Here is a 102,913-nt window from a genome sequence, read left to right as displayed (position 1 = left end):
GCCAAGACCGTCGACCACCACATCTCCGCCGTGCTGGCCAAGCTCGGCGTCGCCAGTCGGGGCCAGGCGGCCGCGCTCGCCCACCGGATGAACGGGCGCGGCGAGGCGGCAATTTAGGGAGATCTCCCGAATCGCGGACGGGTGCCGTCGATCTACCGTTCTCGGCGGAGACGCACCGCTTCCCGCCCCAGCCCCAGGGCGGCGACGGGCGTCCAGGACGGCCGGAGGATGTCGTGAGCAGCGCGTACCGCCCGGAGGACACGCCTGACAGGCGACCCGCGCCCACCCGCCGCGAGCGCCTGTTCTGGTTGCAGGCCGAGATCGACGACCTGGAGTCGGCCGGGCTCACCTGGCGGGCCGCGGCCTGCCGCGCCGAGCGCGACCGGCTCGCCGCGCGGTACGCCGCCGCCATCCGCCAGGGCGCCGACCCGGCGGGATGACTCTCCTTCGCGAATGCCAGGGTCATTTCTCAGGGCATGTCGCTGATGCGATGGCTTGACGGGTTTCAGGCTGGCATGTGCGGGCGGTAGAGTGGACGCTTGTGACGACGTTCCGGATCAGTGAGGCCGCGGCGCTGCTCGGGGTCAGCTCCGACACCGTGCGCCGGTGGGTCGACGCGGGCCGGCTGAGCGCCGAGCGCGACGAGCACGGCCACCGGCGCATCCGCGGCGCCGACCTGGCCGCCTTCGCCCGCGCGCAGGTCGGGGAGAGCGGCGACGGCGGCCGGTCCTCGGCACGCAACCGCTTCAGGGGCATCGTCACCGAGGTGCTCCGCGACGCGGTGATGGCCCAGGTGGAGATCGCCGCCGGGCCGTTCCGGGTGGTGTCGCTGATGAGCCGGCAGGCCGCCGACGAGCTGGGCCTGGAGGCGGGGGTCGTGGCGGTGGCCGTGATCAAGTCCACCAACGTCGTCGTGGAGATCCCCGGCCACGAGCGCGTGGCCGGACAGGTGTGAGGAGCTCCCTTGGTGATCAGGCGTCTTTCCCGATGGGCGATCGCCCTGCCCGTCGCGCTCGCGCTGGCGGGCCTGTCCGGCTGCGGGTCCGGCGGGGCCGGCGCGCCGCCGGCGGCCGGCTCGTTCTCCGGCGCGGGGGCGAAGGAGGTGACGGTGTTCGCGGCGGCCTCGCTGACCGGCACGTTCACCGAGCTCGGCAAGGTCTTCGAGACCGCGCATCCGGGCACGACGGTGAAGTTCAACTTCGGCTCCAGCGCCACGCTGGCCCAGCAGATCACCCAGGGGGCGCCGGCGGACGTGTTCGCCGCGGCCAGCCCGGCCACGATGAAGACGGTGACGGACGCGTCGCTGGCCGCCGCCCCGGCCACGTTCGTGCGCAACAAGCTGCAGATCGCCGTCCCGAAGGACAACCCGGCCAGGGTGGACGCTCTGAAGGACCTCACCGACCCCAAGGTGAAGGTGGCGCTGTGCGCCGAGCAGGTGCCGTGCGGCGCGGCGGCGGTCAAGGCGCTCGGCGCGGCCGGGCTGAAGGTCACCCCGGTCACCTTGGAGCAGGACGTCAAGGCCACGCTCACCAAGGTCGAGCTCGGCGAGGTGGACGCCGCGCTCGTCTACAGGACCGACGTGATCGCCGCCGGCGGGAAGGTGCGGGGGATCGCGTTCCCCGAGGCCGACCAGGCGATCAACGACTACCCGATCGCCGCCCTGACCAGGGCTCCGGCCGGTGACCTCGCCCGGCAGTTCGTGGACCTGGTGCTGTCGCAGCAGGGCGAGGACGTCCTCACCAAGGCCGGCTTCGAGGCGGCCTGACCCGGCATGAGCGCACCCGCCCCCGAACACCTCGACTCGGCCGAGCCCCGGCGCCGTGGCCTCACCGGGCGCCCGGCCGCGCGCCGCGCGGTCGCGGGACGGCTGCCGTGGATGCTGGTCGTGCCCGCGCTGGCGGGGCTGGTGTTCCTGACGCTGCCGCTCGCGGGGCTGCTCGTCCGCGCGCCGTGGTCCACGCTGCCGCAACGGCTCGCCGAGCCGCACGTCCTGGAGGCGCTGCGGCTGTCGCTGATCACCGCCACCGTCGCCACCGCCGTGTGCCTGCTGCTCGGCGTGCCGCTGGCCTGGCTGCTGGCCCGCACCGAGTTCCCCGGGCGGCGGCTGGTGCGGGCCCTGGTCACGGTGCCGCTCGTGCTGCCGCCCGTGGTCGGCGGCGTCGCCCTGCTGCTCGTGCTCGGGCGGCGGGGGCTCGTCGGGCAGTGGCTGGAGGGCGCGTTCGGGATCACGCTGCCGTTCACCACGGCCGGAGTCGTCGTCGCCGAGGCGTTCGTGGCGATGCCGTTCCTCGTCATCAGCGTCGAAGGCGCGCTGCGCGGCGCCGACCGGCGCTTCGAGGAGGCCGCCGCCACCCTCGGGGCCTCGCGGTGGACGGTGTTCCGGCGGGTGACGCTGCCCATGGTGATGCCCGGCGTGGTGGCGGGGGCGGTGCTGTGCTGGGCGCGGGCGCTCGGCGAGTTCGGGGCGACGATCACGTTCGCGGGCAACTTCCCCGGCACCACCCGCACGATGCCGCTGGCCGTCTACCTGGCGCTGGAGACGGAGCCGGAGGCGGCCATCGTGCTCAGCCTGGTGCTGCTGGCCGTGTCGGTGGTCATCCTGGCCAGCCTGCGCGACCGGTGGGTGAGCGCGCCATGACGGCCGGCGTTCCGCCGGAGGGGCCGCGCGATGGCGACCGCCGTCCGGCGGAGGGGCCGCGCGATGGCGACCGCCGTCCGGCGGAGGAGCCGCGCCAGGAGGATCAGGGCATGAGCCTGGACGCGCGGCTGGTGGTCACCAGGCCCGCCTTCACCCTCGACCTCACCCTCGGCGTGCGGGCGGGCGAGGTGGTGGCGCTGCTCGGCCCGAACGGCGCGGGCAAGACCACCGCCCTGCGCGCCCTCGCCGGTCTCACCCCCCTGTCGGGAGGGCACATCACGCTGCGCGGCAGGCCGCTGCACCCGCTGCCCGCCGAGAGCCGCCCCATCGGCATGGTGTTCCAGGACTACCTGCTCTTCCCGCACCTGACCGTGCTGGAGAACGTCGCCTTCGGCCCGCGCTGCCAGGGCGTCCCCAAGGCCGAGGCCCGCCGCACCGCCGCCGCGCTGCTGGACCGCGTCGGCCTGGCCGAGCGCGCCACCGCCAGGCCCCGGCAGCTGTCCGGCGGGCAGGCGCAGCGGGTCGCGCTCGCCCGCGCGCTCGCCGTACGGCCCGAGCTGCTGCTGCTGGACGAGCCGCTGGCCGCCCTCGACGCCCACACCCGGCTGCGGATCCGCTCCCAGCTGCGCCGCCACCTCGCCGACTTCGACGGCGCCACCGTCCTGGTCACCCACGACCCGCTCGACGCCATGGTGCTGGCCGACCGGCTGGTGGTCATCGAGCACGGCGCCGTCGTCCAGCAGGGCCCGCCGGCCGAGGTCGCCCGCCGCCCCCGCACCGACTACGTCGCCCGCCTCGTCGGCCTCAACCTGCACCGCGGCACGGCCGACGGGGCCGGGGTCAAGGTCGGCGAGCTGCTGCTGCACACCTCCGAGCACCTCACGGGGCCCGCGTTCGTCGCCTTCCCGCCCGCCGCCGTCGCCCTCTACCGCACCCGCCCCGACGGCAGCCCCCGCAACCTGTGGCAGGCCCGCATCGAGGGCATCGAACGGCACGGCGACAACGTCCGCGTCCACCTCGACGGCCCCGTCGCCGTCTTCGCCGACATCACCCCGGCCGCCCTGGCCGACCTCGACCTGACCGCCGGCCAGCACATCTGGGCGTCGGTCAAGGCCACCGAGACGCACGCGTACCCCGCATGACCCCCCCAGGCGACGGCACCGGCCACGCCGAGCCGTACGTGGCCCCGCACTGGGCCGGCCGGCCCGTCTCCCCCTGAGCCTGGTCGCTCTCACTAGGGTCTTGAGCCATGCTCGATCATCTCGTGTACGCCACGCCCGCCCTCCTCGACACCGTCGCCGCGCTGGAGCAAGCGCTCGGTGTGCGGCCCGTCGAGGGTGGCCGGCATCTGGGGCTCGGCACCCGTAACTACCTGCTCGGCCTCGGCGGCCGGCGCTATCTGGAGATCGTCGGGCCGGATCCGGAGCAGCCGGAGCCGGATGGGCCGCGCTGGTTCTCGGTCGACGAGCTGGACGGGCCGCGGCTGGTCAACTGGTGCGTGCGGCCCGCCGACCTGGACGGCACCCTGGCCGAGGCGCGGCGGCACGGCCTCGACCTGGGGGAGCCGCGGCCGATGTCGCGCCGGACGGTGGACGGTGAGCTGCTGGAGTGGCGGCTGACCATGCCGGGGCGCGATCCGCTGACGCCGTTCCTCATCGACTGGGGCGCCACCGTGCATCCCGCCGAGCGCGGCCTGCCCGAGGTGCCGCTGCTCTCCCTGACCGGGCGGCATCCGGACCCGGAGCGGGCGCGCGCCCGCCTGCGCGCGCTCGGGATGAAGCCGGACGCCGAGCGAGGGGCGGAGCTGGGCGTCGAGCGCGGCGTGGAGCTGGAGGTCGAGCGGAGGGACGTGCCCGCTCTCGTGGCCCGCCTCGCCGGAGGCGTCGTCCTCACCTGACGACAGCCCACCTCTGAGCAGCCCTTCCGGCTCCTCCCAGGCCCCTTACGCACCGGCCGTCGATCGGCTCGCTGCCCGCAACGCAAGGCAGATTCGAGTCGGGTCCCGTACGCAAGAGGTGTTGCTTGGTCGAGCCGAAAGAAGGGCCTGCATGAACGACGTGAGAGTACCGGCGCTCGCCGGCGCACCCCCGGACGGCGGGGCGCGATGAGCACCGCTGACAGAGCCATCACCCTGCGCGCGATGCCTCGCTGGTACCTGACCTTGTTCACCAGCGACGCGCTCGAGCGTTTCGGGTTCTACGGCCTGCAGGCCATCCTCGTGCTGTACGCCGCCGCCCCCGCCTCCCGCGGTGGTCTCGGCCTGCCGGTCACCGACGCCGCGACGCTGTTCGGCGCCTGGATCGGTTTCATGTTCATGTTGTCGATCGCGGGCGGCTGGCTCGGCGACCGCGTGCTCGGCAACCGGCGGGCGCTGCTGGCCGGCTGCGTGGCCGGCATGGCCGGGTACCTGTGCCTGGCGGTGCCGGCCGGCTGGGGCGCGGCGGTGGGCCTGCCGCTGGTGGCGGTCGGTGGCGCGGTGTACAAGCCGAACCACCAGGCCATGATCAACCTGATGTTCGGCGGCAGCCGGGGCCGTGAGGCCGGCATCTCGCTCATGTACGTCGCCACCCAGGTCTCCGCGCTGGCCGCCCCGCTGCTGGTGGGCTACCTGGGCGAGCGGGTGAGCTGGAGCCTGGCGTTCGGGGTGGCCGCGCTGGTCATGCTGACGACGGCGGTGCAGATCAAGGTGAGCGCCGCGCAGTTCGGCGACGTGGGGCAGCGGCCGGTGCGCCCGCTGACGGCCGGCGAGCGCACGTCGGCGGTGCGGCGGACAGGGCTGGCGGCCGGCCTGCTGGCCGCGGTGGTGCTGGGGCTGGGGCTGGCCGGGATGCTGAGCGTGAGCCTGGCGATCGGGCTGGTCGGCGTGTTCAGCGTGATCGTGCCGATCGTCTGCTACGTCGTGGTCTACCGCAACCCGGGCCTGGAGGCCCACCACCGGCGCAGGCTGCGCGCGTTCCTGTTCGTCTTCCTGGGCTCCACGCTCTTCTGGATGATCATCGCGCACGCGGCGTCGCTGCTGAACCTGTTCGCCAGGGACCACGTGGACCGGCACGTGTTCGGCATGGAGATCCCGGCGAGCTGGCTGCAGGCCGCGACGCCGCTGTTCATCCTGCTGCTCGCGCCGCTGATCGCCGTGGGGCTGCCGGCGCTGGCCGGGCGGTACCACGTCCCGGTGAAGCTGGCGATCGGCCTCGTCCTGGTCGGCGGCGGCTTCCTGATCATGTCGCTGACCACGGTGTTCGCCGCGTCGGGCGAGAAGGTGTCGCCGCTGTGGCTGGTCGTCGTCTACCTCACCCACGCGTGCGGCGAGGTCATCGTCGCCGCGGTGATCATCTCGGCCGCGGCCGAGGTGCTGCCGCCGGGCTTCATGGGGCGCACGCTCGGCCTGATGTGGCTGTTCGCCGGGCTCGGCGGCGGGCTGGGCAGCGGCGTGGTCCGGCTCGCCGAGGTGGTTCCCGAGCCTCTGTACTACCTCGGGCTCGGCGGCGTGGCGACGGCCTGCGGGCTGGCGTTCGCGCTCGGCCGCCGCGCCCTGGTCAACGGGCTGACGGCCGGCCCCCGAACCGAACAGGCCGAAGTGGACACGCAGGCGGTCAGGGAGGGCAGCCGATGAGCGGATCCGGCATGCCGGTGGTGACGGGCCTCGGGGTCGTCGCGCCGACCGGGATGGGGACCGAGACGCACTGGGAGGCGACGCTGGCCGGGAAGTCGGGCATCGGCCCGATCACCCGGTTCGACGCGAGCGGCTACCCGGTGCGGGTGGCCGGGCAGGTGCCCGGTTTCGTGGCGGGGGAGCAGCTGCCCAGCCGCCTGATCCGGGAGACCGACCACTGGACGCACATGGGGCTGGCGGCGGCCGAGGCCGCGCTGGCGGACGCCGGGGTGGTGCCCGCCGAGCTGCCCGAGTACGAGATGGCCGTGGTCACCTCGAGCTCGTCGGGCGGCACCGAGTTCGGCCAGCACGAGATGGAGCGGCTCTACCTCAACGGCCCGTCGTGGGTGGGCGCCTACCAGTCGATCGCCTGGTTCTACGCGGCGACGACCGGCCAGGTGTCGATCCGGCACGGCATGCGCGGCCCGTGCGGGGTCATCTGCTGCGAGCAGGCCGGCGGCCTGGACGCGGTCGGGCAGGCGCGACGGCTGGTCAGGCGCGGCTCCCGGGTCGTGGTGACCGGCGGCACCGACGCCTCGCTGTGCCCGTACGGGCTGGTCGCGCAGCTGTCCAGCGGCAAGCTGTCCGGCGTGGACGACCCCGAGCGGGCGTACCTGCCGTTCGACGCGGCGGCCACCGGCTACGTGCCGGGGGAGGGCGGCGCCATGCTGATCGTGGAGGACGCCGCCAGCGCCCGGGAGCGCGGCGCCACCGTCTACGGCAGGGTCGCCGGGTACGCGGCGGGCTTCGACCCGGCGCCGGGCTCGGACCGGCCGCCCGCGCTGCGCCGCACGATCGAGCGCGCCCTGGCCGACGCGGAGATCATCCCGTCGGAGGTGGACGCCGTCTTCGCGGACGCCTCCGGCAACCCGGGCGACGACCTGGCCGAGGCGCGCGCCATCACGCAGGTGTTCGGCCCCCGCGGCGTCCCGGTCACCGCGCCGAAGACGCTGACCGGGCGCCTGTACGGCGGCGGCGCCGCCCTCGACGTCGCGACGGCGCTGCTGGCGCTGCGTGACGACGTCATCCCGGCCACGGCGGGCCCGGCCAGGCTCGCCCCCGGCTGCGACATCGACCTGGTCCTCGGCCAGCCCAGGGACGGCGAGCTGCGGACCGTGCTGGTCCTGGCCCGCGGGTACGGCGGGTTCAACGCCGCACTCGTCCTCAAGAAGTGACCCTCAACCAGTGCATCTCCAGGAAGGAAGGACCGCGATGGATCTCGGCTTGAGCGGCAGGCGGGCGCTCGTCACGGGCGGCACCCGCGGCGTGGGCCGCGGCCTCGTCCTCGCGCTCGCGAAGGCGGGCGTCGACGTGATCACCAATTACCGGCAGGAGGGCGAGCACGTCGTCTCGCTGGAGCACGAGCTCAAGCAGCTCGGCGGCCGGCACGCCGTCCTGCGCGCCGACCTCACCGACCCGCAGCAGATCGCCGGCCTGCTGGAGCAGTGCCGCGACCGCTTCGACGGCCGGCTGGACCTGGTGGTGAACAACGCCGCCGCGATCAGCCACATCCCGTACGCCAAGCTGGACCTGGCGGAGTGGCAGCGCATCGTCGACACCAACCTGACGGCCGTGCACCTGGTGACGCAGTACGCGCTGCCGCTGCTGGGGGAGGGCTCCTCGGTCATCGGCATCAGCTCGAAGTCGATCGAGGTCGGCATCCCGACGCGCGCCCACTACACCGCCACCAAGGCCGCGCTGCACGGGCTGTTCCGCACGCTGGCCAGGGAGTTCGGGCCGCAGGGCATCCGGTTCAACGTGCTGGCCCTCGGCATGATCTACACCGAGGCGTTCGACGCGATGCCGCAGGAGCAGCGCGAGCAGATGGTGGAGCGCTACTCCGGCAAGACGTGCCTGGGCCGGCTCGGCACCCCCGACGAGGTCGCGGGCGCCGTGCTGTGGCTGGGCAGCGACCTGTCGCGGTACGTGACCGGCTCCGTCGTGGCCGTGGACGGGGGGATCTCATGAGCGTGTTCCGCGTGATGTTGCGCCTGCAGATCAAGCCGGGCATGGAGAGCGAGTTCGAGCGCGTGTGGCTGGAGGTGGGCGACTCGGTCACCACGCACCCGGCCAACCTCGGCCAGTGGCTCGCCCGCGACGGCGAGGAAGAGGGCATCTACTTCATCATGAGCGACTGGGTCGACGAGCCGCGCTTCCGCGAGTTCGAGACCAGCGAGCGGCACCTGGAGCACCGCCAGAAGCTGCACCCCTACCGCTCCGGCGGCTCGATGAGCACGATGCACATCGTCGCCCACCTGCCCGGGGCCGGCGCCGCGCCGGGGGAGGCCGCCACGCACCAGGCGTGGGAGGCGGCTCGATGACCGACGCCGGCGTGCGGGTGCTGCTCTACCACACCGCCACCGACGTCACTGCCATCGAGAAGGCCTACCACGAGGCGAGCAACCGGCTGGCCGGCGTGCCCGGCCTGCTGTCGAACGAGCTGCTGCGCTCGGTCATGGACGGCGAGGACTTCGTGGTGGTGAGCATGTGGCGCAGCCTGGCGGACTTCCAGGAGTGGGAGCAGGGGCCGGAGCACAAGTGGCAGACGGCGCCGCTGCGCCCGTTCCGCGACAGCCGGATGAGTCGGCCGTTCGCGGTCTATCAGGTAACAGCGTCCTACTAGCCAGGAGATCGGCCGTGAAATCCGTTCCGAAGGGGACCATGAAGACGACGATGGATCTGACGGACTGGCTGTCCTGCTCGGGGTGCGGGATGCTGGTCTACCGCAAGCGGTTCGACCGCCTGTCGATGGTGTGCCCCGACTGTGGCAAGCACGGGCAGCTCACCGCGGAGCAGCGGCTGGAGCGGCTGCTCGACGCGGGCTCGGGCACGCCGGTCGAGCCGGGCCCGTCGGTGCACGACCCGCTCGCGTTCGAGGACCTCGTCCCGTACACCGACCGGCTGGACGCGGCGCGGTCCCGCACCGGGATGGACTGCGCGGTGCGGGTGGTGCGCGGCACCGTGCGCGGCCGCGGCGTGGTGCTGGCGGTCATGGACTTCCGCTACCTCGGCGGCAGCATGGGCGCCGCCGAGGGCGAGGCGATCGTGACCGCGGCGGAGGAGGCGCTCAAGCACCGGCTGCCGCTGGTGGTCGTCACCGCGTCGGGCGGCGCCCGCATGCAGGAGGGCGCCTTCTCCCTGCTGCAGATGGCCAGGACGAGCAACGCGATGGCGGCCCTCGACGAGGCGGGCCTGCTGACGATCACCCTGGTGACCGACCCGACCTACGGCGGGGTGGCCGCGTCGTTCTCGACGCTCTCGGACGTGATTCTCGCCGAGCCCGCCGCCAGGATGGGGTTCGCGGGGCCGCGGGTGATCGAGCAGACGATCCGGCAGAAGCTGCCGGAGGGTTTCCAGACCGCGGAGTTCCTGCTCGACCACGGCCTGCTCGACGGGGTCGTGCCGCGCGGCGAGCTGCCGCAGGTGCTGGAGTCGCTGCTGGCGCTGGGCTCGCCGCCGGACCCGGAGTGGGGCCCGGAGGTGACGGACCCGGTGATCCGCGAGCCGGAGCTGCTGTCGCGGCGGCCGGTGGAGCAGGTGGTGGGCCTCGCCCGCGACCTGGGCCGGCCGACCGCCCTCGACCACGTCGCCGCCTGGGGCTCGGAGTTCGTCGAGCTGCGCGGCGACCGGGCCGGCGCGGACTGCCCGGCCGTGGTGGGCGGGCTGGCCGAGCTGGAGGGCCTGCCGGTGATGCTCATCGGCCACCAGAAGGGCCACACCACCCAGGAGCTGGTCCGCCGCGACTTCGGCATGCCGTCGCCGGCCGGTTACCGCAAGGCGGTCCGCCTCATGCGGCTGGCCGCGAAGCTGCGGGTGCCGGTGGTCACGCTCGTGGACACGCCGGGCGCGCATCCGGGGCTGGAGGCGGAGCGGCACGGCCAGGCGCACGCGATCGCCGAGTGCCTGCGCGTGATGGGCTCGCTCGACGTGCCCGTGGTCAGCGTGATCACGGGCGAGGGCGGCAGCGGCGGCGCGCTGGCGCTGGCGGTGGCCGACCGGCTGCTGCTGTGCGAGAACGCGATCTTCTCCGTGATCAGCCCCGAGGGCTGCGCGGCGATCCTGTGGCGCAGCGGCGAGGCCGCGCCCGCCGCGGCCGCCGCGCTCGGCGTCGACGCCGGCACGCTGCTGTCGAACGGCATCGTGGACGGCGTCGTGCCGGAGCCGGCGGGCGGCGCGCACCGCGACCCGGCGGTGGCCAGCGAGCTGGTGCGCGACGCGGTGGTGTGCGCGCTGCGGGAGCTGCGCGAGCAGGACGGTGCCGCGCTGCGGGAGGCCCGGCGGCGGCGGCTTCGCTGGTTCGGCACGTACAGGGAAAGGGTGGCGGTATGACGGACGCGCGGCAACCGAGCGCGTGGGACGGTGCCCGCCAGCCGGGCGCCACGTTGGACGGTGCCCGGCAAGCGGGCGCCACGTTGGACGGTGCCCGGCAAGCGGGCACGTGGGACGACGCCCGGCGACCGGCCGCCTGGGACGGCGCGCCGCAGCCGGGCCCGTGGGACGGAGCGCTGGCCGAGCTGGGCGTGCGGGACGCGGTGGCGATCCTCTGCCAGGGGCTGGCCGAGGCGGTGCACGCCTCGCCGCGCTCGCCGAGCAGGGCGTGCGTGCGGCTGGGCGGCGCGAGCATCGAGGTCGAGTGGTCGCCCGTGGTGGCAGGGGAGCCGGCTCCCGAGCCGCCCGCCGAGCAGCCCGACGAGGAGCCGCCCGGTCACGTGGTGCGCGCCGAGCTGGTCGGCACCTTCTACCGGCAGCCGGAGCCGGGCGCGAAACCGTTCGTGGAGGTCGGCGACCTCGTCGAGGCGAACCAGCAGGTGGCCATCGTCGAGGCGATGAAGCTGATGAACCCGGTGCTCGCCGACGTCGGCGGCCGGGTGGCGCGGATCCTGGTCGGCGACGCGGAGGGCGTCGAGTACGACCAGCCGCTGATCGTGATCGAGCCGGGCACAGAGCCGGGCATCGAGCCGGACGCAGGCGCATGAGCGGCAACCCGGACCGGCCGTTCGACACCGTGCTGGTCGCCAACCGGGGCGAGATCGCGCTGCGGATCGTGCGCACCTGCCGGGAGATGGGCATCAGGACCGTCGTCGTCCACTCCGCGGTGGACGGCGACTCCGCCGCCGTGCGCGCCGCGGACGTCGCGACGCGCATCGGCCCCGGCCCGGCCAAGCGCTCCTACCTCTACCCGCCGGCGATCATCGAGGCGGCGCTGCGCACCGGGGCGCAGGCCGTGCACCCGGGGTACGGGTTCCTGTCGGAGGACCCCGACTTCGCGGAGATCTGCGCGGCCAACGGCCTGGTCTTCGTCGGCGCCCGGCCGGAGGTCATGGCCAGGCTCGGCGACAAGGCGCTGGCCAGGAGCATCATGGCCGACGCCGGCCTGCCGGTGCTGGAGGGCACGCCCGAGCCGGTGGGCAACGCCGCCGACGTGCTGGCCGCCGGGCACCGGATCGGCTTCCCGCTGATCATCAAGGCGGCGGCGGGCGGCGGCGGGCGCGGCATGTCGGTGGTGCGCCGCATGGAGGACCTGGCGGCCACCTTCCGCGCCACGAGCGCCGCCGCGCGGGCGGTGTTCGGCGACGGCCGGGTGTACCTGGAGCGGTTCATGGAGCGGGCCAAGCACGTCGAGGTGCAGGTGCTCGCCGACGAGCACGGCACGGTGGTGGCCCTGGGCAACCGGGACTGCTCCGTGCAGCGGCGCCACCAGAAGCTGATCGAGGAGACGCCCGCGCCCGGCGTGTCGCCGGGGCTGGCCGACCGGCTCGCCGAGGCGGCGGTCGCCGGCGCCAAGGCGGCCGGCTTCACCGGCGCCGGCACGTTCGAGTTCCTGGTGAGCGGCGAGGAGTTCGCCTTCATCGAGGTGAACTCGCGCATCCAGGTGGAGCACCCGGTCACGGAGGCCGTGACCGGGATCGACCTCGTGCGCGAGCAGCTGTGCGTCGCCGCGGGCCGGCCGCTGTCCTTCCGCCAGGAGGACGTGCGCCCGCGCGGCGTGGCCGTGGAGTGCCGGATCAACGCCGAGGACCCGCAGCGCGACTTCGCGCCGTGCGCGGGCGAGCTGACCGAGTTCGTGCCGCCCGGCGGCCCGTTCCTGCGCGTGGACACCCACGCCTACGCGGGCTACCGGGTGCCGCCCGACTACGACTCGCTGCTGGCCAAGGTGATCGCCTGGGCGCCGGACCGCGAGCAGGCCATCGCCAGGATGGAGCGGGCGCTGGCGGAGTTCCGCATCGACGGGCGCGGCATCCGTACGACGAAGGAACTGCTGCGCTCGGTGCTGGCCGAGCCGGCCTTCCGCGAGGGCACGCACACCACGTCCCTGCTGGCGAAGTGACGGCACAGTGAAGGGGTGCCGCCGGTGGCGGCACCCCTTCTTACTGCTTCCTTCAGGAGGAGACCGGCGCCCGCTCGGGCTGCGCGCCCAGCTCGCTGACGCAAGCGTCGCCGATCGCGGCGCACGTCGCCGGTACGGTCGCGGGCACGGTCTGGTAGACCGGGCTCAGCAGCGCGTCGCGCTCGTCGGCGGGCAGCCGCCGCCCGGCCGCCCGCACGCTGGGCAGGAAGCGGTACTGCAGCAGGTCGTCCCCGTCGCCCGGCTCGGCCGTCATGAGCTGGAACTCCACGAGCTCGTCGAGCAGCGCCTCGGTCTGCACCTCGGAGATGCGCAGCAGCCGCGCGGCCCGTCGCGGGGTGAACGCGTCGACCTCGAAGCGGGTGAGCACGCGGAAGGCGGACTGCACGGCCGGCGACGTGAGCCGGTAACTGCGCTCCACCCTGGAGTAGAGCACGAGGTCCTGGTTGCCGCCGTTGCCGGGGCCCGCCGTCTCCCCGCGCAGCCCCTTGACCAGCTTGCTGATCGGCCAGTGCGGCCGCAGCTGCAGCCGCGCCGCGGCGGCCTGGAGGGCGGCCGGCAGGCCGTCGCACAGGCGGACCAGCTCGCGGGCGGCCGCCTCGTCCTGGGAGATGCGGTGCTTGCCCAGCACGTTGGTGAGCAGCCGCAGCCCCTCTTCGGCGGTCAGCGGGCCCACCTCGACGGTGGCCGTGATCTCGGGTGCGTAGAGCTGCCTGCGGGCGGTGACCAGGACCGCGCAGTCGGGGCTGGCCGGCACCAGCGGCAGGAGCTGGTCGGTGCGCACGACGTCGTCGAGCGTGACCAGCACCCGCCGGTCGGCGGTCCAGGTGCGGAAGAGGCGGCAGCGCTCGCTGCGCGTCGCCGGGATGCGGTCCTCGGGAACGTCGAGGGCGCGCAGGAACTCGGCGAGCACGTCGCGCGGGTCGGCCGGGCGGCCCTGGGCGTCCACCAGGCGCGCGTAGAGCTGGGCGTCGGTGTACGGGCCGTTGGCGCGGTGCCCGACCTGCTTGCACAGGGCGGACTTGCCCGACCCGGGCGGGCCGGTGATGACGACGACCGGCGGCGCGTGGTGCTGGCGCGCCGACAGGGCCGAGAGCAGCGCGGCGACCTGCGGTTGCCGGCCCACGAGCGCGGTGCCCTCCGGGGGGAGCTGGCGCGGCGGGCGGGTGCGGCTGATCCGCACGGGGGTGCGCTGGCGCGGCAGGGCGAGGCTCTCGTCGGCGGCCAGCACGGCGCGGTGCAGTTGTTCCAGATCGTTGGACGGGTCGAGACCGAGCTCCCTGGCCAGGGCGCTGCGGGTGCGCTGGTAGACCTTGAGCGCCTCCGAGCGGCGGCCGGCGCGGTGCAGCGCCAGCATCAGCTTGGCCTGGAACCCTTCGTGAGTGGGCTGCTCGGCGGCCAGACGGGTGAGCTCGCCGAGCAGCTCATGATGTCGGCCCAGGTGCAGGTCCGCCTCGATGCGGCGTTCGAGGGCGTTCTTGTACATCTCCTCCAGCCGCAGGCCCTCGGCGCGCAGCACGGGGCCGTGGCCGACGTCGACCAGCGCGGGCCCCCGCCACAGGCGCAGGGCGTGGGAGAGGGTCTCGGCGGCGGCGTTCATGTCGCCGGCCTCCAGCTCCCGCCTGCCCTGGTCTGACAGCCGCTCGAACCGCATGGTGTCGAGCATGTCGGAGTCGAGGATGAGCGCGTACCCGTAAGGAGAGGTGCGCAGGGCGGCGTCCGCGGGGGTGTCGCCGGCGCCCGCCATGTGGGGCGGGGTGCCCAGGCGCAGCAGTTTCCTTAATTGGTAGATGTAGGTCTGCAGAGTGGTGGTGACGCTCGCCGGGGGGTTGTCCTCCCAAAGCTCCTCGATGATTTTGTCGGTTCGGACGACAATGCTCGACTGGACGGCCAGCAAACTGAGCACGGTGCGCAGTTTGGGAGCCGACGGCGTCAGTACGACGCCGTGCCGGAGCACTTCCATCGGACCGAGCAGATTGATTTCCACCACACGCACCGTCCCCTGCATCCATTGGCTCTGCGTCACTGATGACGCACGCCACGCGTCTGCCTGCCCGAGAACGTGGGAACCCGCGAGGACGAGAGTTGCCCCCGTCGTCCTGCGGCCACGTTGGACGATCTCTTTCCTAGATGAACTTAGCAGACGCGGGTGGTTGGATCTTGAAAATGACTCGAAGATCACTGAGCCCACGGATTATGACGGATGCTTGACTAACAGTATGACTCACCCCGAGTAATGCGCCTCGGGGAAAACCCTGAATCAATCCCTTAATTGACTGGGGCTTGACTAGGGGTCAAATCTTCCATCAGAAAGTAAGCCTTACTGATCAATGCCCCGGCTGGCCTGGGGAAATGAAGATCCCGGAGCCGGAAGGGGTCCTGAGACGGGTCAGGGGGAGACCCTGGTTTCAGGGATCTCCCCCTCGGTGATCTTGACATTCTCCGATAACTTTATTAGAGCGGAATGGCCAATCCTGAGTGCCGACTCAGGGAATGGGCCACTAAGCGGGGCGAGCGAGCACCATTGCGCTTTGAAAGCCGCCGAAACCGCTGCCGACGCTCAGCACCGCGTCCATCTCGTGCTCCCTGGCCGTGAGCGGCACATAGTCCAGATCGCACTCAGGGTCACGATGATGCAGATTCGCCGTCGGCGGCACGACCTGCCTTTCCAGCGCCAGCGCGCACGCCGCCACCTCCAGCGAGCCGATCGCGCCCAGCGAGTGGCCCACCATCGACTTGATGGAGCTGGCCGGGATCTCGTAGGCGCGCTGCCCCAGGCTGCGCTTGAACGCCGCCGTCTCGTGCCGGTCGTTCTGCCGCGTGCCCGACCCGTGGGCGTTGATGTAGTCGATGTCCGACGGGTCCAGCCTCGCCTGGTCCAGCGCCACCCGGATGGCCTCGGCCATCTCCCGCCCGTCCGGCTTGAGACCGGTCATGTGGAAGGCGTTGCTGCGGCTGGCGAAGCCGGCGACGCGGGCGTACACCCGCGCCCCCCGCCGCCGCGCCGCCTCGGCCTCCTCCAGCACCATCACGGCCGAGCCCTCGCCGAGCACGAACCCGTCCCGCTTGGCGTCGAAGGGCCGCGAGGCGTGCTCCGGGTCGTCGTTGTTCGGCGACGTCGCCCGGATCGCGTCGAAGCACGCCGACGTGATGGGCGACAGCGGCGCGTCCGTCGCGCCCGCGATCACCACGTCGGCCGAGCCCTCCTCGATCAGCACCGCGCCGTGCCCCACCGCGTCCAGGCCCGACGTGCAGCCCGTCGAGATCAGCGCCGACGGGCCCTCCGCGCCCGCCTCCCAGGCCACCTCGACGGCCAGCGTGCTGGGCACCATGTAGCCGTACAGGTGCGGCACCCCGTAGGTGTGGTCCACCAGCCAGCGGCGGCCCTCGTCGGCCAGGACCGTGTACTCCTCCTCCAGGCCCATCGTGCAGCCCACCGCGCTGCCGATCGAGACGCCGACCCGGTCGGGCTCGACGCCCGACAGGTCGAGGCCGCTGTCGGCGACCGCCTCCCTGGTGCACACCGTGGCGAACTGCGCCGCCCGGTCCATGCGCCTGATCTGCTGCGCCGACAGCCCCGCCGCCTTCGGGTCGAAGTCCACCTCGGCCGCGATCTGCGAGCGGAACGCGCTCGGGTCGAACAGCGTGATCCGCCGGGTGGCGGTGCGTCCGGCGGTCAGCAGGCTCCAGAACGCCTCGCGCCCGATGCCGCCGGGCGCGACGACGCCGATCCCGGTGATCACCGCCTGTCTGCTCAACGCGGCCCTCCGACCTGCGGGCCGGGCTCGTGGGGTGCCGGCAGCTCCTCGGTGTCCACGTGCCCGAGGTCGGGGCGGGGCGCCAGCGGCGACAGGTGGAAGACCACGTGCGCCTCGACGTCCCCGACGTTCACCAGGCGGTGGCGCACGTTGATCGGCACCAGCAGCGAGTCGCCCGGCCCGATCCGGACCGGCTCGCCGTCCAGCTTCATCTCCAGCTCGCCGGCGATCACGTGCAGGAACTCCTCCGAGTACGGGTGGTAGTGCTCGGCCACGTGCTCGCCGGCCCCGAGGTACAGCACGCCCCCGAACCCGGAGGTGCACGCGGTCGTCTTCGGGCTGAGCGTGACCCGGATGTCGCCGCCGCGGCGGCGGTTCGGCGCCACCTCCGCGGCCTTCACCACGGCGGGCTTCACGGTCTTGGCGGGGCTCGTCTCTGCTGCGGTCACTGGATCCTGCCCTCCTCCGAGGTCCATACGTAGAACGGGGTCGCCATCGCGTCCTTCGGCTCCTTCCAGTTCGGGTCGTACGGCGCGACCAGCTTCGCCAGCCGCGCGTTGATGTCCTCATAGAGCGGGTGGCTGCGCGCCTTGTAGAGGTTGGGGGAGATGTCCTGGTCCGCCTCCACGAGGTGGAAGTACAGGTCGTGGAAGTGGAACAGGGTCCGCCGGCTCACCCCCACCATGTGGGGCAGCTCGGTCGCGTCGGACTCGCCGAACGTGTCGGCGATCGGCCCGGTGTTGTCGGCGCTCCTCAGCTTGGCGACGATCAGTGTCCGGTGCACGTTCTGGCCTCCTGCGAAGGTGATCGGAAAACTGCTGCGATGGTCGTTGCGGGCAGTGGAAGGGTGCTCGAAGCCAGCTCCAGCGCCGGAGCCGGTTCCAGCGCGGTCACCAGCCGATCTGCCGGTCGCCGCGCAGGAACACGCCCGTCGGCCCGTCGTCGGGCAGGGTGGCCGCGTCCGCGATGTCCGTGGCCGCCTCCTCGGGCGTGCGCTCGGCCGTGGGCACCATCCTGGTCCTCGTCTGCCCGGGGTTGACCGCGTTGACCAGCACGCCCGTGCCCTTGGTGCAGGTGGCGAGCATGGTGGTCAGCCCGTTGACGGCGGTCTTGGACACCGAGTACGCCGGCGCCCCCGTCCACAGCCCCACGCTGAACGACCCGGTGCCGCTGGAGACGAAGACCACCCGCCCCCAGCCCCTGGCCACCATCCCCGGCACGAACGCCTGGGCCACCCGCCAGCCGCCCAGCAGGTTGACCTCCAGCGTCCGCGCCACCCGCTCCAGCGGCACCGACAGCGGGTCGTCGCCCGTGTCGAGCAGCACGCCCGCGTTGCAGACGAGCACGTCCACGGGCCCGAGCTCCTTCGCCGCCCGCTCGACGCCGGCCTGGTCGGTGACGTCGAGCGGATGGGAGAGCACGTCCGGGCCGATGCGCGCGGCCGCCTCGGCGGCCTCGCCGGCGTCCCGTGCGGTCACGACGACCCGCAGCCCCCGCCGGTGCAGCTCGGCGGCGGTCGCGTGCCCCAGCCCTCGGTTGGCCCCGGTGATCAGGGCGGTACGTGGTTCGCTCACCCCGCCACGATGACCGGGCCCGCTCGACGTTCGGCGGTGCCGCGCTCCAGCGAGGCTCCAGGGTGCGGTGCCATGGTCGGCGCAGGAGGGCGCGCCGGCGGCGGACGGTCCCGGGCGCCCCGCTGACTGCCGAGGAGGAGATGCCCCATGCGGGTGGTGTTCACGACCTGGGCCTGGCCCTCGCATCTGTACGCGCTGGTCCCGCTGGCACGGGCCTGCCGGGCCGCCGGCCACGAGGTGATCTTCGCCAGTGAGCCCGGCCTGACCCGCGACGTCCTGCGCGCCGACCTGCCGGCGGCGGTGGTGGGCACGGACGTCGACACGGCCGGGATGGTCCACGAGTACCTGCTGCCGCTGCCCGGCGCCGACGGGCCCGCGCCCCGGCGGGAGGGGAAGGGGCCGCGGGTGCTGCGGATGCTGATGGCGCACGCCGAGTCGATGGCCGCCGACCTCGTCCGGCTGATCGGGGAGTGGCGGGCCGACCTCGTGGTGTACGACCAGGTGACGCTGGCCGGCCCGATAGCCGCCGCGGTCACGGGGGTGCCGGCGGTGCGCCAGCTCTACGGTGTCGACCTGCTGCAGCGGGCGCGCGCCGTGCTGCCGGACGCGATGGCGCCGCTGGCGGACCGGCTCGGCGCCGGGCCGGTGGACCCGTACGGGACGGTGACCGTGGACCCGGTGCCGGCGACGATGCAGCTGCCTGGGGAGCACCGGGTGCTGCCGGTGCGTTACCTGCCCTACAACGGCCCGGAGAACCAGCCGTGGCGGCCGCCCGAGCGGCGCCGGCGCCCGCGCGTGTGCGTGAGCTGGGGGCACACCATCGCCAAGGTGGACCCGGAGCGTTTCATCGCCGACCGGCTCGCCGCCGCCCTGGCCGGCACGGGCGTGGAGGTGGTGCTGGCGGTCTCGGCCGCCCAGCGGGACCTGCTGGCCGCGCGCAAGGACCTGCCGGACGACGTGCGCGTCGTGGTGGACGTCCCGATCAAGGACGTGCTGCGCGACTGCGACGCCTTCGTCGGGCACGGCGGCGCGGGCGGCATCCTCACCGCGCTGGCGGCCGGGGTGCCCATGCTGCTGGTGCCGCAGCTGCCCGACCACGCCGGCCACACCGGGCGGGCCGCGGCCACCGGGGCCGCGACGGTGCTCAGCCTGGCCGACCTGGCGCCGGCGACGGTGCGGGAGGAGGTGTCCAGGCTGCTGGACGACCCCGAGCCGCGCCGCGCCGCCGGCGAGCTGGCGGAGGGGATGCGCGGCCAGGCGACGCCGGCCGAGGTGGCCGGCGCGCTGGCCGGGCTACAACCGTCCCTGGCCCGTCACTGATTCCTGCCCGTTACTGATTCCTGTCAGGGGCGGTGATCTGGCGGACCGCGCCCAGCTCCAGGTTGAGCAGCGCGTCCGGCCCGAACGTGGTGAAGCGGTGCTCCGCCCGGCGCATGCTGCGCTCGGCGGCCTGCCGCAGCGACGGGTCGGCGCGCAGCCGGCTGTCCACCGCCTCGTACGCCTCCGCCGCCCCCTCCTCCGTGCGCAGGTCGAACTTCCCGCTCAGCGCCAGGTCCAGGAACAGCACGTGCAGGTACAGCTCCGGCAGCCCGTACGGGTTCAGCTCGGCGTGCACGGCCCTGGCCCGGCTCTCCGGGATCTCGACGAACAGCTCCCGCGTGCGCGGGTAAGGCCCCTGGGCGGAGTAGGCGTCGAAGTTGTGGAAGGCCACCCGCCGCCCGTTGAAGTAGCCGACGCTGATCCTCCTGCGCAGGCAGAAGTTCATGGCCTCCCGGATGGTGTCGATGATCGGCTCGCCCTTGTCGTTCAGCGAGGTGTTGCACAGCATCGGCACGCCGGTGTGCCGGTGGAAGGCGGTCAGCAGCCGGTGCAGCGCCGGGTTCTGCCCGGCGTTGAGCGACTGCACGCGCGCGGAGTAGTCGAGGTGCGCGACCGCCTGGATCTGGTCGCGGCGCTCCTCGCGGATGGTGAAGGTCTCCAGCATGTACGGCGACGGCCGGCTGTCCTCGAACCAGTCGCCCAGGTGCTCCTCCAGCACCACGGGCGCGACCGGCCGCCACCACTCGCGCAGCTTGAACTGGTTGAGCGCGTCCTTGGCGGCCCGTGACGTCGGGTCGCCGATGAGGCTGCGGTTGCCCAGCGCCCGCGGCCCGATCTCGGAGCGGCCGTGGAACCAGGCGATGGGCTCGGCCAGGATGTCCCGCACCGCCTGGTCCTCGTCCAGGTCGGAGACGTCGGCCACGTAGTCGCCGAACTCGGCCAGCGCCCCGTCGAGGTCGTCGTCCTGGCGGCCGAGGTAGGCGCCGGGGAAGCGGAAAGTGAACCGCTCGCCGCCGGTCTTCTTGTGGAAGGCGGCCAGGCCGATGCCGACGGACTGGCCGCCGTCGTCCACGCACGGCGGGGCGAGGAAGCCGCGGAAGCCGTACTTGGCCATGAGGTGGCTGTTGGTGGGGCAGTTGAGGGCGTAGCCGCCGGCCAGCGCCAGGTGCGTGGTCGCCGGGTCGAGGTCGAAGCGCTCCAGCGCGGTCTCGATGTTGCGCTCCATGGCCATCACGGAGATCGCCTGGATCTCCTTCATGGCGGCGCTGACGAAGCTCTCCTCCTCGGTGAACGCGGGATCGACGTCCGCGCTCTCCTTGACCTGCGCCACGATCTCCTCGAACGCCTTCGGCGCGCCCTCCAGCGCGGCCAGGCCGGTGAAGTCGTACGTGTCGAGGATGGCCTGGCGGTCGCAGCGCCCGGCGGCCGTGGTCGCCGTCGCGAGTGCCATCAGCGTGCCCTCGCGCATCTTGAACCGGTCCTTGGCGGTGCTGTAGAGCAGGCCGGGCGAGGCGACGGGGAAGGTCTCCACGACGCCGCGGCGGCTGACCGCGCCGGTGAACCAGAACCGCTTGTACTGCTGGTCGAGCAGCCGGTCGGGGCCGCCGTCCACGGCGAGCGCGAGGATGTCGCCGTCGAAGAAGATCTCGCTGTCCAGCAGCATCGCGCTGTAGAGGTGCGCGATGCTGTGGAAGGACAGCTCGGGGTACTCCTCGACGAAGTGGTAGTCGTTCGTCGTGGCCAGCCCGGGGGTGCCCCACACCTCCGTCATGTCGTCGAGCGACACGCCGAAGGCGCCGATCAGGCCGTTCACGAAGTCACGCAGGTCCTCCATGCTCAGGAACGGCGTGCGGTGGTGCTTCAGGCCGGTCATCCGCTCGAACTCCCAGTGCCCGAGGAGCTGGACCTGCGATCCGTCCTTGCGCCACAGGGAGATGTTGTTGTCGTGCCGGTAGGACACCATCGCCAGCCGGTGCAGCCCCGGGATGGTCAGGTAGCTCGAAAGGTAGTAGCCGTCTCGCATCATTCCTCCAGTGCTCACCAGGTGACGGGAACCTCGACGAAGCCGAGTTCGAGCGGGTTGTCGTGGTGCCTGAGCTCGCCGGCGTCGACCGCGAGCCGCAGGCCGGGGAAGCGGCCGATCAGCGCGGCGAACGCGATCCGCAGCTCGAGCCTGGCCAGCGCCGCGCCCAGGCAGTAGTGCGGTCCGGCGCTGAACGCGATCTGGTCCCTGGCGTCCCTGGTGACGTCGAAGCGCAGCGGGTCAGGGAAGACCGACTCGTCGAAGTTGGCCGACTCCAGCACCGGCACCACGCCGGAGCCGGCCGGGATGGTGACGCCGCCGACGTCGATGTCCTCGGTGACATAGCGCAGCATCGACAGCGAGTGGCCGGCCACCTGGAAGCGCAGCAGCTCCTCCACCGCGTCCGGGATCCGCTCCGGCCGCTCGCGCAGCAGGGCGAGCTGGTCGGGATGCCGCATGAGGAGCACCGCGCCGCTGCCGATCTGGGCGGCGGTCGTCTCGTGCCCGGCCATCAGCAGCACCGTGCTCCACACGTGCAGCTCGTGCGTGCTCAGCCGGCCGTCCTGGTCGTCGTGCACCTCGATCAGCTCGCTGATCAGGTCGTCGCCCGGGTTCGCCCGCTTGGCCTCGATCAGCTCGCCGATGTACTGCCACGCCTCGCCCAGGCCGGTGCGGAAGCGCTCCTGGTCGGCCACCGGCACGCCGAGCAGGCGGCAGATGACCCGCAGCGTCAGCGGCAGGGCGAATTCGGAGACCAGGTCCACCGGCGGCCTGCGCCAGCGGTCGAGCAGCTCCGCCACCACCTCCTCGACGTACGGGCCCAGCCGCTCGATCCGCGACGGGGTGAACGCCTTGGTCATGAGCCGGCGCATGCGGGTGTGCTCGGGCGGGTCCCGGTCGATCTTCGGGTTCTGGAACATCTTGGTCCTGGGCGCCGCGGTCATGCGCGGCGCGCCGGGGCGCTCCCGGTTGCGGCTCACGCGCCGGTCCGACAGGACCGCCCGGACGTCCGCGTAGCGCGTCACCAGATAGACCGGGTCGCCGCTCGGCATGACCGCCCGCACCACCGGCTCGTCCCGGAGCTTGGCGAGTTCCTCCGGCGGCTGGGCCCCGGGCGGCCAGTCGAACGGGAACTTGAGCGTCATCGATGATCTCCTGCTCTCCGAGATGCCGTCACGCACGGCGGGATGTCGTCACCGACGACGATGGGCGGCACGGCTCAAGGCGCCCGCAAGCGGCGCTGGACTCTCGTCCTGCTCTCGCTCGCTGTTCGAGCGGCCGAGCACAGCATGAGGCGGCACATCGTCCACCGCGTGGTGAGAGGAAGCGGAAATGAGCAGCAAAACGGAACCTTCTCCCGCGGCCAGGGTTCGCCGCCTGTCGAATTCGGTGCACGACGCCGCGATCGTGCGGGCGGCGGCGGAGCTGGGCCTGGCCGACGCGGTCGGCGACGGGCCCACCCCGGTCCGCGAGATCGCCGCGAAGGTCGACGCGGAACCGAAGGCCCTGGCCCGCCTGCTGCGCGCGCTCGCCGCGTACGGCATCTTCGAGCAGGTCACCCCGGACGCCTACCAGCACACGGAGATGTCACGGAGCATGCGCAGGGACGCTCCGGGCGGCCTGATCCACACCCTGCTCACCCCGGCCGACTGGGGCTGGGTGATGTGGGGCAAGCTCGCCGACGCCGTCCGCGCCGGCAAGTGCCTGTTCCCCGACGTCTTCGGCACCGACTTCTTCACCTACCTCAAGGACCACCCCGACGCGCAGGCGCGGATGTTCCGCGGGATGACGTCCTGGTCCGACCAGATGAACCCGCAGCTCGTGCGGGCGCTGCCGCTGGAGGGTGCCCGCACGGTCGCCGACATGGGCGGCGGCGAGGGCACGCTGCTGCGGGCCATCCTTGAGCACAACCCGCACCTGTCGGGCGTCTGGTTCGACATCGAGCCCACCCTGGCCGTGGTCGACGACGAGCTGCTGTCCGGCCCGCTGTCCGAGCGCTGCGCCCTGGTGACCGGCGACTACTTCCGCGAGGTGCCGTTCGACGCCGACGTGTACGTCTTCAAGCTGACCCTGCACATGTACGAGGACGACGACTCCGAGCAGATCCTGCGCAACGTCGCCGCCTCGGCCAAGCCGGGGGCCCGGATCGTCATCGCCGACCCGCTGCTGCAGGATCCGCCGGAGAGCAAGTTCGTGCCGTCCATGGACCTGCACATGCTGCTGGTCATGGGCGGCAAGGAGCGCACGGAGCAGGACTACGCGGCGCTCTTCGAGCGGGCCGGGCTGGACTTCGAGGGCATCACGCCGACGGGGACCGACTTGCATCTGGCCGTGGCACGGGTTCGGGGCTGACCGCCCGCGCCCGGCGGCCGTTGAGGTAACCGCCCAGCGCCGCGAGCAGCACGCTCGCGGCGCACCCGATCAGCGTCAGCCGGACCGCGTCGCTGAACGTCGCCCCGAACCCGGCCCCGGCCGCCGTCGCGGCGTCGAGCCGGGCCTGCAGCACCGTGCCCAGCACGGAGACCCCGATGAGCGTGCCGGTCTGGCGGATCGTGTTGAACACCCCGGACGCCGCCCCCGCCAGGTCGGGGCCGACGTCCCGCATCGCCAGCGCGGTGATCGGGCCGAAGGCCGCCGACTGCGACAGCCCGGCCACCGCGAGCGGCACCACGAGCAGGACGCCGCTCACGCCCGGCCGGCACAGCAGCCCGACGGTGGCCAGGGCGGTGGCGTACACGATCATGCCGCCGAGCAGCACCCGCTCGGCGCCGAACCGGTCGACCATGCGGCCCGTGACCGGGAACCCGACCGTCATGCCCAGCGCCCACGGCGCCAGCGTGAGCCCCGCGTGCGCGGCCGACATGCTGAGCACCGACTGCAGGTACAGCGTCATGGCCAGCGAGAGCGTGATCACGCACATCGACACGATGGCCATCGAGACGGTCATCACCGTGAACGTGCGGTCGGCGAACAGTCGCGTCGGCACCAGCGGCTCGCGCGCCCGGTGCTGGTGCAGCACGAACGCGCCCAGCAGCACGACCCCCGCCCCGATGATCATCGGCACGGTCACGAACGACACGACCGTGCCCCACCCGTACTCCTTGCCCTCCAGCAGGCCGAACGTGATCCCGCCGAGCCCGGCGCCGGCCAGGGCCGCGCCCGCCGCGTTCAGCCGCCGGGCCGCCCGCTGCGACTGCGCGGGCGGCACCAGCAGCAGGGTGAGGACGATGATCAGCACGCCGACCGGCAGGTTGACCGCGAACACCGAGCGCCATCCGGCCGTCGAGACCAGCAGGCCGCCGAGCGTCGGGCCGGCCACCCCGGCCAGCCCGGCGGTCACCCCCCACACCGCGCTGGCCCGCCCCCGCCGCTCCTGCGGGATGACGAGCGTCATCATCGTCAGCGTCTGCGGGATGATCAGCGCGGCGCCGACGCCCTGGAGCAGCCGGGCGCCGATGAGCTGCCACGGCGACTGGGCGAACCCGCACAGCGCCGAGGCGACGGTGAACACCGCCATCCCGGCCAGGAACACGTTGCGCGGCCCCGCCACGTCGCCCAGCCGGCCGGCGGTGACGGTCAGCGCCGCCAGCGCCAGCACGTAGCCGCCGACCACCCACAGCACCTCGCTGAGGCTCGCGCCCAGCCCGGCCTGGATCTGGGGCACGGCGATGCTGACCGACGTGGAGTTCAGGATCGTGATGAAGTAGCCGAGGCAGGTGGTCGTCATGACCGCCCACGGGTTGCCGCGCAGGCCGCGCAGGCCGCGGAGCCCGCCCCGCCGCCGGCCCGTTCCGCTGTCGCTCATGGCGATCAGGCCGCCAGGCCGGCGCGGCGGAGCGCCGTCGCCGCGAGCCGCACGATCTCGATCCGCTCCGCCGTCGTCGCGCCGAACGGCGAGATCACCAGCGTCGTCAGGCCGTGCTCGGCGTACGCCCGCATCCTGGCCGCGATCCGGTCGGCGGAGCCGAGCAGCGAGATGCGGTCCACCAGGCCGGCCGGCACCGCCGCCGCGGCGCCGTGCGGGTCGCCCGAGGACATCCGCTCGTGCACGATGCCGGTCTCCCGCCCGTAGCCCATCCGCTCGAACAGCGACAGGTAGATGTTGCGGCTGCGCCCGCCCATGCCGAGGAAGTGCGACAGGTACCCGCGGATCGGCACGGCCGCCACGTCCACCTCGGTGCCCAGCGCCATCGGGACCCCGCACAGCACCTCGAACCCGGCCATCGGCAGCCCGGCGCGCAGCCGGCCCGCGCGCAGCGACTCGGTGACCTTGGGCAGCTCGTCCGGCGGGGAGAACGCGCCCAGCCAGCCGTCGGTGATCTCCCCGGCCAGCTCCAGGCCGCCGGGCGCGACCGCGGCGAGGTAGATCGGCAGCCGCTCGGTCACCGGCTCGCTGTAGAGCCGCAGCGGCGCCGCCGCGCAGCCCTCGGGCGGCAGCCGGAAGTGCGCGCCGTCGTGGGTGACCGACTCGCGGGCCAGGGTGCGGCGCACGATGTCCACGTACTCCCTGGTCCTGGCCAGCGGGCGGCGGAACGGCACGCCGTGCCAGCCTTCGGAGATGTCCGGGTTCGACACCCCGAGCCCGAGCCGGAACCGGCCGCCGGACAGGGTGTCGAGCGTCGAGGCGGTCAGGGCGGTCATGGCCGGCGTGCGGCCGGGGATCTGGAAGACGCCGGAGGCCAGGCCGATCCGCGTGGTCGCGGCGGCCACGGCGCCGAGGACGGTCGCGCCGTCCGCGCGGAACCCCTCCGGGACCACCGCGACGTCGTAACCGAGCCGTTCGGCCTCCCGCGCGACCTCCACCGCGTCGAGGTAGGAGAGGTTGACACCGAGCTTCATGCCGGGGCTGTCCCTTCTATGAGGTGGAGCTGGGCCTGCTCGTTCAGGCTCACAGGTACGCCTCGAAGACGGAGCAGGCAGCGGCCGAGCGGCGGACGACCCAGGTTGGACCGCCGCTCGAGCAGGACGCCCGATAAAGGAGAGCCCCCTGGAGCTCGGAAGGAGTTCGGATGAGAACGGAACTGAACCGACGCAGCCTGCTCAGCCGCGGCGGGACCCTCGCCCCCCTGGTCGGCCTCGGCCTGCTGGGCGGCGCCACCGCCGCCACCGCCGATACCGGTGACACGGCCGAGAACCGGCTCGGCAGCCCGCTGCTCGGCACCTGGGCCGTCAAGGTGACCTTCGACATCCCGAACCGGCCCGGCGAGGACGGCCTGTTCGCCTTCACCGCCGACCGCATCTGCCTCGGCACCACCACCGGCGCCGGCCACCTGAGCCTCGGCTCCTGGCGCCCCACCACGCAGGGCTTCGAGTTCACCTTCCGCCACTTCATGTACGCCGACGACGACGGAACCTACACCGGAGAGGTCCGCGTGCAGCAGTCCGGCCGGTTCACCTCGGCCACCACCTGGACGGCCTCGGGCACGGGCACCGCCTTCGACACCCAGGGCAACCAGGTCGCGGTGGTCCAGAGCGCCACCGCCGGGACCCGCTACTGAAGCAGTGCCCGCAATCAGTGTCCGCTTCAGGGCCCGCGTCAGGGCCCGCTTCAGTCGGATTCGAGCCGACGTCGACGCGGCACCGCGACGCTAGACATCGAAGGGAGCCAGCATGGAACTGGGACTCGCCGGCAAGGTCGTACTGGTCACGGGAGGCAGCGGTTCCATCGGAGCCGCCATGGCCGAGGCGTTCGCGGCCGAGGGCGCCCGCGTCGCGGTGACCTTCCGGCACAACGCCGCACGCGCCGAGGAGCTGGCGCGCACCATCGGCGAGCGCGGCGGGCAGGCCATGGTCGTCAAGTACGACCTCGCCGACCCGGCGGCCATCCGCTCGGCCGTGGAGGGCGTCCTGGCCGAGTGGGGGCGGCTCGACGTCCTCGTGCTCAGCGCCTCCGCGCAGGACGGCACCCGCACCACCCCCGTGCCGTTCGAGGAGATCCCGGCCGAGGAGTGGTCGCCGCTGCTGCGCGCCGACGTCGAGGGCTCCTTCCACACCGTCCAGGCCGCCCTGCCCGCGATGCGCCGGCAGGGCTGGGGCCGCATCATCCTCATCTCGGCGAACATCGTCACCCGCGGGGCCGTCGGCGACGAGGCCTTCGTGTCGAGCAAGATGGCGCTGCACGGCCTCGGCCGCACGCTCGCCACCGAGCTGGCCCCCGACGGCATCCTCGTCAACGTGGTCGCCCCCGGCGCCACCGTCAGCAGGGGCTTCCTGCGGCGCTTCCCCGAGGACAAGCAGGCGAGGTTCGCCGAGCTCGACGACGTACAGATCAAGCGCATGCTCAACCAGGACCGCCCCGTCGGCAAGGTGTCGACGCCCGCGGACGTCGCCAACACCGTGCTCTTCCTGAGCTCGGAGGCCAACGGGAACGTCAGCGGCCAAGTGATCTACGTGGCCGGCGGACACTGATGCGCTCGCCGGCCGGTTGTTCAGGACACGAGCAGGAGAAGCGATGACCACAGCACCGCCCGCCTTCCCGCAGGCCCGCGTCTGCCCGCACCTTCCACCCCCGGCGTACGCGGAGCTGCGGCAGGGCCCGGCGCTGCGCCGGGTGACCACCTACGCCGGCCAGCTCGCGTGGCTGGTCACCCGGTACGACCAGGCCAGGACGCTGCTGAAGGACCCCAGACTCTCGTCCGACCGCAGGCGCCCCGGCTTCCCCGTCATCTCCGTGCAGGTCGAGCTGCTGACCGAGCGCAAGCGCCAGGCGCTGATCGGCATGGACCCGCCGGAGCACGACATCCAGCGGCGGATGTTCCTGCCGGACTTCACGCTGAAGAAGGTCCGCGAGCGGCGGGCCGACATCGAGCGCATCGTGCACGAGTCCCTTGACGACATGCTGGCGCAGGGCCCGCCCGCCGACCTGTACCGGGACTTCGCCCTGCCCGTGCCCTTCCGGGTGATCTGCCGCCTGCTCGGCGCCCCCTGGGAGGACCGCGACTTCTTCCAGGACGCCATCAGGCGGCTCGTGCGGACCTTCTCCACGGAGGAGGGCCGCCAGGCGGGCGCCGAGCTGCTCGCCTACTTCGAGCACCTGGTGACCGAGTACAAGAAGACCCCGGACGGTGCCGGCCTCATCGGGCGACTGGCCGGCACCGGCCGGATCTCCGACGACGACCTCGCGCTGGCGGCCATGTCGCTGCTCATCGCGGGACACGAGACCACCGCGGCGATGATCTCCCTCGGCGCGGTCACGCTCATGGAGAACCCGGACCAGCTCGCCGCGATCCGGGCCGACCCCGAGGCGATCGTGCCCGCCGTGGAGGAGCTGCTGCGCTACCAGTCGATCGCCGACAGCGCCAACATCCGGGTCGCCACCGCCGACATCGAGATCGACGGGGTCGTGATCAAGGCGGGGGAGGGCGTCCTCGTCCCCGCCTCGCTGGCCAACCGGGACGCCGAGGTCTTCGAGAACCCGGACGTCTTCGACGCCGGCCGCGACGCCGGCGGGCACATCGCCTTCGGCTACGGCCGCCACCAGTGCCTGGGCCAGAACCTGGCCCGGCTGGAGCTGCAGATCGCGCTGACGGCGCTGTGGCAGCGCATCCCGACGCTGCGCATGACCGTGCCCGCGGAGGAGCTGGCGCCCCGCCCGCCGGGCGCGATCCAGGGCATCGACGCGCTGCCGGTCACCTGGTGAGAGGAGGCGAAGCGATGGAGATCCAGGGAGACCAGGACGTGTGCATCGGCGCCGGCATGTGCGCGCTGACCGCGCCCGGCGTCTTCGACCAGGACGAGAACGGCCTGGTCGTCGTGCTGACCGCCGACCCCTCCGGGGACGCGCGGAAGAAGGCGCTCCGAGCGGAGCGGCTCTGCCCGTCCGGGGCGCTGCGCGTGAGCAGCGGCTCCGGGCGGACCGATTCCATTGCCGGAAGATGATGAGGAACCGGATGCGCATCTTGATGCTGGGTGGTACCGAGTTCGTCGGCCGCGCCGTGACAGAGGCGGCGCTGGCCAGGGAATGGGAGGTGACGGTCTTCCACCGGGGGCGGCACGAGCCGCCGCCCGGCGTCCGGGCGCTGCACGGCGACCGGACCCTGCCCGACGGCATGGCGGCCCTCGCGCAGGGCGAGTGGGACCTGGCGGTGGACACGTGGTCCGGCCCGCCGCGGGTCGTGCGCGACACGCTGCGGCTGCTGGACGGCCGCATCGGCCACTACACCTACGTCTCCAGCCGCGGCATCTACGACTTCCCCGTGCCCGCGCCGCTCACCGAGGAGCGGCCCGTGGTGGCCGGCTCGCCCGACGACGGCGAGGTCGCCTACCGGGAGGCCAAGGCGGGCGGCGAGGTGGCCGCGGAGCAGGCGATGGGCGAGCGGTCCCTGCGCGTGCGCCCCGGGCTGATCTTCGGCCCCCGGGAGAACTCCGGGCGGGTGCCGTGGTGGCTGCGCCGCGCCGCCCGCGGCGGCCCCCAGCTCGCGCCGGGCCCCCGCACCGCGTCCCTGCAGTACATCGACGTCCGCGACCTGGCCACCTGGACCCTGGACGCCGCCGGGAGCGGCCTGCACGGCGTCTACAACCTGGTGTGCCCGCCCGAGCACGCCACGATGGAGGACTTCCTCACCGCCTGCGCCGAGGTCACCGGCGCCGGCGCCGAGCTGCGCTGGATCGACCCCGAGCAGATCCTCGCGGCGGGCATCCGGCCGTGGACCGGCCTGCCGGGCTGGCTGCCGCCGGGCGAGATGCACGAGCTGCTGCACCGCACCGACGTGTCCAAGGCGGTGGCCGCCGGGCTGCGCTGCCGGCCCGTCAAGGAGACCGTGGCCGACACCTGGGAGTGGCTGCGCGAGGTGGGCGGGGACACGCCCGAGGAGTCGTCCCAGGGCGGCTACCGCACGGCCCACGAGCTGGCCCCGCTGGACCCCGACGTGGAGGCGCGCCTGCTGAAGGGCTGAGCGGCCACCAGACGAAAGAAGCTGCCGGCGGATCACCGCCGGCAGCTTCTTCGCGCGTGTGGCTCACTCGTCGTCGAGCAGCCGGATCGTCCCCGTCGGGCAGCGCCGGGCCGCCTCGCGGACCAGGTCCGCGAGGGCGGCCGGCGGCCGCGGCTCGTTCACCACGACGACGGTCTCGTCGTCGTGGCCGAACACCTGCGGCACCGCGGCCACGCACAGGCCGCTGCCGCAGCAGGTGTCGCGGTCCACCGTCACCCGCATGCTCACCACTCCACCGGGATCTCGAGCAGCCCCCCGATCAGCGTGCCCTCGCTGCGGCCCAGCTCGGCCGGGGGAACGGCCAGCCGCAGGTCCGGGAACCTGCGCAGCAGGGTGTCCAGGACGATCTGCAGCTCCAGGCGGGCCAGCGACGCGCCGATGCAGAAGTGCGGCCCCACGCTGAACGTCAGGTGATAGTTGTAGGCCCGGTCGACGTCGAACTCGTGCGGGCAGGAGAACACGCTCTCGTCCCAGTTCGCCGACTCGACCGCCGGGATGATGCTCGTCCCCTTCGGCACCGTCACCCCGCCGACCTCGATGTCCTCGGTGACGTAACGCAGCATCGACAGCGAGCCGTTGAGCAGCTTCCAGCGCAGCACCTCCTCGACGGCGGCCGGCACCAGCGACAGGTCCGCCCGCAGCTTGGCGAGCTGGTCCGGATGGGCCAGCACCTTCGCCACCAGGTAACCGATCTGGCTGGCCGTCGTCTCGTAGCCGACCAGCAGCAGCAGCCGGCACCACCAGTGCAGCTCGTACTCGCTCAGCCGGGTGTCGTCGTCCTCGTGGACCTGCGTCAGCGCGCTGATCAGGTCGTCACGGGGATCGGCCCGCCGGGTCTCGATCAACCGGCCCATGTAGGCGCCGATCTCCTTCATGGCCGCGCCGATCTCCGGCCCCGAGTACTTGCCGGTCGACAGGAACCGGTCCGTCCAGCCGCGGAAGCGGTCCTGGTCCTCCGCCGGCACGCCCAGCAGGTCGCAGATGACCCGGATGGACAGCGGGAACGCCAGCGACTCCGAGATGTCGGCCGGGCACGGCCCGTGCTCCATCTTCGTCACCAGCTCGTCCACGATCTCCTGCACCTTGGGGCGCAGGTTCTCGACCATCGTGGCCGTGAACGCCTTCATCACCAGCCGGCGCACCCGGGTGTGCTCCGGCGGGTCCGGGTCCATCCGCTCGTCCTGGAACATCTTGTTGTTGGAGGTCATGCGGGCCGCGTCCGGGCGGTTCAGGTTGCGGCTGACGCGCGGGTCCGTCAGCACGGACCGCACGTCCTCGTACCGCGTCACCAGCACCGCCCGGTCGCCGCTCGGCAGCACCACGGGCACCACCGGGCGCTCGCGCAGGTCCCGCAGCTCCGCCGGCACGTCGAGGGCCGACGGGCGCGGGAACGGGTACGGGATGGGCTGTTCGCTGCTCATCTTCCTCGCCTTCTGGCTAGACGGGCCCACTAGACCGGCCGGGCCTCGACGATGCTGTGCGGCGGCAGGGTCGGGTGGATCGCCACGACCTCGAAACCGGCCTCCTGCACGAGATTCGTCCAGTCGGCGACGGTCCGCTCGCGGCCGCCGTTGGTCACCGCCATCGAGATGTCCATCAGCTTGATGTAGTGCGGGTCGTTGCCCTCGGGCACCACCCCGTCCACGATCAGGACGCGCGCGTCGGCGTCGTCGCCGATCGCCTGCCTGATCCGGCCGAGCACCTTGCGGCACTCCGCGTCCGCCCAGTCGTGCATGACGGCCTTCAGCGTGTACGCGTTCGCGCCGGACGGCACCTCGTCGAAGAAGCTGCCGCTGACCAGCCGCACCCGGTCGGCCACCCCCTGCGCGGCCAGGACCGGCGGCGCCGAGGCGATGGCCGTCTCGATGTCGAACAGGATGCCGCGCGATTCGGGGTAGCGCCGCAGGATCGCCGACAGGAAGCGGCCCTGCCCGCCGCCGATGTCGGCGATCGTGCCGAACCGGCCGAAGTCGAAGGAGTCGGCGATCTTCGGTGCGCGGCTCTCGTTCAGCTCCGACATCGCCTTGTGGAAGGCCGCCGCGAACTCCGGCGCCTCCTGCTCCAGGTACTCGAAGAAGTTCTTGCCGTCCCGCAGCTTCTTGCCGTTCGGCTCGCCCGTGCGCAGCGTGTCGATGGCGTAGCCCCAGCAGTTCCACACGGTGGTCTCACCGTAGAAGTAGGCCAGGTACCGCAGCGAGCCGGGCACGTCGCTGCGCAGGTACTGCGCCTTCGGCGTCAGCTCGAACGTCTTGTCCTCGCGCTCGGCGAAGACGCCGACGGACGCGGCGGCGCGCATGAACCGGTGCAGGGTCGGCGCGTGCGTGTTCGTCGCCGCGGCCAGCTGGTCGATGCTGCGCGGCCCGTCGGCGAGCAGGTCGGCGACGCCGACGCGGGCCAGCACGTTCAACGTGCCCGCCACCCACTTGCCGGCCAGCATCAGCAGCATCTCCTGCTGGACACCGCCGTCGTCGAGCGGACCCTGGTCCGGGACACGGTCGGTCGAGGTCGTGGTCATCCCGAATCCTCCTTGAGGGACAGGTGTGCTTCGGCCGCCCTGAGCTGGGCCGGGTCCTGCCGTGTCTGGCAAGCTCCCACTGGCGGCTCAAGGGCGGAGCAAGTCGTCATGGAGCGGGTCTGTCCGCTCCGCGGGTCGGCGCCGGACGGCGCGCGCTGAGTGGTTCGCGAGGGCGCTTCGAGGCCCGCTGCGCATGCTGGGGCGACGTTGCCGATCACGAGGAGTTGCCATGCCGTACACGGCGATCACTTATGACATCAAGGGCGGATGCGAGGACGAGGTCGCGCAGGTCTTCAGCAACTTCCGGCGGCCGTCGGGGAACGTCGTCCCCGGCGCCGACGGCGAGCAGGCGGGCCGCATCCTGGCCACGGCGGTGTTCATCCGCGACAGCACGCTCGTGCGCTTCATCGAGTACGAGGGCGACCTCGACGCGGTGATCCGCTTCATGGCCGCCCAGCCCGGCGTGGCCGAGGTGGAGCGCAAGCTCGCCCCCTACCTGAACAACCCGCGCGACACGGGCACCGTCGAGGGGTTCATGCGCACCTTCCGCGCCAGCGAGCTGCGCTGCATCACGCAGTTCGCGGTGCCCCGGCATCCGCAGCCCTCAGCCTCTGCGGCAGATCAGTAGCGTGTCGAAGTCCCCGAGCCGCTTCTCCTCCAGGGACGTGAAGCCGGCCAGCGCGGCGTGCTGCCGCAGCTCCTCGACCGGGTACTCCGAGCCGCCCTCGCTGACCAGCAGCATGTCCAGGCTGATCACCAGGTTCTCCACCTGGGCCGGGCCCTCGTCCAGCATCCGGTCGTAGACGAGCAGCGCGCCGCCGGGGCGCACCGCCGCGGCGGCCTTCTCCACCAGGAACCTGCGCTTGTCGAAGTCGTAGTCGTGCAGCACGTGCCCCATGACCACGACGTCCGCCTGCGGCAGCGGGTCGTTCCAGAAGTCGCCCGGGTTGAAGGTCATCTTCGAGCTCAGGCCGAGGCTCGCCATGTGCTCGGTGAAGAACGGCTCCATCTGCGGCAGGTCGAACACCGTGCCGGTCAGGTCCGGGTGCGCCTTGACGATCTGGCCGGCCAGGTTGCCCCGGCAGCCGCCGACGTCGAGCAGCGTCCCGTGCGCGGAGAAGTCGTACGCCTCGATGAGCTGCGGGCCCAGCACCTGGGTCAGCGCGTCCATCATGTGGATGAAGCGGCCGAGCACCTTCGGGTCGCGCAGCACGTCGTCGAAGTCGCCCTGCGCCTGCGGCAGGCCGGTGCGCAGCGCCTCCGACAGCTTGCCGTAGGCCGGATAGAGGTTGTCGTTGGCCCTGCGCATGAATCCGCCGATGTAGGTCGGCTGCTCCCGCACCAGGTACTGGTCGGCGCCCGCGGCGTTGCGGTAGCGCTTGCCCTGCCGCTCCAGCAGGCCGAGCGCGGTCAGCAGGAGCAGGAAATCGCGCAGCCCGCGGCCGTGCAGCCCGAGCCGCACCCGGATCTCCTCCTCGGTGGCCGGGTTGTCGTGCAGCTCGGTGAACAGGTCGAGTTCCACCGCGGTGAGCAGCGCCTTCGACTCGCAGAAGGCGTTGCACAGCCGGATGAGTCCGGCGGGGGTGGTGACGTCCAAGCCCGTCATACGTGACTTCCTTTCTCGCACCCGTGCGATGCCGACGGTGGTGCCGGGTCGCTGGCGACGCTCCCACCGCGGGGTGGAGACCTGCTCGAAGCCGGTTGGAGCCAGCCGGAGCCGGCCGGCGCTCTCGACCGCGATTCGAGGGACGGACCAGCCGCCGCCCCCACGATGGGCCCTGGCCGGCTCAGCAGAGCCGCACGTCGTACGGAGAGGAACGGTCTGGTGGATCAAGGGCTACGCGGCAAGCGCGTGCTGGTGACCGGTGGGACCAGAGGCATCGGCCGGGCCACGGTCCTCGCCTTCGCGCAGGCCGGCGCACACGTCCTGGCCTGTCATCACACGGAGGGCGAGGACTCCGACAGCCTGGCCAGGGAGCTGAAGGAGCTCGGCGACCGCAACCGGGTGGTACGGGCCGACGTGACCGACTCCGCGGACAACCGCCGCCTGGCCGGCACCGTGGAGGAGGAGCTCGGCGGGCTCGACGTCCTGGTCAACAACGTCGGCGTGGACGGCTCCGCGCCCTTCGCCGCGATCTCGGGCGAGGAGTGGCAGCGGCTGCTCGACTACAACGTGACCTCCGCCTACCTGGTCACGCAGGCGATGCTGGGCGTCCTGGCCGACGGCGCCTCGGTCGTCAACATCGGCGCGTCGGCGGCGCTGCGCGGGCGGCCCAACGCCGTGCACTACTCCGCCTCCAAGGCGGCGCTCGTCGGGTTCACCCGGGGGCTGTGCAAGGAGCTGGGGCCGCGCGGCATCAGGGTCAACCTCGTCGCGCCCGGCCTCACCGAGACCGAGCCGGGCGGGGGGCTGCCGCCGCAGGCGGTCGAGCGCATCGTCGCGATCACCGCGCTCGGGCGGCTCTGCCGGCCCAACGACGTGGCCGGCGCCGTGCTGTTCCTGGCCGGCGACACCTCCCAGTACATCAGCGGCGTGACGCTGAACGTCGACGGCGGGATCTGAGCCTATGGACATCGGAGTCGGACTGCCGAGCACCGTGCCCGGCGCGGACGGGCGGGAGCTCGCCGAGTTCGCCCGCCGGGCCGACCGGCTCGGCTTCAGCACGCTGGCCGTGCTCGACCGGCTGGTCTACGACAGCTACGACACCGTGGTGGCGCTCGCGGCGGCGGCCGCCGTGACCGAGCGCATCACGCTGGCCCCCACGATCCTGCTGGCCGGCTACCACCCGAGCGCCGCGCTGCTGGCCAAGCAGCTGGCCAGCGTGGACCGCCTGTCCGGCGGGCGCCTCGTCGTGGGCGTCGCCGCCGGCGGGCGCGAGGACGACTTCACCGCCACCGGCGTGCCGTACCGCGGGCGCGGGCGGCGGCTCGACGCTCTGCTCGACGAGATGCGGCGCGTCTGGGCCGGCGAGGGCGCCGTCCCCGGCATCGGCCCCCGCCCCGCCCGCGGCGACATCCCGCTGTGGGTCGGCGGCAACTCCGACGCCGCGCTGGCCAGAGCGGCCGCGTACGGCATCGGCTGGATCTCCGGCAGCACCCCGCTGCACCGGTACGCCGACGTGGCCGCGTCCGTGCGCCAGGCGTGGACGGACGCCGGCCGCACCGGCACCCCCCGGCTGGGCGCGCTCGCCTACGTCGCCCCCGGCGCGGACCGCAAGCGCGACGGCGCCCGGTACCTGCTCGACTACTACGCCTACACCGGCCAGAAGGCCCGCTTCCTGGCCGACAGCGTGATCGCCGACGACACCCGGCTGCGCGAGATCATCGACGGCTACGCCGCCGCCGGATGCGACGAGCTCATGCTGATCCCCTGCACGCCTGACGCCGACCAGCTCGACCTGATCGCCAAAGTGGCCTTCGGGTAGCCAAGAGGGAGGACTGCCATGCCGTACGCGGCCATCACCTACCGGGTCAAGCCCGGCCACGAGGACGAGATCGCCGACATCTTCGCCGGCTTCCAGCGCGTGGACACCCCCGACTTCGCCGGCGACGACGGCGCGGCGGCCGGCCGGCTGCTCGGCACGGCCGTCTTCATCAAGGACGACATCATGGTGCGCGTCATCCACTACGAGGGCGAGTTCGCCGCCATCGCCCGGCACATGGCCAGGCAGCGCGGCGTGCACCTCATCGAGGACCAGCTCGCCCCCTACCTCCAGGAGCAGCGCGACACCAGCGACGAGGCCGGGTTCGGCCGCTACTTCCGCGACGCCACCATGCGCTGCATCTCCCAGCTGTCCGTGCAGACCCACCCCGCGGGAAGGTGACCGTGGAGCCGAAGTCGATCGCCGTGCTCGGGCTGGGCGGCATGGGCACCGGGATGGCGTGCGCCCTGCTCGACGCCGGCGCCGCCGTCACCGTGCACAACCGCACGCCGGAGAAGGCCGTGCCGGTGGGCAAGGCCGGCGCCACGGTCGCCGACTCGGCCGCGCAGGCGGTGGCCGGCGCCGAGGTGGTGGTGCTCAGCCTGGCCGACGAGGCCGCCGTGGAGCAGGTGCTGTTCGGCGAGCTCGACGGGCGGCTGCGGCCGGGCACGATCGTCGTCGACACCTCGACCGTCACGCCGACGTTCGCCGTGCACGCCGCCAAGCGGCTGGCCGAGGCGGGGGTGCGGCGCGTGGAGGCGTGCGTGCTGGGCAACCCGGCCATGGCCGCCACCGGCGCCCTGCGCGTCTTCGCCGCCGGCGAGGAGGCGGCGGTGGAGGAGGTGCGCGAGGTGCTCGACGCCATCGGCCAGGAGGTCCGCCACCTCGGGCCGACGGGGAACGCCAGCGCGCTGAAGCTCGCGTTCAACCTGATGCTGGGCGTGCAGATCCTCGGGCTGGCCGAGGCGGTGCGGTTCGTCGAGGCCATGGGCATCGACCGCGAGGTGCTGCTGGACGTCTTCGACGGCAGCGGGTGGCGCTCGCCGGTGCTGTCCTTCCGCGCGCAGTTCATGCGCGGGCGCACCTACCGGCCGGCCGCCTTCCGCGCCGCGCTCATGCACAAGGACCTCGCCCTGGCCAGTCAGGAGGGGCTGGCGCACGGGGCCGACCTGCCGGTGACGCTGCGCGCGCTCGACGCGTACGCCGCCGTGCTGGCGGCCGGGCGCGGCGACGACGACGCGGCGGTCGTCGCGGAGCCGCGCACGGGCGGCAGCGCTACCGGGACGGGTCCGGCGGGCGGGCCGTGATGGTCACGGAGCTGCTGTCCGTGGCGGCGCTGGTGGGCAGCGGCGTGGTGGCCGGGGTGCTGTTCGCGGTGGCGTTGAGCGTGCTGCCCGCGCTGATCGCCATGCCGGCCGACCGCTACGTCTACACCCACCAGCTCGTCGGCCGGCGGTGGGACCCCACGATGCCGATCATCGTGCTCACCTCGACGGTCATCGACATCGTGCTCGCCCTGCTGACCAGCGCCGCCACCGCCCTGCTCTTCGCCACGGCCGCCGTGCTGCTGCTCGGCGTCTCGGTGGTCTCGCACTTCTGCAACGTCCCGATCAACCGGGTGGTCAAGTCCCTCGACCCGGCCGAGGTGCCGCCCGACTGGCGCGACCCCCGGCCGCTGTGGCGGCGCTGGCACCTGCTGCGCACCACGCTCGCCCTGCTCGGGGTGACGGCGAACGCTCTGGCCGTGGTGCTCGCCTGACGTGTCGAGCGCGCCTCGAGAGTGCTTTCAGACGGATGGACGAACCTGGGACGGTCCCAGCCGCCGGACTCCGGCGCGGATGAATGGAGATACGGAGAATATGAGCGCCTTCGACCTGAACGAGCTGCGGGCGATCCTGCGCCAGATGGGGGACACCGACCAGGCGGACCTCGACGGCGACATCGAGCACATGGGGTTCGGCGACCTCGGCTACGACTCACTGGCCCTGCTGGAGCTGTGCAGCCAGGTGGAACGCCGCTACGGCGTGCAGATCAGCGACGACGCCGTGCTCGACATGCCGACGCCCGCCAGGGCGGTCACGTACATCAACTCGCTGCTGACGGCGAAGGCGGGGGCGTGACATGGCCGGGCACACCGACAACGAGATCGTCATCAACGCGCCGATGCAGCTCGTCTGGGACATGACGAACGACATCGAGTCCTGGACCGAGCTGTTCAGCGAGTACTCCGAAGCCAAGATCATTTCGGATCGGGACGGCACGATCCTCTTCCGCCTCGCCCTGCACCCCGACGAGAACGGCAAGGTGTGGAGCTGGGTGTCGGCGCGCCGCCCCGACGAGGCCACCAGGACGGTGCGCTCGCAGCGGGTGGAGACCGGGCCGTTCAAGTACATGTGGATCTACTGGGAGTACCTGCAAGAGGACGGCGGCGTCCGCATGCGCTGGGTGCAGGACTTCGAGATGAAGGCGGAGGCGCCGGTCAGCGACGCGGCCATGCAGGAGCGCCTCAACCGCAACACCCCCGTCCAGATGCAGTTGATCAAGGAAAAGGTGGAAGCCGCCGCCAAGCGCGGCTAGGCGGAACCCACAGGCGGCCGGCTGACTGGAGGAGCCCGTGCTGGAGATCGTCGTCTCGCTCGTCCTACTGGCCAACGGCCTGGCGGCGGGGGTGCTGCTGGGCACCCAGCTCGGCGGCTGGCCGCTGCTGGCCAGCCTGCCGCCTGACCGCTACGTGCACGCGCACGCGTTCTTCTCCACCCGCTACGACCCGTTCATGCCGGCCTGCCTGCTGATCACCACGCTGGGCGACCTGGCGCTCGGCCTGCTCGCCGCGAGCCCGGTCGCCCGCGTGTCCTACCTGGTGGCCGCCGCGCTCTGCCTGGGCACGATCGCGATCTCGCTGACCCAGAACGTGCCGGTGAACCGGTGGGTACGGAACCTCGACCCGGACAACCTGCCCGACGACTTCGCCGAGCAGGACCCGCGGCGGCGGTGGGGCACCTGGAACCGCATCCGCACCGCCCTGTCCACACTGGCGCTGCTCATCAACTGCGCCGTCGTCGGCCTGGCCCTCTGAACGGCCGCCCCGCACGAGCCGCCGGGCCGCGGCGCTGATAGAAGAGTCGTCCATGACGACCTTCGCCATCGCGGGCCGGCTCACCGTCAACCGCCTCGGGTACGGCACCGGCCAGCTCACCGGCTTCGGCTACTGGGGCGAGCGGCTGCCGCCCGAGGACGCCGTCGCCGTGCTGCGCCGCGCCGTGGAACGCGGCGCCACCCTCATCGACACGGCCGACAACTACGGCCCCGGCCTCGCCGAGGAGCTGGTCGCGCGGGCGCTGCACCCGTACGGGGACGGGCTGGTGCTCGCCACCAAGGGCGGCGTGCTCAGGACCGGCCCCAACGTGTGGCACATCGACGGGCGGCCCGCGTCGCTGCGCGCCAGGTGCGAGGCCAGCCTGCGCCGCCTGCGGGTCGAGACCGTGGACCTGTACCAGCTCCACCGCATCGACCCCGAGGTGCCGCTGGTTGACCAGCTCGGCACCCTCGCCGAGCTGCGCACGGAGGGCAAGATCCGGCACATCGGCCTCGACACCGTCACGCCGGAGGAGCTGGCCGAGGCCATGACGATCACCGAGATCGCCTCCGTGCAGAACCGCTACAACCTGCTCGACCGGGACTCCGAGCCGGTGCTGGAGCTGTGCGAGGCGCGCGGCCTGGCCTTCCTGCCCTGGTTCCCGCTGGGCAACGGCAAGCTCGCCGCCGCCGCCGAGGGCTCCCCGCTCGCGGAGGTGGCCGCCCGGCACGGCGCGACGCCGAACCAGGTCGCGCTCGCCTGGCTGCTGCACCGCTCACCCGTCCTGCTGCCCACGCCCGGCACCGGCTCCCTCGCCCACCTGGAGGAGAACATGGACGCCGCCGCCCTCCGCCTCACCGGCCAGGACATGGAGGCGCTGGCGGGAGCCGCCGCCTGAGACCCGCGGGCGGGTCCCTCGGCCGGTGTTCGGCTCAATGCTCCCGGATGGGGACCGACCAGCTGCGGCGGGCGTTCAGCGTCGCCGGCTCGAAGCCGGCCAGCTTCTTGTAGTGCAGCGCGATCTCCTCGCGCTCGGCCAGCGGCAGGACGTCCTCGATGTCGGCGAAGCCATCGGGGGCGCGCTGGTGCGCCAGCCTCAGGATGACCTCGGGCCCGTCGCCGCGGTTGGCCAGCACGATGGTGCTCGTCACCGGCCGGCGCTGCTCCTCGTAGAACTTCAGGCCCTGGCCGGTGCCCAGCGCGTACGCCAGCACCCGCGCGTCGATCACCGCCTGGGTGCCGCCGTTGGAACCGGTCGGATACATCGGGTGCGCCGCGTCGCCCATCAGCGTCACCCTCTCCGTCGACCAGTACGGTAACGGGTCGCGATCGACGAGCGGATACTCGAACACCTGGTGCGCGCCCGCGATGAGCGCGCGCACGTCCAGCTCGTCGCAGTGCCAGCCCTCCACGTGGGGCAGCACCCGCTCCACGCCGATCGGCCGGTTCCAGTCGCCCCGGGGCACCCCTTCGACGTGCGCGGCGCGCTGGATGGCCCAGTTGATCAGCTGGGTGCCGTCGTCCCCGGGCGGCGCGATGGGGTAGATGACGAGCTTCTGGGTGCTGTCGCCGACCATGAGCATGGACCTGCCGGTCATGAACGGCCGCGCGTACGTGGTGCCGCGCCACAGCACGTCACCGCCCGGCAGCGGCTCGCCCTCGTCCGGGAACAGCGCCTGCCTGACGCTGGAGCGGATGCCGTCGGCGCCGACCAGCAGGTCCGCGTCGTGGTCGAGACTCGTGACGGGGGAGCCCAGCACCACCGCGCCGGGGCCGAGGCGCTCGCGTACCGCCTCCAGCAGCATCATCTGCAGCCGGCCCCGGTGGATCGAGTACTGCGGCCACCGGTAGCCGGCCGCGAGCCCGCGCGGCTCGGACCAGATGCGCTGCCCGCGCGCGGTGAGGAAGGTCAGGTCCGCGGTCGCCACCCCGATCCGGGCCAGCCGGTCGCCGAGGCCGAGCTCGATGAGCTCGCGGATGGCGTGCGGGAGGATGTTGATGCCGACGCCCAGCGGGTGCAGCTCCTCCACCGCCTCGTGGACGGTGACGTCGGTGATGCCGGCGGCGTGCAGGCTCAGGGCGGCGGTCAACCCGGCGATGCCGGCGCCGGCGATGACCACGCGCATGAACGGTCTCCTCGAAGCCGTCTGGCAGGACACGGTCGATCCGTTCGTAAAGATACTTGAGCCGGTCTTGGCCGGCCAGGGCTCGCACGGTACGCGGCTTCGCCGTGGCCGCCCGTCCGGCGTCGTGACCAGGACCGGTATCGTCCCGGGAAAGCCCGTTACCACCCTGCGGAAAGGCGGCGACTATGCCCGAGCCGACCGGCGCGGCCCGCACGAGCACGAGCCCGGCCGCCAGGACGCCGCGATGACCCTTTCCGGCGCGGACGTCGAACCCTTCCGGGGCGAGCTGGTGGCCTACTGCTACCGGATGGTGGGCTCGTTCCACGAGGCCGAGGACCTGGCGCAGGAGACGGTGCTGCGCGCGTGGAAGGCGCGGGAGCGGTACGACCCCGCCCGCGCGTCCGTGCGGACCTGGCTGTACCGGATCGCGACCAACGTCTGCCTGACCGCGCTGGAGGGCCGCGCGCGCCGGCCGCTGCCGTCCGGGCTGGGCGCGCCCAGCGACGACCCCGGGGCGCCGCTCGCGCCGGCGTTCGACATCCCCTGGCTGCAGCCGTTCCCCGACGCCCGCTTCGACGTGGACGCGCGGGCCGGCCTGCGGCTCGCGCTGGTGGCGGCCATGCAGACGCTGCCCCCGCGGCAGCGGGCCGTGCTCGTGCTGCGCGAGGTCCTCGACTTCACCGCCGCCGAGGTGGCCGGCCAGCTCGGCACCACGGTCCCCGCCGTCAACAGCGCCCTGCAGCGCGCCCGCGCCGCCCTCGCGGACGCCGGCGAGAGCGCCGACCTCGCCGAGGTCGGCGAGCCGGACGACCCCAAGGTGCGCGAGGTGATCGAGCGGTACATGCGGGCGTTCGAACGGGCCGACGTCCCCGCGCTCGTGCGGCTCCTCACCGACGACGCCGTCCTGGAGATGCCGCCCGTGCCGCTGTGGTACCGGGGCAGCGCGATGTCGTCATCACCGGCAGCCTGAGCGTCGTCCGCGCGCTGATGGCCGAGGACCTGATCGACGAGTACCGGCTGCTGACCTTCCCCACCGTCCTCGGCACCGGCGACCGCCTCTTCCCCGAGGGCGGGCCGGCCGCGTACCTGCGGTGCCTGTCGGCCGAACCGGCCGGCGCCGCCGTCCTGACCCGCTACGGGCTCGAAAGGGACGGCGGCCCGGCCCGCCGGTAAATATCGGCGCCCGGCGGCGGGCAGCCGCTACCGTGCCTCCATGGCGCACGAGCGATATGTCCCCTCCGGGCCGTTGCGGATCTGGACGGAGCGGATCGGGGATCCGGAGCGGCCCGCCGTCCTGATGATCATGGGGTCGGCCGCCCAGAGCGTCAGCTGCCCTGACGCGCTGGTCGGCCGGCTGGTCGAGCGCGGGGTCCAGGTGATCCGGTTCGACCATCGGGACACCGGCCGCTCCAGCACCGTCGACTTCGACGCGCACCCGTACACGATCGGGGACCTGGCCCGCGACTGCCTGGCCGTCCTGGACGGCTACGACCTCGACTCCGCGCACGTCGCCGGCACCTCCCTCGGCGGCATCCTCGCGCAGTGGCTGGCCGTGCACGCCCCCCGCCGGGTCCGCTCCCTGACCGTGATCTCCAGCTCACCGATGGGCCACGACCCGGGCCCGGTGTGGGCGCGGGCCCAGGCCGGGGAGCCGGCCGACCCCGACGACCTGCCGCCGCCCACCCCGGCCTACCTCGCCCACCTGGCCGCCGGGCTGCCGCCGGGCCTGGAGTCCGACGTGGCCCTGTTCCGGGTCTTCAACGGGCCGGTCCGGCCGTTCGACGAGCCGGCCGCGCGGGCGATGCTGGAGCTGGCACTGTCGCGCGCCGCCGACCCGGCGGCCGCCGCCCACCACCACCGGGCCGTGTGGCTGGACGAGCCCGGCCTGCTCGCCCCGCTGTCGTCCATCACCGCGCCGACCTCGATCGTGCACGGCGACCACGACCCGCTCTACCCGCTCGCCCACGGCGAGGCGCTGGCGGCCGCGATCCCGGGCGCGGCCCTGCACGTCGTGCCCGGGATGGGCCACGTCATGACCTCACCCGGCCTGCCCGAGGAGGTCGCCGACCTGATCCGGCTCTGATCCCGCCGCGCGGCGCGATCGCTCCCAGGCCGGCGGGTACGCGGCGGCGAGCAGGACCTCCCGGTCCACGTCCTGCTGGGCCGTGCTCGCGGCGGAGGCGTTCGCGGCGGCGGGGACGGTGCTCACGAGCAACGCGCAGGCGGCGGCGGCACCGCCGAGGACGGCCTCCGACGATCCTGGTCGGGAGGCCGTCCAGCCCGTACGGCGATGTCCGCCCACGTCGGCCCGGCCCTGGACGATCTCCGTGGCCGTCCTCCGGCCAGTCGGCGGCCCGTCGCGGGCGACCACTGGACGATCTCGGACAAAACCCCCTGGCTGGTCAATGTGCGGCGCCCTACCAAGGCCTTCAGAGAAAGGTCCGACGGACCAAGTCCCTCACGGAGGCACTCAATGCATATTCGCTCAAGGCGACGCATCGCGTACGCCGCCCTGGCCGGCGTGCTGGCGCTCGGCGGAACGGGGCTCACCATAGGGGTCGCGACGGCACAACGCGAGACCGACGACCCGGATCTGGCCATGGTGAAGGAGGCGGCGAAGAAGGGCGACTCCCTCACGACCAGCACCTCGAAGGAGGACGCGGAGCCGGAGCCGGAGTCGGAGGAGATCAGCGTCGCGGACGAGCCCGACGACCCCGCCGAGTCCGACACCTCGTCCGCGGCCGACTCCGCTTCGGACGACACCACCACCGAGTCCGACACGGACTCGGAGGCGGACACGGACACGGACACGGACACCGAGACCGACGCTGACGCCGACGCCGACGCCGAGCAGGCCGACGGCGTCGAGACAACGGACAAGACCGACACCGAAGACAGCACTGACGATGGGGAGATGGCCGCCGGGGAGGAACAGGCTGCCACCGACCTCACCGAGGAGCAGGCCCGCTGCCCGTTCACCACGATCTACAAGGGCAGCGTCAAGCAGATGCTGATCAAGCGTGAGGGTGTGCGGACGAAGGCGTACAACGCCGGCGAGAAGACCAAAAAAGGCAAGAACCGCAACATCATCACCATCGGGATCGGCTTCAACCTCAGCCGCGGCGACGCCCGGACCATCGTCAACCGCGTCCTGAGCGAGACCACCCCGCCGTCCGAGCAGGACGACATCAAGTCCGGCAAGGCGTTCGACGACCTCAAGGCCGGCGTGACCGAACTGACCGAGGAGCAGGTCAACGCGCTGTTCGAGGTCTCGTACGAGGAGGCCAAGGACCTCGTCACCCGCCGCGGCATCGAAAGCTTCGACAAGCTGCCCCGCTCGGTGCAGGCGGCGTTGATCGACGTGGCGTTCATGCGCCCCGGCAACATCAACGACATCGCCGACGAGGTCAACCTGGGCACCCAGGCGGCCCTGGCCAAGAAGCAGCCGTTGACCAGCGCCAACTACGGCCCGGCCGCCAAGCGCCTGGAGACCTTCGGCCGCATCGCCGCCAAGCGCGGCCAGGCGGGCAACAAGACCCGCTTCGACCAGGACGCCGCGATGCTCCGCAACAAGTGCTGACCTCGCACCCCTGAAGCACCATGGGGTCGTGCCCGCCGTCCCTCCCCGGACCGGCGAGCACGACCCTTCCTCATGCCCGCCTCCGCCCGCCGCCAGCCCACCCGGGCCGCCCTTCGCTCGGCGGGACGGTGCGCGCCGGTCTCCGGCACACGACGCTCGGCACTTGGCCCCGGTCGCGCGTCGTCTGGCTGGACGCCGTTGTGCGCGCCGGAGTCCAGCGCGCCACACCCCGCCGACGCGGCGCCCGGAGGGCGGGCGTTGCCGTGCCGCGCCAGGTTCGCGGCGCGCCAGCCGTGCCGCGGCGCTCGTTCACGGCGCCCGTTCCGTGACGCCCGTTCCGTGACGCCCGTTCCGTGACGCCCGTGCCGCGCTCCGCCGGTTGGGCGCTCGGCAGGCGTGTGCTGCCGTGCCAGCCGCCGCACCCAAGACGTCCCTGCGTGTGACGCTGTCCTACGGGGATGCGCTGCCACACCTGTGCGCCACCATGTGCGTGCCCGTCGTCTTGGGGCGCCGCGTCGGCGGGACGGTGTGCGGCGGAATCCGGCGCTGGACGGTCGGCGCCAGGCCCGGTCGCGTGTCGTCCAGTTGGGCGCCGTTAGGTGCGCCGGGCTCCATCGTGTCGCACCCCGCCGGGCGGTGCTTGGAAGGCGGCGAGGTGTGGACGGCCAGGAAGGCCGGGAGCGCCGCACGGTGGGCAGGGGCGCGACCGGCGGTGACGGCGAGCCCGTCCCCTGGACATCGGTATGGGGCGATGGACAACGTCCTCACCTGGCTGGTCATCGCGCAGCCCCGTACTCAGGAAGTCGCTGGAAACATTCCGACGCGTTTCGGTTCCCGGGCAGGGGTCTCCGGATCGAAGACAGGGGGCCGGTGCCTGCCGAGCGCGTCACCATGAGAGGGGAAACACAGGTGAGAGCACCTTCGAAGCTTCGTCTTGCGGTGGCCGGCCTGGCGGTCGGCGGTGTGCTGGCCGGTGGCGGGCTCGCCGCGGGGCCGGCGCAGGCGCAGGCGGACGATCCGTTCGGGTTCGGCGGTTCGTCCGGCGGCAGTTCGTTCGACTTCGGGCTGACGCAGCCTCAACCAGGCACGGGCACGGGCACGGGCAGCGGCGGCTCGGGCTCGGGCGGGTTCGGCGACTTCCTCAAGGATCTCGGCAAGGACCTGGGCAAGCAGCTGAGCAGGGAGGCGCTGGACAAGCTGCTCAACCGCAACAAGAACAACAACACCACGACCACGCAGCCCGGTGCGACGGTGCCGCAGGTGCCGGCGGAGGACGGTACGGTCTCGTCGGGTGAGGTGGATCTGACGCAGCAGCTGCCCAGCACGACGGCGGCGGGCAGGCGGGTTCCGGAGTCGGTCGAGAAGGTGCTGCGCGAGGCCGGCATCAGCATCGTGGACTGGATCATCAAGCGGCAGCCGGGCAGCAGGCGCGCCGGTTTCGGCTCGTACCGGGAGCCGGAGCGGTACTTCCGTCCGGAGCTGCAGCGGCAGTTCTGCCGGGTGCCCGGCAGCGTGCGCCTGTTCGGCACGACGGTCCGCAACGGCCGGTTCGCGCCGACGAACTTCATCGGCGGCGACAACCTGGGCCGCACGCTGGTCCTCGGCCGGAACTCGTTCCTGGCCCCGTCGGGGAACAAGCTGAAGAGGTTCAGCACGGTCAACTACGTGTTCGTGTCGCGCAAGGGCGCCGAGGTGCTGCGCCCGCAGCCGCGCGTGGCGAGGAACACGGTCCTGGAGGACCGCGTCAGGTACTCGACGGACTTCCTGAAGAGGGGCGTCAAGTACACGGTGGTCGTCCGGTACGTCAACACCTGTAACGAGCCGGTCGTGGACGTGATCGGCAAGGTCAGGCGGCGATAGCCGGAGGTTCTGGTTCGTCGTGCGGGGTGGCCCCCGAAGCGTGGGGGCCGCCCCGCTGTCGTGTACGAGGCGGTCCGGCTCTGCCGATCGGGAGATCCGCCGGGCGCGCGCCCACGAATAGGGGCCGACAGCTTCATCTCGTCAGGGGGCACGATGATCCATCAGGACACCACCACCAGGGGCCGGCGGGAACGCCCGGTCCCGCCCGGCCCGCTCCAGGAGTTCGCCCAGGGGTTGCGCGACCTGCGGATGGCGGCGGGCAATCCGAGCTACCGGGCCATGGAGCGCAAGGCGGGTTACTCGTCGTCGGCACTGTCCGCGGCCGCGTCGGGGGACCGGCTGCCGAGTCTGGCGGTCACGAAGGCGTACGTGGGGGCGTGCGGCGGCGACCAGGACGCGTGGGCCAGGACGTGGAACGCGCTGCGGGAGGATCTGGACAACAAGCCGCACGACGGAGACTCGACCGGACGCCCGCCGTCCCGGCGCCGGTTCCGGCGGCTGCGGCTGGACGGGGGCGTCGTCAAGCTGTCGGCGCTCCTCGTCGCGGTCGGCGTGGCGGGGCTGGCCACGGCCGGCGCGTTACGGGACGACCTGCTCTTCCGCGCCATCTCGACGACAGAGGACGGCAAGGCGCAGCCGCGGGAGAGCCGCCCGTCGTTCACGGCGGTGGCCGGGCCGGGCTGCCCGCGCGACACGACGCGCAGCGTGCGCATCGACGGCATGCCGGGCCGGGACGGCTGGAAGGACGCCGCCGCGTCCGGCTGGACCGGAGCCGGGTGCGGGGACAGCTTCCTGTTCTCGGAGCTGAAGCCGCGCGGGGATGCGAACCCGCGCAACTCCTTCCAGTGGCGTTTCACCACGGGCCTGCGCGGCCCGCACCAGTGCACGCTGACGGTCTACGTCCCGAAGTCGGAGCTGGCGGGGCAGCGTGTCTGGTACACGGTGAGCGACGGGTTCGACGAGGAGGCGCGTACGGTGGGGGAGTTCACCCTCGACCAGAGCGTGCGGCAGGGCCAGTGGGTCCCGGCGCCGGCGCCCCTCATGGTCACGACCGGCCTGGTGATCGTGCAGATCACCGACACGGGCCGCGGCAACGCCACGGGCGACCAGGCCATGGCGGCCGGCCCGGTCAGGCTGTCCTGCCTCTGATCCGCCGCCCCGATGGCGTTCCCGCAGGCTGCTGGGGGGTATCACAGGCGAGAGGTGTGACCATCGGGGGGAGGTCACAGATGGGCAGGGCCAGGAACGGCGGGCGCTGCGGCCTGGCGTTCGAGGTGCTCGATCCCGCACCGGTGGGAGTGGCCGTCACCAGCGGCTCCGACCACCGGCTGCTCTACACGAACGCGATGTATCGGGCACAGTTCGGCGAGAGACCGATGGGGCTCCCGCTGGAGAAGGCGTTTGCCGAATTCGTCCAGAAACGTTACGGAAAGCTGTTCGACCAGGTGTACGCGACGGGCGAGCCCATGGTCCTCGACGCGGACCCGGTGCGTCTCGGCGGCGAGGAGCGGTTCTTCACCTCCAGCCTGTCGCGGGTCTCACTGGGGCCGGGCGAGCACGGCGTGCTGGTGGTGACGACGGAGGTCACCGAGCAGATCAACGCCACGCGCGAGTTCCGCGCGATCGCCGACGAGCGCAGCCGCATCCTGCGGCGCTACGAGAGCCTGATGCGGGTCAGCGCGGAGATCATCTGGGTGGCCGGCCCGGAGGGCGAGGTGATCGAGCCGAGCCCGAGCTGGCGGCGGGTGACGGGCCAGCCGTGGGAGGAGTTCCGCGGGCACGGCTGGCAGCGGATGCTGCACCCCGACGACCGCGCTCCGACGATGGAGGCGTGGTGGCGGGCCGTGCGCGGCGGCGCGGACGTCTGGGAGCAGGTCTACCGGCTGCGCACCGCCGACGGCTGTTACCGGCACTTCCGCGCGCAGGCCGTGCCGATCAGGGAGAACGGCCGGATCGTCGAGTGGGTGGGCACCTGCACCGACATCGAGCAGCAGTGGCGCGACCGGCGGCGCCAGCAGATCCTCGACCGGGCGAACGCGGCCACGGCCGACCTCACGAGCCTGCCGGAGATGCTGGGTGCGCTCGCCGACGTGATCGTCCCGGAGCTGGCCGACGGCTGCGGCGTGCACCTCATCACCGACCTGACCAGCATCAGGCAGGCGGGGGTGCCGTTCGTGGTGGAGCGGCTGGCCACCGCCGCCCGTAGCGGCCTGCGGCGGCTGCCGCCGTACAGTGAGGAGCATCTGCCCGCCGACAACGCGCTGGTCAGGGCCGTGCGGCAGCGGCGCCCGCTGCTGAAGATCTTCCCGAAGGGCGTGCCGCCGGACAATCTCGCGCCCGCCGAGTTCCAGGCGTGGCTGGAGGCGAACGAGGCCAACAGCCTGCTGACGCTGCCCGTCGTCGTGGACGGCGCGGTCCCCGCCGTCGTCAGCGCCGTGACCTGCGGGGACCGGGCGCCGATCGGCTGGGACGACATCGAGGTGCTGGGCGAGATCTTCGACCACGCGCACGACGCGCTGAGCAACGCCATCCGCTTCCAGCGTGCTCAGCAGGTCGCGCTGGCCCTGCAGCACAGCCTGCTCGCCGAGCCGCCGCGCCTGCCGGACCTGGAGATCACGGCCCGCTACCAGGCGAGCCCGTCGGCGGCGGAGGTGGGCGGCGACTGGTACGACTCGTTCGTGCTGCCCGACGGGGTGACCGTCGTGGCCATCGGTGACGTGGCCGGCCACGACCTGGGCGCCGCCGTCGTCATGAGCCAGCTCCGCAACATGCTGCGCGCTCTCGCGATGGACCGCTGCGAACCTCCCGGCGAGATCCTGACCCGCCTCAACCTGGCGATGGAGTCACTGGCGGAGGAGGTGACGGCCACGTGCGTGCTGGCCCGCGTCGAGAAGGCCGATGGGGGCGGCCACCGGCTGCACTACGCCGTCGCGGGCCATCCGCCGCCCCTGCTCGTCAGCGCCGACGGGGAGAGCTCCTTCCTGGACGGCGCGACCAGCCCGCTGCTGGGCTTCCGGCACGAGGGCATGTGCGCATCGGAGGTCCGGCCGCTGCCGCCGGGCAGCACGTTCCTGCTGTACACGGACGGTCTCGTGGAGCGCGCGGGCGAGCACCTGGACCGGGGGCTGGAGCGGCTGCGCCGGCTGGCGGGCACGCTGGCGGCCGAGCCGATCGACGCCTTCTGCGACAACCTGCTCAGCGGCCTGCCCACCACGGGCCTGGACGACATCGCGGTGATCGCGCTGCGGCTGCCTCCCGCGCCGTAGTGTGGAGTCGTGCCGGACGACGTGACGGAGTGGCTGGCGGCCCGGGCCGTGCCGCTCGCGAGTCTCGACCCGGGCGCCGGCCCGGCCGGGCTCCGGCCGCTGAAGGCCGCGTTCGGGGGCGTGCGGCTGGTGGGGCTGGGCGAGGCCACGCACGGCAGCGCGGAGTTCTTCCTGCTCAGGTGGCGGCTGACGGAGTTCCTCGTCAAGGAGCTGGGCTTCACCACGCTCGCCATCGAGGCGAGCGCCGCCGCCGCGCGGGCCGTGGACGCCTACACCGCCGGCGGCCCCGGCGATCCCCGCGAGGCGCTGGCCGGGCTGGGCTTCTGGACGCTGAACACCGCCGAGATGCTGACGGTGCTCCAGCGGCTGCGCGAGCACAACCGCACCGCCGACCGCCCCGTCCGCTTCGTCGGGATAGACCCGCAACATCCGATGATGGCGCTGGCGGAGCTGCGCGGCTGCCTGGGGCAGGCCGCCGCCCCGCTGCTCGGCCCGCTCGGCGACCTCGGCGCCTCGGGGTTCCTGCGGCAGCTGGACCGGCAGGTCGAGGCGGACGCGCGGCGCCTGGAGGAGCACGTCCACGAGCACGGCCCGCCCGAGGCCCGCGAGCCCGCCCGGATCGTGCGCCAGTTCGCCGACGTGGCGAGCCGGCCGTACACCCACGCCGATCCGGCACGCACCCTCGGCGTCGCCCGCGACCGCTACATGGCGGAGAACGTCGCCCTGCTCATGGCCGACCCCGCCGCCAAGGTCGCCGTGTGGGCGCACAACACCCACATCACGAAGCGGGCCCGCGCCGCCCCCATGATGGGCACGCACCTGGCGCGCACGTTCGGGGCCGCGTACTACGCGCTCGGCCTGCTGTTCGGGCACGGCGAGTTCCGCGCCCACCGGCGCCGGTTCGGCCGGCTCGTCCGCGGCGGCCCGGTCCGCTTCCGCGTCCCGCCGGCGGACACGGGCCGCAACGTGGAGGCCCGCCTGTCCGCGGCCTGCCCCGGCGACCACGTGGTGGACCTGCGCGGCGGCGACCGCCCCGAGCCGGTGTCCGCCTGGCTCGCCGCCCCCGGCGAGCTGCGCTCCTTCGGCGCCGTCGCCCGGCGCCTGACCGTCCGGCGCACCTTCACGCCGACCGTGCTGGCCGAGGCGTTCGACGGCCTCGCCTTCCTCAACCGGGTCGGCGGCTCCACCCCGTCATGACCGCCCCTGGATAGGATGCGCGCATGAGCACCGAGCAGGCAGGTGGTGACAACCTGGGCTGGACGCTCGGGGTGCTGCTGCGGGCCTACCAGAGCACGGTCGTGGCCGTGATCGGCGATCTGCCGCACGGGCCGCGCGGCTACCAGACGCTGGCCGCCGTCGTCGGCGGGGAGCATCCCACGCAGCTCGCGCTGGCCGCCCACCTGGGCATCGACCGCACCGTGCTGACCTACCTCCTCGACGACCTGGTGGAGGCAGGGCTGGTGGAGCGCCGGCTCAACCCGGCCGATCGCCGGCGGCGGCGGATCGTGGTGACCGACAAGGGGGAGCGCACGTTCCAGGAGCTGGAGCGGCGGGTGCGGGAGGCCGAGGATCGGCTGCTCGGGGCGCTCGGCGCGGACGAGCGCGAGACGTTCCGGCGGCTGCTGGCCCGGGTGGCCCGCGACGTGCAGGACATCGATCCCGTCACCGATCCCTGTGACGTGGCCGAGGAGATGCTGACGGACGGGCGCTGACCCCGCCGGAATGCCCGCAGGCAATGTGCTGTTGTGCAACTCGTCTGGAGCGGAGATAGTCTGCTCCACAACACATCTGCCTGGCTCGGGCGGAGGAGGGACAGCACACCATGCCTGACTACGGGCACGACCTGATGTTCGGGTCCTTCATCACGCCGGCGAACGCCTCGCCGCAGGACGTCGTCGCGCTGGCACAGGAGTCGGAGGCCGCCGGGCTCGACCTGGCGACCTTCCAGGACCACCCCTACCAGGCGGCGTTCCTCGACACCTGGACGCTGCTGTCGTACGTCGCCGCCCGCACGGAGCGCATCCACCTGTCGGGCAACGTGATCAACCTGCCGCTCCGCCCGCCGGCCGTGCTGGCCAGGGCCGCGGCGAGCCTTGACCTGCTGAGCGGCGGCCGGTTCGAGCTCGGGCTGGGCGCGGGCGGCTTCTGGGACGCCATCGAGGCCATGGGCGGCCGGCGTCTGAGCCCCGGCCAGGCCGTGGACGCCCTCAGCGAGGCCATCGACGTCATCCGCGGCGTCTGGGACGCGGGCAACCGGGCCAGGCTCCGCGTGGACGGCGCCTACTACCAGGTCGACGGCGCCAAGCGCGGGCCCGCCCCGGCGCACGACATCGGGATCTGGCTGGGCGCGTACAAGCCGAAGATGCTCCGCCTCACCGGCGCCAAGGCCGACGGCTGGCTGCCGTCCCTGCCGTACCTGCAGAGCCTCGACCAGCTCGCCGACGCCAACGCGACCATCGACGCCGCCGCGACGGAGGCCGGGCGCGCGCCCGCCGCGATCCGCCGCCTGCTCAACATCACCGGCCGCTTCGGCGCCGCGCCGAGCGACCGGCTGCTGTCGGGGCCGCCCGAGCAGTGGGCCGAGCAGCTCGCGGTGCTCACGCTGGAGTACGGGATGTCCGGCTACGTCCTCATGGCCGACGACGCGGGCACCATCCGCACGTTCGGCGAGCAGGTCGCGCCCCGGGTGCGCGAGCTCGTCGCCAAGGAGCGCGGCACCGTGGAAGGGGGGCGATGAGCGGTGGACTACGGTCACCCGCTGCGGCTTGGCGTGCTGCTGACGCCCGGTGCCGGCGCGGCGGTGCAGCGGGCGCGGCTCGCTGAGGAGCTGGGCTACGATCTTGTCGCCGTCCGGGACGAGCCCGCGGGCGTCGACCCGTGGACGTTCCTGAGCTGGGTCGCCGCCCGCACCGAACGCGTCCGCCTGCTCGCGGGCGCTCCCGGAACGGCGGGCCCGGTGGGCAACGCCGCCGTGCTGGCGCGGGCCGCCGCCAGCCTCGACCTGCTCTCGGGCGGGCGCGTCGAGCTGGCCCTGGGCGTGTCCGGCGGGCTGGACGAGGCCATCGACGTCATCCGCGGCATCTGGGCGGCGAACGTGCGCTCGCCCCTGCACGTCGAGGGCCGGCACCATCGCGTGACGGGCGCGGAACGCGGCCCCGCGCCGGCGCACGAGATCCCGCTCTGGATCGCCGCTCCCGCCGAGGACCAGGACGCGCTGCGCCTGGTCGCCGCCAAGGCCGACGGCTGGCTGCGCACCACCTCTGACCCTCCCACCGGCGAGGCGGCGAACGCGCTGATCGACGAGACGGCCAGGGCGGAAGGGCGGGACCCGCGCGAGCTGCGCCGCCTCACCGTCGTCACCGACCCCTCCGGGCAGTTCGTCCCCCTGATCACGACCGGCGGCTTCAGCACCCTGCTCCTCGCCACCGACGACGAGGAGACCCTGCGCCGCTTCGCCGCTGAGGTGGCCCCGGCCCTGCGCGCGGCCAGGGGAGAGGTCGCCGGCCGGACTCCGCGCAGCGTGTTCGTCCGCCGCCACCGCCGCGAGGGCATCGACTACGACGCCGTCCCCGAAGCCCTCGCCGCCTCGGCCGTCGAGCCGGGGGACGCCGCCTACGCCCGCGTCCGCTCCACGTACCTGCGTGGCGGTTCGCCCGGCCTCGTCCTGCGGCCCGGCACGCCGGAGGAGGTGGGCCAGGCCGTGCGCTACGCCCGTACGCAGCCGGTCAAGCTGTCGATCCGCAGCGGCGGGCACGGCATCAGCGGCCGCTCGACCAGCAACGGCGGCATCGTCATCGACGTGTCCCGCCTCGACTCCGTCGAGCTGGTCGACAAGGCCACCCGCCGCATCCGCGTCGGCCCGGGCGCCCGGTGGGGCGACGTCGCCGCCGCGCTCGCCCCGCACGGCTGGGCGCTCACCTCCGGCGACTACGGCGGGGTGGGCGTCGGCGGCCTGGCCACGGCGGGCGGCATCGGCTGGTTCGTCCGCGAGTACGGGCTGACGATCGACCGCCTGCGCGCCGTGGACATCGTGCTGGCCGACGGCGGCCTCGTGCACGCCGACGACGAGGAGAACGCCGAGCTGTTCTGGGCGGTACGCGGCGCGGGGGCGAACTTCGGGATCGTCACCGCGTTCGAGTTCGAGGCGCACGAGGGCGGCGAGGTCGGGTTCGGCCAGTTCGTGCTGGACGCCACCGACACGGCGGGCTTCCTGCAGCGGTGGGGCGCCGTCATGGAGGCGGCCCCGCGCGACCTGACGAGCTCGCTCATCATCGGCCAGGCCCGCCCGGGGCAGCCGCTCATCGCCCAGATCATGGCGGTCGTGCACTCCGGCGACGCCGAGACGATCATCGACCGGCTGCAGCCGATCGCCGCCACGGCTCCGCTGCTGGACCACGCGATCCAGGTGCTGCCGTACGAGGCGATCATGCAGGTGCCGCACGGCCCGCACGACGCCCAGGGCGAGCCCGTGACCAGGGCGGGCCTCGCCGACCACCTCACGCCGGAGCTGGCCGCCGCGGCGGCGCGGCTCGTGGCGAGCGGCCGCACGTACTTCTTCCAGATCCGCGCCGCCGGCGGCGCCGCCTCCGACGTGCCCCCGGACGCGACCGCGTACGCGGGCCGCTCGGCGAACTTCTCGCTCGTGGCGTTCGGCCCCGGCCGGCGGGCCCTCGACGAGATGTGGGACGGCATGCTGCACCACTTCTCCGGCCAGTACATCAACTTCGAGACCGACCAGCGGCCCGAGCGCGTCGAGGAGGCGTACCCGGAGCCGACGCTGAGCCGCCTGCGCGCGCTCAAGCGCCGCTACGACCCGGCGAACGTGTTCCGCGACAACTTCAACATCACCCCGTCCGCCCCCTGATCGCAGCGACCCCGCGCACCGCGATCACCGGCGCCCTACGCTGGATCACAGACGCCAACCCTTGGAGCGGCGATGCGTGCGGGCGTGCGAGCGAAGGCGGCGGCGGGGCTGCTCATCGTCCTGACACTTCCGGCCGGGCTCGCGGCGGGGCTCGGCGCGCTGTGGGCCGGCGCCGCCGTGACCGGCAACCGGTACGTCGCCCTGACCGCGGGCGCGGCGGCGATGGGCGGGGTCGCGTGGTGGATGTGCCGGTCGGCGATGCGCCACGTGACAGGCTCGCCCTTGGCGCGGGGCGCGGTGCCGGTCGCGGTCGCCGCCGTCGAGCTGGCCGTGGCCGCGATTCCCGTCGGCGGCCTGCTGTTCGGCGGCCCGCCGTCCACCCCGATGGCGGCCGGGCCGGGCACCGGTCACTGGGACCTGCCCACTGGCTCGCGCATCGCCTACACGCGCACCCCCGCGCGGGGCGAGCGGCGCAGGGACACGCCGGTGATCCTCGTACACGGCGGCCCGGGCGCGCCCGACACCGAGCCGTCGCCGCTCGCGCCCGCCCTCGCCGCCGAAGGCTTCGACGTGTACGCCTACCACCAGGTCGGCGCCGGCCGCTCCAGCCGCCTGCCCGACGTCACCGGCTACACCCTCGCCCGCCACGTCGCCGACCTCGACGCCGTCAGGGCCGCGACCGGCGCCGAGCGCGTCGTGCTGGCCGGCGTCTCCTGGGGCGCCCAGCTCACCGCCGCGTACCTGGCCGCGCACCCGGACCGGGTGGCCCGCGCGGTCGTCGCCTCGCCCGGCACCATGTGGTCCCCCGCCTACCCCGGCAACCGGCAGCTCACCGACAGCGGGCTGCGCGACCAGGACACGGCGGTGCGCGATCGGCACCCGCGCCTGCTGCTCGCGCACCTGCTCATCCAGCTCGCGGGCCCGCGTGTCACCCACGCCCTGCTGCCGGACGAGGCGATGGACGGCGAGTTCGAGTCGCTCGTCGGCGACCTCGACCTGAGCTCCGGATGCCCGGGACGCCCGCTGCGGCAGCGCCCGGCGGGGGCGGGCTTCTGGGCCAACGCGATGAGCGCGAACGACGCCCGCCGCGCCCCCGACCCCCGCCCCGCGCTGCGCGAGGTGGCGGTGCCCGTGCTGGTGCTGCGCGGCACGTGCGACTACCTGCGCCCCGAGGTGGCCCGCGAGTACGCCGACGTGCTCCCGAACGCCGTCTTCCACGCGATCGACGGCGCCGGCCACGACCTCGCCCACGACCGCCCGGACACCTACCGCGACCTGGTCACGACGTTCCTGCGCGAGTGAGAGGGCGTCAGGCCCGGCGCAGCAGGAGCGTGACGAACCCCAGCACGCCCCGATACCCCTTCAGCCACATGTCACGATGCTCGCGGGCGGCCGACAGCGCCGCCTCGCCGTCCGGGCCGGGATGGTCGAGGGCCCAGCGGGTGAGGCTGCCGGTCCAGGACCACTCGTACTCGTCCCACTCGCCGAGCGTGCTGGTGTGCGCGTGAACGGTGGCGTACCCGGCGCCCTCCGCCCGCTGCACCGTCCCGGCCAGGCCGGCGTACTCGCCGGGCTCGGCGTCGAGCAGGGCGAGCAGCTCGGGCGTGGGCGGCCGCTCCCAGAAGCCCTCGCCGACCAGCGCGAGCCCAGCGGGCCGCAGGTGGCCGCGCACGGCGTCCAGGGCCGGCGCGAAGCCGCCGAAGGCGTGCGTGGCGCCCACGCACAGCACCAGGTCGTACGGCTCGTCGGCGGCGAAGTCGGCGGCGGGGCCGTGGTGCAGCCGCAGCCGGTCGGCCACCCCGCGCCGCCCGGCCTCCTTGACGGCCTCGGCGAACCCGGTGTCGGAGATGTCCACCCCGTCGGCCGTCGCATCGGGGTAGAGCGACAGGGCCCTGACCAGCCACGCCGCCGAGCCGCAGCCCAGGTCGAGGATGCGGGCCCGCGCGGGCGGCCGCGCCCGCACGAGCAGCCGCTCCAGGCTCTCCTCACTGACGGGCGCGGCAATGGGGTGGTCGGCGTGGGCGAGATGGCTGATCAGCTGGCGTTCCATCCGCCGCAATATGCCGTACGGGAGACACGGCGGCAAAAGAGTATTTGCGCGCGGCGGGTCACACTTCCCGCGCGGGATCCGTCATATCCGTGCCCCGGGACCGACCGGGGCCAGTGATGAGAGGGAGAGACATGACGAACACGGATCTGCGCGCCGCGGTACGAGGCCGGGTGCTGCTCCCGGGCGACGACGGTTTCGAGGAGGCGGCGAAGCCGTGGAACCGGTCGGTGCGCCAGCCGGTGGCCGCCGTCGTGGAGCCCGCCGACGTTGACGGCGTGGCGGACACGGTCCGGTACGCGGCCAGGACCGGCCTGACCGTGGCCGCGCAGCCCAGCGGCCACGGCGCCTCGGGCGACACCGACGGCGTCATCCTGCTGCGCACCGGCCGGCTCGGCGGCGTGGACGTGCGACCGGAGGAGCGGGTGGCCAGGGTGGGCGCCGGCGTCAGATGGGGCGAGGCGCTGGCCGCGACCGGCCCGCTCGGCCTGACCGGCCTCGCCGGCAGCAGCCCGGTCGTGAGCGTGACCGGCTACACGCTCGGCGGCGGCCTGAGCTGGTTCGGCCGCCGGTACGGGTTCGCGGCCGACAGCGTGCGCGCGTTCGAGGTGGTGCGCCCGGACGGCGAGCCCGCCACGGTGACCGCCGACTCCGACCCGGACCTGTTCTGGGCGCTGCGCGGCGGCGGCGGCGACTTCGCCGTGGTGACGGCGATCGAGTTCGGCCTGCACCCGGCGCCCGCCCTGTACGGAGGCCGGATGATGTGGCCGGGCCACCGCACCCGCGAGGTGTTCGAGGCGTTCCGCGAGATCACCGCCGAGGCACCCGACGAGCTGTCGGTGTGGTTCAACCGCTTCCAGTTCCCGCAGGGCCCGCCCATGGTGGCCGTGGACGTCGCCTTCCTCGGCGAGGAGGGCGAGGGCCGCGCGCTGCTCGCCCGCCTGGACAAGATCGACGACGTGCTCGCCGACAAGCGGGGCCCGCTGCCCGTCGCGAGCCTGGGCGCCATCACCGACGAGCCCACCGACCCGTCGCTCAGCCGCTCCCGCGCCGAGCTGCTCACCGGCCTCGACGACGCGGCGGCGAAGGTGCTGCTGGACACGCCGCTGGAGCCGGTGCTCGCCGTGCAGGTCAGGCACCTGGGCGGCGCCCTCGCCGGCGCCCGCCCGGGCGCGGGGCCGAGCGGGCCCGTCACGGAGCCGTACCTGCTCTACCTGCTCGGCCTCGCGCTCAATCCGGAGCTGTCGGCCGCCGTGGGCGCCCGGCAGGAACGCTTCGCCGGCGAGCTGGGGGCGCTGGTCAGCGGGCGCAAGCCGTACACGATGCTGGGGCCGGGCGACCGCGCGGTGGCGGCCTTCACGGAGGGGGACCTGGCGCGGCTGCGGGACATCAAGCGGGCCCGCGACCCGCACGGCGTCCTGCGCGCCAACTTCCCCGTCCTCGCCTGACAGTCCCGTCCGTGCCCCGGGACGTGCCCCGGGACGTGCTCCGGGGCGGGCGCCCGAGCCCGCCCCGGAGTTCCTAGTCCGTTCCGGAGTTTCCGAGCCCGCCCCGGAGGGACGTCAGCCGAACGTCACGACGAGCCGGCCGTCCGAGGCGAACGACCAGCGCAGCGTGCCCGCGTAGGACGCGCAGCGGGAGCCGTTCGTGCCGGTCCAGAACTGGTTGGAGCCGTCGGCGTCACCGACGATCTTGTCGTTGGTGCCGCTGCTGCTGCGGCACGAGGTGTTGCCGCGGAACACCGAGCTGCCCCCGTCGAAGGAGAAGTTGCGCTCGGCGTTGTCGATGCTCACGTTGTCCGTGATCGCCATCGTGCCCAGGTTGCGGTTGTAGGTGAAGCCGTGCTTGCCGTTGTGGTAGGCGATGTTGCGGCGGATGACGTGGTTGACGCCGATGTCCTCGCCGCCCAGCTTGAAGCCGTTGCGGTCGCCGTTGCCGGCCTGGCTGCCGTCGCTGAGCGTGCCGTTGTCGTACGACAGGGAGTCCTCGATCGTGACCGGGCCGATGGGGCCGGTGTCGGTCTTGGTGTAGAGGTCCCAGCCGTCGTCGATGTTGTTGCGGGCCACCGCGTAGCGGAAGACGTTGCCGGAGCCGACGGTGAGCTTGGCGGCGAAGCCGTCGGCGTCCTCGCCGTCGGAGTCGGCGTTGTCGTGCGACAGCGCGCTGAGGATGAGGTTGTCGGCCGGCCACTGGCTGTTGGGCGTGTCGGAGGCGATGCGCGACAGCTGCAGGCCCGTGTCGCGGTTGTAGCGCGTCACGGTGCGCTCCAGGATGTTGTTGCTGCCGCCGACGAAGATGCCGTTGTCACCGGCGCGCTCGACGACCACGCCGTACACGTGCCAGTACGAGCCGTTCACGGCCAGGCCCCGGTTGGCCGGGTCCTCGCTCTGCGCCGAGAAGTTCAGCACCGGGGTCTCGCCCGGGTAGGCCGACAGCTTCTTGCGGGCGCTCGCGGTGCCGTTGTTGCCGGGCGCGATGGTGACCGTCTGAGAGAAGTTGTAGGTGCCGCCGCGCAGGTAGATCGTTCCGCCGGCGGCGATCCTGGTGATGGCCGAGGTCAGCGTGGTCGGGTCGGCCTGCGTGCCGGTCGCGCCGTCCTTGCCGCCCGGGGCCACGTACAGGGTGTCGCCGGTGGGTGGCGGGGTCACGGTCGGGGTCACGGTGGGGGTCACGGTGGGGGTGGGGCTGGTCGTCGGGCCGCTCCCGGCGGGGCGCAGCGTCCACTGCTTGGTGGCCACCGAGTCGCAGGAGTTCTGCTGCAGGACGGCGCCGGCCGCCGTCGAGCTGTCCTTGACGTTGAGGCACTTGCCGCCGTTGGCGTTGACCACCCGGTAGCCGGCGCCCGAGGCGACGAGCTGCCAGGTCTGCGAGGCGGCTCCGGTGCAGGTCTGCTGCTCCACGGCCTTGCCCGCGCTGGTGGAGGCGTCGCGGACGCCCGCGCACTTGCCGCTGTGCTCGGCCTTGATCTGGTACGTGCCGCCGGAGGCGGTGAGCGTGAAGACCTGCCCGGGGCCTTCCGCGCACGCGCTCTGCACGAGCTGCACGCCGTCGGCGGTGCTCTGCCCGGGAACGGCGGCGCACAGGCCGCTGCCGGCGTTGACCAAGGTGTAGTTGCCGCTGGACGGAGCCGCCGAGGCGGGCAGGTTGAACGCGGCGATCAGGCCGCCGGTGGCGAGCAGACCGGCGGTCGCCACGACCGCCAGCCGCCGTGCTAAGAGCTGGTTGTTGCGCACGTTCTCATCCATTCCATAGGGGTGGGCCGTCGTGCCAACCGGTTGCAAGCACACTGACGTTACCTGGAGGAAACGTCAATACAGCGAGGTAAAACTGCAAACCATTCGCGGTGTCATGCCTGGTCGCGTCGGTTTGCCTGCAACAACCGATTGCAGAAACGCAGCGGTTTGCAGCACGGAACGGGGTACGTGAAAGTTTCACGGAAAGGGGTCGCCGCCCGATGTGCGTATATTGGTCGGTCCGAAGCCGGAAAGGAGCTGCTTGATGTTCGCGACCCCCCTGGGAGACGACGGCGCGGTGCTGCGCCCGCTGGAGCCGTGGCACGCCCAGGAGTTCCTGGCCCACATGGAGCGGGGCCGCGAGTTCATCGGGCGCTTCATCGCGCTGGCCGACGCGGTGGTGGACGAGGCGTCCAGCCGGGCGTTCCTGCAGTCGTACGCGGACAAGGCCGCCGCCGACACCGCCCGCATCTACGGCATCTGGACCGGCGGCACCCTCGTCGGCGGCGTCCTGTTCCGGACGATGGACCTCAGGATGGGCACCGCCGAGGCCGGCTGCTGGCTGGAGCCGGCCGGCGTCGGCAAGGGGCTCGTCACCAGGGCGGCCCGCCTGATCATCGACTGGGCCGTCGAGGAGCGCGGCATCCACCGGGTGGAATGGCTGGCCGCCGCCGCCAACGAGGCCAGCATCGCGGTCGCGCGGCGCCTCGGCATGAGCAGGGACGGCGTGCTGCGCCAGAGCTACCTGCACCGGGGCGAGCGCTACGACGTGGAGGTCTGGTCCGTGCTCGCCCCCGAATGGCGGGCGGCCACCGCCTGACGCCCCGTCAGCGCAGGTACCGCAGGACGGCGTGGCGGATCTGCTCCGGCGTCATCGGGTCGGTCGACAGGGCGCTGTGCAGCACCAGCCCTTCGATGAGCGCGTCGAGCTCCCTGGCGGTGGTGGGGTCGAAGTGGCGCTCCAGCGCCCGGCGGCTGCGGGCCATCCACGCCTGTGTGACGGCCCGCAGGGCCGGGTTGCGGGCCGCGGCCACGTACAGCTCCACGGAGAGGACGAGGTCGGCCGGCGAGCCGAGCAGGCTGTCCGACACCAGCGTGACGACGGCCTCGGCCGCCTCGTCGCGGTCGCGCGCGGTGCTCAGCCGCTCGTCGAACACGCGCGCGACCGCGTCGGCGTGCCGGGTGAACGCCTCGGCGAGCACCTCCTCCAGCGAGGAGAAGTGGTAGGTCATCGAGCCCAGCGGCACGTCCGCGGCGCGGGCGATCTCCCGGTGCGTCGTGCCGGCGACGCCGCGCTCGGCGATGACCGCGAGCGCGGCGTCGATCAGCCGGTCCCGCCGGCCGGGGTCGTGCCGGCGCGCCCGCCTCCGCGCGGCGGGGCCGCTCACGGGATGGTCACCGTCGCGTCCGGCGGGGCCGCTCGCGGGATGCTCACCGCCGGGTCCGGCACGCCGCTCAAGGCGTGCTCGCCGTCGCGTCCGGTGCCTCGCCCGGCTCGATCGTCCGGATCACGCGGGCGGGGTTGCCGACCGCGACGACGTTCGGCGGCAGGTCGCGGGTGACCACCGCGCCCGCCCCGACCACCGTGTTGCCGCCGATCGTCACCCCGGCCAGCACGATCGCGCCGCTGCCCAGCCACACGTTGTCGCCGATGGTGATCGGCCGCGCGGCCTCCCACTTGGCGCGCCGCAGCTCCGGATCGATCGGGTGCGTCGGCGTCATGAGCTGCACGTTCGTCCCGATCTGCACGTCGTCGCCGATGGTGATCGGCGCGACGTCGAGGGCGACGAGGCCGTAGTTGGCGAACGAGCGGGCGCCGATGCGCAGGTTGCTGCCGTAGTCGACCCGCAGCGGCGGCCGGATCACCGTGCCCTCGCCCACCGCACCCAGCAGCTCGGCCAGCAGCCGCCGCCGGGCCTGCGGGTCGCGGGCCGGCGAAGAGTTGTACGCCTCCATCAGCTCCTCGGCCCGCAGCAGGTGCTCGGCCAGCTCCGGGTCGTCGGCCAGGTAGAGGTCACCGGCGAGCATGCGCTCCCGCATCGTGCGGTCGTCCACGTTCGAAGTCATGTGTACGAGCGTACATAACGGCCCGCTTGGGTAGGACGGGCGGACCCTGGCTCCGGCGCGGCGCCTGCTCCAGGCTGGTCGGGGGCGGCCCCCTATGGCCGTCCGTGAACCTTTTGGGGGAGCACGTTCATGACGATGTCCAGTGGTGACGACCGGCTCGCGTGGGTGGCGGGTTTCCGCTCGGGCGTGATCAGCCCGTACGAGGAGATCAAGCTGGCCGAGCCGCGCGGCTTCCGCGACCAGACGGTACGCCAGCCGCTCCTGATGGCCGGCGGCGGCGAGCGCGTCCGCCTCCGGCTCACCAACCGCTACGGCCGCGCCCCGCTGACGATCGGCGCCGCCCGCGTGGCCCTGCGCGCGGCCGGCGGCGGGATCGTCCCGGAGACCGAGCGCGAGGTGCGGTTCGGCGGCGCCGCCGAGGTGACGATCCCGGCGGGCGGCGAGATCGTCGCCGACCCGGCCGAGCTGGCCGTGGCGGCCGGCACGCACCTGATGCTCAGCCTGTACCTGCCGGGGGAGACGGAGCCGGCCACCTACTCCCACCAGCCGATGGAGGTCGCCTACGTCGTACCCGGCGACCAGGCGGGCGCCCCTGACCTGCCCGGAGCCGAGCAGGTGCCCGCCCGCTTCTACGTGTCCGGCGTGGACGTGCACGCGCCGCGCGGCACGGCGATCGTGGTCGCGTTCGGCGACTCGTGGTTCGAGGGGGTGGGCACCACGATGAGCGCCGACCGGCGCTCGGTGGACGCGCTGAACGCCCGCCTGGAGCGCGGCTGGGTGGTCAACCAGGGCATCGCCGGCAACCGGCTGCTGGTGGACGAGGTCGGCGAGCACGCCCTGGCCCGCCTGGAGCGCGACGCCCTGGCGGTGCCCGGCGCCACGCACGTCCTGGTGAACCTCGGCATCAACGACCTCGGCCTGCCGGGCATGGCCGGCCTGCCGCCCGCGACCGCCGGCGACCTGATCGGCGGGTTCACGGAGCTGGCCGGACGGGTGCGGGCGGCGGGCCTGACCGTGCTGGCCGCCACGATCGGGCCGTTCGGCGGCGCGATCTACCCCGGCATCAGCACCCCGGAGGGGCTGGCCGCGCGCCGCGAGGTCAACGACTGGATCCGCACGGGCGGCGCCTTCGACGCGGTCTTCGACGTCGCCGAGGCCGTCGCGGACCCCGGGAAACCCGACTTCATCCGGCCCGGCTTCGACTCGGGGGACGGCATGCACCTCAACGACGCCGGCGCCCGCGCCATGGCCGGCGCGGTGGACCTCGCCCACCTCAAGCTCTGACCGGGGCAGGCCGGGGGCCGGATGGGAGGATGGGCGGATCATGACGCTCGACCGAAAGCGATGATCTGCCATGGCCGTCATTCACCACACCGTCCTCAAGCCGACCAAGCTGGAGCTGCTGACCTCCTGGCTGCCGTCCCGCCCGTGGTACCGCGGCGGCGCGGCCGGGCGCCCCGAGCCGGCCAAGGCCGGCGGCTTCCGGCTGGACGACCCGGAGGGGGCGGTCGGGATCGAGTTCCTGGTGGTCACCGACGCCGCCGGGCCGGGCTCCTACCTGGTGCCGCTCACCTACCGCGGCGCGCCGCTCGACGGGGCCGAGCACGCGTTGGTCGGCACCATGGAGCACGGCGTGCTGGGGCGGCGCTGGGCGTACGACGGCATGCGGGACCCGGTGCTGGTCGCGCAGCTGCTGGCGCTGATCGAGGGCCGCGTGCAGGCGCAGGACCAGAACGCCAGCGACACCCTCGATCAGGATGTCACCCGCTCCTGTGCCGGCGGTCCGCTCGCCTTCAAGGGGCACGTCGCCAGCGACGACGAGGAGGGGACCGTGCTGGCCGCGCCGTCCGGCCCGGCCCTCCGCCTGCACCGCGTCCTGCGTCCTGGTGAGGACGCCGCGCCGGCGGGGGCGATCGGCCACGTCGCCGGCTCCTGGACCGCGGCGGACGGCACCCGCGCCCGAGGGCTGTTCGCCACCCTGCGCCCCTGAGACGCACCCGCACGAGGGACGGCGCCCGCCTGGCCCCGCGGACCAAGCTGCGGCCAGGCGGGCGTCGCCGGTTCGGGGGTGCGTCAGGCGCCGCGGGCGGCGTCGTAACGGGCGATGACGTCATTCCAGTTGATCAGGCCCCACAGTTTCTCCACGTAGTCCGGGCGGACGTTGCGGTACTGCAGGTAGTAGGCGTGCTCCCAGGCGTCGAAGACGAGCAGCGGGGTGGTGTTCATGCCGACGTTGCCGTGGTGGTCGTAGACCTGCTCGACCACGAGGCGGCGGCCGAGCGGCTCCCACGCGAGCACGCCCCAGCCGGAGCCCTGCACGGTGGCGGTGGCGGTGGTGAGCTGCTTCTTGAACGCGTCGAACGAGCCGAAGTGCTCGGTGATCGCCTCGCCCAGCTCGCCGTCGGGGCGGTCGCCGCCGTCGGGGGACAGGTTCTGCCAGAAGATCGTGTGCAGCACGTGACCGGACAGGTTGAACGCGAACGTCTTCTCCAGCCCGACCAGCCCGCCGAACTCGCCCTTGTCGCGCGCCTCGGCCAGCCGCTCCAGGGTGTCGTTGGCGCCCTTGACGTAGGCGGCGTGGTGCTTGGCGTGGTGCAGTTCGAGGATCTCGCCGGTGATCGCGGGCTCCAGCGCCGCGTAGTCGTAGGGCATGTCCGGCAGGACGTACTCGGCCATGGTGGCTACCTTCCAAGAGTTCTTACTTGCATATAACTCGCAATAACAATAGTCACGCAAGTAGCCTCTTGTCGCGGGTAAGCGCGGGCTCAGTGGGAATCGTGGCCGGCCGGGTGGAGGCGGACGCAGCAGTGCTCCGGGGCCGGCTCCAGGCGGGCCGTGACGTCCGTCGCGGCGAGACCTTCGAGCAGGCCGGTGAGCAGGCACAGGTTCATGCCGCAGACCAGCTCGGTGTGCTGCTGGGCGAGGGTGTGGAAGGGGCAGTTGACCAGGGCGATCGTGTCGCCGCAGTCGCGCGGCTCGAAACCGAGGGCCTCCAGGGCCTGCGCGAGGCCGGTGCCCGCGCCGCGGGCGTCGCGGCCGAGGTCGCGGCCCAGCTCGCGGGCGCGGCGGTCGAGCACGGTGCGCGGGGGCTCGCCCGTGGCCTGCGCTTCCGTGAGGGCGTCGGCGAGCAGGTGGGCGGCGGTCTCGTAGCGCCGGTCCGGCAGCGAGACGGCGATCTGGCCGGGGGCGCGCCGGTAGAGCTTGGCGGGGCGGCCGGCGCCGGGCCCGGTACGGCCGGTGCGGCGCTGGTAGACGGCTTCGAGCAGCCCCTCGGCCACCAGTTTCTCCAGGTGGAAGGAGACGGTGTTGCGGGGCGCGCCCACGGCGTCGGCGGCCTCGTCGCGGCCCACTGGTGCCGGCTGGCGCACCACGAACTCGTACAGGCGGCGCCGGGTCGGCTCGTCCAGCGCCGCGATGGCGGAGATGCGTGCCGGCCATGCACCGTTGACGTCGCCCATTCTAAAACCCATTCCTGTTGACGAAATTGCCGTGCCCCTTCTAATGTTAACGAAACTCGTCAATAGAAGAAGGGGTGGCACGATGCGGGACGCATCCGATGATCGCGGGCGGGCGGCATGAGCGAGACCGTGACGGAGCCGGCCGGTGAGACGGCCGCCGCGTCCGCCGACCACCAGCAGCGGCGCCTGCGCGTGGTCCGCGGCGGCGACGGCGTGGACCTGGAGGCCGCGCAACGCGCGGTGGCCGACCTGCTGGCCGCGCTCGGCCGCGACGCGCAGTCCGAGCACCTGGCCGACACGCCGAAGCGGGTCGCGCGCGCCTACGCCGAGCTGCTGGCGCCGCGCGCGTTCGACCTGACGACCTTCCCCAACGAGGAGGGGTACGACGAGCTCGTGCTGGCCCGCGACATCCCGGTGCAGTCGCTCTGCGAGCACCACCTGCTGCCCTTCCAGGGCGTGGCGCACGTGGGCTACCTGCCCGGCGACCGCATCCTGGGGCTGTCGAAGCTCGCCCGGGTCGTCGAGCTGTTCGCCCGCGACCTCCAGGTGCAGGAACGGCTGACCAAGCAGGTGGCCGACTGGCTCCAGCAGCACCTGGCGCCCAAGGGCGTCGGCGTGGTGATCGAGGCCGAGCACCTGTGCATGTCGATGCGCGGCGTGCGCGTGCGCGGCTCCCGCACGGTGACCTCCGCCCTCCAGGGGCTGCTGCGCGAGGACGCGCGTTCCCGGCAGGAGTTCTTCGCGCTGTCCGGCGTGCCCGCCTAGCCCCTTGTGTTCTGGACGAACGAGCAGACAGGAGATCGACGATGCCGGCACCGACCACGTTCGTGATCGCGGGAGGCGGCCTGGCCGCGGCCAAGGCGGCCGAGGCCCTGCGCGAGGAGGGGTTCGACGGCACGATCGTCCTCGTCGGCAGGGAGCCGCACCTGCCCTACGAGCGGCCGCCGCTGTCGAAGGGCTACCTCCAGGGCGGCGACGAACGGCAGAAGATCTTCGTCCACGACGCGGGCTGGTACCGCGAGCACGCCGTGGACGTGCGCACCGGCGTCACGGTCACCGCCGTGGACCCGGCCGCGCACCAGGTGACGCTGTCCGGCGGCGAACGGCTGCGCTACGACAAGCTCCTGCTCGCCACCGGCGCCACCCCGCGCCGCCTGACCGTCCCCGGCCACGACCGCGGCCACGTGCTGTACCTGCGTACCGTGGACGACTCCGACCGGCTGCGCGCCACGCTGTCCACCGCCCGCAGGATCGCCGTCGTCGGCGCCGGCTGGATCGGCCTGGAGACCGCCGCCGCGGCCCGCGCGGCCGGCGTCGCGGTCACCGTGATCGAGCAGGAGCGGCAGCCGCTGCTCGGCGCCCTCGGCCCCGAGATCGGCGCCGTCTTCGCCGGCCTGCACCGCGAGCACGGGGTGGACCTGCGGCTGGGCGCCCGCCTCGCCGAGGTGACCGAGGAGGGCGTGCGGCTGGCCGACGGCAGCCACATCGACGCGGACGCCGTCGTGGCCGGCATCGGCGCCGTCCCCGACACCGATCTGGCCGCCGCCGCCGGACTGACGGTCGACAACGGCGTCAAGACCACGGCCGACCTGCGGACCAGCGATCCCGACATCTTCGCCGCCGGCGACGTCGCCAACGCCTACCACCCCCGCCTGGGCGGCCACGTCCGGGTCGAGCACTGGGCCAACGCGCTCAACCAGCCGGCCGTGGCCGCCCGCGCCATGCTCGGCCAGGAGGCCGCTTACGAGGAGCTGCCCTACTTCTACACCGACCAGTACGACCTGGGCATGGAGTACCTCGGCCACGTCCCGCCGGGCACCGCCCACGACGTGGTCGTCCGCGGCGACGTGCGCGAGCGCGCGTTCCTCGCCTTCTGGCTGCGGGACGACCGGGTGGTCGCGGCGATGAACGTCAACATCTGGGACCAGGGCGACCAGCTCAAGGCCCTCGTCCTGGCCGGCTCCCCGGTGGATCGCGCCGCGCTCGCCGACCCGTCCGTCGCGCTGGAGCGGCTGGTGCCCTCAGGAGCGTGAGCGTCAGCCGATCTCGACGGACGCGCCCGCGTCCAGGCGTTCGTAGGGCGCGCCACCACGGGCCAGGAAGCCGCCGACCATCGCGGTGCCGGTCTCGTTGAGTGCGCCGTCGTGGACGGCGTAGGCCCGTCGCGGGGCCACCGCGCGCACGTAGTCGATGAGCTGCCCGGTCGTGGACCAGGGGCCGTGCACGGGCAGCAGGAGGGTGTCGACGGTGGCGTCCGGGACGGTGAGCGCGTCTCCGGGGTGGAACAGGACGCCGTCGAGGAGGAAGCCGATGTTGCCGACGCGCGGGATGTCGGGGTGGATGAGGGCGTGCCAGGTGCCGTGGACCCGCACCTCGAAGCCCGCGGCGGTGAAGGCCTCGCCCTCGCCGACGGGAGTGACGCGGGCGCCGAGGCCGTCCAGCCGCCCGGCGACGGAGGTGTTGGTCCAGATCCTCAGCGCCGGGTTGGTCTCGGCGGCCCGGCGCAGGGCCTCCTCGGAGAAGTGGTCGAAGTGCTCATGGGTGACCAGGACCGCTTCGGCGCCCTCCAGCGCACTCGGCTCGGTCAGGCCGCCGGGTCGATGACCAGGCGGCGGCCGTCCTTCTCGACGCGGACGCAGGCGTGGCCGAACTTGGTGAGATGCATGGACGCAACCATACAACCAAGTTGTACAACTCGGTTACATAGTCGGGGTAGGATGAGGCCATGGACGACGACACGCTGGCCGAAGACCTGCGGCAGGTGATCGGGCGGCTCGTCCGCGCCGCGCGGGCCGCCGACACCATGCCGCCCGGGGAGGCCGCCATCCTCGGCCACCTCGACCGCGGCGGCCCCCGCACCACGGCCGAGCTCGCCCACCTGCGCGGCGTGACGCACCAGGCCGCCGCCAAGTCCGTGAAGGAGCTCCTCGGCGACGACCTGGTGCGGGCCGAGCCCCATCCCCATGACGGCCGCAAGCTCCTGCTGCACATCACCGACCGCGGCCGCGCCCGCCTCCAGCGGGAGCGTGCGCAGCGCGCCGGCTGGCTCGACGCCGCCATCCGCGACACGCTCAGCCCCGAGGAGCGGCGGCGGCTCCGGGAATGCGTCCCCCTGCTGGCCCGCCTGACCGACCGCATGAACCATTTCCCTCGGTGAACGATACGAGGCCGTTATTGACTTATTGCCGGGAATTCATTTCGGCCCGCTATGATGGTTTGTGAAAGCTTCTCCCGTGCATTTACATTGGCGTTCCCTCGTACGACCGAGGGAGCGCTTTTTTCATGCACCCTCTCTGGAGGAGCTCATTCATGCCCGAAATCATCCCCGACGGCCTGCGTCGATTCTTCGACACGTTCACCCAGGCCGGCGACGGCCCGGACACCGATGCCCTGGCCGGCTGCTTCGCCGAGGCGTTCCTGGCCGGCGACGCCGCCGGAGCCAGGCCCGTCCCCCGCTCCGCGTTCCTCGCGGCCCTGCCCAAGAGGTCGGGCATGTTCGCCGAGGCCGGCCTCCGTCCCGCCGCCCTCGAATCCCTGACCTGCGAGGACCTGGACGACCACTACACGCTCGCCCGCACCACGTGGACGGCGGAGCGGACGGCGGGAGGCCCGCCCGTCCACCTGTCATCGTCGTACCTGCTCCATCGAAACGCCGAAGGCGCGTACCGCATCGTGGTGTATCTCAACCACCAAGGGCTGCCCCTTTGAAAGGCGGAAAAGCCGGATTACGGGCCCGGCGCGAAACTGATGTGCCCATTCTGCAAGCCGAGCTCTACGACGGCGAACTCGCCGGTGAAGCGCTGCCGTCGGGCATCGACCCGCACAACAGGGCCGCGCATCCGGGCATCGCGCTGAAGAACGGCTTCGTGCACGAGGGCACCCTACGTGCCTCGGCCTGGGTGCTGGGCGCCTTCGCCGACGAGGTGATCCTCGGCCGGCTCGCCACCGGAACCGGCGCGGCCTGACGGCCCGCCGTGCCCGGCGGGCGGCGGTCCAGGAGCGAACTTTGGGTCCGGACAGGTCCGGATTTTTCCTTCACTGTCGGGCTATCGACTCACCCTCACGGAGGCTCGCGATGATGCTTGCCCGGATCGCACGCTGGACCGCCGCCCTCGGCCTGGTCGCCGCCATGACCTTCGCGGCCGCCCCGTCCGCCGCCTCGTCCGCCGCCTCATCCTCGGTCTCCACCGCACCCGGGTTCCGGCCGGGCGCGCCCGGCGTCGGTGATCCCTACTTCCCCCTGGAGGGCAACGGCGGGTACGACGCCCAGCACTACACCCTCGACCTCGCCTACGACCCCGCCACCAAGGTCCTCAAGGGAACCGTCCACATGCTGGCCCGCGCCACCCAGGACCTGTCCCGCTTCGACCTGGACTTCCAGCAGCTCACCGTGCGATCGGTCACCGTCAACGGCCGCCCGGCGGCGTACACGCGCGACGGCCAGGAACTGGTCGTCACGCCCCGCTCGGGCCTGCGCATGAACAGCCTGTTCGACGTCGGCGTCACCTACGACGGCATCCCGCAGCCGCTCGGCGGCCCGATCGTGTTCGGCCTGCCGTACGGGTGGATCGCCACCGACGACGGCGTGCTCGTCGCCTGCGAGCCGAACGCGGCCAGCACCTGGTTCCCCTCCAACGACCACCCGAGCGACAAGGCGACCTACTCCATCGTGGTGACCGTGCCGAAGGGGCTCGTCGCCGCGGCCAACGGCGTGCTGGCGGCGCAGGTCACCCGCGGCGACACGACGACCTTCTGGTGGAACGAGCTGCGGCCGATGGCGTCGTACCTGGTCACGACCACGATCGGCAAGTTCGACGTCCAGGTCGGCAAGACGCCGGCCGGCCTGCGCGAATGGGTCGCCACCGACCCGACCGTGCCCGGCACCGAGGTCGTCTTCCAGCAGACCGCCGCGATCACCGACTACTGGAGCGAGCTGTTCGGGCGCTACCCGTTCGAGGAGACCGGCGCGATCGTGGACAACGTCCCCGTCGTCGGCTTCTCGCTGGAGAACCAGACCAAGCCGCTGTACTCCGCCGTCCGCAGCGAGACGACGGTCGCGCACGAGCTGTCCCACCAGTGGTTCGGCGACAGCGTCTCCGTACGGACGTGGCAGCACATCTGGCTCAACGAGGGCTTCGCCACCTTCGCCCAGCGCTACTGGACCGAGCACATCGGCGGCGAGAGCGTCCAGGCGTGGTTCGACCGGCAGTACGCCACGAGGCCGGACGCGTTCTGGACGATCAAGGTGGCCGATCCGCAGCGCGACACCATGTTCGACACCGCCGTCTACAACCGCGGCGGCATGACGCTCCAGGCGCTGCGCGTCAAGATCGGCGACGAGCCGTTCTTCCGGCTGCTGCGGACGTGGGCGGCCGACCACCGCTACGGCCTGGCCGACACCGACCAGTTCGTCACGCTGGCCGAGAAGATCTCCGGCCAGGACCTGACCGGCTTCTTCAACGTCTGGCTCTCCACCCCGAGCAAGCCCGTGACGTGGTGACCCGCGGCCAGGGTGCACGTACGCTGTCCCTATTCGCGATCAAGAAGAGGGTCACCGTGAAGCACCTGCCGCTCAGCCACAACCCGGTCGCCGCCTGGGACGCCGCGATCGCCGCGTTCGCCGCCTCGTACGGCACGAACAGCGCGTCCGCCCGGGCCTGGCTCGCCGAGCTGCCCCGGCTGGCCGCGGGCTTCCTGGACCGCTGGGACCTGCGGCCGGACGGCCCCGCGCGGCACGGCATGGCCTCGCTCGTGCTGCCCGTGACCCGCGCCGACGGCACGCCGGCGGTGCTGAAGCTCCAGCAGCCGAGCGAGGACAACGCCGGCGCCGCGCTCGGCCTGCGGACGTGGAACGGCGACGGCATCGTCCGCCTGCTCGACCACGACCCCGGCACCGGCGCCATGCTGCTGGAACGCCTGGACGCGGCCCGCCCGCTGTCGTCGGTGGCCGACGACGACACCGCCATGCGGATCCTCGCCGAGCTGATGGCGCGCCTCGTCGCGGTGCCCGCCCCGCCCGGCCTGCGGCACCTGGCCGACGTCGCCGCCGCCATGCTGGAGCAGGCCCCGCGCGCCGTGCCGGCGTTGCGCGACCCGGCGGAGCAGGAGCTGGTTCGCACCTGCGCGTCCGCCGTCGCCGAGCTGATCGGCGAGCCCGGCGACCGCCTGCTGCACTGGGACCTGCACGACGGCAACGTCCTGGCCGGTGAGCGGGAGCCGTGGCTGGCCATCGACCCCGAGCCGCTGGCCGGCGACCCCGGGTTCGACCTGTGGCCGGCGCTGGACAGCCGGTGGGAGGAGGCGGTGGTGGCGAGCGGCGAGGTGACCCGTACGGTGCTGCGCCGCTTCGACCTGCTCACCGAGGCGCTCGGCCTGGACCGGCGGCGGGCGACCGGATGGACGCTGGGCCGCATCCTGCAGAACGCGTTGTGGGACGTCGAGGACGGCAAGACCGCGCTGGAGCCCGCCCAGGTCGCCCTCGGCACGACGCTGCTGCGCCACCGGGGAAGGTGACCTGGGGCCGGCCGGTCAGTGGAGCTGGATGCCGACGAGGCAGGTGTCGTCGTCGGTGTCGGACCTGCTGTGGGTCAGCAGGTGGTCCAGCCGGTGCCCGAGGCCCGTGCTCGGGTGCGTGGCGGTGCGCAGGAGCTGCTGCTGCGCCTGGTGCAGGGGCAGGTCGCGGCGCTCGATCAGGCCGTCCGTGTACATGAGCAGCACGTCGTTGGAGGCGAGCTGGACCTGGCTCTCCTCGTACGTCATGTCCGACAGCGCGCCGAGCAGCACGCCGCCGATCATGTCCAGCTCGGCCGCCTGGCCGTCCCTGATCAGGATGGGCGGCAGGTGCCCGGCCCTGGCCCAGCTCAGCACGTGCGTGTCCGGGTCGTACAGGCCGCAGATGGCCGTGGCCGTGACGTTCTCGGTCAGGTGGTGGGCGACCATGTTGAGCCAGGCGAGGAGCTGGCCGGGGCCCGCGCCGGTGGCGGCCAGGCCGCGCAGCGCGTTGCGCAGCACGACCATGCCGGTGGCCGCCTCGATGCCGTGGCCGGCCACGTCGCCCACCGCCAGCAGGATCTTCTTGGACGGCAGGATGACGGCGTCGTACCAGTCGCCGCCGACCAGGTGCTCCTTCTCCGCCGGCCGGTAGCGCACGGCGACGTCGAGGCCGAACGCCTCCACCGGCTGCTGGCTGGCCGGCATGATGGCCCGCTGGAGCTGCAGCGCCAGCCGGTTGCGCTCGGCCGCCTGCTGCTCGGTGTGGGCGAGCTGGTCGCGGGTGGCCGCGAGCGCCATCTCCGTCCAGTGCTGGGAGGAGATGTCCTGGTACGCGCCCCGGATGGCCAGCAGATGCCCGTCGTCGCTCAGCGCCGGCTCGGCCACCACCCTGATGTGGCGGGCGATGCCGTCGCGCCGCTGCAGCCGGAACGCGGCCGAGGCGGGCTGGCGGTGGTGCAGGACCGTGCGCAGGAACCGCCCGATGGCCACCGCGTCGTCGGGGTGGGCGTGCTCGGTCAGCAGCTCCAGGGGGATGGGCGGCTCGCCCGGGTTCATCCCGTACAGGGAGTAGAGCTGGCTGTTCCAGGTGATCTCGCCGGTGAGCGCGTTCTCCTCGAAGCCGCCGATGCGGCCCAGGCGCTGGGCGTGCTGGAGCAGGCTGGCCAGGCGGGTGGCCTCGTCCTGCAGCCGCCAGATCATCAGCACGTCCTCGCCGTGGCGGGTGATGCTCACGTGCGCGACGCTGGCCAGCGGCACCTGGTCGACCAGCGCGGTCAGCGTCACATGGTCGGACTGGAACGGCTCGCCGGTGGCGTGCACCCGCTCGATCTTCGAGAACAGGCCGTCGTCCTGGGCGGCCAGCGGGTACGCCTCCAGCAGCAGCGCCCCGGTCACCAGCGCGGTCGGCCGCCCGGCCGGGTCGGCGAAGCGCCGGTTGGTGTGCCGGATCCGGAAGTCGGTGAGCCGCCCGTCGGCGTCCAGGCAGGGCTGCAGCACCATCGCGGCGTCGGGCAGCACGTCGGCCAGGTCGGTCAGCTCCGACGGCGGGGCCGCGGCGGGCGGGCCGGCGGGCCGCTCCAGCGTGTGCGCGCACAGCTCGGCCAGCGCCTCGATCTGCTTGACGATCTGGGGCGGCGGCGTCTCCAGCGGCTCCGGCCAGCTGATCTCCAGCACGCCCAGCACGCGGCCGCCGGTGCCGGCGGGCACCGACGCGCGGCCCCCGTCGGGGGTGGCGTGCCAGCCGATGGAGGGCAGGCCGACGTCCGACAGCGCGCGCAGCCAGATCGCCTTGCGCTCGGTGAGCGCCTGCCGGGCGGGGGTGGCCACGCCGGGCGGCACGTAACGCCAGCGGGCGGCCTCGGCCTCGTTGAAGCCGGCGTACCCGGCCAGCGCGAGCGAGGCGTCGTGGCCGGCCGCCCAGACGGCGACGGCGGTGGCGCCGAGCGGGGTCAGCGCGTGCTGCAGCAGCGACTCGGCGACGGCCTGCGCGTCGCCGGCCTGCAGCATCCCGTTCTCGGCGCTGCGCATGCGCACCGCGACGTCCGCCCCGCCGGAATCGCCGCCGGTCGGGGCGGCCTCCCGGGAGCGGGCCGCGTTCAGGAACTCGCGGGCCGTCTCGCTGATGCGGTCCCTGGCGGCGTGGTTGATGATGTCGGCCGACATCTCGATGGGGGAGACGCCCGCCTGCTCGGCCAGCGTCGCGATCTGCCGCGCCGCCTCGGTCAGGCCGCAGCCGAGCCGTTCGATCAGGATGCCCTTGGCCACCTCGATCAGCGCCCGGCCCTCGGCCGCGTGCTGCGCCTCGCGCACCGCCTCGCGCAGCCGTTCGATGGTGGCCGCCAGGCGGCCGACGTTCGTGGCCGCGTCCGGGAGCTCCGCGGGACCGCCCGCGCCGGGGTCCGGCGCGGGCGGGTGCTGGAGGTCGTGCACGTGCTCTCCTTGCCTGGTGACGAGGCTTGGGTGACGGGGCCTGGTGACGGTACGGGGCCGGAACGCGGGCTACGCCGCCAGCCAGTGCCGGATGCGCTCGATCAGATGATCGGCGTCCACCGGTTTGGTGACGTAGTCGCTGGCCCCCGAGGCCAGGCTCTTCTCCTGGTCGCCCGGCATCGCCTTGGCGGTCACGGCGATGATGGGCAGCGCGGCGTACTGCGGCATGGCCCGGATCGCGGACGTGGCGGCGTAGCCGTCCATCTCCGGCATCATGACGTCCATCAGCACGAGGTCGATCTCGGGGTGCTCCAGGAGGGCGTCGATGCTCTCCCTGCCGTTCTCGGCGTGCAGGACCCGGATGCCGTGCACCTCCAGCATGCTGGTCAGCGCGAACAGGTTGCGGGTGTCGTCGTCCACGACCAGGATCGTGCGGCCGCTGAGCGCGCCGTCCACCTCGCTCTCGGCGGGCGCCGGCACGGACGCGTCCGAGCGCATCAGCGGCAGCACGTCACCGACCTGCTCGGCCGTCAGGTGCAGCGCGATGCGCTCGCGCAGCTCGTCGAGGCTCGACAGCAGCTCCAGCGGCTGGTTGGCCAGGTGCGCCTCGCGCTGCGTGCCGGCCTGCCAGTTGCTGTAGGCCAGCACGGGCACCCCGGCCAGCGCCGGGTCACCGTTCATCGCCTCCAGGAGCTGGTAGGCCGCCTGCTGCGGCATCTCCAGGTCGAGCACGATGCAGTGGCAGGGCTCGGCCGCCAGCGTGGCCGCGGCCTCCTGCGCGCCGGCGGCGGTGACCAGCTCGATCTCGCCGACGCGGGTGCGCGGCAGCTCGTGCACCACGCTCTCGGCGACCAGCGAGAGCAGCCCGCGGGCGCGCTGCTCGATCACCAGCAGGCGGCGCTGCTGCGGCGGGGCGGACGTCGCGGCCGAGCGCGGCTCCTCGGGCCTCGCCTCGCCCTGACCCGCGGCTGCCGCGTCCGGGCCGGCCGCGGTGTCCTTGACGGCCGGGTCCTGGAAGTCGGGGCGCGCGATCGGCAGGTAGAGCGTGAACGTGCTGCCCTCGCCCGGCGTGCTCTGCGCCGTGATGGCGCCGCCGAGCAGGTAGGCGATCTCGCGGCTGATCGACAGGCCGAGCCCGGTGCCGCCGTACTTGCGGCTGGTGGTGCCGTCGGCCTGCTGGAACGCCCCGAAGATCACTTCGAGCTGCTGCTCGGCGATGCCGATGCCGGTGTCGATCACGCGCAGGGCGAGCGCGCCGCCGTGGGGGCGTACCGAAGGAGGCAGCTCCGACTGGGCGGCCGGCTCGATGCGCAGCTCCACGCTGCCGGTCTCGGTGAACTTGACCGCGTTCGAGAGCAGGTTGCGCAGCACCTGCCGCAGCCGCGAGTCGTCGGTGAGCAGCTCGGACGGGACGCCGGGCAGGGTCGTGACCCGGAAGTCGAGGCTCTTCTGGCTGGTCATGGGCCGGAAGGTGGCTTCGACGTAGTCGAGCAGCTGGCGGACCTGCACCCATTCGGGGTTGATGTCCATCTTGCCGGCCTCGACCTTCGACAGGTCGAGGATGTCGTTGATGAGCTGCAGCAGGTCCGAGCCGGCCGAGTGGATGATCCCGGCGTACTCCACCTGCTTCGGGGTGAGGTTGCGCGTGTGGTTCTGGGCCAGGAGCTGGGCCAGGATGAGCAGCGAGTTGAGCGGCGTGCGCAGCTCATGGCTCATGTTCGCCAGGAACTCGCTCTTGTACTTGCTGGCCAGCGAGAGCTGGTGGGCACGGTCCTCCAGCTCCTGCCTGGCCTGCTCGATCTCCAGGTTCTTGGTTTCGATGTCCTGGTTCTGGCGGGCCAGCAGCGTCGCCTTCTCCTCCAGCTCCGCGTTCGAGCGCTGCAGCTCCTCCTGCTGGTTCTGCAGCTCCTCCGAGCGCGCCTGCAGCTCGACCGCCAGCCGCTGCGACTCCTTCAGCAGCTCGTCGGTGCGCGCGTTGGCGACGATCGTGTTCAGGTTGACGCCGACGGTCTCCATGAGCTGGTCGAGGAACGTCCGATGGACCGGCGTGAACGGCTGCACCGAGGCCAGCTCGATCACGCCCAGCACCTGCTCCTCGACCACGATCGGCAGCACGATGAGCGAGGCCGGCAGGCTCTCACCCAGGCCCGAGGACACCTTCACGTACCCGGCGGGCACCTCGTCCACGGCGATGGTCCTGCGGGTGCTCGCGGCCTGCCCGACCAGCGCCTGCCCGAGGCGGAACCGGTCGGGACGGTCGGTCTCCACGGGGTAGCCGTAGGCGCTGATCAGCTTCAGCTCGCTCTCCTCGGCCAGGAAGAACGCGCCGTACTGGGCCGAGACCAGCGGCGCCAGCTCGTTCATCACCAGCTCCGCCACCGTCGCCAGGTCGCGGTGCCCCTGCATCAGGCTGGACATGCGGGCCAGGTTGGACTTCAGCCAGTCCTGCTGCTCGTTGGCCGTCGTGGTCTCGCGCAGCGACTTGACCATCGAGTTGATGTTGTCCTTGAGGTCGGCCAGCTCGCCCTCGGCGTCCACCGTGATCGACCGGGTCAGGTCGCCGGAGGTGACCGCGCTGGTCACCTCGGCGATCGCGCGGACCTGGCGGGTGAGGTTGCCGGCCAGCTCGTTGACGTTCTCCGTCAGCCGCTTCCACGTGCCCGACACGCCCTCGACCTCGGCCTGGCCGCCCAGCCTGCCCTCGCTGCCCACCTCGCGGGCCACCCTGGTCACCTCGGCGGCGAACGCCGAAAGCTGGTCCACCATCGTGTTGATCGTCGTCTTCAGCTCCAGGATCTCGCCCCGGGCGTCCACGTCGATCTTCCGGGTCAGGTCGCCGCGCGCCACGGCCGTGGTGACCTGGGCGATGCTGCGCACCTGGTTGGTCAGGTTGTCGGCCATGGAGTTGACGTTGTCGGTGAGGTTCTTCCAGGTGCCGGCCACGTTCGGGACCCGGGCCTGCCCGCCGAGCTGGCCCTCCGTGCCGACCTCGCGAGCGACCCTGGTCACCTCGTCGGCGAACGCGCTCAGCGTGTCGACCATCGTGTTGATCGTCTGCGCCAGGACCGCGACCTCGCCCTTGGCCTCCACCGTGATCTTCTGTGACAGGTCGCCGCGCGCCACCGCCGTGGCCACCTGGGCGATGCTGCGCACCTGGCTCGTCAGGTTGGACGCCATCACGTTGACGTTGTCCGTCAGGTCCTTCCACGTGCCGGACACGCCACGGACCGTCGCCTGCCCGCCCAGGTTGCCCTCGGTGCCGACCTCGCGGGCCACCCTCGTCACCTCGTCGGCGAACGCGGACAGCTGGTCGACCATCGTGTTGATGGTCTCCTTGAGCTCCAGGATCTCGCCCCGGGCGTCCACCCGGATCTTCTGCGACAGGTCGCCGCGCGCGACCGCCGTGGTGACCTCGGCGATGCTGCGCACCTGCGCCGTCAGGTTGTCGGCCATGACGTTCACCGACTCGGTCAGCGCCTTCCACGTGCCGGAGACGCCCTTCACGTCCGCCTGGCCGCCCAGCCGCCCGTCGGTGCCCACCTCGCGGGCCACGCGGGTCACCTCGTCGGCGAACGAGGAGAGCTGGTCGACCATCGTGTTCAGGGTGTTCTTCAGCTCCAGGATCTCGCCCCGCGCCGACACCGTGATCTTCTGCGACAGGTCGCCGCGCGCCACCGCCGTGGCCACCTGGGAGATGTTGCGGACCTGGTCGGTCAGGTTGCCCGCCATGAAGTTCACCGAGTCGGTCAGGTCGCGCCAGGTGCCGGCCACGCCCTTCACGTTGGCCTGCCCGCCGAGCTGCCCCTCCGTGCCCACCTCGCGGGCCACGCGGGTCACCTCGTCGGCGAACGAGGAGAGCTGGTCGACCATCGTGTTGACGGTGTTCTTCAGCTCCAGGATCTCGCCCCGGGCGTCCACCGTGATCTTCTGCGACAGGTCGCCGCGCGCCACCGCCGTGGTGACCTGAGCGATGCTGCGCACCTGGTCGGTCAGGTTGCCGGCCATGGCGTTCACCGAGTCGGTGAGGTCCTTCCACGTCCCCGACACGCCCGGCACGTCGGCCTGCCCGCCCAGCCGCCCGTCGGTGCCGACCTCGCGGGCCACCCGCGTCACCTCGGAGGTGAACAGCGCGAGCTGGTCCACCATGCCGTTGAACACCGACGCGATCTCGCCGAGCAGCCCGTCGGCGTCTTGGGGCAGCCGATGGCGGAAGTCGCCGTCCCTGACGGCCGTCAGGCCCGCCAGGAGCTGCCGCAGCTCCTGCTCGCCGACCTCCGTTGGGGTGGTGGAGCGCTTCCCTGGGGTGGTGGAACGCGAGCCCTTCACCGACGTGTCACTCATGTCCCGCCTTCTCGTCCTGCCGGTCCGACTGAACGGCGACCTTGCGCGTCCGTCGCGCCGGCGACACTCTCCGCCGACTCGTACGTGCCTTCGTCACCGTTTTGTGAGGGTACTAGATCTTTGAAGTGCCTCCCTGCCTGCCACAACCTGGCGGGGCGTCCTGAGAGACGGGCGGGCCGCGCGGGCAGCCGGTGGAACGTGATGGAACGCGGCGGCACGCCCTTCCGGGTGACATGGCAACGATGTCTCTCCGGAGGACCTTGTGCGTATCGCCCGTCTCTCCCCCTCACCGTCCTGCTGCTCCCGGCGGCGCTGATCCCGTCCGCGACCGCCGGGGCCGCGGCGCGATCGGCGGTCGCGGGGGAGCGCGCCGTCTACGTGACCAACAGCGAATCCCCAGCATCTCCAGGTTCGTCGTCGACGTGTCCACGGGGCGGCCGGTGCTGACCAGCGGCAGCGAGCCCGCCTACGGCTCGGCCGCCGTCCTGCCCGACCAGGGCCCCCGCGCCGCCTACGCCCCCGCGAGCGCCGCCGGTTCCGGGCCGCGTGTAACTTTCAGCGGCCGCGCGCGGCGGCGTACAGGTCGCTGACGAATCTTCTGACGGGGTCTTGACGGAGGGCGCGGCGGCCCCAACACTCTCCCCACCACAAGTGTGTGACATAGCACTTAGCGGGCCAGAGGTGTTAACGCTAACAAGGAGGCTCCAGTGAGACGATCCACGTCCGTGATCCTGGCCGGGCTCGTGGCGGCGGGCACGTTCCTCATCCCCGCCGCGCCCGCGTCTGCCGCCCCGGTCAACCTCGCCCCCTCGGCGAGCCCGTCCGCGTCCTCCACCTCGCCGTGGGAGAGCGTCGCGGCGATCAACGACGGCATCGACCCGCCGAGCTCGAACGACACCGTCAACCGCCGCTGGGGCACCTGGCCCGACACCGGCGAGCAGTGGGCGCTGCTGACCTGGTCGCAGGCGCAGACGCTCACCTCGGCCCAGGTCTACTTCTTCGACGACAACGGCGGCGTGCGCGTCCCGGCCTCGTGGAAGCTGCAGCGCTGGACCGGCAGCGCGTACGCCGACATCCCCGGCACGTACGCGACCGCGACCGACACCTACAACACCGTCACCTTCGCCCCCGTCTCCACCACCCGGCTGCGCGTGCTGATGCAGAGCGGCCAGGGCTCGGTGGGCCTGCTGGAGGTCAAGGCCATCGGCGAGGGCGCCCCGCAGACCGGCGGCTGGAACCCGCCGAGCAACCTCGTCACCCCGCTGAACGAGGTGTGGCAGCACGTCGAGAGCACCTACCCCAACCTGTACGGGTTCCGCAACTACGGCTGGGACCAGGTCATGGCCAACCGGGGCTCGATCAGCTACTGCGTCCGCTGGGACTCCGGCGCCACCGTGACGGCGGCCCAGCGCGACCAGATCCACGCCCAGCTCGCCCGCCAGTTCAAGAAGTGGATGGACGTCATGGCAGGGCACAACGGCTGGCCGTACAGCACCGTGCCGGTCAAGGTCGTCGGCTGGGCCGTGCGCGACCGCGCGCAGCTGCAGTGGAGCGACAACTCCGTGGACGTCTACGTCAACGACATCCGCGAGAACGCGCCCCAGTGCGCCGAGCCGTGCGGCCGCTTCTTCAACCAGAGCGGCAACTACCCGAACTGCCCGGGCGGCGCATCGCACCACTACGACATGTCGCTCTGGCTGACCAGCGGGTTCGGCGGCGGCGCCGGCGGCGACTGGGGGCAGCGGATCGGCAGCGAGTACTTCATGTCGAACCTCAACGCCGACAACGTGCACATCCTGCTGCACGAGATGGGCCATTCGTTCGGCCTGGACGACTTCTACGACTGGACGCCCACCGGCGTGGGCGGCTTCCTGATGAAGGCGGGCAGCGCGACCCGGATCACGGAGTTCGACGCGTGGATGTTCCGCGACTGGTGGCGCCATCTGAGGAGCCGCTATGGCGTGTAGGGTCGCGGCGCTCCTCTGCCCGGTCCTGGCCCTGCTCGCGGCACCCGTGCAGGCCGCGAAGACGGTCTGCATGCCCGCGCCGACGTCGCCGCCACCGCCTACGTCGGCCTCCCGCGCCGCCGTCCACGGCAACAGCACGGTCGGCGGCAACGCCCGCATCGAGGACCTGGCCTGGGTCAACAGCGCCGCCACCGTGACCGGCGACGCCGTGGTCAGGAGCAACGCCCTGGCGCAGGGCGGGGTCAATCTGGGCGGGAGCGTCGTGATCGGCGGGGACGCCGAGCCGGCGACGGCCTGCTCGTCGGGGACGTACCTGATGTTCTACCCCGACCGGCGCCGCGACGGTGGCGGCGGTGAGGCGGACGCCACCCCGCCGCACCCGATCTTCACCGACGCCGACCTCGCCTGCGGGGGCGGCAACCCGGGCTGACCGGACGTCCGCACGGCCGGGGTGAGGCGCCGGGCGGCCGGGACACGATCCCGGCCGCCCGGCACGCCCGCGTCTCTAGGGAGAGTCGAGGCCGACCAGCCCGGCGACGAGGGCGACCTGGTCGGCGTAGTGGCGCACGAACTCCGGGTCGCGCGGGTCGGCGCCGCAGACGCCGGCGACGACGTGCGGCAGGCTGACGGTGGCCATCGCGGCGGCCATGAGCATGACCGTCAGGCAGGCCGGGTCCACCTCGGCGGGCAGGTCGCCCGCTTCCTGCCGCGCGCGCAGCCGCTCGGCGAACCCGCTCAGCCGATCCGAGCGGCGCTCCTGGTCGGGGTCGTCGCCGGGCCCGTCGTACTCCAGGCCGCCCCAGGCGAGCAGGCGGACGCCGTTCGGGTTGTGCAGCGCCTCCAGCGCGTAGCGGCGGATCTGCTCCGTCATGGGCAGGTCCTGGGGGACGAGGTCGTTCTCGCGCTCCTGCCAGCGCTCCGCGATGGCCCGGTACAGGCCCTCCTTGCCGTCGAAGTAGTACCAGATCAGCTGCTGGTTGACCCCGGCCTGGGCGGCGATCGCGCCGGTGCGGGCGCCGGCGAAGCCGTGGGCCGCGAACTCGGCCTCCGCCGCGTCGAGGATGAGCTTGCGGGTGCGCTCCGGGTCGCGCTGGCGCTCCTGCGGCTTGGGGGAGCGGCGCGGTTTCGACGTCGACACAGCCCGATCATAGCCGTACTAGGCAATCTCAAGTAGCCTCTCTCCTTAATCAAGTGACTACTTGACACAGTAGGCGATGTGATTGATTGTGTTCCTGGGAGCCGGTACGCCCGGCACAGGACACGACCAGAGGAGATCGACGGCCATGACGTCACCACGCGACCACGCCACCGCAGTCCTCATCGTGGGAGGAGGGATCACCGGCCTGTCCGCGGCGCTGTTCCTCGCCCGCCTCGGCCTGCGCCCGACCCTGGTCGAGCGGCACCCGTCCACGGCGATCATGCCGCAGGCGCGGGCCTTCAACCCCCGCACGATGGAGATCTACCGGGCACTCGGCCTGGAAGAGGAGATCCGCGCCCGCTCCTCGCTCCTGGCGGACAAGCCCGAGATGATCGGCGCCGACACCCTGACCGGCCCCGAGCGCTTCCGCATCGACGCGATCGCCCACCTGCGCCCGCCGGCCTCGCTCAGCCCGGCCGACTGGGGCATGGTCGACCAGGACGAGCTGGAGCTCGTCGTGCGCGCCGCCGCCGAGCGGAGCGGCGCCGACGTGCGGTTCAGCACCGAGCTGACCGACCTCGACGCCGCCGGCGACGGTGTGCGGGCGGTCGTCCGCGACGTCGGCGACGGCACCGAATACCGCATCCACGCCGACTACGTCATCGCCGCCGACGGCAACCGCGCCGACCTGCGCACCCGCCTCGGCATCGGCGCCGACGGCCCCGGCGTCCTCGGCCACGCCGCGCACTTCCTCTTCGACGCCGACCTCGACGACGCGGTGCGCGGGCGCGAGTTCCTGCTCGCCTACTTCGACCAGCCGGTGGCCGGCACGGTCCTGGCGCCGCTACGGCAGCCGGGGCGCTGGATGCTGGGCGTGCCCTACCAGCCGGAGCAGGGCCGCGGCATCGCGGAGTTCACCGAGCGGCACTGCGCCGACCTGGTCCGGCGCGCCGTCGGGATCCCCGACCTCGACCTCACGCTGGTGCCCCCCGTCGCCGGCTGGAGCCCGAAGCCGATGGACGTCAGGCTCGGCGCGGCCGTGGCCCGCAGCTACCGGGCCGGCCGGGTGTTCTTCGCCGGCGACGCGGCCCACGTCTTCCCCCCGACCGGGTCCTACGGCGCCAGCACCGGCATCGCGGACGCGCACAACCTGGCCTGGAAGCTCGCCGCCGTCCTCAAGGGCCAGGCCGGGCCCGCGCTGCTGGACACGTACGAGCAGGAGCGCCGCCCGGTCGCGCAGCTCACCCTGGGCCAGACGATGCGGCTGCTGCACGCCCGCCACGAGGGGACCGCGGACGACCTCACGGCGGTCGACGACCTCGCCATGATCTTCGGCTACCGGTACGACTCCCCGGCCGTCCACACGGAGCCGCACACCCCCCACGACCCCATCGAGGACCCTCGCAAGCCCAGCGGGCGCCCCGGCCTGCGCGCCCCGCACGTCTGGCTGGACCGGGAGGGGACGCGGATCTCCACGCTCGACCTGTTCACCGGCGCGTTCGTCGCCCTGGTCGCCCCGGACGGCGGCGACCGGGCCGCCGCGGCCAGGACGGTGGCGGCGTCACTGGGCGTCGAGCTGGACGTCCACACCATCGGCGCCGGCCTGGAGGACCCCGAGAAGGAGTTCCTGGACAGGTACGGCCTCACGAGCACCGGCATGACCCTGGTCCGCCCGGACGGGTTCGTCGCCTGGCGCTCCACCGCCGCGGCGGACCGGCCGGAACCCGAGTTCCGGACGGCCCTGAGCCGGATCCTCGCCCGGGGTTGAACGGGGCCGCACCGTGCCGCGTATCTCCCTGTACGCGTGGAGCGGGACGGGAGGGCTCATCCGATGCACGAGACCGGACCGGCGCCATCCCGGATCACCTGGCCCACCCTCCGGGACGGTCGCGGCCGGCGGATCTACGCGGGCGCGGCGCTCATCGCCGCCGGGCTGGTGCTGCTGACGGCGGCCCTGGCAGCCAGGGCGGAGCCGGGGATCGCCGGGCTGCCGGACGCGGGACCGCTCACCGCGTGGGGGCTGCCGCTCGTCCGCTTCTGCTCCGACGCGTGCGCGGTCGCCACCGTCGGGACGCTGCTCGCGGCGGCCGTCCTCGCGCCGCCCGGCACGCCGGAGCGGGCCGCGTGCGCCCGCGCGGCCGGCCGGTGGGCGCTCGGCTGGGCGGTCACCATCGTGCTGAGTTACCTGTTCACCGTGTCGGAGGTGATCGCGGTCCCCGTGCCGGACCTGCTCGCCGCTCCCGCGCTGCTCGGCTCCGGCCTGTCGATCCTCCAGGCGCGGGTGCTGCCGCTGGTGCTGGCCGTGGTCGTGGCGGTCGCCGTGGCGGCGCGGGTGCCCCGGCTGCCGAAGCTCGTCCCGCTCGTGCTCGCCGTCTTCGGGACGCTGCCCGTGACGTACGTCGGGCACGCCGCCTCCGCCACCGACCACGACATCGCGCTGTCCGCCCTGATGACGCACCTGGTCACCGTGTCGCTGTGGGTGGGCGGGCTGGGCGCGGTGCTCGCGCACTTCCGCCGCTCCACCGCCCTGCCGGTGGTGCTCGCCAGGTTCAGCACGCTCGCCCTGTGCTGCTTCGCGGGGGTCGCCGTCTCCGGCGTGGCCGCCGCGTGGGTGCGGCTGAACGCCCCGTCCGACCTGTGGCGCAGCGAGTACGGCTGGCTCCTGCTCGCCAAGACCGCCGCCCTCGGCGTTCTCGCCCTGTTCGGCCGGGCGCACCGCCGCCGTACGGTCGCCCGCGCGGCCGACCGGAGCGTGCGGGTCGTCTTCACCCGGCTGGCGGCCGGCGAGCTGATCGTCATGGGCGCGGCGATGGCGTTGGCCGTCGCCCTGTCCCGCACCCCGCCCCCCGCACCGGGCGGCGGGCATGACGGCCTGCTGGAGTACGACCTGGCGCCGTTCCGGTTCACCGGGCTGCTCACCGAGATCCGCCCCGACCCGATGATCCTCCTGCTGCTGGCCCTGGCGCTGGCCGGCTACCTCGCCGGGGTGCGCAGGGCCGGCGCGTGGCCGCCCGCCCGCACGGTCGCGTGGTGCGCCGGCCTGGCGCTGCTCGGCGTGGTCCTGCTCGGCGGCGTCGGGGCGTACGCGCGGGCGATGCTGTCGACGCAGGCCCTGCAGCTCACCGTGCTCGCCGTCATCGCCCCCATGCTGCTCTGCCGCGGCGCGCCGCTCACGCTCGCCGCGCGGGCCGCCACCCGGCCGCCGCAGGACGGCGCCCTCGGCGCGCGGCTCCCGATCCGGCGGCCGGCGCTCCTGGCCGTGCTGCCGGTCGCGTACATGATCGCCTTCCCGCTGCTCTACCGCACCGGCTGGCTGCCGTGGGCCCTGTTCCAGCACGTGCCGCACCTGCTCACCGCGACGCTGTTCCTCACCGGCGGGCTGGTGGTCTCCTGGATGCTGGCGGGCGCGGACCCGCTGCCCCGCCCCCTCTCCCGGACGGGCCGCGCCGTGCTGCTCGGCTCGGTCGTCATGGTGCAGCTCGCCGTGAGCGCCTTCCTGCTGCTCGGGCCGCCGGTCGCGCCGGACTGGTTCCTGGTGGTGGCCCCGCCCGGCGCGCCCGATCCGCTGACGGACCAGCGGCTGGCGGGGGCCGTCCACCTGCTCGCCGCCGCCAGCCTCGTTCTCCTGGCCCGGCCATCGGACGAGCGTGATCCGGTACGACCGGAAGCGCCGCACGACGCGCCCGCCGCACAGCACTCGCACGACCGTGGGGAAGCGGGCGCCGGCCGGCAGCGCCACGCCGGCGGCGACCGGCCACGCGATCACGGCTAGGCCCCGGCCCGCTCGCGGCGAACATCCCGTCCGGGTATTGCCGCAGGGCCTCCATGGTGGATCGCTCAAGGTTGCCGAACCGGACCGTCGCCCGCCGGGCGCGGGCAGCCGGACCGATTCGGGTACGTCACCCACCACCGTGGGGAGCCGCGTGTACCTTCGGTCGCAGTCGCCCCGATGGAGAGCGTGATGTGTGTCAAGCCCCTCGGTCCCGCGTGCGCCGCCGTTCTCGGCGCGGCCCTGCTCACGGCGTGCGCCGCCGCCCCCGCACCGGCGGACATGGCCGCGCACCATCACGCGGCCGGCCAGGCGCTGCCCCGGGCCGGGATGGAGCGGCTCGCCACCGCCGCCGGCTGTGCCCGCCCCGCGATGCAGGTCGACGCCGTGGAGCTGCGCGAGGCCGCCTGCCGGACGTCATATGGTCAGTACACCCTGCTGACGTTCGCCAGCGGCACCGGCGAGCGCGCCTGGCTCGACGACGCCGAGGCGTACGGCGGCAGCTACCTCGTCGGTGACGGGTGGGTCGTCGTCGCCGCGCCGTCCCTGCTGGAGGGCGTGCGCCGGCAGCCCGGCGGCACGGTGGAAGTCGCGCATCACCATTGAGCGGGAGCGGCGCTCCCTGGCGCGGACCTCGCGACCCGCCGGGATCACGCTTGACATGCCGATCGGCCGCTCCGCTATCTTGCTCATATGAACAGCTCTTCAGATGACAAGGTGCTGGTGATGGACGGCTGTACCGTGCGGGTGGTCGACGCCGACCGGGTCGCCGCCGTGTCCGAGCGGATGCCGCCCGCCTCCGACCTGGCCGACACCGCCGACGTCTTCGGCCTGCTGTCCGACCCGAACCGGTTGCGGCTGCTGGTGGCCCTGCTGGACGGTGAGCTGTGCGTGTGCGACATGGCGGCGGTGACCGGGCAGAGCGAGTCGGCCGTCTCGCACGCGTTGCGGCTGCTGCGCGCCCACCGCATCGTGGCCGCCCGCCGCTCCGGCCGCATGGCGTACTACCGGCTGGAGGATCCGCACGTACGGATGCTGCTCGACCTCGCGCTCGCCCACACCGAGCACACCGAGGCGCTGCACCCCGAACGTGAGGGGAACGCCTGATGGGCGCCGGGCACGGGCACGGCCACGCGGCCGGCCGGCACCGCTGGCGGCTGGCGGTCTCCTTCGCGCTGATCGGCGCCTTCTTCGTGGTGGAGCTGGTCTTCGGCCTGCTGTCGGGCTCGCTGGCGCTGCTGTCGGACGCCGGGCACATGGCCGCCGACGTGGTGACCCTCGGCGCGGCGCTGGTCGCGACCCGGATCGCCACCCGCCCCGACACCACGGGCCGGCGCAGCTACGGCTCCTATCGGGCCGAGGTGTTCGCGTCGCTGCTGGCCGTCGTGCTGATGCTCGGCGTCGCCGGGTACGTCGTGGCCGAGGCGATCGGCCGCATCGGCGAGGTGGCGGAGGTGTCCACCGGGCCGATGCTGATCGTCGGCGCCCTCGGCCTGGTGGTCAACCTGATCGCGCTGCTCATGCTGCGCTCCGGTGCGGGGGAGAGCCTGAACGTCAAGGGCGCCTACCTGGAGGTCGTGGCCGACACCGCCGGCTCCGTCGGCGTCATCGTGGCGGGCTGGCTCGTCGCCGCCACCGGCCAGGCGTTCTGGGACACCGCCGTCGCCGTCGCCATCGGCGCGTTCGTCGCGGTGCGGGCGATCTCGCTCGGCCGGCAGGTGTTCGCGGTGCTCGGGCAGCACGTGCCCGAGGACATCGACGCCGCCGCCGTCGCCGCCGACCTGGCCGCCATCGACGGCGTACGCGACGTGCACGACCTGCACCTGTGGACCCTGACCTCCGGCATGAACGTCGCCACCGCCCACCTGGTCACCGCCGACCAGAAGGACCACCACGCCGTCCTCGACCAGGCCCGCGACCTGCTGCGCCGACGCCACGGCGTGGCCCACGCGACCTTGCAGGTGGAGCCCGCCGACCACCGCGGCTGCGATGAGGTCGATTGGTGACGGACCCCGGCCCCTCCGGCAGAGACGGCGGACGGCTGGGAGGTGGGCGGCGATCACGACCGGGGACGGGCGGCCCTGGTGGCGCGGAGTCACGGGGTGCTCAGCCTAGGGTGGCGAACAGGTCGTTGAACGCCTCCGTCATCGACGGATGGGTGTAGATCCCGTCGCGCAGCACGCTCGCCGGCGCCCCGAGCCGCAGCGCGACCGCGAGGGTGTTGACCGTCTCGTGCGCGTCGTGGGCGAGCATGCTCACGCCCAGCACCTCGTCGGTCTCGGCGTCGACGATCACTTCATCACGCCCCGCGCATCGCCGCCGATCTTGGCTCGCGGCACGGCCGCCATCTCCGCCACCCTGCGCACCGCGATCTTGGGCGGCCGGCCGGTGGCCCGCGCCTCCGCCTCGGTCATGCCGACCCGGGCCAGCGCGGGAGTGGTGAAGACGACGTGCGGCACGTACCGGCGATCGCGCACGGAGCGGGTGCCCTCGCGCCGGTGACCACCCGGACACCCGCATCCGTCAGCAGCGCTCGCACCTCCGCCGCGATGTCGGGATCCTCGCCCGGCAGCAGTCTGGTCGCCCCGCTGGCTCGGTGTCACTTCGGCGCCGAACGCGGCGTGCATCCAGGCGAACTCCACGCCGGCACAACCACCACCGAGCACCACCGGCTCATCCGGCCGCTCGGTCAGCGCCAGCATCCCCGTACTGGTGTGGGCCGGCGAAACGCGCCCGGCCGGTGATCACGGTCGAGGTCTCGGGCGAATCGGGACGCACGCGATGTTGACGCACGTCCCGCCGTACATCTCGTCGGACTGCTCGATCAGGACGACCCGCCTGCCCGCCTTCGCCAGCGCCCCGACCAGCGTCTTCCCGCCCTTGCCGAACCCGATGACCGCCAGGTCCACCTTCAGTGCACGCACGGACGCGATGCCATCCGGCTCGACCGAACACGTGTCCACCGGCGTGACCTCGAACCGGCGGGCGCCGATGGGGTCTCCCGGCCCCCGTCGCCGGGAGACCCCGCCGGGGAACGGGTGGTGCACATGGGCCGGGCGCGGCGGTTCCCATCCCGGACGCGAGACTACGGCGGGCGGGCTTCAGCCCTGCTTCATCGCGTTGTCATGCGGGGAACGGCACGGTTGCGGGACGGCGAATCAGGCGAGCGAGTCGATCCAGCGCTCCAGCCGGTGCCCTTCGGTGCGCATGAGGCCGGGGTCGCGGAAGGTGTTGGTGAGCAGCGCGGCCCCCTGGTAGGCGGCGAACAGGGCGATCGCCAGCTCCCGCGCGTCCGCCCGCCCCATGGCCGCGAACTGGCCCTGCACCCAGTCGAGCAGCCGCGCCATGACGCCGGCGATGGCGCGGTCGAGGCCGTCGTCGCGCTTGTCGAGCTCGGCGGCGAGGGTGCCGGTGGGGCAGCCGTACCGGGCGGTGAGGTCGCTCTCCCCGATCCAGCCCTGGATGAGCGCTTTGAGTCGTTCCTGCGGGGTGGCGAGCCCTTCCAAGGCGTGGATCATCTGGTCGAGGTGGTGGCCGTGCTCCTCGATCGCCGCCTCGATGAGCTGGTCCTTCGTCTTGAAGTAGTAGTAGACGTTGCCCACCGGCACGTCGGCCGCGCGTGCGATGTCGGCGAGGGTGGTCTTCTCGACGCCCTGCTCGTGGAGCACCCGTACGGCGGCGCCGGCCAGCCGTTCCCGCTTTCCCGCCCGAGTTGAGTTAGTCACCTGACTGACTATAGACACGTCCTCCGTCGACCCGCTATGGTCTCGCAGTGAGTCAGTCAACTAACTAACTTTCTTGAGGAGCACGGCATGTTCGTGATCACAGGCGCCACCGGCAACGTCGGCGGCGAGCTGGTCAGGCTGCTCGCCGCCGCGGGCGAGCAGGTCACCGCGGTCTCCCGGCGGCCCGCGCCGCTCCCCGACGGTGTCCGGCACAGCGCCGGCGACCTGGGCGACCCCGCGAGCCTGAAGGGCGCCTTCGACGGGGCCGGCGCTCTCTTCCTGCTCGTCGCCGGGCACGAGCCGCACGCCGTCCTGGAGGCGGCGCGGGCCGGCGGGATCCGGCGCGTGGTCCTGCTCTCCTCGCAGGGCGCGGGCACCAGGCCCGGCCTGTACGGGCATCCCGCCGCGTTCGAGCAGGCCGTGCGCGAGTCGGGCCTGGAGTGGACGATCCTGCGTCCCGGCGATTTCGCCTCCAACGCCCTGGCCTGGGCCGAGCCGATCCGCGCGCACCGCACGGCCGCCGCGCCGTTCGCCGACGTCGCCCTGCCGGTCATCGACCCCGCCGACATCGCCGAGGTCGCCTCCGTGGTGCTGCGGGAGGACGGGCACGCCGGGCGCACGTACGTGCTCACCGGCCCCCAGCCCGTCAGCCCCCGTGAGCGTGCCGCCGCCATCGGCGCAGCACTCGGCACGGAGGTGCGCTTCGTCGAGCAGAGCCGCGAGGAGGCCCGCGCCCAGATGCTCACCTTCATGCCGGAGCAGGCCGTCGAGGGCACGCTGACCATCCTCGGCACGCCGACCGAGGAGGAGCGGCAGGTCAGCCCGGACGTGGAGCGCCTGCTCGGCCGCGCCCCGCGCACCTTCGCCTCCTGGGCCGCCCGCAACATCGCGGCCTTCCGTTGACCGCCACCCAGGCCGGCCACCCTTCAGACGGCCACCCCTCAGGCGGCCGTCCCGCGGGCAGCCGCGCCTCCGGCTCGCGCGTCGACCACCGCCTGCCCCACGCGGCCGAGGCGTTCCTGGAAGAGCCGAGCGTGGCGACCCTGACCACGCTGCGCCCCGACGGAACCCCGCACGTCGTGGCCGTCCGCTTCACCTGGGATCGCGAGGCGGGCCTGGCCCGCGTGCTCACCGTCGCCACCTCCCGCAAGGCCAGAAACCTCACCCCCGAGCCAGGCCGGGCGGCGCTCTGCCAGGTCCACGGCTTCCGCTGGATCACCCTGGAGGGCCGGGCCACGGTGTCCGGCGATCCGGCCAGGATCGCCGAGGCCGCCCGCCGCTACACCCGCCGCTACCTGTCACCCCCGCCGGCCCCGCCCGGCCGGGTCGTGATCGAGATCGCGGTGGACCGTTTCCTGCACCTGAACCTCTGAAAGGACCAAACCATGCCCATCCAGAACGTGCTCGACTCCACGATGTCCTACCGGGAGCTCGGCTCCGGCGCGCCGATCGTCTTCCTGCACGGCAACCCCACCTCCTCCCACCTGTGGCGCGACGTCATGCCCGCCGTCGGTCAAGGCCGCCGCCTGGCGCCCGACCTGATCGGCATGGGCGACTCGGGCAAACCGGCCCTCGACTACACCTTCGCCGACCACGCCCGCTACCTGGACGCCTGGTTCGACGCCCTCGACCTGGACGACGTGCTGCTCGTCGGCCACGACTGGGGCGGCGCCCTCGCCTTCGACTGGGCCGCCCGCCATCCGGGCCGGGTGCGCGGGATCGCGTTCACCGAGGCCATCGTCAAGCCGATGACCTGGGAGGAGTTCCCCGAGGGCGGCCGGCCGCTGTTCCGGGCGATCAAGACGGAGGGCGTCGGCGAGAGCATGATGCTCGACGAGAACGCCTTCCTGCGCGGCCTGCCCGGCAGCGTCGCCACCCCCATGGCGGAGGAGGACGTGGAGGCGTACCTGCGGCCGTACCCGACGAGGGAGAGCAGGCTGCCGCTGCTGCGCTGGGCCCGCTCGATGCCCCTGGACGGCGAGCCGGCCGACGTCGTGGAGCGGATCGAGGCGTTCGACCGGTGGCTGGCCACCAGCGCCGAGGTGCCGAAGCTGCTGATCGACTTCCGTCCCGGCCCCGGCTCCATGTGGACGCGCGAGACCATCGCCTGGTGCCGCGCGAACATCGCCGCCCTGGAGGTCGTGGAGCGCGAGGAGGTCGCCGGCCATCACACGCCGGAGGATCATCCGCGGGTCATCGCGCAGGTCGTCGCCGAATGGGCGGCCAAGCAGCGGTGACGTGAGCAAAGCCCCACGTCTGTTGGCCTACACTCGTTGTCATGGCTTTCACCGAGAGATCGGCAGCCACCCGCAGCGCCATCCTCTCGGCGGCCAGGAAGCTCCTCGTCGAGCGCGGCTACGAAGCGATGACGATCCGGGCGGTCGCCTCCCTGGTCGGCGTCGACCCGTCCATGGTCATGCGGTACTACGGCAGCAAGGCCGGGCTGTTCAACGCCGCCGTGGACGTCGACCTGCGCCTCGACCAGCTCGCCCGGCCGCCGCGGGAGCGGATGGGCGAGCTGGTCGTGCGGCACTTCCTGTCCCGCTGGGAGGGCGAGCAGGCCGACGACGCGCTCATCCTGCTGCTGCGCTCGGCCAGCACGACCCCGCAGGCGGCGGAGCGGATGCGCGAGGTGTTCGCGACGCAGATCGCCGCGCTCGTGGCCCGGCTGACCGGCGCGCCCGACGCCGAGCACCGCGCCGCGCTCGTCTCCACGCAGCTCCTCGGCGTCGCTCTGACCCGCTACGTCCTGCGCCTGCCGCCCATGGTGGAGGCCGGCGTCGACACGCTCGCCCGCGACATCGGCCCCGTGGTGCAGCACTACCTGACGGGCGGCGCGCAGCCGCTCACGCGGTGATCCGGGTACGCTCCGCCGCGATGATCGGCTCGATCTGCAGGTCGTAGTTGCACAGGATCACCGCGACCCAGTCGAGGTCGAGGTAGATGCTCCAGTTCGTCGCGCCGCCCGCGATGCCGCCGCCGTGCGAGATGTAGCGCTGGTCGTTGTAGATCGACGCGGTCGGCCCGTACGCGTGGAACGCCTCCCCGCGGCGCGGATCCTCCGGCCCCTCCCGCAGAGGCGGGCCCGAGACCTTCGGGCTCACGTACAGGTCGGTGTAGGCGCGCTTGAGCAGCTCGTCGCGCTGCAACGCGAGCGCGAACCTCACCAGGTCGGGGGCCGTGCTGAAGCCGTTGCCGCCGCCGGAGCCGATGAACGCGCGCGCCGAGTTGCTGCCCTTGACCCCGCCGGCGCCGCCCTGGTCCAGGTGGCGCACGCCGTCCACGCGCGTGCCGTCCTCCTGCAGCATGTACGGGTGCGCGATGCGCTCGTCCGCCAGCCACTCGGTCCTCGTGTAGTAGGCGGAGTCGGCCATGCCCGCCCGCTCGAAGACGTGCTCGCGGACGTACTCGTGGAACGGCTGCCCCGACACCGTGGCCACCAGCTCCCCGAGCACCTCGTACCCCATGCTGGAGTACTCCTTGCGGGTGCCGGGGGTGAAGCGCAGCCGCTGCGACCTGGCGCGGGCGGCCAGGTCCCGGTTCCGCTCGTCGATGCTGGTGAAGACGTGCGGCTCCGGGGTGTCGTTCGTGGGGTCGGTCATCCCCGAGGTGTGGGTGAGCATCTGGTGGACGGTGACGTGGTCGGCGATCTCCGGCGGGAAGCCGTCCAGGTGCACGCCGACCGGGTCATGAAACCTGATCTTCCTCTGCTGGGCGAGCCGCACCACGGCCAGGCCGGTGAACGGTTTCGAGGCCGAGGCGAGGGCGTAGATGGTGTCCGTCTCGTTCGGGATGCGGCGTTCCTTGTCGGCCATGCCGTACGAGCGGGCCAGCACGTGCCGGCCCCGGTGCGCCAGCAGCACCGTCCCCGAGAACTGGTCGCGCTCGGCCAGGTCCCTGATGTAGCGGTCGAAGGCGCCGCCCGGCCGCAGCCCGGCCGGGATCCCGCCGTTCGCGGTGCTCGCGACACCGGAAGCAGCCGGCAGGCCGCCCGCCGTCGGGGGTGCGGTCCCGAGCAGGCCGCCCGCCGTCGGGGGTGCGGTCCCGAGCAGGCCGCCCGCCGTCGGGGGTGCGGTCCCGAGCAGACCGCCCGCGGTCAGGGGCGCGGCTCCGAGCAGGCCGAGTGCGGTACGCCGGGACGGCCGGCCCTCGTTTCCGGTCATGGGTGCCTCATCTCCTCGTGATCTTCGCAGAGTGGGCACGATGCAACCGCCCGCGTCGTTTCCGCGGCGTTTCCACCGTCTAGCGGGTGCTATTTCCCGTGTAGCGCCTCCCGTCCGACAGCCAACGGATGGGAGGACACCGATGACGATTCTCGTGACGGGCGCCACCGGGACGGTCGGCCGCCGCATCGTGGCGCAGCTCGCCGCCCGGGGCACGCCCGTACGGGCGCTGACCAGGAACCCCGCCAAGGCGGCGGTCCCCGACGGGGTCGAGGTGGCGTGCGGCGACCTGACCGAGCCCGGCACGCTGGCGCCCGCGCTGGAAGGCGTGACGGGGCTGCACCTGATCACGTTCGGGGGCGACGACCAGGCGCCGCTGGAGAACGGGCACGAGCTGGTCGAGCTGGCCGCCAAGGCGGGCGTCCGGCGCGTCAGCGTGCTGAGCGGCTGGGACGAGACCTCGGTCGAGGAGGCCCTGCGCGCCGGTGACCTGGGATGGACGCAGCTCAGGTGCGTCGAGTTCATGGCCAACGCCTTCGACTGGGCCGAGTCCGTCCGGCGGGAGGGCGTGGTGCGGGTCTTCGGCAACCACCCCGGCGCCGTCGTGCACGAGGCCGACATCGCCGCCGTGGCCGTGGCGGCGCTGGTCGAGGAGGGGCACGCCGGCGAGTCGTACCTGCTGACCGGGCCCGAGGCACTGACGCCCGAGCAGCGCGTGCGGCTGCTCGGCGCGGCCGTCGGGCGGGAGCTCCGGTTCGAGGAGCTGACCGAGGAGGAGTACCGCGCCTCCATGCGGGCGGCCGGGGTGGACGACGACCTCATCGAGTTCGGAGTGCGGCTCGGCGCCGAGCCACCGCAGGCCGCCTCCGTCGTGCTGCCCACCGTGGAACGGGTCACCGGACGCCCCGGGCTGACCTTCGCCGCGTGGGCCGCCGAGCACGCCGCCGCCTTCCGCATGTAGCTAACCCATGAAGGGAAATATCATGACAATTCACCCGTTCCGCATCGAGATCCCGCAGCAGGACCTCGACGACCTGCACGACCGCCTGGCCAGAACCCGCTGGCAGCCCCAGCTCCCCGGCACCGGCTGGGAGCGCGGCGTCCCGGCCGGCTACCTCAAGGACCTCGCCGAATACTGGCGCACCGGCTACGACTGGCGCACCCACGAGGCCAGGCTCAACGAGCTGCCCCACCACACCACCACCATCGACGGCCAGCTCATCCACTTCGTCCACATCCGCTCCGAACGCGCCGACGCGCTGCCGCTCATGCTCCTGCACGGCTGGCCGGGCACGTTCGTGGAGTTCCTGGACGTCATCGAACCGCTGTCACGCGACTTCCACCTCGTCATCCCGTCCCTGCCCGGCTTCGGCTTCTCGGCCCCCCTCTCGTCACCCGGCTGGGACGCCACCCGCACCGCCCGTGCCTTCACCGAGCTGATGACCCGGCTCGGCTACACCCGCTACGGCGTCCAGGGCGGCGACGCCGGCGCCTTCATCGCCCCCGAAATGGGCAAACACGCCCCCGACCGCGTCACCGGCATCCACCTCAACGCAGCCCTCACCTTCCCGATCGGCCAGGAAGGGGAGATGGACGCGCTGACGGACGAGGAGCGACGGCGCTGGTCGGCCATGGAGAACATGAACGACGGCTACCTCCAGACCCAGTCCAAACGACCCCAGACCGTTTCGTACGGGCTGCACGACTCGCCGGTGGGGCAACTCGCCTGGATCATGGAGAAGTTCAAGGAACTCACCGAGCCCGTGAACGGGCTCCCCGAGGACTCCCTCGACCGCGACCTCATGCTCACCAACGTGACCATCTATTGGCTGACGGGGACGGCCGGCTCGTCCGCACAGTTCTACTACGAGAACATGAACGCCTCGGCAGCCTGGAGCGCCGGCGACCAAGCGCCGGACGCCTCCCCGGATGGCGACGCCGGAGCGGAAGGCACGGACACCTCCGGGGACTGGGGTTCCGCAGGTGAAAGGACCAGCACCTCCTCGGGCTGGGCCGAAGCGGAAGACTGGGCCACCGCCGCCCGGGGCACCGTCCCCACGGGCGTGCTCGTGTCCAAGGCGTGCGACGTCACCATCCGCGCTTGGGCCGAACGCGACCACAACATCGTGCACTGGTCCGAGTACGACCGAGGGGGCCACTTCTTCGCCGCCGAACAACCGGCCCTCTTCGCCGAGGACGTCACCGCCTTCTTCGCCAAGCTGAGCTAACACCACTCCCGCACGGGCCGGCGCCCCCAAGGCCCGGCTCGCGCACCTCCATCCGCGCCCGATGTAGTTCGGCTCGCGCACCCCCATCCGCGCCCATGGAGGTCCGGCTCGCGCACCCCACAGAATCTCGCCCGCCCGCGTATCCCCGTCGAGGCCCGGCCCGCGCACCCTCACCGGCATTCCATCCGGCACCCACCCTGGCTGCCCACATGCGCACCGGCCTCGCGCCCACGAGCGCAGGTTCTCGCGGCGCACGGAGCATCGTGCCATCGCTCCCCGCCGCGGTCACGTAGCCCAGTGGACCTCCGACGCCGGACGGTAGCTGCAGGTCGAGCCGGTCGAGATCGAGGCCCGGAGGTGGGCGGCCAGCTCCGGGTGGCGCTGGCCGAGCAGGCGGAGCGTGTTGCGGATCCGGTTGGTGACCGCCTTGCGGGCGCGTTCGGCCTCGTCGCCCAGGCGGCGGGGACGGCCGCCCAGGCCGGTGGCGGCGCGCAGCTCGTCCAGGAGCGCCTGCCGCTCCGCGTCGAGGTCCGCCGCCCGGCGCTCCTCGCCCAGCTCCACCGCCCGGTCGATCTCCTCGTCCAGCAGCTCCAGCCGCCGCCGGTAGCGGACCCTGGCCTCCTCGTCGAGCACGTCGTCGCCGCCCATGCCGCGCGCCGCGACCACCACCTCACCGCCCGCCGGGTCGAGCAGCTCGACCGCCGGCACGTCGCGTCCCGGCCGCGCGAGCAGGACGCGCAGATCGGCCAGGCCCTTGGAGTCGGGCAGGTGCACGGTACGGCCGGCGAACGTCAGAACCCACACGGCGCCGTCGAAGCGGAAGGACCCGGCGCGGGGCCGCGGAAGGCTCACCAGCATGCCGAGCTCCGCGGCCTCCCGCTCCACCTGCTCGATCAGCCCTGACGCGTCCTCACCGCGCGCCTGCAGCACCTCCGCCAGGCGGGCCCGCGACTCCACCGACCAGGGCCGCGCACCCAGGACGTCGGCCGCCTGATAGGCCGCGGTGAACCCGGCGACGGCGTCGTCCCAGCGTTCCTGGGCCGCGTCCAGCACGGCCACCCAATGGGCGTACGGGCCCTCGACGGCGACGGTCGCGGTGACGCCCCACTGGCCGACGTACGGGGCGATCGCCGCCCGGGCACGCTCGCAGAGCACCGGATCCCTCGAACGGGCCGCCGCCTGCGCCTGGAACCTCAGCCACAGCGGCGCCATCCAGCGCAGGTACTGCTCGCCCCCCGCCATGATCTGCGCCAGGTACCGCAGGACGACCTCACCGTCCCCGCCCCGTTGCACCACTGTGGCGGGCCGGGCCTCGGTATCGCCGCCCCATCGCGTCGCTGTGGCGGGCTCGGTCTCGATGTCGCCGCGCCGCTGTACCGCCGTGACGGCCCGGTAGAGCGGGAAGTGCGGGCTGCCTGCCTGCTCCATTTGCGCGAGTACGGTCTCGGCCACGTCGAAGCGGCCCCTGAGCAGGGCGGCTGACCAGCGCTGCATCCAGCGGAGGTCATGCCTGCCGATGCCCGGCTGCTCGCCCAGGTCCCAGGCGGCGTCGACGTGCGTTTCCGCCTCGTCGAAGCGGCCGGTGAGCGTGGCGAACATCGCTTCGAGCACGGCCGCCTCATGCTGGAAGAGCCTCAGCCCCGATGTCTCGGCCCGGGTGGTGAACGCGCGTTGCTCGGACAGGCAGCGTGGATCGCCCAGCTCCAGCAGAGCACCGACGCGCCAGGAACGGGCGGTCAGGTCGAGCTGATCGTCTCCTACGCGGTCGGCCACCGCTGACAGCTCCTCGGTGATCGCCAGCCGCTCGGCCGTGGTGCCCGGAGCCCAGATGACGCCCAGCCTGGACAGCAGGCTGTAGGCGAGTGCCTCGTCGTCCTCGCCGTGCCGGGCCAGGTCGGCGGCGACCTCCGTCAAGTCACGCGCCGCCACGTGCAGCCGATCCTCAGCGTCCAGCCGTCTCGTCCCGGCCCATGCCTCATGACTGCGGCCCTGGCCGCCGCTACCGCCGTCGCGCCCAACCCTGTCCGGGCCGGTGCCCATGCGTGTGCCCATGCCGGCGTTCGGGCTGGTGTTCGTGCTCACGTCCACGCCGGTGATCGGCACGGGCGGGGGTGGGGTGGGGCCGTTCACCAGCTTGTGGTGGGCGTCGTGGACGAAGGAGGTCCAGCGGCCCCCGCCGGTGAAGCACAGGTCGTGCACCTTCAAGGCGGCGATCGCCAGCAGGTCGGGGGCGTCGAGGTGGCGGGCGAGGGCCAGGGCCGATTCCAGGGTGCGGGCTCCTGCGGCGGTGTCGCCGGCGCGGTGTTGTGCCGTGCTCAGGTCGAACCCGATCGTGGCTCGCCGGCGTGGCTCGGAGGCGGGTGTGAGGTCCAGGGCGCGGCGGTAGTGACCTACGGCCTCCTCGTCCGCCATACGGCCCTCGGCGTCTTTGGCCGCCGCCAGGAGCAGGTCGACCGCTTCGGGGGCGGCGGCCAGGCAAGCGTGGTGGGCGCGGGTGGCGGGCGGTGCCGTGGCCAGCGCCGCCAGCGCGGCCGCGTGCAGGGTGGCGCGGCTCGTGTCGTCGAGGTCGGCGTAGAGGGTCTCGCGCACCAGGTCATGGACGAACGCGTAGCGCCCGGAGCCGTGCGGGACCACGAGCCTGGCCGACACGGCCTGGCCGAGCGCCTTGAGGACAGGCGAGGGAGAGGCGTGGGCCGTCGCGGGAGCACCTAGCGGGCCCTCGGGAAGGCCGCCGCCGTCGGAGGACGGTCGGGTGCTGGAGGACGGCCAGGTGGCGGCAGAGGAGTCGCCGGCGGAGCGCCCGGTCGGGGTGGGGGAGTGGTCGTTCGGGGTCGAGATCGGGGTTGGGGTCGAGGCAGGGAAGGCGTTGGCTGAGGTCAGGGCTGTGGTGAGGGTGTGTGTGGTGAACTCGCGGCCCAGCACCGCGGCCATCCGGAGCACCTTCAGCACTTCACCAGCCAGGCGGGACAGTCGCCGCCGGATCGCCGCACCCACCCCGGGTGGGATGGTGGCGAGGGGGCTGCCGCCCTGCCACAGGCGTGCGGTCTGCTCCACGAAGAACGGGTTGCCGCCGGTGCGACGGTGGATCTGGGCGACCAGCTCCGGCGCGGGGACGACCCCCGTCGTACGGGCCACCAGCCGCCCCACGCCCTCCGCGTCGAGCCCGGTCAGCGTCAGGGTGACGGCCTTGGCCTCCAGCGGGAGGCTGAGTGGCCCGTCCACCTCGGCGTCACGGTAGGTGCCGATCACCAGCAGCCGCTCGAACCAGGCATGCCGCACCACGAACTCCAGCAGCCGCAGCGACGCCGGGTCGGCCCAGTGCAGGTCTTCGAGCACCACCACGACCGGACGCTCCCGGGCGGCCTCGACCAGCAGCGCCGTGACCGCGTCGTAGAGCTGGAACGCCTCTCTGCCGGTCGCCAGGCCCTCCAGGCCGACCTCCGGGGCGAGCTGCCTGACCACCTGCACCCACGGCCAGTGGCCCGGTGCGCCCTCGCCCGCCCAGCAGGCGCCGGTGAGCAGCCGCGCGCCCCCGCGTACGGCCTCCTCCGCGGCCCCGGCCACCAGCGTGCTCTTGCCGATGCCCGCCTCGCCCGTCACGAGCACCAGCGCCCCGTGGCTGACCAGCGCACGCTCCACCTCGTCGCGCAGGATGGCGGCGGGGTGTTCGCGTCCGATGAGTTCGGCCATGCGGGAACCCTACGCAGCCGCACCGACAAAAATCCGGCCGGCGGTGGCGAGCCTGCCTGCGTAAGGGAGGCGGGTTCGCGCCCTTCCAACCCCTGCCCGATGGCGGGCTTGCCTGCGGATGATGGCGACGCGCCCTCTCGGCCACGGCCTGGCGGTGGCGGGCTCGCCGCCGCCGGGCAGCTGGCGGCCGAGGCGGGGCCGGCGGTGAAGATGCCGCGCGGCCGGCCCCGTCCCATGGCGGGGCCCGCGCCCTCCTCGACCTCGTGTGACGGGCCTGAAAGTTACAGTGGGAACCCGCAGGTCGCCGGAAGTCCTCCGGTGGCTGGTTTGACGCCTGTCCCAGGGCATGCGATCAAGGCTCGTGCAGGGTCGGCCCAACGCCGGGATACGCGCTGCCGTTCCGACGAAAACCGCCCCTGACGTCGGCCGTTCCAGCGAGCCGGGCCTTGAGGGAGCGCGCCCTTCCTCAAGGCCCCCGGCGTCGGCATGCCAGGCCGCAGCGCGGCGTCCCTGGGGCGGGACATCGGGCGCACCCAGGGACGGAGGCCGCGCTGCGGGGTCTAACGGGCGGCCCCGGTGAGGAGGGGCCGCGCGGGGCGGGTCAGGGCTGGGCGCAGCCGGCCGACTCCGAGGAGGCTATCGGCACGTCGAGCCCGATTCCGGCCGCCTTGATGCCGCACGCCTGGACCTTGTTGGCGTTGAGCAGGCTGTTGCCGTTGAGCGTGTTGACGCTGGTGTCGACGCCGACGGGGACGTTCGCGGCGGCGGGGCCGGCGAGCGCGGCGAGCGTGAACGCGCCGGCGAGGGTGAGGGTGACGATACGGGCTGATCGACGCATGAAGACGCCTCTCTGTGAGTGGAGGGGACCATGGGTTTGCACCTATTGGCTTTGCCGGAAGTGACAGTTACTCAACGTAGCCATCGGTTACGGTGCGCTGTCAGGGGTGCGAGCGAGAGCTGCCAAACCCGCAACCCCGTCGCGGACGTCTAAGGCGCCCCTGTCCCGACGTCTGGAGCGTCCTAACGAGTTCCGGGTCCGTGATCCGACGCCGGCCGGGTCCGCGAGCCGGCGCAGCAGCTCGGCGTGCCCGGCCTCGGTGCGTGTCGGCACCCGGCGCGGGGCGCCGACCAGGCACTCTATTAGAGTCACCTCCCTCGAACAGGCAGGAGAGGGTTCACATGGCGCATTTCGTTCTCGTCCCCGGCGGCTGGCACGGCGGCTGGTACTACTCCCCGCTGGTCGACAGGCTGCGCGCGGCCGGGCACCAGGCGCACGCCGTCACGCTCACGGGCGTCGGCGAGCGCGCCCACCTGGCCGCCTCCTCCGTGAACCTCGACACGCACATCGAGGACGTCCTCGCGGTGCTCGCGGCCGAACGGATCACGGACGCCGTGCTCGTCGGGCACAGCTACGGCGGCATGGTCATCACCGGCGCCGCCGACCGCGCCGCCCCCGGCTCCGTGCGCCGCCTCGTCTACAGCGACGCCTACGTGCCCGGGGACGGCCAGTCCTGCTGGGACCTCACCACCGACGCGTTCCGCGACCTCTTCCTCCGGAACGCGGCGGCGGACGGCTTCTCCGTCGCCGCACCCCAGGGTCTCGACCCGCGTACCACCGCGCATCCGCTGGCGTCGTTCCTGCAGCGGCTCCAGCTGGGCGGCGGCGGCCTGCCCCGCGTCCGGACGCTGGACTACGTGTACCTGTCCGGCTGGGACGGCACCCCGTTCACCGAGGTCCACGCGCGGCTGTCCCAGGATCCCGCCTGGCGCGTCCACTCGCTCGACAGCGGGCACAACGTGCTCAGGGACGCGCCGGACGAGCTGCTGGAGATCCTGCTCCTCGGCGAGGGCGAGGGCGAGAAGGATCTTCGTGAGCTCGACCGGTCCCCGCGCATGAGAGGGTGAGCGGCAGGTAACCATTCGACCGACGAGTGAGGATCCCGTGCCTTCGAACCAGGCTGAAGACGCAGGCGGCGTCCGCAGCGTGCAGCGGGCGTTCGACATCCTGTCGCTGCTCACCGAAGACCGGCGGACGCTGACGATCCGCGAGGTGGTGGACGAGACGGGGCTGGCCAAGACCACCGCCTTGCGGATGTTGCAGACGCTGGAGCACATGGGGCTGCTGTGGGCGACGCCGAAGGGTTACGCGGCGGGCCCGGCCCTGTGGCGGTGGGCGCACCTGGCCCGCAACGCCTGGGAGCTGCCGCCGGAGACCGTCCAGCTCATGCGGGAGCTGGGGGCGCGGCAACGCGAGACCGTCAACCTCTACGTGCTGCGCGACGTGCACCGCGTCTGCATCGCCCAGCAGGAGAGCCCGCAGCCGCTGCGGCACGTGGTGCGGGTGGGTGATGAGCTGCCGCTGTGGGCGGGCGCCTCCTCCAAGGTGCTGCTCAAGGACGCGCCGGAGCGGCTGCTCGAACGCGTCGCGCGCTCCTCGCCGTACGGGGAGACGCACGTGGCGACGCTGCGGGAGTGGGCCGCGCAGGCCGAGCGCGACGGGTACGCGGTCAGCCACGGCGAGCGCGAGCCCGGGCTGTCGGCGGTCGCCGTCCCGGTCACCGGCGGGTCGAAGGCGACGGTCGCCGCGCTCACGCTGAGCGGGCCGACCGTGCGTTTCACCGGCGAGCGCGTCGAGGAGTTCCGTAAGGATCTGATGGACGTGGCCAGGCGCATGTCGGAGCGCGGCTTCGAGCATCCGCTCACCTGACCGGACGCTGCGACGGTGGCAGCAGGAGCAGCGTGACCAGGGACGACAGGAGCGTCACCGCGCACGCCGCGTTGAGTGCCACCGGCAGGCCCGACAGCTCGCTCAGCGCCGGCCCCAGGAAGGCGCCGATCAAGGTGACGGCGGCTTCCACGGTGAGGAACGCGGCGGTGACCCGGCCGAGGAGATGCCCGGGGGTGGCCCGCTGCACGTACGTCTGCACGGCGACCAGCACCGTCACCCCCGGCAGCCCGAGCAGCACGGCGGCGGCCAGCGCGGCCGGCAGCGAGGTGCTGGTGAACATCACCAGGAAAGCGGCCCCGACCAGCGCCTGCGCCGTCGCGATGAGCCGTCTCGGCGCGCAGCGGTCCACCAGGCGGCGGCTGACGGGCGCCCCCAGCAGGAAGCCGAGCCCCGGCGCGGACAGCAGGTACCCCACTTCGGCGCTCCTGCCGAGCGTGGCCACGCCGAAGGGGATGAGCAGGGCGGTGAGGGCGGCGTTGGCGAC

General features: G+C 73.0%; 100 protein-coding genes and 2 pseudogenes. 70 read left to right on the top strand and 32 right to left on the bottom strand.

Annotated features, from left to right (window positions below; all coding sequences use genetic code 11):
- The first annotated feature begins 233 nt into the window (after window positions 1-233).
- From HCN51_RS40710 to HCN51_RS40645, 14 genes are all read left to right on the top strand, one after another.
- Window positions 234-440 (top strand): hypothetical protein, encoded by a 207-nt coding sequence (locus HCN51_RS40710; RefSeq protein ID WP_168017382.1) that lies wholly within the window; start codon window positions 234-236, stop codon window positions 438-440.
- A 101-nt stretch (window positions 441-541) separates the two neighbouring features.
- On the top strand, window positions 542-955 hold the full coding sequence (locus HCN51_RS40705) for a TOBE domain-containing protein (RefSeq protein WP_080040128.1): 414 nt from the start codon (window positions 542-544) through the stop codon (window positions 953-955).
- A gap of 12 nt (window positions 956-967) precedes the next feature.
- Complete coding sequence (gene modA / locus HCN51_RS40700; protein ID WP_168017381.1) at window positions 968-1,765, top strand: molybdate ABC transporter substrate-binding protein; 798 nt, start codon at window positions 968-970, stop codon at window positions 1,763-1,765.
- A 6-nt stretch (window positions 1,766-1,771) separates the two neighbouring features.
- The gene (locus HCN51_RS40695) at window positions 1,772-2,638 is read left to right on the top strand and encodes an ABC transporter permease (RefSeq protein WP_428981568.1); all 867 of its coding nucleotides are present in this window, start codon (window positions 1,772-1,774) and stop codon (window positions 2,636-2,638) included.
- Window positions 2,639-2,748: 110 nt separating this feature from the next.
- Window positions 2,749-3,780 carry an ABC transporter ATP-binding protein gene (locus HCN51_RS40690; RefSeq protein WP_168017380.1) on the top strand — a complete coding sequence of 344 codons (1,032 nt, stop codon included), beginning with the start codon at window positions 2,749-2,751 and terminating at the stop codon, window positions 3,778-3,780.
- A 107-nt stretch (window positions 3,781-3,887) separates the two neighbouring features.
- Complete coding sequence (locus tag HCN51_RS40685) at window positions 3,888-4,535, top strand: VOC family protein (protein WP_168017379.1); 648 nt, start codon at window positions 3,888-3,890, stop codon at window positions 4,533-4,535.
- A 243-nt stretch (window positions 4,536-4,778) separates the two neighbouring features.
- Window positions 4,779-6,251 carry a peptide MFS transporter gene (locus HCN51_RS40680; protein WP_240973764.1) on the top strand — a complete coding sequence of 491 codons (1,473 nt, stop codon included), beginning with the start codon at window positions 4,779-4,781 and terminating at the stop codon, window positions 6,249-6,251.
- Window positions 6,248-7,465, top strand: a complete 1,218-nt coding sequence (locus tag HCN51_RS40675; RefSeq protein ID WP_168017377.1) for a ketosynthase chain-length factor — start codon at window positions 6,248-6,250, stop codon at window positions 7,463-7,465. Before HCN51_RS40680 ends, HCN51_RS40675 begins: the two co-directional genes overlap by 4 nt.
- A gap of 37 nt (window positions 7,466-7,502) precedes the next feature.
- Entirely contained in the window at window positions 7,503-8,258 is a 756-nt protein-coding gene (locus HCN51_RS40670; protein WP_168017376.1) for an SDR family NAD(P)-dependent oxidoreductase, read from the top strand.
- Window positions 8,255-8,611, top strand: a complete 357-nt coding sequence (locus HCN51_RS40665) for an antibiotic biosynthesis monooxygenase family protein (RefSeq protein ID WP_080040119.1) — start codon at window positions 8,255-8,257, stop codon at window positions 8,609-8,611. Before HCN51_RS40670 ends, HCN51_RS40665 begins: the two co-directional genes overlap by 4 nt.
- On the top strand, window positions 8,608-8,913 hold the full coding sequence (locus HCN51_RS40660) for an antibiotic biosynthesis monooxygenase family protein (protein ID WP_168017375.1): 306 nt from the start codon (window positions 8,608-8,610) through the stop codon (window positions 8,911-8,913). The genes HCN51_RS40665 and HCN51_RS40660 overlap by 4 nt, the downstream gene beginning before the upstream one ends.
- Window positions 8,914-8,951: 38 nt before the next feature.
- Entirely contained in the window at window positions 8,952-10,619 is a 1,668-nt protein-coding gene (accA, locus tag HCN51_RS40655) for an acetyl-CoA carboxylase carboxyltransferase subunit alpha/beta (protein WP_206068457.1), read from the top strand.
- The gene (locus tag HCN51_RS40650) at window positions 10,616-11,266 is read left to right on the top strand and encodes an acetyl-CoA carboxylase biotin carboxyl carrier protein (protein ID WP_168017373.1); all 651 of its coding nucleotides are present in this window, start codon (window positions 10,616-10,618) and stop codon (window positions 11,264-11,266) included. The genes accA and HCN51_RS40650 overlap by 4 nt, the downstream gene beginning before the upstream one ends.
- Window positions 11,263-12,618, top strand: coding sequence for an acetyl-CoA carboxylase biotin carboxylase subunit (locus HCN51_RS40645; RefSeq protein ID WP_080040116.1), 1,356 nt, complete (start codon window positions 11,263-11,265; stop codon window positions 12,616-12,618). Before HCN51_RS40650 ends, HCN51_RS40645 begins: the two co-directional genes overlap by 4 nt.
- 52 nt (window positions 12,619-12,670) lie before the next feature.
- On the opposite strand, the gene HCN51_RS40640 is transcribed toward HCN51_RS40645, so the two are convergent.
- The 5 genes from HCN51_RS40640 to HCN51_RS40620 form a co-directional block, all read right to left on the bottom strand.
- Window positions 12,671-14,599, bottom strand: coding sequence for an AfsR/SARP family transcriptional regulator (locus HCN51_RS40640; RefSeq protein ID WP_168017372.1), 1,929 nt, complete (start codon window positions 14,597-14,599; stop codon window positions 12,671-12,673).
- Between the two features lie 538 nt (window positions 14,600-15,137).
- Window positions 15,138-16,394, bottom strand: coding sequence for a beta-ketoacyl-[acyl-carrier-protein] synthase family protein (locus tag HCN51_RS40635; RefSeq protein ID WP_168017371.1), 1,257 nt, complete (start codon window positions 16,392-16,394; stop codon window positions 15,138-15,140).
- Window positions 16,391-16,843 carry a cupin domain-containing protein gene (locus HCN51_RS40630; RefSeq protein WP_346433973.1) on the bottom strand — a complete coding sequence of 151 codons (453 nt, stop codon included), beginning with the start codon at window positions 16,841-16,843 and terminating at the stop codon, window positions 16,391-16,393. The genes HCN51_RS40635 and HCN51_RS40630 overlap by 4 nt, the downstream gene beginning before the upstream one ends.
- On the bottom strand, window positions 16,840-17,178 hold the full coding sequence (locus tag HCN51_RS40625; protein ID WP_080040112.1) for a TcmI family type II polyketide cyclase: 339 nt from the start codon (window positions 17,176-17,178) through the stop codon (window positions 16,840-16,842). Before HCN51_RS40625 ends, HCN51_RS40630 begins: the two co-directional genes overlap by 4 nt.
- A gap of 106 nt (window positions 17,179-17,284) precedes the next feature.
- Window positions 17,285-17,968: an SDR family NAD(P)-dependent oxidoreductase gene (locus tag HCN51_RS40620; protein WP_346433972.1), complete on the bottom strand. Its 684-nt coding sequence runs from the start codon at window positions 17,966-17,968 to the stop codon at window positions 17,285-17,287.
- A gap of 147 nt (window positions 17,969-18,115) precedes the next feature.
- On the opposite strand from HCN51_RS40620, the gene HCN51_RS40615 reads away from it, so the two are divergent.
- The gene (locus HCN51_RS40615) at window positions 18,116-19,288 is read left to right on the top strand and encodes a nucleotide disphospho-sugar-binding domain-containing protein (protein WP_168017368.1); all 1,173 of its coding nucleotides are present in this window, start codon (window positions 18,116-18,118) and stop codon (window positions 19,286-19,288) included.
- A 10-nt stretch (window positions 19,289-19,298) separates the two neighbouring features.
- Here HCN51_RS40615 and HCN51_RS62615 read toward each other — a convergent pair whose 3' ends face one another.
- Window positions 19,299-21,329 (bottom strand): carbamoyltransferase C-terminal domain-containing protein, encoded by a 2,031-nt coding sequence (locus tag HCN51_RS62615; RefSeq protein ID WP_168017367.1) that lies wholly within the window; start codon window positions 21,327-21,329, stop codon window positions 19,299-19,301.
- Window positions 21,326-22,456, bottom strand: coding sequence for a cytochrome P450 (locus HCN51_RS40605; RefSeq protein ID WP_168017366.1), 1,131 nt, complete (start codon window positions 22,454-22,456; stop codon window positions 21,326-21,328). Before HCN51_RS40605 ends, HCN51_RS62615 begins: the two co-directional genes overlap by 4 nt.
- A gap of 187 nt (window positions 22,457-22,643) precedes the next feature.
- On the opposite strand from HCN51_RS40605, the gene HCN51_RS40600 reads away from it, so the two are divergent.
- Entirely contained in the window at window positions 22,644-23,663 is a 1,020-nt protein-coding gene (locus HCN51_RS40600) for a methyltransferase (protein ID WP_080040107.1), read from the top strand.
- On the opposite strand, the gene HCN51_RS40595 is transcribed toward HCN51_RS40600, so the two are convergent.
- Window positions 23,611-25,116, bottom strand: coding sequence for a DHA2 family efflux MFS transporter permease subunit (locus tag HCN51_RS40595; protein ID WP_168017365.1), 1,506 nt, complete (start codon window positions 25,114-25,116; stop codon window positions 23,611-23,613). The genes HCN51_RS40600 and HCN51_RS40595 overlap by 53 nt on opposite strands.
- Before the next feature lie 5 nt (window positions 25,117-25,121).
- Complete coding sequence (locus HCN51_RS40590; RefSeq protein ID WP_168017364.1) at window positions 25,122-26,150, bottom strand: LLM class flavin-dependent oxidoreductase; 1,029 nt, start codon at window positions 26,148-26,150, stop codon at window positions 25,122-25,124.
- Between the two features lie 170 nt (window positions 26,151-26,320).
- On the opposite strand from HCN51_RS40590, the gene HCN51_RS40585 reads away from it, so the two are divergent.
- From HCN51_RS40585 to HCN51_RS40565, 5 genes are all read left to right on the top strand, one after another.
- On the top strand, window positions 26,321-26,809 hold the full coding sequence (locus HCN51_RS40585; protein ID WP_080040104.1) for a hypothetical protein: 489 nt from the start codon (window positions 26,321-26,323) through the stop codon (window positions 26,807-26,809).
- A 112-nt stretch (window positions 26,810-26,921) separates the two neighbouring features.
- Window positions 26,922-27,719 carry an SDR family NAD(P)-dependent oxidoreductase gene (locus tag HCN51_RS40580; RefSeq protein WP_168017363.1) on the top strand — a complete coding sequence of 266 codons (798 nt, stop codon included), beginning with the start codon at window positions 26,922-26,924 and terminating at the stop codon, window positions 27,717-27,719.
- Between the two features lie 43 nt (window positions 27,720-27,762).
- A complete protein-coding gene (locus HCN51_RS40575) occupies window positions 27,763-28,950 on the top strand; it encodes a cytochrome P450 (protein ID WP_080040102.1) in 1,188 nt (395 codons plus the stop codon).
- A gap of 14 nt (window positions 28,951-28,964) precedes the next feature.
- Window positions 28,965-29,189, top strand: coding sequence for a ferredoxin (locus HCN51_RS40570; RefSeq protein ID WP_080040101.1), 225 nt, complete (start codon window positions 28,965-28,967; stop codon window positions 29,187-29,189).
- A gap of 11 nt (window positions 29,190-29,200) precedes the next feature.
- A complete protein-coding gene (locus HCN51_RS40565) occupies window positions 29,201-30,205 on the top strand; it encodes an NAD-dependent epimerase/dehydratase family protein (protein ID WP_168017362.1) in 1,005 nt (334 codons plus the stop codon).
- A 63-nt stretch (window positions 30,206-30,268) separates the two neighbouring features.
- On the opposite strand, the gene HCN51_RS40560 is transcribed toward HCN51_RS40565, so the two are convergent.
- Genes HCN51_RS40560 through HCN51_RS40550 form a run of 3 tightly spaced genes read right to left on the bottom strand, consistent with a single transcriptional unit; the run spans window position 30,269 to window position 32,759 of the window.
- Window positions 30,269-30,466 carry a ferredoxin gene (locus tag HCN51_RS40560; RefSeq protein WP_080040099.1) on the bottom strand — a complete coding sequence of 66 codons (198 nt, stop codon included), beginning with the start codon at window positions 30,464-30,466 and terminating at the stop codon, window positions 30,269-30,271.
- 2 nt (window positions 30,467-30,468) lie between these two features.
- The gene (locus HCN51_RS40555) at window positions 30,469-31,665 is read right to left on the bottom strand and encodes a cytochrome P450 (protein ID WP_080040098.1); all 1,197 of its coding nucleotides are present in this window, start codon (window positions 31,663-31,665) and stop codon (window positions 30,469-30,471) included.
- Window positions 31,666-31,694: 29 nt separating this feature from the next.
- The gene (locus HCN51_RS40550; RefSeq protein ID WP_168017361.1) at window positions 31,695-32,759 is read right to left on the bottom strand and encodes a methyltransferase; all 1,065 of its coding nucleotides are present in this window, start codon (window positions 32,757-32,759) and stop codon (window positions 31,695-31,697) included.
- A gap of 229 nt (window positions 32,760-32,988) precedes the next feature.
- Between HCN51_RS40550 and HCN51_RS40545 the strand changes: the two genes are divergently transcribed.
- A complete protein-coding gene (locus HCN51_RS40545; RefSeq protein ID WP_080040096.1) occupies window positions 32,989-33,387 on the top strand; it encodes a SchA/CurD-like domain-containing protein in 399 nt (132 codons plus the stop codon).
- On the opposite strand, the gene HCN51_RS40540 is transcribed toward HCN51_RS40545, so the two are convergent.
- A complete protein-coding gene (locus HCN51_RS40540) occupies window positions 33,364-34,365 on the bottom strand; it encodes a methyltransferase (RefSeq protein WP_168017360.1) in 1,002 nt (333 codons plus the stop codon). The genes HCN51_RS40545 and HCN51_RS40540 overlap by 24 nt on opposite strands.
- Before the next feature lie 219 nt (window positions 34,366-34,584).
- On the opposite strand from HCN51_RS40540, the gene HCN51_RS40535 reads away from it, so the two are divergent.
- The 9 genes from HCN51_RS40535 to HCN51_RS40495 all read left to right on the top strand — a co-directional run bounded on the left by HCN51_RS40535 (window position 34,585) and on the right by HCN51_RS40495 (window position 40,155).
- Window positions 34,585-35,322, top strand: coding sequence for an SDR family oxidoreductase (locus HCN51_RS40535; RefSeq protein ID WP_168017359.1), 738 nt, complete (start codon window positions 34,585-34,587; stop codon window positions 35,320-35,322).
- Between the two features lie 4 nt (window positions 35,323-35,326).
- Window positions 35,327-36,184 carry an LLM class flavin-dependent oxidoreductase gene (locus HCN51_RS40530; protein ID WP_168017358.1) on the top strand — a complete coding sequence of 286 codons (858 nt, stop codon included), beginning with the start codon at window positions 35,327-35,329 and terminating at the stop codon, window positions 36,182-36,184.
- 18 nt (window positions 36,185-36,202) lie between these two features.
- Window positions 36,203-36,583, top strand: a complete 381-nt coding sequence (locus HCN51_RS40525; protein ID WP_168017357.1) for a SchA/CurD-like domain-containing protein — start codon at window positions 36,203-36,205, stop codon at window positions 36,581-36,583.
- Window positions 36,580-37,488 (top strand): NAD(P)-dependent oxidoreductase, encoded by a 909-nt coding sequence (locus HCN51_RS40520; RefSeq protein WP_346433971.1) that lies wholly within the window; start codon window positions 36,580-36,582, stop codon window positions 37,486-37,488. Before HCN51_RS40525 ends, HCN51_RS40520 begins: the two co-directional genes overlap by 4 nt.
- Window positions 37,488-37,940, top strand: a complete 453-nt coding sequence (locus tag HCN51_RS40515; protein ID WP_080040091.1) for an anthrone oxygenase family protein — start codon at window positions 37,488-37,490, stop codon at window positions 37,938-37,940. Before HCN51_RS40520 ends, HCN51_RS40515 begins: the two co-directional genes overlap by 1 nt.
- Window positions 37,941-38,040: 100 nt before the next feature.
- Window positions 38,041-38,301, top strand: a complete 261-nt coding sequence (locus HCN51_RS40510) for an acyl carrier protein (protein ID WP_080040090.1) — start codon at window positions 38,041-38,043, stop codon at window positions 38,299-38,301.
- A 1-nt stretch (window position 38,302) separates the two neighbouring features.
- Window positions 38,303-38,758 carry an SRPBCC family protein gene (locus HCN51_RS40505; RefSeq protein ID WP_080040089.1) on the top strand — a complete coding sequence of 152 codons (456 nt, stop codon included), beginning with the start codon at window positions 38,303-38,305 and terminating at the stop codon, window positions 38,756-38,758.
- 37 nt (window positions 38,759-38,795) lie between these two features.
- Window positions 38,796-39,257: an anthrone oxygenase family protein gene (locus HCN51_RS40500; protein ID WP_168017356.1), complete on the top strand. Its 462-nt coding sequence runs from the start codon at window positions 38,796-38,798 to the stop codon at window positions 39,255-39,257.
- A gap of 52 nt (window positions 39,258-39,309) precedes the next feature.
- Window positions 39,310-40,155 carry an aldo/keto reductase gene (locus HCN51_RS40495; RefSeq protein ID WP_168017355.1) on the top strand — a complete coding sequence of 282 codons (846 nt, stop codon included), beginning with the start codon at window positions 39,310-39,312 and terminating at the stop codon, window positions 40,153-40,155.
- A 34-nt stretch (window positions 40,156-40,189) separates the two neighbouring features.
- On the opposite strand, the gene HCN51_RS40490 is transcribed toward HCN51_RS40495, so the two are convergent.
- Window positions 40,190-41,383 carry a flavin-dependent oxidoreductase gene (locus HCN51_RS40490; RefSeq protein WP_168017354.1) on the bottom strand — a complete coding sequence of 398 codons (1,194 nt, stop codon included), beginning with the start codon at window positions 41,381-41,383 and terminating at the stop codon, window positions 40,190-40,192.
- Between the two features lie 124 nt (window positions 41,384-41,507).
- On the opposite strand from HCN51_RS40490, the gene HCN51_RS40485 reads away from it, so the two are divergent.
- From HCN51_RS40485 to HCN51_RS40475, 3 genes are read left to right on the top strand one after another with little or no spacing between them, the layout of a single operon-like run.
- Window positions 41,508-42,353: an RNA polymerase subunit sigma-70 gene (locus HCN51_RS40485; protein WP_346433970.1), complete on the top strand. Its 846-nt coding sequence runs from the start codon at window positions 41,508-41,510 to the stop codon at window positions 42,351-42,353.
- Between the two features lie 17 nt (window positions 42,354-42,370).
- Window positions 42,371-42,556, top strand: a complete 186-nt coding sequence (locus tag HCN51_RS40480) for a dihydrofolate reductase family protein (protein WP_240973763.1) — start codon at window positions 42,371-42,373, stop codon at window positions 42,554-42,556.
- A 40-nt stretch (window positions 42,557-42,596) separates the two neighbouring features.
- A complete protein-coding gene (locus HCN51_RS40475; protein WP_168017352.1) occupies window positions 42,597-43,466 on the top strand; it encodes an alpha/beta fold hydrolase in 870 nt (289 codons plus the stop codon).
- Here HCN51_RS40475 and HCN51_RS40470 read toward each other — a convergent pair.
- Complete coding sequence (locus tag HCN51_RS40470; RefSeq protein ID WP_168017351.1) at window positions 43,422-43,754, bottom strand: hypothetical protein; 333 nt, start codon at window positions 43,752-43,754, stop codon at window positions 43,422-43,424. The two genes, HCN51_RS40475 and HCN51_RS40470, sit on opposite strands and share 45 nt — an antisense overlap.
- A gap of 102 nt (window positions 43,755-43,856) precedes the next feature.
- Here HCN51_RS40470 and HCN51_RS40465 point away from each other — a divergent pair, with 102 nt between their 5' ends.
- From HCN51_RS40465 to HCN51_RS40425, 9 genes and pseudogenes are all read left to right on the top strand, one after another.
- Window positions 43,857-44,963, top strand: coding sequence for a lysozyme family protein (locus HCN51_RS40465; protein WP_168017350.1), 1,107 nt, complete (start codon window positions 43,857-43,859; stop codon window positions 44,961-44,963).
- Window positions 44,964-45,872: 909 nt separating this feature from the next.
- Window positions 45,873-46,823 carry a hypothetical protein gene (locus HCN51_RS40460; RefSeq protein ID WP_168017349.1) on the top strand — a complete coding sequence of 317 codons (951 nt, stop codon included), beginning with the start codon at window positions 45,873-45,875 and terminating at the stop codon, window positions 46,821-46,823.
- A gap of 153 nt (window positions 46,824-46,976) precedes the next feature.
- A complete protein-coding gene (locus tag HCN51_RS40455; protein WP_168017348.1) occupies window positions 46,977-47,972 on the top strand; it encodes a hypothetical protein in 996 nt (331 codons plus the stop codon).
- 80 nt (window positions 47,973-48,052) lie between these two features.
- Complete coding sequence (locus HCN51_RS40450; RefSeq protein WP_168017347.1) at window positions 48,053-50,089, top strand: SpoIIE family protein phosphatase; 2,037 nt, start codon at window positions 48,053-48,055, stop codon at window positions 50,087-50,089.
- A 9-nt stretch (window positions 50,090-50,098) separates the two neighbouring features.
- On the top strand, window positions 50,099-51,286 hold the full coding sequence (locus HCN51_RS40445) for an erythromycin esterase family protein (protein WP_168017346.1): 1,188 nt from the start codon (window positions 50,099-50,101) through the stop codon (window positions 51,284-51,286).
- Window positions 51,287-51,309: 23 nt separating this feature from the next.
- On the top strand, window positions 51,310-51,801 hold the full coding sequence (locus HCN51_RS40440; RefSeq protein WP_168017345.1) for a MarR family winged helix-turn-helix transcriptional regulator: 492 nt from the start codon (window positions 51,310-51,312) through the stop codon (window positions 51,799-51,801).
- Window positions 51,802-51,911: 110 nt separating this feature from the next.
- Window positions 51,912-52,802, top strand: a pseudogene (locus HCN51_RS40435) (LLM class flavin-dependent oxidoreductase); the annotation flags it as partial.
- Window positions 52,803-52,829: 27 nt separating this feature from the next.
- The gene (locus HCN51_RS40430; protein ID WP_168017343.1) at window positions 52,830-54,953 is read left to right on the top strand and encodes an LLM class flavin-dependent oxidoreductase; all 2,124 of its coding nucleotides are present in this window, start codon (window positions 52,830-52,832) and stop codon (window positions 54,951-54,953) included.
- A gap of 72 nt (window positions 54,954-55,025) precedes the next feature.
- On the top strand, window positions 55,026-56,255 hold the full coding sequence (locus tag HCN51_RS40425) for an alpha/beta fold hydrolase (protein ID WP_168017342.1): 1,230 nt from the start codon (window positions 55,026-55,028) through the stop codon (window positions 56,253-56,255).
- Between the two features lie 7 nt (window positions 56,256-56,262).
- Here the strand turns inward: HCN51_RS40425 and HCN51_RS40420 are convergent, their stop codons facing one another.
- The gene (locus HCN51_RS40420; protein ID WP_168017341.1) at window positions 56,263-57,003 is read right to left on the bottom strand and encodes an SAM-dependent methyltransferase; all 741 of its coding nucleotides are present in this window, start codon (window positions 57,001-57,003) and stop codon (window positions 56,263-56,265) included.
- Window positions 57,004-57,134: 131 nt separating this feature from the next.
- Here HCN51_RS40420 and HCN51_RS40415 point away from each other — a divergent pair, with 131 nt between their 5' ends.
- Window positions 57,135-58,448, top strand: coding sequence for an FAD-binding oxidoreductase (locus tag HCN51_RS40415; RefSeq protein WP_168017340.1), 1,314 nt, complete (start codon window positions 57,135-57,137; stop codon window positions 58,446-58,448).
- A gap of 114 nt (window positions 58,449-58,562) precedes the next feature.
- Here the strand turns inward: HCN51_RS40415 and HCN51_RS40410 are convergent, their stop codons facing one another.
- On the bottom strand, window positions 58,563-60,245 hold the full coding sequence (locus tag HCN51_RS40410) for an RICIN domain-containing protein (RefSeq protein WP_168017339.1): 1,683 nt from the start codon (window positions 60,243-60,245) through the stop codon (window positions 58,563-58,565).
- Window positions 60,246-60,498: 253 nt separating this feature from the next.
- On the opposite strand from HCN51_RS40410, the gene HCN51_RS40405 reads away from it, so the two are divergent.
- Window positions 60,499-61,053, top strand: coding sequence for a GNAT family N-acetyltransferase (locus HCN51_RS40405; protein WP_168017338.1), 555 nt, complete (start codon window positions 60,499-60,501; stop codon window positions 61,051-61,053).
- A 7-nt stretch (window positions 61,054-61,060) separates the two neighbouring features.
- Here the strand turns inward: HCN51_RS40405 and HCN51_RS40400 are convergent, their stop codons facing one another.
- A complete protein-coding gene (locus tag HCN51_RS40400; RefSeq protein WP_168017337.1) occupies window positions 61,061-61,621 on the bottom strand; it encodes a TetR family transcriptional regulator in 561 nt (186 codons plus the stop codon).
- 67 nt (window positions 61,622-61,688) lie between these two features.
- Window positions 61,689-62,300, bottom strand: a complete 612-nt coding sequence (locus tag HCN51_RS40395; protein WP_168017336.1) for a sugar O-acetyltransferase — start codon at window positions 62,298-62,300, stop codon at window positions 61,689-61,691.
- Window positions 62,301-62,429: 129 nt separating this feature from the next.
- Between HCN51_RS40395 and HCN51_RS40390 the strand changes: the two genes are divergently transcribed.
- Window positions 62,430-63,584 carry a GDSL-type esterase/lipase family protein gene (locus HCN51_RS40390; protein WP_168017335.1) on the top strand — a complete coding sequence of 385 codons (1,155 nt, stop codon included), beginning with the start codon at window positions 62,430-62,432 and terminating at the stop codon, window positions 63,582-63,584.
- A 70-nt stretch (window positions 63,585-63,654) separates the two neighbouring features.
- Entirely contained in the window at window positions 63,655-64,290 is a 636-nt protein-coding gene (locus tag HCN51_RS40385; protein ID WP_168017334.1) for a maltokinase N-terminal cap-like domain-containing protein, read from the top strand.
- 83 nt (window positions 64,291-64,373) lie between these two features.
- On the opposite strand, the gene HCN51_RS40380 is transcribed toward HCN51_RS40385, so the two are convergent.
- On the bottom strand, window positions 64,374-64,976 hold the full coding sequence (locus HCN51_RS40380; RefSeq protein WP_168017333.1) for a superoxide dismutase: 603 nt from the start codon (window positions 64,974-64,976) through the stop codon (window positions 64,374-64,376).
- 89 nt (window positions 64,977-65,065) lie between these two features.
- Window positions 65,066-65,758, bottom strand: coding sequence for a helix-turn-helix transcriptional regulator (locus HCN51_RS40375; RefSeq protein ID WP_168017332.1), 693 nt, complete (start codon window positions 65,756-65,758; stop codon window positions 65,066-65,068).
- 117 nt (window positions 65,759-65,875) lie between these two features.
- On the opposite strand from HCN51_RS40375, the gene folE reads away from it, so the two are divergent.
- A complete protein-coding gene (gene folE, locus HCN51_RS40370; protein ID WP_168017331.1) occupies window positions 65,876-66,523 on the top strand; it encodes a GTP cyclohydrolase I FolE in 648 nt (215 codons plus the stop codon).
- Between the two features lie 41 nt (window positions 66,524-66,564).
- The gene (locus HCN51_RS40365; protein WP_168017330.1) at window positions 66,565-67,791 is read left to right on the top strand and encodes an NAD(P)/FAD-dependent oxidoreductase; all 1,227 of its coding nucleotides are present in this window, start codon (window positions 66,565-66,567) and stop codon (window positions 67,789-67,791) included.
- 3 nt (window positions 67,792-67,794) lie between these two features.
- Here HCN51_RS40365 and HCN51_RS40360 read toward each other — a convergent pair whose 3' ends face one another.
- Entirely contained in the window at window positions 67,795-68,439 is a 645-nt protein-coding gene (locus HCN51_RS40360; protein WP_240973762.1) for an MBL fold metallo-hydrolase, read from the bottom strand.
- 44 nt (window positions 68,440-68,483) lie between these two features.
- Between HCN51_RS40360 and HCN51_RS40355 the strand changes: the two genes are divergently transcribed.
- The 5 genes from HCN51_RS40355 (at window position 68,484) to HCN51_RS40335 (ending at window position 72,271) form a co-directional block, all read left to right on the top strand.
- Window positions 68,484-68,915, top strand: a complete 432-nt coding sequence (locus HCN51_RS40355; protein WP_168017329.1) for a MarR family winged helix-turn-helix transcriptional regulator — start codon at window positions 68,484-68,486, stop codon at window positions 68,913-68,915.
- Window positions 68,916-69,067: 152 nt separating this feature from the next.
- The gene (locus tag HCN51_RS40350) at window positions 69,068-69,466 is read left to right on the top strand and encodes a DUF6841 family protein (RefSeq protein ID WP_168017328.1); all 399 of its coding nucleotides are present in this window, start codon (window positions 69,068-69,070) and stop codon (window positions 69,464-69,466) included.
- Between the two features lie 41 nt (window positions 69,467-69,507).
- On the top strand, window positions 69,508-69,723 hold the full coding sequence (locus HCN51_RS40345) for a GNAT family N-acetyltransferase (protein WP_346433969.1): 216 nt from the start codon (window positions 69,508-69,510) through the stop codon (window positions 69,721-69,723).
- Between the two features lie 110 nt (window positions 69,724-69,833).
- Complete coding sequence (locus HCN51_RS40340) at window positions 69,834-71,258, top strand: M1 family metallopeptidase (RefSeq protein WP_206068455.1); 1,425 nt, start codon at window positions 69,834-69,836, stop codon at window positions 71,256-71,258.
- Between the two features lie 107 nt (window positions 71,259-71,365).
- On the top strand, window positions 71,366-72,271 hold the full coding sequence (locus HCN51_RS40335) for an aminoglycoside phosphotransferase family protein (RefSeq protein ID WP_168017385.1): 906 nt from the start codon (window positions 71,366-71,368) through the stop codon (window positions 72,269-72,271).
- A gap of 15 nt (window positions 72,272-72,286) precedes the next feature.
- Here HCN51_RS40335 and HCN51_RS40330 read toward each other — a convergent pair whose 3' ends face one another.
- Together HCN51_RS40330 and HCN51_RS40325 are read right to left on the bottom strand one after the other, a co-directional pair.
- The gene (locus tag HCN51_RS40330; protein ID WP_168017326.1) at window positions 72,287-74,680 is read right to left on the bottom strand and encodes a SpoIIE family protein phosphatase; all 2,394 of its coding nucleotides are present in this window, start codon (window positions 74,678-74,680) and stop codon (window positions 72,287-72,289) included.
- Between the two features lie 69 nt (window positions 74,681-74,749).
- A complete protein-coding gene (locus HCN51_RS40325; RefSeq protein ID WP_168017325.1) occupies window positions 74,750-79,021 on the bottom strand; it encodes a HAMP domain-containing protein in 4,272 nt (1,423 codons plus the stop codon).
- Between the two features lie 422 nt (window positions 79,022-79,443).
- On the opposite strand from HCN51_RS40325, the gene HCN51_RS40320 reads away from it, so the two are divergent.
- The 3 genes from HCN51_RS40320 to HCN51_RS40305 all read left to right on the top strand — a co-directional run bounded on the left by HCN51_RS40320 (window position 79,444) and on the right by HCN51_RS40305 (window position 81,418).
- Window positions 79,444-79,611, top strand: coding sequence for a hypothetical protein (locus tag HCN51_RS40320; RefSeq protein WP_168017324.1), 168 nt, complete (start codon window positions 79,444-79,446; stop codon window positions 79,609-79,611).
- A 117-nt stretch (window positions 79,612-79,728) separates the two neighbouring features.
- A complete protein-coding gene (locus HCN51_RS58435) occupies window positions 79,729-80,988 on the top strand; it encodes a hypothetical protein (RefSeq protein ID WP_206068454.1) in 1,260 nt (419 codons plus the stop codon).
- Window positions 80,978-81,418 (top strand): hypothetical protein, encoded by a 441-nt coding sequence (locus tag HCN51_RS40305; protein WP_168017323.1) that lies wholly within the window; start codon window positions 80,978-80,980, stop codon window positions 81,416-81,418. Before HCN51_RS58435 ends, HCN51_RS40305 begins: the two co-directional genes overlap by 11 nt.
- A 75-nt stretch (window positions 81,419-81,493) precedes the next feature.
- Here HCN51_RS40305 and HCN51_RS62610 read toward each other — a convergent pair whose 3' ends face one another.
- A complete protein-coding gene (locus tag HCN51_RS62610; RefSeq protein ID WP_168017322.1) occupies window positions 81,494-82,126 on the bottom strand; it encodes a TetR family transcriptional regulator in 633 nt (210 codons plus the stop codon).
- Window positions 82,127-82,271: 145 nt separating this feature from the next.
- On the opposite strand from HCN51_RS62610, the gene HCN51_RS40295 reads away from it, so the two are divergent.
- The 5 genes from HCN51_RS40295 to HCN51_RS40275 all read left to right on the top strand — a co-directional run bounded on the left by HCN51_RS40295 (window position 82,272) and on the right by HCN51_RS40275 (window position 87,901).
- The gene (locus HCN51_RS40295) at window positions 82,272-83,894 is read left to right on the top strand and encodes an FAD-dependent oxidoreductase (RefSeq protein ID WP_168017321.1); all 1,623 of its coding nucleotides are present in this window, start codon (window positions 82,272-82,274) and stop codon (window positions 83,892-83,894) included.
- 63 nt (window positions 83,895-83,957) lie between these two features.
- Entirely contained in the window at window positions 83,958-85,898 is a 1,941-nt protein-coding gene (locus HCN51_RS40290; protein ID WP_168017320.1) for a bifunctional copper resistance protein CopD/cytochrome c oxidase assembly protein, read from the top strand.
- Between the two features lie 189 nt (window positions 85,899-86,087).
- Window positions 86,088-86,501: a hypothetical protein gene (locus HCN51_RS40285; protein ID WP_168017319.1), complete on the top strand. Its 414-nt coding sequence runs from the start codon at window positions 86,088-86,090 to the stop codon at window positions 86,499-86,501.
- 87 nt (window positions 86,502-86,588) lie between these two features.
- Entirely contained in the window at window positions 86,589-87,002 is a 414-nt protein-coding gene (locus HCN51_RS40280; RefSeq protein WP_168017318.1) for an ArsR/SmtB family transcription factor, read from the top strand.
- Entirely contained in the window at window positions 87,002-87,901 is a 900-nt protein-coding gene (locus HCN51_RS40275) for a cation diffusion facilitator family transporter (protein ID WP_168017317.1), read from the top strand. The genes HCN51_RS40280 and HCN51_RS40275 overlap by 1 nt, the downstream gene beginning before the upstream one ends.
- A 100-nt stretch (window positions 87,902-88,001) precedes the next feature.
- Here HCN51_RS40275 and HCN51_RS60315 read toward each other — a convergent pair.
- The 3 genes and pseudogenes from HCN51_RS60315 to HCN51_RS40265 all read right to left on the bottom strand — a co-directional run bounded on the left by HCN51_RS60315 (window position 88,002) and on the right by HCN51_RS40265 (window position 89,620).
- Window positions 88,002-88,309 (bottom strand): annotated as a pseudogene (locus HCN51_RS60315) (hypothetical protein).
- A 330-nt stretch (window positions 88,310-88,639) separates the two neighbouring features.
- A complete protein-coding gene (locus HCN51_RS58420; protein ID WP_206068451.1) occupies window positions 88,640-88,819 on the bottom strand; it encodes a hypothetical protein in 180 nt (59 codons plus the stop codon).
- 234 nt (window positions 88,820-89,053) lie between these two features.
- On the bottom strand, window positions 89,054-89,620 hold the full coding sequence (locus tag HCN51_RS40265; protein ID WP_346433967.1) for a TetR/AcrR family transcriptional regulator: 567 nt from the start codon (window positions 89,618-89,620) through the stop codon (window positions 89,054-89,056).
- A gap of 87 nt (window positions 89,621-89,707) precedes the next feature.
- On the opposite strand from HCN51_RS40265, the gene HCN51_RS40260 reads away from it, so the two are divergent.
- From HCN51_RS40260 to HCN51_RS40245, 4 genes are read left to right on the top strand one after another with little or no spacing between them, the layout of a single operon-like run.
- Entirely contained in the window at window positions 89,708-90,523 is an 816-nt protein-coding gene (locus HCN51_RS40260) for an NAD(P)H-binding protein (protein WP_168017316.1), read from the top strand.
- A complete protein-coding gene (locus tag HCN51_RS40255) occupies window positions 90,520-90,993 on the top strand; it encodes a pyridoxamine 5'-phosphate oxidase family protein (RefSeq protein ID WP_346433966.1) in 474 nt (157 codons plus the stop codon). The genes HCN51_RS40260 and HCN51_RS40255 overlap by 4 nt, the downstream gene beginning before the upstream one ends.
- A gap of 12 nt (window positions 90,994-91,005) precedes the next feature.
- Window positions 91,006-91,857: a haloalkane dehalogenase gene (locus HCN51_RS40250; protein WP_168017315.1), complete on the top strand. Its 852-nt coding sequence runs from the start codon at window positions 91,006-91,008 to the stop codon at window positions 91,855-91,857.
- A gap of 41 nt (window positions 91,858-91,898) precedes the next feature.
- Window positions 91,899-92,477 (top strand): TetR/AcrR family transcriptional regulator, encoded by a 579-nt coding sequence (locus HCN51_RS40245; RefSeq protein ID WP_168017314.1) that lies wholly within the window; start codon window positions 91,899-91,901, stop codon window positions 92,475-92,477.
- Here the strand turns inward: HCN51_RS40245 and HCN51_RS40240 are convergent.
- On the bottom strand, window positions 92,467-93,783 hold the full coding sequence (locus HCN51_RS40240; protein WP_168017313.1) for a serine hydrolase domain-containing protein: 1,317 nt from the start codon (window positions 93,781-93,783) through the stop codon (window positions 92,467-92,469). The genes HCN51_RS40245 and HCN51_RS40240 overlap by 11 nt on opposite strands.
- 142 nt (window positions 93,784-93,925) lie before the next feature.
- Here HCN51_RS40240 and HCN51_RS40235 point away from each other — a divergent pair, with 142 nt between their 5' ends.
- On the top strand, window positions 93,926-94,744 hold the full coding sequence (locus HCN51_RS40235) for an NAD(P)H-binding protein (RefSeq protein ID WP_168017312.1): 819 nt from the start codon (window positions 93,926-93,928) through the stop codon (window positions 94,742-94,744).
- Between the two features lie 22 nt (window positions 94,745-94,766).
- Window positions 94,767-96,011, top strand: a complete 1,245-nt coding sequence (locus HCN51_RS40230) for an epoxide hydrolase family protein (RefSeq protein WP_168017311.1) — start codon at window positions 94,767-94,769, stop codon at window positions 96,009-96,011.
- A 285-nt stretch (window positions 96,012-96,296) separates the two neighbouring features.
- On the opposite strand, the gene HCN51_RS58415 is transcribed toward HCN51_RS40230, so the two are convergent.
- Window positions 96,297-99,701 (bottom strand): ATP-binding protein, encoded by a 3,405-nt coding sequence (locus HCN51_RS58415; RefSeq protein ID WP_206068449.1) that lies wholly within the window; start codon window positions 99,699-99,701, stop codon window positions 96,297-96,299.
- A gap of 601 nt (window positions 99,702-100,302) precedes the next feature.
- Entirely contained in the window at window positions 100,303-100,539 is a 237-nt protein-coding gene (locus tag HCN51_RS40220; protein ID WP_168017310.1) for a hypothetical protein, read from the bottom strand.
- Between the two features lie 341 nt (window positions 100,540-100,880).
- On the opposite strand from HCN51_RS40220, the gene HCN51_RS40215 reads away from it, so the two are divergent.
- A complete protein-coding gene (locus tag HCN51_RS40215) occupies window positions 100,881-101,606 on the top strand; it encodes an alpha/beta fold hydrolase (RefSeq protein ID WP_168017309.1) in 726 nt (241 codons plus the stop codon).
- Between the two features lie 37 nt (window positions 101,607-101,643).
- Entirely contained in the window at window positions 101,644-102,408 is a 765-nt protein-coding gene (locus tag HCN51_RS62605) for an IclR family transcriptional regulator domain-containing protein (protein ID WP_168017308.1), read from the top strand.
- Here HCN51_RS62605 and HCN51_RS40205 read toward each other — a convergent pair.
- The coding region (locus HCN51_RS40205) for an MFS transporter (RefSeq protein ID WP_168017307.1) at window positions 102,401-102,913 on the bottom strand (513 nt) is incomplete at its 5' end. The two genes, HCN51_RS62605 and HCN51_RS40205, sit on opposite strands and share 8 nt — an antisense overlap.

This window comes from Nonomuraea composti (assembly GCF_012034275.1).
GTDB lineage: Bacteria > Actinomycetota > Actinomycetes > Streptosporangiales > Streptosporangiaceae > Nonomuraea > Nonomuraea composti.
The sequence above is the reverse complement of the archived record's forward strand: the minus strand, read 5'-3'. Positions and strand labels throughout refer to the sequence as shown.

Bases quoted from the DNA above. Each gene is read 5' to 3' on its own strand.
- HCN51_RS40490 (WP_168017354.1), bottom strand. From the start codon at position 41,383: ATGCGCGTGGTCATCGCCGGCGCCGGCATCGCCGGGTTGACCGCCGCC.
- HCN51_RS40450 (WP_168017347.1), top strand. From the start codon at position 48,053: ATGGGCAGGGCCAGGAACGGCGGGCGCTGCGGCCTGGCGTTCGAGGTG.
- HCN51_RS40285 (WP_168017319.1), top strand. From the start codon at position 86,088: ATGTGTGTCAAGCCCCTCGGTCCCGCGTGCGCCGCCGTTCTCGGCGCG.
- HCN51_RS40455 (WP_168017348.1), top strand. From the start codon at position 46,977: ATGATCCATCAGGACACCACCACCAGGGGCCGGCGGGAACGCCCGGTC.
- HCN51_RS40480 (WP_240973763.1), top strand. From the start codon at position 42,371: ATGGCCGAGGACCTGATCGACGAGTACCGGCTGCTGACCTTCCCCACC.
- HCN51_RS40355 (WP_168017329.1), top strand. From the start codon at position 68,484: ATGGACGACGACACGCTGGCCGAAGACCTGCGGCAGGTGATCGGGCGG.
- HCN51_RS40585 (WP_080040104.1), top strand. From the start codon at position 26,321: ATGAGAACGGAACTGAACCGACGCAGCCTGCTCAGCCGCGGCGGGACC.
- HCN51_RS40505 (WP_080040089.1), top strand. From the start codon at position 38,303: ATGGCCGGGCACACCGACAACGAGATCGTCATCAACGCGCCGATGCAG.
- HCN51_RS40475 (WP_168017352.1), top strand. From the start codon at position 42,597: ATGGCGCACGAGCGATATGTCCCCTCCGGGCCGTTGCGGATCTGGACG.
- HCN51_RS40515 (WP_080040091.1), top strand. From the start codon at position 37,488: ATGGTCACGGAGCTGCTGTCCGTGGCGGCGCTGGTGGGCAGCGGCGTG.
- HCN51_RS40570 (WP_080040101.1), top strand. From the start codon at position 28,965: ATGGAGATCCAGGGAGACCAGGACGTGTGCATCGGCGCCGGCATGTGC.
- HCN51_RS40260 (WP_168017316.1), top strand. From the start codon at position 89,708: ATGTTCGTGATCACAGGCGCCACCGGCAACGTCGGCGGCGAGCTGGTC.
- HCN51_RS40420 (WP_168017341.1), bottom strand. From the start codon at position 57,003: ATGGAACGCCAGCTGATCAGCCATCTCGCCCACGCCGACCACCCCATT.
- HCN51_RS40415 (WP_168017340.1), top strand. From the start codon at position 57,135: ATGACGAACACGGATCTGCGCGCCGCGGTACGAGGCCGGGTGCTGCTC.
- HCN51_RS40555 (WP_080040098.1), bottom strand. From the start codon at position 31,665: ATGAGCAGCGAACAGCCCATCCCGTACCCGTTCCCGCGCCCGTCGGCC.
- HCN51_RS40675 (WP_168017377.1), top strand. From the start codon at position 6,248: ATGAGCGGATCCGGCATGCCGGTGGTGACGGGCCTCGGGGTCGTCGCG.
- HCN51_RS40290 (WP_168017320.1), top strand. From the start codon at position 83,958: ATGCACGAGACCGGACCGGCGCCATCCCGGATCACCTGGCCCACCCTC.
- HCN51_RS40590 (WP_168017364.1), bottom strand. From the start codon at position 26,150: ATGAAGCTCGGTGTCAACCTCTCCTACCTCGACGCGGTGGAGGTCGCG.
- HCN51_RS40595 (WP_168017365.1), bottom strand. From the start codon at position 25,116: ATGAGCGACAGCGGAACGGGCCGGCGGCGGGGCGGGCTCCGCGGCCTG.
- HCN51_RS40235 (WP_168017312.1), top strand. From the start codon at position 93,926: ATGACGATTCTCGTGACGGGCGCCACCGGGACGGTCGGCCGCCGCATC.
- HCN51_RS40685 (WP_168017379.1), top strand. From the start codon at position 3,888: ATGCTCGATCATCTCGTGTACGCCACGCCCGCCCTCCTCGACACCGTC.
- HCN51_RS40575 (WP_080040102.1), top strand. From the start codon at position 27,763: ATGACCACAGCACCGCCCGCCTTCCCGCAGGCCCGCGTCTGCCCGCAC.
- HCN51_RS40240 (WP_168017313.1), bottom strand. From the start codon at position 93,783: ATGACCGGAAACGAGGGCCGGCCGTCCCGGCGTACCGCACTCGGCCTG.
- accA (WP_206068457.1), top strand. From the start codon at position 8,952: ATGAAGACGACGATGGATCTGACGGACTGGCTGTCCTGCTCGGGGTGC.
- HCN51_RS40380 (WP_168017333.1), bottom strand. From the start codon at position 64,976: ATGGCCGAGTACGTCCTGCCGGACATGCCCTACGACTACGCGGCGCTG.
- HCN51_RS40645 (WP_080040116.1), top strand. From the start codon at position 11,263: ATGAGCGGCAACCCGGACCGGCCGTTCGACACCGTGCTGGTCGCCAAC.
- HCN51_RS40695 (WP_428981568.1), top strand. From the start codon at position 1,772: ATGAGCGCACCCGCCCCCGAACACCTCGACTCGGCCGAGCCCCGGCGC.
- HCN51_RS40650 (WP_168017373.1), top strand. From the start codon at position 10,616: ATGACGGACGCGCGGCAACCGAGCGCGTGGGACGGTGCCCGCCAGCCG.
- HCN51_RS40600 (WP_080040107.1), top strand. From the start codon at position 22,644: ATGAGCAGCAAAACGGAACCTTCTCCCGCGGCCAGGGTTCGCCGCCTG.
- HCN51_RS40390 (WP_168017335.1), top strand. From the start codon at position 62,430: ATGACGATGTCCAGTGGTGACGACCGGCTCGCGTGGGTGGCGGGTTTC.
- HCN51_RS40540 (WP_168017360.1), bottom strand. From the start codon at position 34,365: ATGACGGGCTTGGACGTCACCACCCCCGCCGGACTCATCCGGCTGTGC.
- HCN51_RS40690 (WP_168017380.1), top strand. From the start codon at position 2,749: ATGAGCCTGGACGCGCGGCTGGTGGTCACCAGGCCCGCCTTCACCCTC.
- HCN51_RS40440 (WP_168017345.1), top strand. From the start codon at position 51,310: ATGAGCACCGAGCAGGCAGGTGGTGACAACCTGGGCTGGACGCTCGGG.
- HCN51_RS40250 (WP_168017315.1), top strand. From the start codon at position 91,006: ATGCCCATCCAGAACGTGCTCGACTCCACGATGTCCTACCGGGAGCTC.
- HCN51_RS40325 (WP_168017325.1), bottom strand. From the start codon at position 79,021: ATGAGTGACACGTCGGTGAAGGGCTCGCGTTCCACCACCCCAGGGAAG.
- HCN51_RS40605 (WP_168017366.1), bottom strand. From the start codon at position 22,456: ATGACGCTCAAGTTCCCGTTCGACTGGCCGCCCGGGGCCCAGCCGCCG.
- HCN51_RS40580 (WP_168017363.1), top strand. From the start codon at position 26,922: ATGGAACTGGGACTCGCCGGCAAGGTCGTACTGGTCACGGGAGGCAGC.
- HCN51_RS40565 (WP_168017362.1), top strand. From the start codon at position 29,201: ATGCGCATCTTGATGCTGGGTGGTACCGAGTTCGTCGGCCGCGCCGTG.
- HCN51_RS40670 (WP_168017376.1), top strand. From the start codon at position 7,503: ATGGATCTCGGCTTGAGCGGCAGGCGGGCGCTCGTCACGGGCGGCACC.
- HCN51_RS40530 (WP_168017358.1), top strand. From the start codon at position 35,327: ATGGACATCGGAGTCGGACTGCCGAGCACCGTGCCCGGCGCGGACGGG.
- HCN51_RS40465 (WP_168017350.1), top strand. From the start codon at position 43,857: ATGCATATTCGCTCAAGGCGACGCATCGCGTACGCCGCCCTGGCCGGC.
- HCN51_RS40280 (WP_168017318.1), top strand. From the start codon at position 86,589: ATGAACAGCTCTTCAGATGACAAGGTGCTGGTGATGGACGGCTGTACC.
- HCN51_RS40375 (WP_168017332.1), bottom strand. From the start codon at position 65,758: ATGGGCGACGTCAACGGTGCATGGCCGGCACGCATCTCCGCCATCGCG.
- HCN51_RS40560 (WP_080040099.1), bottom strand. From the start codon at position 30,466: ATGCGGGTGACGGTGGACCGCGACACCTGCTGCGGCAGCGGCCTGTGC.
- HCN51_RS40615 (WP_168017368.1), top strand. From the start codon at position 18,116: ATGCGGGTGGTGTTCACGACCTGGGCCTGGCCCTCGCATCTGTACGCG.
- HCN51_RS40550 (WP_168017361.1), bottom strand. From the start codon at position 32,759: ATGACCACGACCTCGACCGACCGTGTCCCGGACCAGGGTCCGCTCGAC.
- HCN51_RS40350 (WP_168017328.1), top strand. From the start codon at position 69,068: ATGCCCGAAATCATCCCCGACGGCCTGCGTCGATTCTTCGACACGTTC.
- HCN51_RS40230 (WP_168017311.1), top strand. From the start codon at position 94,767: ATGACAATTCACCCGTTCCGCATCGAGATCCCGCAGCAGGACCTCGAC.
- HCN51_RS40275 (WP_168017317.1), top strand. From the start codon at position 87,002: ATGGGCGCCGGGCACGGGCACGGCCACGCGGCCGGCCGGCACCGCTGG.
- HCN51_RS40525 (WP_168017357.1), top strand. From the start codon at position 36,203: ATGCCGTACGCGGCCATCACCTACCGGGTCAAGCCCGGCCACGAGGAC.
- HCN51_RS40365 (WP_168017330.1), top strand. From the start codon at position 66,565: ATGCCGGCACCGACCACGTTCGTGATCGCGGGAGGCGGCCTGGCCGCG.
- HCN51_RS40305 (WP_168017323.1), top strand. From the start codon at position 80,978: ATGGCGTGTAGGGTCGCGGCGCTCCTCTGCCCGGTCCTGGCCCTGCTC.
- HCN51_RS40680 (WP_240973764.1), top strand. From the start codon at position 4,779: ATGCCTCGCTGGTACCTGACCTTGTTCACCAGCGACGCGCTCGAGCGT.
- folE (WP_168017331.1), top strand. From the start codon at position 65,876: ATGAGCGAGACCGTGACGGAGCCGGCCGGTGAGACGGCCGCCGCGTCC.
- HCN51_RS40340 (WP_206068455.1), top strand. From the start codon at position 69,834: ATGATGCTTGCCCGGATCGCACGCTGGACCGCCGCCCTCGGCCTGGTC.
- HCN51_RS40665 (WP_080040119.1), top strand. From the start codon at position 8,255: ATGAGCGTGTTCCGCGTGATGTTGCGCCTGCAGATCAAGCCGGGCATG.
- HCN51_RS40425 (WP_168017342.1), top strand. From the start codon at position 55,026: ATGCGTGCGGGCGTGCGAGCGAAGGCGGCGGCGGGGCTGCTCATCGTC.
- HCN51_RS40220 (WP_168017310.1), bottom strand. From the start codon at position 100,539: ATGCGTCGATCAGCCCGTATCGTCACCCTCACCCTCGCCGGCGCGTTC.
- HCN51_RS40295 (WP_168017321.1), top strand. From the start codon at position 82,272: ATGACGTCACCACGCGACCACGCCACCGCAGTCCTCATCGTGGGAGGA.
- HCN51_RS58415 (WP_206068449.1), bottom strand. From the start codon at position 99,701: ATGGCCGAACTCATCGGACGCGAACACCCCGCCGCCATCCTGCGCGAC.
- HCN51_RS40395 (WP_168017336.1), bottom strand. From the start codon at position 62,300: ATGACTTCGAACGTGGACGACCGCACGATGCGGGAGCGCATGCTCGCC.
- HCN51_RS40545 (WP_080040096.1), top strand. From the start codon at position 32,989: ATGCCGTACACGGCGATCACTTATGACATCAAGGGCGGATGCGAGGAC.
- HCN51_RS40405 (WP_168017338.1), top strand. From the start codon at position 60,499: ATGTTCGCGACCCCCCTGGGAGACGACGGCGCGGTGCTGCGCCCGCTG.
- HCN51_RS40495 (WP_168017355.1), top strand. From the start codon at position 39,310: ATGACGACCTTCGCCATCGCGGGCCGGCTCACCGTCAACCGCCTCGGG.
- HCN51_RS40410 (WP_168017339.1), bottom strand. From the start codon at position 60,245: ATGGATGAGAACGTGCGCAACAACCAGCTCTTAGCACGGCGGCTGGCG.
- HCN51_RS40640 (WP_168017372.1), bottom strand. From the start codon at position 14,599: ATGGAAGTGCTCCGGCACGGCGTCGTACTGACGCCGTCGGCTCCCAAA.
- HCN51_RS40215 (WP_168017309.1), top strand. From the start codon at position 100,881: ATGGCGCATTTCGTTCTCGTCCCCGGCGGCTGGCACGGCGGCTGGTAC.
- HCN51_RS40385 (WP_168017334.1), top strand. From the start codon at position 63,655: ATGGCCGTCATTCACCACACCGTCCTCAAGCCGACCAAGCTGGAGCTG.
- HCN51_RS40245 (WP_168017314.1), top strand. From the start codon at position 91,899: ATGGCTTTCACCGAGAGATCGGCAGCCACCCGCAGCGCCATCCTCTCG.
- HCN51_RS40510 (WP_080040090.1), top strand. From the start codon at position 38,041: ATGAGCGCCTTCGACCTGAACGAGCTGCGGGCGATCCTGCGCCAGATG.
- HCN51_RS40660 (WP_168017375.1), top strand. From the start codon at position 8,608: ATGACCGACGCCGGCGTGCGGGTGCTGCTCTACCACACCGCCACCGAC.